The following is an 84,493-nucleotide window of genomic DNA, read 5'->3' as shown; positions in this document are numbered from 1 at the left end:
CCTCAAATTAACCCTCAAACCTGAGCAGGGACGCTCAGTGAAACGCCGGAAGGCAACTTGAAGTGGCTTGCAGCCACTTCGACAGCAGGCACACTTGATCGGCAGGCTGCCGCTGAAGCTACTTTTTCAACAGAATCGGCCAGAAGCTGCCATTCGCAAGACAGTTTACCCTCATAAGATATTTTCAATATCTTATGAGGGTAGTTTTCGGGCTAGGCTATTTCCCAAACGCATCTTTTGAGCAGTTTTTTATAAATTCTAATTTTGTTGCAGCCTCACTTATCTGTTCGGCAAGCTTCGCGCAACCGTTCATTAAATCAGCAGCGCTTGCAGCTCTAGCCCCCTCAGTTAAATTCTGCGCAGCTACACCTGTAGAAAACATCTTCCCTAGCTTAACCCCAGTTTGAGTTGTTTGAGTGTTTGAGTCGAAACTTCCATATACCGACATTGCATCCTTTCTGGCGACGTATAGTGATTCCGCCAGCTCTTCCTTCGCTGAATTTAAATCTTTTTCAGCATCACCTGCTGCCTGCTCAAATTTCTTCGCATCACCATCAAGCAGATTTAAATCACTGGAGGTGAATTTGGTGGGGGGATTGATTTTTGACTTAAACATTCCTGGAAGTGGGGATGTTGCACTCAAGTCAAGCAGGATCTGATTTAGTGGGACAGGATCTCCCGCACTGCTGGCATCTATCGCGGCATTGAAAGCTAGTGCGGAATTGTGATTGGCTAGGCTTGTTGTTGCTTGGGCTCGGGCTGTTTCAGCCTTCCTTAAAGCGTCAGAATATTTTTTTATTCTTTCTTGTTGCAGGGTGTCAGTATATAGCTTGTCGCTATCACCTTCTCCGTAACTTGCGCTGACCAGTTTGATTTCACTATCTTTCTCTCTGGAAACGGCAATCGGAACGTAGGCGGCGTCTACATTTTTGAAGCCTAAGTTTAATGTTACGCCAGTTGATTCTGTTGTGGGTGCGGAAATATCAACTCCCAATACTTGTTTGGATGTATACATCAGCGGTGCTTGTTGCAGCGGAGCACATCCAGTAACAAGAACAAATGACACTAATAGAGCGACTCTCATATTCAGTTCCTATTATGTGTTAGGCAAATTTTATTGGGGTCAATTCTAGATTTTGTAAAATACTCTATAAGTTCATCTGATTGAGTCTGGCTTTTGGTGAAAATGACAACTGAGCATGTGCCGGGGGGGACTTGGGCATAAACTTGCTGCACATATCCGAGCGATGCCCCACTGGGACTGGTAATCAACCCAACGCCAGTGATATCAAAATAGACAGCCCCATTGTTTGACTTTAAAGAATAAATTGGCAGTCCAATGTGGCGACTGACTCTTACACCCTTGTCGTAAACATTGATGACTGTACATCCACCAATCAGGGTGAGAAGAGCGGAAAACAATATTAGGTGCAGGGTCTTCACCTGATTTTCTTCCTTGAAATCTCGGGCCGATCTGGGGGGGCAATCTATAGCGATGAGTAATAGACGCATCTTGGGGTATGTCAAGGTGACATCACGGGAAACGCTTGCGCATTGAGTTTTGGTTTGAATCGGTAAGGGGCGGGCCTGTAGAGCAGGCTACAGAGTAAACAGACCCCAGCTCTCTAGACCCAATGTGAGGCCATGAGCAGTGTAGGAACTGTCCGCTTCTGGCCGATTCCAGCCCGCTGCCTTATTGCCTAATTTCACAGCAACAGCCTTGGCCGCCTACTTAATAGCGCGCTCATCGTAAGGCCCCATCGTGCGTACCGCGCAACCTGTTCGCTGCCCACCAGCCATCAAAACATGCAGCGCGGAGCTGGAAATAGATGTTCAGCGGCGGCTTTAGTGAATGAGTCCCTGCGACTGCTCGGCGACTCATGACACGTCTTCAGTACCGTAAATAGGCATGCAACATGGCGCTGCCGAGCATATGCAGGACGCTTTTATCAATCGTCCGCATTGCGCGCTCAGTAGAGTGAGTCCACAGGAGCGCAATAAACACGCGCACCGCTGACCGTAAGCGTGTAAGGGCAAAACCCAGATATTTTATTTAGAAATGGCCGCGCCACCAGGTGCCGCGCCGTCAAGGGCACCTGCGCGTCAAGCACGCCATATTTTGCAACCCGCTCCCTGACTCACTGCTGTCAATTCCAACAGCCAATACGGTGCTGACCATGCGTTTGAATGCTGCGATTGTAGTGTTGCTAACCAGCCTGGTAGCCGCGACCTATGGCTTCGGCATCTACCTGTTCGCCCAGCTCGTACCCGACATGCAGGCCTCTCTGGGTTTCGACTTTTCTTACGTGGGCAGTATCACGGCCTCGGCGCAATTGGGGTTTCTGCTTTGCGCGCTGCTGGCCGTCTGGCTGACACCCAAGATCGGCGGCGGCTGGATGATTGTGGCCTCGGGCGCGGTGTGTGCACTGGCGTTGCTGCTGATTTCGTTAACAAACAACATCCTGGTTATCGGAGTATTGCTGACCCTGCTGGCCGGTACGGCGGCGACTGTGTTTGTACCGATGGTCGATGTCATCACCCGAGTGGTGGCCTACCGCTACCGGGGTTTGGCTATGGGGCTGGTATCCAGCGGGACCAGTTACGGGGTCGCGATCAACAGCCTGTTGGTGCCCATGTATGCCGCGCAAGGCGAATGGCGCAGCGTCTGGTGGTGGGGGGGGGCTGATTACCGTGGCAATGGCGTTGTTGGTACTGGTGGTGTTCAAGAAAGGCGGTTTGCTCAGCCAAACCGTACCGGTGGCATTAACGCCCCTGGCGACCGAGAAGGTTGTGCCATGCATGCGCCTGGAGCTTATAAAGCCTTGGGTGCTGCTGATCTGGTCGATGAACTTCTTGATCGGCTTCGCGACCTTTCCGTTCCAGACCTACCTCTCGTCGTATCTGCGCACCGAGCTAGGTTTTGACGTGCAGTTCAGCGCCCAAGTCTGGGCCGTGATCGGTTTCGTCGGCATGTTCGCGGGGCTGGCAATCGGCTGGCTCTCGGACCGAACCGGGTTACGCGCCGCCATGTTGTTGGTATACGGCTGCGTGGTGACGGCCGCACTGATATTCGTGATCCATCCCTCAGGCCATTGGCCGCTAATCGCTGCAGGGCTTTTCTCTACGGCTTTTTACCCAATCTTCGGGCTTATTCCCGCTTACGTTTCCAAGTTGGCATCATCCAGCGCCATGGCCGTGTCCATATTCGGTGTCGGCAACGTGATGCAAGGCTCTGGCGGCATGCTTGGTAACTACGGCGCAGGGCTATTGGCCAATCACAGCGGCAGCTTTGCTGGGATATATGCCGCCATTAGCGGCGTAGGTGTATTGCTTATCGTGTTGACCCTAAAACTACCCAGAGAAGCACCAGCAGCCACACCAGCAGGGTTAGCCGTTAACTAACCAGTGTGAGGTAGCGGCCTGTAAGTCATCTGCGGTCGTCCTATGGCATCACATAGCGCTGCACAATCTGCTCATAGCTGCCATCCGCGACCAGCCCTTTCAATACATTGACATACGCCTGCACAAAGGCCGGATCGCTTGTGCGTTTACTGAACGCCACTTGCGCCGCATCACTGGATACCACGACTGTTGTGGGTTTTATCTGCTCATCAAAACCCAGCTGGTGTATCTCGTAACGGCCGCTATCTTCATCGGCAATTACGCCGTCAATCCGGCCTTTGTGGACCATGTGCCAAAGGTTGGCGCGATTCCGCGCCAGCGATACCCGTGCGGCAAATGCAGGGTCGTTCATCAATTGCTGATAATCCGCGCCATAGGCCACATTGATCTGTGCGCCTAGACGGAACGCCGTGTGCTGCAACTCCAACAGGCGCTTGATCGGCCACTGCGGCAATACCGCTGAACGCATAAAGAGGATATTGCGCGAGGGCGGCAGCACCGGGCCGGAGAAGTACGCATAGACCTCGCGCTCAGGACGACGGAAAGCGCCAGGCAAAATATCCAGCCGGCCCAACTCCAGCTCCTTCAGCGCTCGCGCCCAGGGCAGTTTGCGTAACTTGGTCTGACAACCAAGACGGTCAAGGACTGCGCGGTTGATCTCAATCGAAATGCCTACAACACCACCGTCAGCGGTTTGCATGCTGAAAGGTGGATCATCATCCCAGCGCAGGGTTTTCTCGCAGGCGGCGCTTGCCAGACCTGGCAAACAGGTTAGGAGCAGCGAGGCAAAGAATAAGCGGTGAAGCAGCAGGGACGAGCGGAGGGCATCGACTGCAATCAAAATCATCACTCACGCTGGCGCGATGGGAGGTCGAGTGAGTCTAACAGCCTTGCCCACGGCTCAAGCAAGCCGTGACCAAGCTTTGTCACTCACGCTTCGACGCTGCTCCACTGCTTACTCAAACGCTTATCCGATACCGGTAACTTGGTGCCCAGTTGCTGGGCAAACAGCGACACGCGGTATTCCTCCAGCAGCCAGCGATACAGCACCAGCTGCGGGTCGCGCTTGCCTTCCTGGCTGTGCTTGCCCAGGCGCGCCTGGTACTGCTCCCAGTAACCGGCCAGCTCGCCGCTCCACACGCGGTCGCGTTGCACCTGGCTAGCGATTTTGTCCAGGCGCTGTTCGATGGCTTTGAGGTAGCGCGGCAGCTCCTTGAGCCACTGCGCCGGGGTTTCGCGGACAAAGCCGGGATACACCAGGTTGCTCAGTTGCAGCTTGATATCGTTGAGCGCCATGGCCTGAGCTAGGTCGATTTTGCCTTTGAAGCGTTTCTGCAGGCCGTGCCACAGCTTGAGCACTTCCAGCGTCAACTTGGCCAGACGTTCGGCATGCTCGGTCCAGTCGCCTCGTTTGCGCTCGGCCAAGGCCGCCAGTCCTGCGCCATCACGCGGTAGCGGCCCCGCTTCACCAGAAGAGCCGCCTTCGAGGATGCAGCTATCGAGGCTGGCGAGAAGAATATCTTCCACCAGCGCATCAATCCGCCCCAGCTCGCGATGGAGCAAAGCCAGTTCGGTCAGCCCCGGTAATTTGTTACGCAGAAACTTCGCCGGCTCGGCCAATTGCTGCAGCAGCAAACGCTGCAGCGCACGACGATGCTGAAACTCGGCTTCGGCCAGAGTCGGGAAGCGCCCTTCCTTGACCACGCCCGCCTCTTCCACCAGCGCCGGATAAACCGTCATGGACAGGCCGGCGACCTGCTGCTGGGTCTTGGCGGCGACCTCGCTAAAGCCTTTGGCTTCAACCGGCTGTTGGCTCTTGGCGGTTTTCGGCAGGGCTAGACCGGCCTGGGTCGCTTCGCTGAAACGCGCAGTCAGTTCAGCCAGATCGCGGCCTTCGCCCAGGGGTTTGCCCTGATTGTCGACCACCTCAATATTCATCCGCAGATGACCTTCCAGCTGCGCCTCGGACTCGGCCCACGCCTCGTCGCTGACACGCGCACCGGTCATGCGCGTCAGCTCGCGGCCTAAGGAAAGCGGCAAGCTGCCTTCAGCAAACTGCACCTTGCTCAGCGCCGCGCCAACAAAGTCCGGCACCGGTACAAAGTTCTTCCGTAGCGCCTTGGGCAGGCCACGTACCAGGGCCATGCACTTGGCTTCCAACAGGCCCGGCACCAGCCACTCCAGACGCTCCGGCGGCAATTGCGGCAGCAGCGGTGCAGGCACGCGCAAGGTCACGCCGTCGCGCGGGTGATTAGGCTCGAAGTGGTAGGTCAGCGGCAGGGTCAACTCGCCCAGGCGCAAGGTATCCGGGTACTGCGCGGAGGTGACCTCTTTGGCGTCGCGGGCGAGCACATCCTCTTCGCGCATGATCAGCAGCTGCGGATTCTTCGCGCTTTCAGTTTTGTACCAACTGTCGAAAGTGGCGCTCTGGTAGATATTCGCCGGCAGGCGTGCCTCGTAATAGGCAAACAGGGTTTCTTCATCGGCAAGAATGTCACGCCGACGCGCCTTGGCTTCCAGCTCGTCGAGCTTTTCCAGCAACTGGCGGTTGGCGGTCAGGCACTTGGCGCGGCTGTGCATCTCACCGCCGACCAGCCCTTCGCGGATAAACAGCTCACGCGACACCACCGGCTCAATCGGCCCGAAATGCACGGCACGCCGACCGACCACGATCAGGCCGTAGAGGCTGATCTGTTCATAAGCCACCACCTGACCGCGCTTCTTTTCCCAGTGCGGTTCCAGGTGGTTTTTCTTGATCAGATGCATGGCCAGCGGCTCAATCCAATCCGGCTCGATCTTCGCCACCATGCGCGCAAACAGCTTGGTGGTTTCCACCAGTTCACTGGCCATCAGCCAGGTCGGCTTCTTCCGGCCGATGACCGAGGACGGATGCACCCAGAAACGCCGCTGGCGGGCACCGAGGTAGTCGCCGTCTTCGGTCTTCTGGCCGATCTGGCTGAGCAGGCCGGCGAGAATCGCCTTGTGTACGGCGGCGTAGCCTTTGGCGCGCTGAGCGGCCTGGTCTTTCTCAGCCAGCTCTTTTTCCTTCTGCACCGCTGAGAGCGGTGCTCCGGCATTCCGGCGATCCTCCGTAGGATGGCGCTGAGCGGAGCGATGCCCATCATCTGGCCCGGCATGGGTATCGCTGCGCTCCACCCCTCCTACGGAACCACCACCCTTGGGCTTAGCTGACAACTGCAAATCACGGGTAATCAGCACCAACTGACGGTGGGAGTCGCGCCATTCACGCAGACGTAAATAGTTGAGGAAGTTCTTCCGGCACCAGCTGCGCAGCGCGCTTGAGCCCAGCGCTTGGCGCTGTTCCTCGAAGCCTCGCCACAGATTGATCAGCGCGGCGAAGTCGGAATCGACATCCTTCCACTGCGCATGGGCCTGGTCGGCGGCCTGCTGGCGGTCGGATGGACGCTCACGGACATCCTGCACCGACAGCGCACTGGCGATGATCAGAATCTCTTCCAGACTGCCCTGCTTGGCGCCTTCCAGCACCATGCGGCCCAAACGCGGGTCCACCGGCAGGCGCGCCAACTGGCGGCCCAGCGGCGTCAGTTGGCCTTCGCGATTAACCGCCGAAAGCTCCTGCAGCAGGTTGAAGCCGTCGCTGATGGCCTTGCCATCTGGCGGCTCGATAAAGGGGAACGCCTCAATCTCGCCGAGGCGCAGGTGTAGCATCTGCAGGATGACCGCCGCGAGGTTGGTACGGAGAATTTCCGGGTCGGTAAAAGCTGGGCGACCGATGAAGTCCTCTTCACTGAACAGGCGAATACAGATGCCCGGCTCAACCCGCCCGCAACGGCCTTTGCGCTGATTGGCGCTGGCCTGGCTGATGGCCTCGATGGGCAAGCGCTGCACCTTGGCGCGGTAGCTGTAGCGACTGATGCGTGCCGTGCCGCTGTCGATCACATAACGGATGCCCGGCACGGTCAGCGAGGTTTCCGCGACGTTGGTGGCCAGGACGATTTTGCGTGCGCCCATCGGCGCGAAAATCTTCTGCTGCTCGGCCGGGGTTAGGCGCGCATACAGCGGCAGCACTTCGGTCATGCGCAGGTTGGCTTTGCGCAACACCTCGGCGGCGTCGCGGATTTCACGCTCACCGGGCAGGAACACCAGAATGTCGCCGGGGCGTTTGCCTTCAGCCTTCTCAAAAGCGCTGATTTCATCCAGCGTGGCGAGAATCGCCTGATCAACCGAGAGGTCTTCTTCGACACGGTTGCCCTCCTCGTCCTGCTCAGCGGCCAATGGCCGATACCAGGTGTCCACCGGGAAGGTACGGCCGGACACTTCGACAATCGGCGCACCGTCAAAGTGCTCGGAGAAGCGCTGCAGGTCAATGGTCGCCGAGGTGATGATCAGTTTGAGATCAGGCCGGCGCACCAGCAGGGTTTTCAGAAAGCCCAGCAGAAAGTCGATATTCAGGCTGCGTTCGTGGGCTTCGTCGACGATGATCGTGTCGTACTTTTCCAGGTAGCGGTCGTGCTGGGTTTCGGCCAGCAGGATACCGTCGGTCATCAGCTTGATCAGGCTGCGCTCGTTGCTTTGGTCCTCGAAGCGCACCTGATAACCGACCAACTCGCCCAGCGACGTGCCAATTTCCTCAGCAACCCTAGTAGCCACGCTGCGTGCTGCTAGACGACGCGGCTGGGTGTGGCCGATCAAACCATGCACACCACGGCCCAGCTCCAGACAGATTTTCGGCAGCTGAGTGGTCTTGCCAGAGCCAGTCTCACCCGCGATCACCACCACCTGATGCGCAGCGATGGCCGCCTTGATTTCGTCGCGCTTGGCGGCGATTGGCAGCGCATCGTCGTAACGCATCGGCGGCACGCTCAGGCGGCGCGCCTCAACCTTGGCCACCGACGCCTCGAAGCGCTGCAGCCACTGCGCCAGCTTGGCCTCATCCACCGGCGCTTGCTTGCGCAACTCATGCAACTGGCGGCGCAGGCGATGACGGTCACCCAGCAGCGTTTGGTCGAGGTTTTTCAGCAGTTGGTCAACAGCAGGCGTGGCATCAGTCATCGGGCAATCGCGAGGGGAATTTCAAAGCCGGCGATTGTCGCAGATTTGCCGGGCGAGGTCAGGAACGCCATGAATCTAAGGGTTCCTGACAAATGATCAGCCTTCGCCATCTTCCCGTGTGGAGAAAAACCTTCATGCCCCGCCCTTGCACTGCCATAAAAGCTGACTAGGCCTGCAACAATCCGACCTTGCCAAGAACCCCATTTTAGAGTGCTCGCGCAGCCCTTATTGCTCTCTCCAGGCTGCACTTGACCGGCATCGGAACGCGTTTGTGCAATTAATCGCGGTCTATTGACTCAAGTCACGACGGTCGCCCTGCAAGAGCGCTCAATCCCTCTCATATTCCCTGATATGGAGGTATGTGCAATGCCTGATTCGACACAAAAATTGCGCCTAGACGCATTAGTCGCCTTGGTAGTCGGCTCCATGGTCGGCGGCGGGATTTTCTCCCTACCCCAGAACATCGCGGCCAGCGCCAGCGCCGGTGCCACCCTGATCGGCTGGCTGATCACCGGCGTGGGCATGCTGACCCTGGCCTTCGTATTCCAGACCCTGGCCAACCGCAAACCCGAACTCGATGGCGGGGTCTACGCCTACGCCAAAGCAGGTTTCGGCGACTACATGGGCTTCTCCTCGGCCTGGGGCTACTGGATCAGCGCCTGGATCGGCAACGTCAGCTACATGGTGCTGCTGTTTTCCACTCTGGGTTACTTCTTCCCGCTATTCGGCGAGGGCAACACCCTGCCGGCAGTGATCGGCGCGTCAGTGCTGCTCTGGCTGCTGCACTTTCTGGTGCTGCGCGGGATCAAGGAGGCGGCCTTCATCAACACGCTGACCACGGTGGCGAAGATGCTGCCGCTGGCGTTGTTCATTGTCATCGCGGCAGTAGCGTTCAAGCTGGACGTGTTCACCCGCGACTTCTGGGGCGCTGGTAATCCCGAGCTGGGCAGCGTGATGGATCAGGTGCGCAACATGATGCTGGTCACCGTCTGGGTGTTCATCGGCATCGAAGGCGCGAGCATCTTCTCCGCGCGTGCCGAGAAACGCAGCGACGTCGGCAAGGCCACGGTAATCGGCTTCGTCGGCGTGCTCCTGCTGCTGGTGCTGGTCAACGTGCTCAGTCAGGGCATCCTGGCCCAGGCCGAACTGGCCGGGCTGAAGAACCCGTCCATGGCCAGCGTGCTGGAACAGGTGGTCGGCCCTTGGGGTGCGCAACTGATCGCCGTAGGTCTGATCGTCTCGCTGGCCGGTGCCTTGCTGTCGTGGACGTTGTTGTGTGGCGAGATTCTCTTCGCCAGCGCCCGCGACCACACCATGCCGGAGTTCCTGCGCAAGGAGAACGCCAATCACGTTCCGGCCAACGCGCTGTGGCTGTCCAACGGGTTGATCCAGTTGTTCCTGATCATCACCCTGTTCAACGCCTCCACCTATCTCAGCCTGCTGTACCTGGCCACCTCGATGATCCTGGTGCCGTACTTCTGGTCCAGCGCCTACGCGGTACTGCTGGCGGTACGCGGCGAAACCTATGAGAACGCCGCTGGCGAGCGCAACAAGGATCTGCTGATCGCAGGCATATCCACCCTGTACGCGGTGTGGCTGGTGTATGCCGCTGGCGTGCAATACCTGCTGTTGTCCGCGCTGCTCTATGCCCCTGGCGCGCTCCTCTTCGCCAAGGCCAAGCGCGAACTGGGACAGCCCATTTTCACAGGCGTCGAGAAGATCATTTTCGTCGCCGTGCTGATCGGTGCCGCTATTGCCGCCTACGGGCTGTATGACGGCTTCCTGAGCCTCTAGCGAGAAGGAGTTCGACATGTCCAAGAAAGCCCTCGGCGTTCATTCCGAAGCCGGCAAACTGCATAAGGTGATGGTCTGCTCGCCAGGCCTCGCCCACCTGCGCCTGACCCCGGCCAACTGCGACGAACTGTTGTTCGACGATGTGATCTGGGTGTCCCAGGCCAAGCGCGACCACTTCGACTTCATGACCAAGATGCGCGAGCGCGGCATCGAGGTGGTGGAGATGCACAACCTGCTCGAAGAAACGGTGCGCAACCCGCAAGCTCTCAAGTGGATTCTCGACCGCAAGATAAACCCCAACAGCGTCGGCCTCGGCCTGCAGGACGAGATACGCTCGTTTATCGAAGGACTGGAGCCACGCAGAATCGCCGAATTCCTGATCGGCGGCGTGTCCGGCGCAGACCTGGCCAAACACAAGGATTCCGACGTGGTGAAGATGTTCAACGCCTACCTCGGCGAATCCAGTTTCATCTTCCCGCCGCTGCCCAACACCCAGTTCACCCGCGACACCACCTGCTGGATCTACGGCGGCGTCACCTTGAACCCCATGTACTGGCCGGCACGCCGCCAGGAAACCCTGCTGGCCAGCGCCATCTACAAGCACCATCCGGACTTCGCCGGTGAGCAGTTCGAGATCTGGTATGGCGACCCGGACCAGGATCACGGCTCGGCCACCCTGGAAGGCGGCGACGTGATGCCCATCGGCAATGGCACCGTGCTGATTGGCATGGGTGAACGCAGCTCGCACCAAGCCATCGGCCAGGTGGCGCGAGCGCTGTTCGCCAAGGGCGCGGCAGACAAGGTGGTGGTCGCCGGTTTGGGCCGCTCCCGCTCAGCCATGCACCTGGACACGGTGTTCAGCTTCTGCGACCGCGACCTGGTGACCATCTTCCCGGAAGTGGCCAACAGCATCGTGCCCTTCACTCTGCGCCCGGACGAGAGCCGCCCTGGCGGTATCGATGTGCGCCGCGAGGAAAAGCCCTTCATCGAGGTGGTCGCCGAATCCCTCAACCTGAAGAAGCTGCGCGTGGTGGAAACCGGCGGCGATGCCTACGAGGCCGAGCGCGAGCAGTGGGACGACGGCAACAACGTGGTCTGCCTGGAACCCGGCGTGGTCATCGGCTACGACCGCAACACCTACACCAACACCCTGCTGCGCAAGGCCGGCGTCGAGGTCATCACCATCAGCGCCAGCGAACTGGGACGCGGCCGTGGCGGCGGCCACTGCATGACCTGCCCGATTATCCGCGACCCCATCGACTACTGATCCAATCCAGCCTGCCCCGACAGCCACCCGCTACCGGGGCGCTTCGCCTGCCCACGAGGAGAGAACCATGGCGCTCAACATGCACAACCGCCACCTGCTGAGCCTGATGCACCACAGCACCCGCGAGCTGCGCTACCTGCTCGACCTGTCGCGCGACCTCAAGCGCGCCAAGTACACCGGCACCGAGCAGCAGCACCTCAAGCGCAAGAACATCGCGCTGATCTTCGAGAAGACCTCCACCCGCACCCGCTGCGCCTTCGAGGTCGCCGCCTATGACCAGGGTGCCAACGTCACCTACATCGACCCCAACTCCTCGCAAATCGGCCACAAGGAGTCGATGAAGGACACCGCCCGCGTGCTCGGGCGCATGTACGACGCCATCGAGTACCGTGGCTTCAAACAGGAGATCGTCGAGGAGCTGGCCACCTATGCCGGCGTGCCGGTATTCAATGGTCTGACCGACGAATATCACCCGACGCAGATGCTCGCCGACGTGCTGACCATGCGCGAGCACAGCGACAAGCCGCTGCACGACATCAGCTACGCCTACCTGGGCGACGCCCGCAACAACATGGGCAACTCGCTGCTGCTGATTGGCGCCAAGCTCGGCATGGACGTGCGCATCGCCGCTCCCAAGGCGCTGTGGCCGAGCGCCGAACATATCGCCGCGTGCCAGCAGTGTGCCGAGGATAGCGGCGCACGCCTCCTACTCAGCGAAGATCCGAAAGAGGCAGTCAAGGGCGTCGACTTCGTCCACACCGACGTCTGGGTATCCATGGGCGAGCCGGTGGAAGCCTGGGGTGAGCGCATCGAGGAGTTGCTGCCCTATCAGGTCAACATGGACATCATGAAGGCCACCGGCAACCCGCGCGCCAAGTTCATGCACTGCCTGCCGGCCTTCCACAACAGCGAAACCAAGGTCGGCAAGCAGATCGCGGAAAAATACCCGCACCTGGCCAACGGCATCGAAGTCACCGAAGACGTCTTCGAGTCGCCCTATAACATCGCCTTCGAGCAGGCGGAAAACCGTATGCACACCATCAAGGCGATATTGGTCGCGACCCTGGCTGACATCTAACGCTGCACGCTTGCCTCCCCTCTTCCGCTTGCGGGAGAGGGGCTACGAACACGAACAAGGAGAACACCATGCGACTCGTCATCGCCCTGGGCGGCAACGCCCTGCTTCGTCGTGGCGAAGCCATGACTGCACAAAATCAACGTGACAACGTGCGTATCGCCTGCCAGCAGATCGCCAAGGTGGCACCCGGCAACGAGCTGGTGATCGCTCACGGCAACGGCCCGCAGGTCGGCCTGCTGGCCCTGCAGGGCAACGCCTACGATGCTGCCAATCCCTACCCGCTGGACGTGCTCGGTGCCGAAACCGAAGGCATGATCGGCTACATGATCGAACAGGAGCTGGGCAATCTGCTGCCGTTCGAGGTGCCCTTCGCCACCATCCTCACCCAGGTGGAAGTGGATAGCGGCGACCCGGCCTTCAAGAAACCGAGCAAACCCATCGGCCCGGTCTACAGCAAGAACGAGGCCGAGCGCCTGGCCGCCGAAAAGGGCTGGAGCATCGCCCCCGACGGCGACAAATTTCGCCGCGTAGTGGCCAGCCCAAGGCCACAGCGCATCTTCGAAATCCGCCCGATCAAATGGCTGCTGGAAAAAGGCAGTGTGGTGATCTGCGCCGGCGGCGGCGGGATTCCCACCATGTACGACGGCAACCAGCTGCGCGGCGTCGAGGCGGTGATCGACAAGGACCTGTGTTCGGCCCTACTCGCCGAACAGCTCAATAGCGACCTACTGGTGATCGCCACCGACGTCGACGCCGCCTATGTCGACTGGGGTAAGCCGACGCAGACATCCATCGCCGAAGCGCACCCGGACGAGATAGACAAGCTCGGCTTCGCGACTGGCTCAATGGGACCCAAAGTACAAGCCGCTTGCGAGTTCGTCCGTAACACCGGCGGCACTGCGGTGATCGGCTCGCTAGAAAATATCGAAGCCATCGTCCAGGGCACCTCCGGCACCCGCATCAGCCTGGCAAGCGACGGCATCCGATTCTACTGACCCGAAGCAGGGCTTCGGCCCTGCGCGCCCTAATGGAGCGCTCAGCATGTTCACACCTGGTCATCTACACCGCAGCAACCTAGACATCTCTGAAGGCCTGCGGCTGGCTCCACCCTTTTCCATCGACTTCTACTACGCAGTGCGCCAAGAACCGCAAGAGGGCCCAATGCTGCATATGCGCCTAGTCGGTGAGGTGCAGGGACGGCATTTCGACGAGGAATTCGAGCTGCATCGCGATGTTGCCTTCAACTTCGCCAGCGCTGCCACCCGAGTCGCCGCTAAGCACGGCCTGCCACCCAATGCCAGCCCAATCATGCGTGGCCACGACGAATACGACAAAGTGTTCGCCGATATTCGCCAGCAGCTGCATGCCAAGCCGGGGGAGCCCGTCAATCTCGACCACATCGACTAAGCAGGCAGCGTAACAACCGCCCAGGCCGTTCACGGCGATCAGCTTGGCGCACATGCACGGGGCGCTGACATATCTGTAGGAGCGGCCTTGGACCCGATGCTTTATAGACTTGATCGCGGGCAAGCCCGCTCCTACAAGAGCATCACTCACCTGCCCGCCTAGCTAGGTGTCGATAAAAACAAAGGGCCGCATTGCGCGGCCCTTTGCAGGTACTAACGGGATTAACCGTGCTTGCGCCGACGCCACAACCACAGCGCCAGCACTGCCAGAGTCAGCAGCAGCGGCACCAGGGCGATGTTGAGGAACTTCAGCGTGCGGCCCAGCGACTCGATATCGGCATTGAGCTGATAGCGCACGTCGCGCAGTTCCTTGCGGATTGCCAGCTTCTGCTGCACAAACTGCTGCACGGCGGCCTGCTGCTCGGGCGTCAGCTCGGTGATTTTGCTCGGGTCGTCATGCTGTTGCAGCGCCGCCAGCTTCTGCTCGGTATCGGCCAGTTGCGCCTGCAGGGCTTGCTCCTTCTCGCGGAACTTGACCTCGGCGTCGCGCTGAATCGCATCCACCACCTCGAACGGCCGGGTGAAGCGGCCACGCGAGCGCACGCTGATCAACGCTTCGGAACCGGCCAGGTTATCCAGCGCGTTAATCGCAAACGCGGCGTTGTCAGCCCATGGCTGCGGGATGCGCTGACCGAAGAAGTCCTGCACCTGCACCCACATGCGGTCGCTAAGCATGTCGGTGTCGGCGACCACGATCACGTTGATGTTGTCGGCCTGTTTGAGGCCATCCTTGTGACCTTCGATGCCGTCCGGGAATGCCGATTGTGCCGGACCACTGACCCGCGCTGCCAGGGTGTAGCGCTCGCCGGTGGGTTTCAGTTCACGGATCAGCTCTTCCGGGTTGCTCAGCATGCCGAAGCGTTTGGCATCAAACGGCATGGCGTACTGCGAGCTGCGCATCAGCGGAGTGAACTGGGTTTTCGCCCCTTCCAGCGGCTCCAGGATGCCGGCGGTAGCCACGGTGATGGACTCCAGCGAGGCAGTGCTGATGTCGCCCTTGTCCAAGGCGTTCTTCGGCAGGTTCAACCAAGCGGCGTGACGCACCGGACGTTGGCTCTGGCCCATGCTGACCGACATGGCGTAGGAGCCATCGCCCAGCACCTGATCCGGCAGCATGCGCAGGCCCCAGGCCTTGAACAACTCGGGCAGGTCAGAGGATTTGTCGACAACCATCTCGCCGGGCATTTCAGCCTGGGTATCGGCCTCGCTGAACGGGTCAACAAAGGTCAGCAGTTTGCCGCCGCGCAGGACGAACTGGTCAATCGCATACAGGGTTTGCTGAGGCAGCTGCTTGGGGTGGATCAGCAGCAGCACCGAGACTTTTTCCGGGATCAAATCAACGTCACGTTTAAGGCTTTCGATCTGAAACAGCTGGCGGATTTCCTCGATCAGCATCCACGCAGGCGTTGGTTGACGCGCGGCCATATCGAAGCCGCCGTTGACCTGCAAGCCAGACAGCACGCCGACTACCGGCCGCTCTGGCTTGGCCAGGGTTTGCACCAGGCGGCTGAGCTCGTACTCAAGGAACTCTTCCTGATCCAGGGCGAAGAACGGGATCACTTGCGTCAGGCCTTCGGCATTCTTGCCGGCCAGGCCGAAGTAGATCGAATCACCGCCCTGCTGCAGCGGAATGCCCTGCAAGCCAAACTCGGCGGCTTTATCTTCATCCTCGGAGAACGGTTCAGGGTCGATGATATTCAGCTTTATCTTGCCGCCGGCTTTTTGCTGGTAGGCCTTAAGCATTTCCTCAACTCGCTTGGCGTAGGTACGCAGGGCCGGCAGGTCCTTGGTGGCGGTGTCGGAGTAGAAGAAGTTCAGCTCCACCGGCTCGTCCAGCTCAGCAAGGATCTGCTCAGTACCGTTTGAGAGGGTGTAGAGCTTCTGCTCAGTCAAATCCAGACGCAGGCCACTAAGGCTAAAACTGGAGAACAGGTTAAACGCGAGAAACGCCAGGGCAATGAGTACAAGCCCGGCGCTGGAAACCATCAGCTTTTTCATGGGTGTCCTCAATCCGCTTTCTTCAAGTCGATAACCACCGCAGTCGCCGCCAACCAGGCAGCAATCAGGGTGAGGAAATACAGCAGGTCGCGAATATCAATCACGCCCTTGCTGATCGCATCGAAACGGGTCAGGAAGCTCAGGGAAGCCACGGCGTCGATCAGCCATTGCGGTGCCCAGGCGCTAAACCCGTCGAGCACCATGGGGAAGCCGCTGACGATAAACAGGAAGCACACGCTGACCGACAGAATGAAGGCGATCACCTGATTCTTCGCCAGGGCCGACATACACGAGCCAATCGCCAGATAAGCCCCGGCCAGCAGCCAACTGCCGATATAGCCGGTGATGATCGCGCCGTTATCCGGCTCGCCGAGGTAGTTGACGGTGATGATCATCGGGAAGGTCAGCAGCAGCGCCAAACCGGCAAAAACCCAGGCGGCGAGGAACTTGCCGGTAACCGCGTCGAAACGGGTAATTGGCAGGGTCATCAACAGCTCGATGGTGCCGCTCTTGCGCTCCTCGGCCCACAGGCGCATGGCAATCGCCGGCACCAGAAACAGGTAGAGCCAGGGATGGAAGTTGAAGAACGGCGATAAGTTGGCCTGACCGCTCTCGAAGAAGCCACCGAGGTAAAAAGTAAATACCCCGGACAGCACCAGGAAAATCAGGATAAACACATAGGCCAGCGGCGTGGCGAAGTAGCTCGCCAGCTCGCGCTTGAAAATCACCGATAGCTGACTCATACCACCTCCCCACGGGTCAGGCTGCGGAACACTTCGTCCAGCCGACCGCGTTCGACATTCAACTCACGCACCTGCCAGCCACGCTCGGCGATCAGCGCATTAACCTGCGGGAAGATCACCTCACCTGGCTTGGCGAGAATGCTCAGGCTGTGCTCAAGGGTATTTTCTTCCACACCGACCACGCCTGGCAGTGCTGCCAGTGCCGACTGATCGAGTGGTTCTTCGGCGACCAGGGTGACGGCCTGGTGGTAGCGCGAGCGGCTTTCCAGCTCCAGCGGCGTGCCATCGGCCAGCAACTTGCCATGGGCGATCACCACCGCGCGGGTGCACACGGCGGAAACTTCTTCGAGGATGTGGGTGGAAATAATCACGATTTTGTCGTGGGCCAAGCTCTGAATCAGCTTGCGCACCTGATGCTTCTGATTCGGGTCGAGGCCATCGGTGGGCTCATCGAGGATCAGCACCTTGGGGTCATGCAGAATCGCCTGAGCCAGACCGACGCGACGTTTGAAGCCCTTGGACAGGGTTTCGATGCTCTGCTCCAGCACCGCTTCAAGCTCGACCTGGGCCACTGCCTTGGCCACCCGCTCACGCTTCGCGGCACCCTTAAAGCCGCGCACCTCGGCAATAAATTCGAGGAAGCTACGCACCGTCATATCGCCGTAGCACGGCGCGCCTTCAGGCAGATAACCGATCTGCTGCTGCGCTTTGAGGGTGTCTTTCTGGATATCGAAACCGAGGATGCTGGCACTGCCGGAGGTCGGCGCGAGAAAGCCGGTGAGCATCTTCATGGTGGTGGATTTGCCGGCGCCGTTGGGGCCGAGAAAACCGAGGACTTCGCCGGGCTGGACGCTGAAGGACAGGTCATCCACGGCTGTATGCTGCGCAAAACACTTGGTTAGTTTTTTTATTTCGATCATGGCCTCTCACCATTGCGGTAACAGGCCCTGCTTGCTGCCGCTGCTGACGCAAGCCGGGCGCTAAAATGCCGGGGGACTATAAGGATTCACGCGCAGGCAGCGCAAGCCAATAATCCGCCTTGAATCAAGCCAAATGGCTTTGCCGCGAAGAGCCCCCAATTGCGCAAAAGTTCCACTCAATAGACGAAAAAAAGCCCCGATGTGCCGGGGCTTGAGGAGTGTTGCGCCGTTTTGCGACGCACACAAAAAGAGAGCATCAGACCAAGCTGGTCAGCGCGTCACGACTAAACGGCAGAATGTCCTGCTCGCGGCCATCACGCACCTTCACCGCCCAATCAGGGTCGACCAGCAGCGCACGGCCTACGGCAACTAGGTCGAACTCCTGTTTGTTCAGGCGCTCCAGCAGGTTTTCCAGGCTGGCTGGCTGGGCCACTTTGTCGGTGTTGACCATAAACTGGAGGAACTCGCCATCCAGACCAACGCTGCCAACGGTGATGGTCGGCTTGCCGGTCAGCTTGCGCGTCCAGCCCGCCAGGTTGAGATCCGAGCCTTCAAACTCAGGCTCCCAGAAGCGCCGGGTCGAGCAGTGGAAGATATCCACGCCGGCGTCAGACAGCGGCTTGAGGAAGGCTTCCAGAGCTTGCGGGGTTTCCACCAGGCGAGCGCTGTAATCCTGCTGCTTCCACTGCGAGAAGCGGAAGATGATCGGGAAGTCCGGACCTACAGCAGCACGCACGGCCTGGACCAGTTCAATGGCAAAGCGAGAGCGCTGGGCCAGATCGCCACCGTAACCATCGGTGCGCTGGTTGCTGCCTTCCCAGAAGAACTGGTCGACCAGATAGCCGTGGGCACCGTGAATTTCCACGCCGTCCATGCCGATGGTTTGGGCATCTTTGGCGGCCTGGGCGAAGGCGGCGATCACCTCATTGATGTCGTCCTGGGTCATGCCGTGCACAACCACGTTGCCTTCTTTGATTTTCTCGCTCGGGCCGTAACCCGGCACGCTGGCATCTGGCTCGGTGCCCAGCTTGCGCACATTGCCCACGTGCCACAGCTGCGGGACGATCTTGCCGCCTTCGGCGTGAACCGCTTCGACCACTTTCTGCCAGCCGGCCAGGGCGTCTTCGCCGTAGAAGCGCGGCACGTTCGGGTAACCGTTGGCCGCTTTGTGGCCGACCGTGGTGCCTTCGGTGACGATCAGGCCTACACCGGCCGCCGCGCGACGACGGTAGTACTCGATAACCTTGCTGTTAGGCACACCGCCCGGCGAAAAAGAACGCGTCATCGGCGCCATTACCACACGGGTTGGCAGCTCCAGGTTGCCCAGAGTAAACGGCTGGAACAGTGCTTTAACGGAATCGGTCATCATCATTCCTCTACCCGGCCAGGTGACCGGTCGTCTTGTTGAAGTAGTTTTAAAAAATCAGGCCCGCAGCAACAGCTGCAAGCGCTGGATAAAGTCGCTTAGCGCCTGGGTGTTGTTAGCCACCTTGAGGCGAGTCAGCGCGCCTTGCCAGGCGTTGGCGATAAAGCTCGCCAGGTTGCGGCAGTCCTCATCGGCGGCCAGCTCACCGGCGGCCTGCGCCTGCTCCAGGCAGCGCTGCAAGGTGTCGGCGGACTGCTGCAAAATCGCATCAACCTGCGCACCCAGCGTTGGCGACAGCTCGGCCATCTCGAAACTCAGGCTGCCAATAAAGCAGTGGTATTCCAGGCGCTCCTGCCGGGCGAAGTGCTCCACCAGTTCCGCGTAATAACCGAGGATGCGTTCACGTGGACTTAGCGCCGGATTACTCAGGGCTTCGGCATAGCGCGCCAGGCGCGGCTGGTAGACCTGCTGCAAGGCTTGCAGGGCGAAGTCTTCTTTGCTGGCGAAGTAGTGGTAAAAGGAGCCTTTTGGCACCCCGGCCGCCTGAACGATTTCCTGCACGCCGGCACCGTGATAACCACGCCGGGTCATCACCTCGGCACCTTTGGCGAGGATCAAGTCACGCTTGTCGAGTCGGATACTGGAGTTCATGTCGACAAGAATATGACCGGTCGTCTCGCTCCGCCCAGCACTATTGATTTACGTGATTATCAGCAAGAAGCAGAGCGAGTTTTAGAAACGATTGAGTCCGTAGCCTGGATGAAATCCGGGAAATGCTCATTTGCGCAAAACGCCCCGGATTACATCCGGGCTACGGATCTGGCATGAGCACAGATCCAGGGAGGGCTGGCTTTGCTTGTGTAGGAGCGGGCTTGCCCGCGCTAGCTGTGGTGCAACAAGAGAATGAAGCGCAGCGCTCTGCACGGAGCAAAACGCGGAGCCAGGCCAGATAAAACGGCCTGGCGAAAGGCACGTTTCAGCCGCGAGCGGCTTTGATCACGTCGATATAGGGTTCAGCAAAACGCTGATCCTGGATCAGTGCAACAAAGTCATTGCCTTGGGCATCTTGGGCATTCAGGTCATAGCCGGCGGCAACAAAGAAGCCGACAAAGCGCTCGAAATCATCGATACGCAGACCACGGTAAGCCTTGACCAGTTTGTGCAGCGACGGTGGCGTGGCATCGGCCGGTTCTACGCCGAGGAACAGCTTGATCGGCTCGTCACCAATCTCTTCGCCAATCACCTGTTTCTTGTCTTTACGCATCATTCACTCCAGCTAACCAGGCCACACGGGGCCGGCAGTGTACCTCCGGGGCGGTCAGCGGCTCAACGGATGCAGGCATAACAAGGGGTTTAGCGCTGCGCCGGAACGGCTCGACGCAGGTCAACACAGTAGACGGCACGCGGCCCTATAATGCGCCCTCGGTTCTTTGCTGCGCGATCAATCCAACAAAAGCAGTTCCGCACCCTAGGAGTCACCATGTCACTGCACTTACCGCCGCTGTTCTCCGCCTGGCGTCAAACGCTGCGTGCCGGCTACGGCTGGAAGAACCTACGCAGTGACCTGAGCGCCGGCCTGACGGTTGGCGTCATCGCCATTCCGCTGGCCATGGCCTTGGCTATTGCTGCGGGAGTCGCGCCGCAACATGGCCTGTATACGGTGTTGGTGGCAGGTACGCTGATTGCCCTGTTTGGCGGTTCGCGCTTCAACGTTTCTGGGCCGACCGCCGCCTTTGTGGTGATTCTGCTGCCGGTCACCCAGCAGTTCGGCCTCGGCGGTTTATTGCTGTGCACCCTGATGGCAGGGGTGATTTTGATTACCCTCGGGCTGATGCGCGCCGGCCGGCTGATCGAATTTATCCCCTACCCGGTGACGCTGGGCTTTACCGCCGGCATTGGCATTGTGATCGCCACCCTACAGATCAAGGATCTATTCGGCCTGCACCTGAGCAGAACGCCGCACAACTACATCGAGCAACTCAATGGCCTGCTGCACGCCATGCCCAGCCTACAACTGGGCGACAGTGTGGTGGCCCTGGTGTGCCTGGCGGTGCTGCTGGTCTGGCCGCGCTGGGTGCCGAAAGTCCCCGGGCATTTGGTGGCGCTGGCCATCGGTGCGCTGCTCGGCTTGCTGTTAGAGCGCCTGCAGATTCCCGTGGCAACCCTGGGTGAGCGCTTCAGCTACAGCCTGAACGGCATTGAACATCCCGGGATTCCGCCATTTCTGCCCACGTTTATCTGGCCCTGGCAGTTGCCGGGCGCAGACGGCCAGCCGCTGCATGTGAACTTTGAGCTTTTCCGCAAACTGCTCGCCCCGGCCTTTGCTATCGCCATGCTGGGGGCTATCGAGTCGTTGTTGTGTGCGGTGGTCGCGGACGGCATGACCGGCAGCAAGCATGATCCCAATGGCGAGCTGATCGGCCAGGGCATCGGCAACCTGGTTGCGCCACTGTTTGGCGGCATCACCGCCACTGCCGCGATTGCTCGCAGCGCCGCCAACGTGCGCGCCGGAGCCTACTCGCCGATGGCGGCGATTATCCATGCCGGTGTGGTGCTGATTGCCATTCTGTTTCTTGCACCGCTGTTCAGTTATCTGCCGATGGCGGCATTGGCGGCCTTGCTGCTGATGGTGGCGTGGAACATGAGCGAGCCCCGCCATGTAAGCCACACCTTACGCATCGCACCGCGCGGTGATGTGCTGGTACTGCTGACCTGCCTGATTCTCACCGTGCTGTTCGACATGGTGCTGGCTGTCGCGGTCGGCCTGTTGCTGGCCGCCGGTTTGTTTATCAAGCGCATGAGCGACCTGACCGACACCGAATCCCTGCCCAAGCACTTTCATCGGGCACTCAATGACCTGCCCGAACACGTGCTGGCCTATGCCATTCGTGGGCCGCTGTTCTTTGGCGCGGCGGAAAAAGCCCTGAGTGTGCTGCGCCGCTTTACCCCTGGGGTAAAGGTGGTAATCGTCGATATCAGCGCGGTGCCGCTGCTGGACATGACTGCCATTGCCGCGCTGGGCAACGTACTGCGCGATTACCGCGAGCAACATGTCGGCCTAGTGCTGTGCGGCCTGACGCCACAAGTACGCCTGCAATTGCGCCGCGCCGGAATTGTCCGCGTAGAGGGGCAACTGGCCTATGTACGCGACCTGGAACAAGCCAGAGAAAAGGCCCTGCGCTGGCTTGCGCCAAAGGCCGAAGAGCAAACAGCGGCCATGTAACTGGCGGTGATCCGGGGAATGCAGGCGCATAACCTGCCCCCGGATTACATCCGGGCTACCTGCTTACAGGCCTTTAACTGCATAGATGCCCGGCGCGTTGCGCCAGTAGCCCTTGTAGTCCATGCCATAACCGAAGATGTAGCGGTCGATGCACGGCAGACCAACGTAATTGGCTTTCAGATCCGGCCGCGCCTTGCGGTCATGATCCTTGTCGATCAGCACGGCAGTGTGCACCGCGCGGGCACCGGCGTGATGGCAGAAGTCGATGATCGCGCCGAGGGTGTGACCTTCATCGAGAATGTCGTCGATGATCAGCACATCGCGGTCGATAAAGGAAATTTCCGGTTTAGCCTTCCAGAATAGCTCGCCGCCGCTGGTTTGATTGCGATAACGGGTGGCATGCAGGTAGGACAGTTCCAGCGGAAAGTTGAGCTTGGGCAGCAACTTGCCAGAGAAGATCAAGCCGCCATTCATCACACAGAACACCACCGGATTGCTCTCGGCTAGCTCGCCGTTGATCTTGGCGGCTACCTGATCAATGGCCGCTTCAACTTCGGCATTGCTGTACAGGCAATCTGCTTCGGCCATGACTTGGCGGATATGCGCGAGATCGACGGACATGTTGTTTCCTCTTGGGAGCGGGACGCTTTAGACCAAAAAGCTGATCGATGCGTCAAAATAAAAGCCGGCAAAGGTACGCATCTGCATCCCGTAGAGCAAGCCCATACAGACCAACAGCGGCAATTGCTGGAAATGGTCGCCACACTAGCGCTTTTTAGCGAATTTAAGCCATCTTGGCCCAGCACTTGGCATGGCCAATGATTTAATCTAACGCGAATTTTTCGCCCGTCCTGCCGGAGACCCCGCCCATGCCCATCCTCGAGATCCGCCACCCGCTGATCCGCCACAAACTCGGCCTGATGCGCCGCGCCGATATCAGCACGAAAAACTTTCGCGAGCTGGCTCAGGAAGTGGGTTCGCTGCTGACCTATGAGGCGACCAAAGACCTGCCCCTGGAGAACTACGAGATCGAAGGCTGGTGCGGCACCGTGCAGGTGGAAAAAATCTCCGGCAAGAAAATCACCGTGGTACCGATCCTGCGTGCGGGCATCGGCATGCTCGAAGGCGTGCTCAGCCTGATCCCCGGGGCCAAGGTCAGCGCCGTTGGCGTGGCGCGCAATGAAGAAACCCTGCAAGCGCACACCTACCTGGAAAAACTGGTGCCGGAAATCGACGAGCGCCTGGCGATGATCATCGACCCGATGCTTGCCACTGGCGGCTCGATGGTCGCCACCATCGACCTGCTGAAAAAAGCCGGCTGCAAGGAAATCCGCGCGATGGTGCTGGTCGCCGCGCCGGAAGGCATTAAGGCAGTCCACGATGCGCACCCCGACGTGATGATTTATACCGCGTCCATCGACCAATGCCTGAACGAGCATGGCTACATCATTCCTGGCCTCGGTGATGCCGGCGACAAAATCTTCGGCACCAAGCAGAAGGACGCCTAGGGTCTGCTCCCGCTTCATTCGTGGCCGCGCCGAAGCCTGTTTTAGTGCGAGGCAAGGCGCGAGACACGAAGTTTGGTGCTCCAAATGAGTGTTGAGAAACGTAGCATCGCACTAAAACAGGCACGGCCCTGCAGGTTGCGCGAGAAATGGTCCCCGCTGTTGTTGCAGGACTTAGCAAGGGCGCGCCATTACCCGCGTCCTGCGCCTAACCGGGGGCCATTTCTCGCGGCAACGCGGCTCACTAATGAAACAGGAACAGACCCACATGACCGACGAATTCAACGATCCACTCTGGCGTCAGGGCATCTCAGGCGCGCAGATGTTGTTCGTGGCCTTTGGTGCCCTGGTGCTAATGCCGCTGATCACCGGCATGGACCCTAACGTTGCACTGTTTACCGCCGGCATCGGCACCCTGCTGTTCCAACTGGTGACGGGCCGTCAGGTGCCGGTGTTCCTCGCCTCCAGCTTTGCCTTTATCGCGCCAATTCTTGCTGCCAAAGGCGAGTTCGGTCTGCCTGCCGTACTCGGTGGCATCGTCGCCTCAGGTTTGGTCTACATCCTGCTCAGCATGGTGGTAAGGGTCAAAGGCGCGGGCTTTATCGACCGTCTGCTGCCTCCCGTGGTCATCGCCCCGGTGATCATCTCCATCGGCCTGGCGCTTTCGCCCGTAGCGGTGAACATGGCCATGGGCAAGGCTGGCGACGGTAGCGCGCAGTTGGTGCCGTACCAAACCGCCATGCTTATTTCCATGTCGGCCCTGCTCACCACGGTATTGGTCGCTGCCATGGGTCGTGGACTGCTGCGTTTGGTGCCAATCCTCGCGGGGATCAGCGTTGGCTGCATTGTCGCCGCGTTCTGCGGGGTAATCGACACCAGCCACATCGCCGCCGCGCCCTGGCTGGCGATTCCAGCATTTGTCACCCCGGAACTGCACTGGGGCGCGATTCTGTACATCGTCCCGGTCGCCCTGGCTCCAGCCATCGAACATATCGGCGGCGTAGTGGCAATCGGCAGCGTTACCGGGAAAAACTTTATCAAGAAACCCGGCCTGCATCGCACCCTGCTCGGCGACGGCATCGCCACCTCGGTGGCGGGGATGTTCGGCGGCCCACCCAACACCACCTACGCGGAAGTCACTGGCGCAGTCATGCTGACCAAGAACTACAACCCGAAGGTCATGACCTGGGCAGCCTGCTTTGCCATCGGCCTGGCCTTTGTCGGTAAGTTCGGCACCGCGCTTCAGAGCATCCCCGTGCCGGTCATGGGCGGCATTCTTTGCCTACTGTTCGGCTCTATCGCGGTGGTCGGTTTGAATACCCTGATTCGCCATCAGGTTGACCTGTCCGAGGCGCGCAACCTGATCATCGTCTCGGTCACTTTGGTGTTCGGCATCGGCGGTATGGTGATTGGTAACAGTGACTTCGCCCTCTCCGGCATTTCGCTGTGCGCCATCGCCGCCCTGCTGCTCAATATGCTGCTACCCGGCGGCCAAGGCTGGCGCAGCAAAACCGTGCTGGAAGAGCCAGACCTGTAAATAGCGCCCACGAAAAAGCCCCGCACTGCGGGGCTTTTTTATCTCGCTGACATTCTTAGACAGCGTTAGCCGCCCACCCCTGCAACCGCAGCACACTCTCGCGGTACGGCTTCAGCCCCATGCTCAGCAGCACAATCGAGCTGAACACTGCCAGCGCCGTAACAATCAGCAGCGAATAACGCAGCGCATTGTCATCGGCAAATACGTAGTCAGTCACCAAGGCCACCGCCGTTGGGCCAATGCCCAGGCCGATCAGGGTGATGACAAACAGATAGATCGCCGAGGCCTGGCCACGCATTGAGTTGGGCATGATCTCCTGAATGGCGGCCGGGGCCACGCCGAACGGCATGCTCAGGAAGAACACTGTTGGCGCCATTAACACCGCCGCCAACAGCGCGCTGTCCATCAGCGGGAATGCCAACACACAAGGCGCAGCGCCAATAGCGGCATACAAGCCGACGCGCATATTGGCATCACTGCTGCCGCGCTTGGCCATCCAGTCCGCCAAACGGCCACCAAAGACGATACCCAGGCAACCAAATACCGCAACGATGCTGCCGTAAACCACGCCGACATGCCCAGCATCCCAGCCGTAAGTGCGAATAAAGAAGGTCGGCACCCACGCCGCACTGCCATAACCCGCGAACGCCAGCCCGGCAAAACCAAAGTTATGACACAGCACGGTGCGCCGGTTGGCGCGGATATAGCGCCCAACCTCGGCCAGCGGCACGGCCACCCCAGCACCAACGCCACGTCGCGCAGGCTCTTTGACGGCCAGCATGAGTAAGGTGAACAACACCCCAGCAGCGCCAAGTGCGAGAAAGATCAGCTGCCAGGGACGTACTTCACCGAGCACCGGCAGCACTACATCACCCTGCGCCGAGGCGAACTTAATCACCAGGCCGCCGAGCAAAAAGGCCAGACCAGAGCCGAGATACACACCCATGGAATACACACTGATCGCCGTGGCGCGACGCTCGGCCGGAAAGCTGTCGGCAATCAGCGAATAAGCCGCTGGCGACAACGCCGCTTCCCCCACACCCACGCCAATACGGCACAGCAGGAATTGCCAGTACAACTTGGCCATACCGCAGGCCGCTGTCGCCGCACTCCAAAACAGTACGCCGATGGCGATCAGCCCACGCCGGCTCTTGGTATCCGCCAAACGCCCCAGCGGAATCCCGCAGACGGTGTAGAACATGGCAAACGACAAACCCATCAACAGGCTCATCTGCGTATCGCTGATCATCAGGTCACGGCGGATCGGCCCCACCAGCAGATTGAGAATCTGCCGGTCGATAAACGACAGTATGTAAGCCACCATCAAGATGGCGACAGTAGCCCAGGCGCGGGCGGAAGAGGGATAGCCGTTATTGTTGTTGGGCACTGGCAGTCTCCTCGGCACCGGGAGTGCGGTGCACGACGGTTGAAAGAGCTGCCAGCTTAGGCCGATATACAGAACAATGAGTATCGCCCGTAGGTGTTATCAGTTTGACGAATGCGCACCATCCTTTCGAGCGAATGACAGCAGCGCACTATTCGGCTAAAGCATCAGCGGCGCACGCTCACTGAGGACAGTCAACGCCGCCACCCAGCTTGGATGATCATTCAGGCACGGCACTAGCTGCAGACTCTCACCGCCAGCTTCGACAAACTGCTCGCGGCCACGGTCGCCAATTTCTTCCAGCGTCTCGATGCAGTCGGCGACAAAGGCCGGGCACATGACTAACAGCTTCTTCACGCCCTTGGCTGCCAGCTCTTCAAGACGCGCCTCGGTGTAGGGTTCAATCCACTTGGCGCGGCCCAGGCGCGACTGAAACGACACCGACCATTGCTCAGGTTTGAGCCCCATACCTTGGGCGAACAGCTCGGCACTGCGCAGGCATTGTGCGCGATAACAGTTGGCCAACACCTCTGGCGAGGCCGTGCGGCAGCAATCCGCGCCTTTCAGGCAATGGCCTGTGGGGTCGAGCTTGTGCAGGTGACGCTCTGGCAGGCCGTGAAAGCTCAGTAGCAGGTGGTCGAAATCCTGCTCTAAATACGGCTTGGCGCTGTCGACCAGTGCCTCGACATATTCCGGCTGCGCATAGAACGGCGGCAGGATGGAGAAGCGGATTGGCAGCTTGTGCTCACGCACCACCCGCTTGGCCTCCTCGATCACCGTGGTGGTGGTGCTGTCGGCAAACTGCGGATATAGCGGTGCCAGGGTCACCTGCTTGATCCCCTGCGCGGCCAGACGGGTCAGCACGGTTTGCAGTGATGGCTCGCCATAACGCATGGCCAGCTCCACCGGGCCGTGCTTCCAGGACGCCTTCATCGACTCTTGCAAGCGCTTGCTCAGCACCACCAACGGCGAGCCCTCATCCCACCAGATCGAGGCATAGGCATGTGCCGATGCTGCCGGACGCTTGATCAGAATCAGCGAAACGATCAGTCGGCGCAGCGGCCATGGCACATCGATGACATAAGGGTCCATAAGGAACTGGTTGAGATAGCTGCGCACATTCGCCACGGAAGTGGAGGCCGGCGAGCCCAGATTTACCAGTAACAAGGCGTGATCGGTCATGCGTAATCCTAGTCAGGCGTGCCCAGCAAATCCGCCAGGGCCACATCCAAATGAGTGAAACGAAAACTGAAGCCTGCCGCCTGCAAACGCGCCGGCAAGGCGCGCTGCCCACCGAGTAACAGCACCGCTAACTCGCCCAGCGCCAGGCGCAGAACAAACGCGGGGGCGCGCATAAACGCCGGCCGGTGCAACTCGCGGCCCAACGCCTGACTAAAGGCGCGGTTACGCTCAGGGGTCGGCGCACAGGCATTATAAGGACCGCGAGCATCCTGCTGCTGCAGGAGAAAATCAATCAAAGCGATTTGATCGGCAATGTGAATCCACGGCATCCATTGCCGGCCATTGCCGAGCGGGCCACCCAGACCAAGTTTGAACGGTAATAACAGGCGCTTGAGAAAGCCGCCGTCAGGTGCCAGCACCAGCCCGGTGCGCAGCAGCACCACGCGAATGCCCAGCGCTTCGGCACACAGCGCCGTTTCCTCCCAGGCACCACAGAGCTGGGCGGCGAAATCCTCGCTGACCGGCGGTGAATCCTCCAACAATTCACGCTCGCCGCCATCGCCGTACCAGCCCACCGCCGAACCGGACAGCAACACGGCAGGCTTCTGTTCACGGCTCTCTAGCCATGTCAGCAACTGTTCGGTAAGGGTAATTCGGCTGGCCCATAACAGCGCTTTGCGTTTGCGCGTCCAGTGCCGGTCGGCAATCGGCGCACCGGCCAGGTTAACCAGCGCATCCAGCGGCTCCTCGGCCAACTCTTCAAGCCGAGCAATACCACGCACCGCTTCGCCACACAGCGCAGCAACCTGTTCAGGGCGGCGGCTCCATACGGTCAGTTGGTGACCCTGTTGCAGCCAATACCGGCACAGCGCACGCCCAATCAAGCCGGTGCCGCCAGTCAGAAGTATGTGCATCAGATTGCCCTCGCATGACTGTTGCATGGTACGCAGCAGCCGACTGATTTATGCCATTTATGGCTTCAATCCGGCCGTAGGTTGTCTTAACTGTGAGTAGGCAGTATCGACAACGACACATCCTATACAAAAATTCAATATTGTATAGCTTTTGTCTAAAGCGTAGCCTGACGCTGAGAAAACGAGGTAAATCATGACCACTCTTCACCCCATAGCCATCATTGGCACCGGCATCGCCGGCCTCTCTGCCGCGCAGACGCTGGATGCCGCCGGGCACCCGGTCCACCTGTTCGATAAAAGCCGCGGCAGTGGCGGTCGTATGGCCAGCAAACGCAGTGATGCCGGCGCACTGGATTTAGGCGCGCAGTACTTCACCGCCCGCGACCGCCGTTTTGTCGAAGTGGTGCAGCAGTGGCGAGCCCGTGGCTGGGTCGCCGAATGGACCCCCAGCCTCTATAACGCGCGCAACGGTTTGCTCAGCGCCTCGCCCGATGAGCAGACTCGCTGGGTCGGCAGCCCGCGCATGAGTGCCATTACCCGCGCCATGCTCGGCGCGCTGCCGGTGAACTTCTCTTGCCGCATCACCGAAGTGTTTCGCGGCGAGCAGCACTGGCATCTGCAGGATGCCGAAGGCAACAGCCACGGCCCATTCAGCCACGTGATCGTCGCTACACCAGCGCCGCAGGCCACAGCTTTGCTGTCCAGCGTGCCGAAACTGGCTGGGGCAGCCGCCAGCGTGGCCATGGACCCGACTTGGGCGGTCGCACTGGCATTCCCCACACCGCTGGAAACCAGAGTTGAAGGCTGCTTTGTACAGGACAGCCCACTCGACTGGCTGGCCCGTAATCGCAGCAAGCCAGCGCGCGACACGCAACTCGACACCTGGGTGCTGCACGCCACCAGCCAGTGGACCAAGCAGCATCTGGATATGCCCAAAGAACAGGTCATCGAGCACCTGCTAGGCGCCTTTGCCGAGCTGATTGGCTGCGCCGTGCCTGCCCCGGCGTTCAACCTGGCGCACCGCTGGCTGTATGCCCGCCCCGCTAGCGCGCATCAATGGGGTGTGCTGGCCGATGCCGATTTAGGCATTTATGCCTGCGGCGACTGGTGCCTGTCTGGCCGTGTAGAAGGCGCCTGGCTGAGTGGCCAGGAAGCCGCGCGACGCCTGCTCGAACACCTGCAATGAACGCTCAAGCACATGCCAAGCCGGGCAAACATCGGCTTAATCCGCGCAAGCTGCTGCTGTCGAAATGGACCGCCACACAGCCGCAGAACCGCGAGAAGCACTTTCTGGTGACTGAATTGTTTTGCGACGAAGAAGGCACGGTGCTGCAGATCGAACTGCAAGCCGTGCTCAACCAACGCTGCCAGCGTCTGGACTGGCGCGTACTGGAAAACCCCGAGCAATGGCGTATGGGCTGGAAGTAACAGCCTCATACACAAAGCCATACAGTAGTTGTACAAATATATTGACTTGTACAATTACAAACCTATGATGAACTCAAGTTGTACATCCATACGGATCTGTACAAGTCGTCATCAGAGGTTGCCCATGAGCCCAACACAAACCACCACTGGCAAACCTAAACTGGGCATCAGCGCCTGCCTGCTGGGTTCCGAGGTACGCTACAACGGCGGCCACAAGGAATCCCGCCTGTGCAGCCGCACCCTTACCGAGTATTTCGACTTCGCCCCCGTTTGCCCGGAAGTGGGCATCGGCATGAGCATCCCGCGAGAGCCCATTCGCCTAGTCGGCGACCCGCACGCGCCGCGCGCTGTCGGCGCAGTCAACCGTGAACAGGATGTCACCGCACCACTAACAGCTTATGGCGAGCGCATGGCCGCCGAGCTAACGGATATTTGCGGCTACATTTTTATGCAGCAGTCACCGTCCTGCGGCCTGCACCGGGTCAAGGTCTATCAAGACAACGGCCGGCCCAGCGAACCAGGGCGCGGCATCTTTGCCGAAGCCTTCTGCGCCAAGCACCCCAATCTGCCGGTGGAAGAAGATGGCCGCCTGAATGACCCGGTCCTGCGCGAGAACTTCATCACCCGTGTATTCGCCTACTCCGAGTGGCAACAGCTACTGCGCGAGGGCTTGAGCCGCAAGCGCCTGATCGACTTCCACTCGCGCTACAAATACCTGCTGATGGCCACCAACCCTCTGCAGTACAAGCTGCTCGGGCGCATGCTCGGTGACCTCGGCCAACATGACCTGAATGAGCTGGCCCCACGCTATTTCAGCGAGCTGATGAGCGCGCTGAAAAGCTGCGCCACCCGCCGCACCCACAGCAACGTGTTGCAGCACATCAGCGGCTACCTCAAGCAATCGCTAAGCAGCGAAGACAAACAGGAAATGCAGCAACTGATCGGCCAATACCGCCACGGCGTGGTGCCGCTGGTGGTGCCCATGACCCTGCTCAAGCACCACTTCCGCCGCCATCCAGACAGCTACATCGCGCAACAGGTGTACCTGCAGCCGCACCCGGAAAGCCTCAGCCTGCGTAACGCCCTATGAGCCCGCAACCGATCAGCGAGGGCGCTGCCGCCGACGATTACCAGGCGGCCATCTCCCAAGGCTTTATGCCGATCCGTGATGTGGCAAGGATCACCGGGGTCAACGCGGTTACCCTGCGCGCGTGGGAGCGGCGCTATGGTTTGATCGTGCCGCACCGTACGCCCAAGGGTCATAGGCTGTACTCGGATGACCATGTGGCGCGCATCCAGGCCATTCTCACCTGGCTCAATCGCGGCGTATCCGTCAGCCAGGTAAAAGGCTTGCTGCGCAGCAACCAGCCCGCACCGGCTGAAGCCAGCTCGCAATGGGAGGCCAAGCGCCAGCAATTACAGGAAGCCATCTGCAACCTTAACGAGCGTCGCCTCGACGATTGTTTCAACAGTGAATTGGCGCTCTACCCGCCGCATACCCTATGCCAGCAACTGCTGCTGCCGCTGCTCGAAGAGCTTGAGTTGCGCTGGCGCAATCAGTTCGGTGCGCAAGCTGAGCGAGTGTTCTTCTACTCCTGGCTGCGCAGCAAGCTCGGTGCCCGCCTGTATCACAACAACCGTCAGGCCAGCGGCGCGCCGCTGCTCCTGATCAACGCGTCCGACCTGCCCATGGCCCCCGGCTTGTGGCTGACCGCCTGGCTGGCGAGCAGCGCCGGGATTGCCGTCGACGTATTCGACTGGCCGCTACCGCCGCCCGAACTGGCTCTGGCGGTTGAGCACATTCAGCCACGCGCGGTGCTGCTGTATTCCAGCCAAGCTCTTAACAGCAGCCACCTGCAGCGCCTGCTCGGTGGTTATGACTGCCCATGCCTGCTGGTCGGGCAAGTGGTGCAGATCCACGCCGACGAATTAGCCGGCATAACCGTCCAGAACGCCGAATTGAGCCTGGCCGCCGACCCATTGGCGGCACTGCACAGCCTCAACGAACTCGATCTGCTGCACAGCTGACAGGATTCAACATGCTGCAATTGATGTGGTTCCGCACCGACCTGCGGGTACAAGACAACAGTGCCCTGGCCGCCGCCATGGCCAGCGGCCCGACTGTGGCGCTGTATCTGATCAGCCCCGGGCAGTGGCTGATGCATGACGATGCGCCGAGCAAAGTCGATTTCTGGCTGCGTAACCTCAAGGAGCTGGCCACCGAACTGGGCAAGCTAAATGTACCGCTGTTGCTACGTGAGGCTGACGACTGGAGCGCCGCACCGCAGGTCATCGCGGAGCTGTGTCAACAACTGCAAATCAGCGCCGTGCAGGTCAACGAAGAGTACGGCGTGCACGAAAGCCGTCGCGACCAGGCCGTGGCCAATGCGCTGGATGGAATAGGGGGCAATTTCAATAGCCATCTGGACCAGCTGTTCTTCAAACCCGGCAGCGTGCTGACCAAATCCGGCACGTACTTCCAGGTCTACAGCCAATTCCGTAAGGTCTGCTATCAGCGCCTGCACACGGCCCTGCCGGCGCGGGTCGCCACACCCAAGACGCAGGCATCGCTGGCGATCACTGGCGATGTCGTTCCCGAGCAGATCGCTGGCTTTTCTACACCCAGTGAAACTCTGCGACAGCTCTGGCCGGCCGGTGAAGCCGAGGCGCAGCGGCGCATGGATGACTTCGCCGCAGAGCAGATCGACTTCTACCAAACGGCCCGCGACCTTCCGGCCAAGCCCGGCACCAGCCAGCTCTCGGCCTACCTGGCTGCCGGTGTTATCTCGCCACGCCAATGCTTGCATGCCGCGCTGGCCGCCAATCAGGGCGAATTCGACAGCGGCAATGTCGGCGTGGTGACCTGGATTAACGAGCTGCTTTGGCGCGAGTTCTACAAGCACATTCTGGTCGGCTACCCGCGCGTGTCTATGCACCGCGCCTTCCGCCCGGAAACCGAGGCGCTGGCCTGGCGTAACGCGCCACTGGAACTGAAAGCCTGGCAAGAAGGCCGTACGGGCTTTCCGATTATTGATGCGGCGATGCGCCAACTGCTGGCCACCGGCTGGATGCACAACCGTCTACGGATGATCGTGGCGATGTTTCTGACCAAGAACCTGCTGATCGACTGGCGTGAAGGCGAGCGCTTTTTTATGCGTCACCTGATCGACGGTGATTTGGCGGCGAATAATGGTGGCTGGCAATGGAGCTCATCCACCGGCACCGACTCAGCGCCCTACTTCCGTATTTTCAACCCGCTTAGCCAGTCGCAGAAGTTCGACCCGGACGGCCGCTTTATCCGCCAGTGGCTGCCGGAGCTGGTGGGCCTGAACAAAACCAATATTCATAACCCGGCGGCCATGGGCGGCTTGTTCGGCATTGCCGACTACGCCACGCCGATTGTCGACCTGAGCAAGAGCCGCACACGTGCACTGGCCGCGTTCAAGAGCCTGCCGCACTTTGCGGGTACGGAGGCGCTATGAGCGACTTCCTGCGTCAATTCGCCCAGGACTTTGCCGGGCTGAATAAAAATAACCTCGACCGCCTGGGCCAGCTCTACAGCGACGACGCGCTGTTTTGCGACCCACTGCATGAAGTACGCGGGCTGGCCAATATGCAGCGCTACTTCGCCGAGATGTACGCCAACGTCAGCGAACTGCGCTTCGACTTCTATGGTTTTGACCAAGTGCGCGAGGGTGAAGGCTACCTGCGCTGGACCATGAGCTACCGCCACCCACGCCTGGCTAAAGGTCAATTGATCCGCGTGGAGGGCTGCTCGCACCTGCTATGGCACAGCAAGGTCTATCGTCACCGTGACTACTTCGACGCTGGCAGCCTGCTCTATGAGCACCTGCCCGTGCTCGGATCGGTAATTCGCTGGCTAAAACGGAGATTGGCATGAACGCGAACGCACGACGGATCTGGCTCACTGGAGCCAGTAGCGGTATCGGCGCTGCACTGGCCGAACAACTGCTGCAACAAGGTCATCGCCTGGCAATCAGTGCGCGCACCCTTGAGGCCTTGCAGGACCTGGCCAAACGCTATCCGCAGCAGGTATTGGTGGTCGCCGGTGATCTCAGCGATGCGACGCAAGTACAGGCCATCGGCGAGCACATTGCGCAGGTCTGGGGCGCCCTGGATTGCGCCATCCTCAATGCCGGCACCTGCGAATATGTCGAGGTCAAAGCCTTTGAAGCGGCGATGGTCGAGCGGGTGATACGCGCCAACGTGCTCTCTACAAGCTACTGCATCGAAGCCGCCCTGCCCTTGCTGCGCTTGGGCCATCGCCCGCATCTGGTCGGCGTAGGCAGCTCGGTAACCTTTATGCCGCTGCCGCGCGCCGAGGCCTACGGTGCCTCCAAGGCCGCCATACGCTACTTGATGGAAGCGCTGCGCATCGACCTGCGCGCCGAGAATATTGCCGTCACCCTGGTCAGCCCCGGTTTTGTCGACACGCCACTGACGCAGAAAAACGACTTCCCCATGCCCATGCGCTGGCCGGTGGATAAAGCCGCCCGCTATATCGCCGAGCGCCTGGCAGCCCAGCCTTTTGAAATCGCCTTTCCCGGCCCCTTTATCGCCATTCTCAAATTGCTTGGCTGCCTGCCCAAACGCTGGCAGGTAGCCCTCGGCGCGCGCATGGCCCGCACTGAAGCCAAGACCAAGGACAGCCTATGAAAATTGCCATTATCGGCAGCGGTATCGCCGGTTTAACCAGCGCCTACCTGCTTAACCGCCAGCATGACATCACTGTATTCGAGGCCGGCGACTGGATTGGCGGGCACACCCATACCGTGGATGTACAGGTCGATGGCCAGCACCATGCGGTGGACACCGGTTTTATTGTGTTCAACAACTGGACCTACCCGAATTTTATCCGCCTGCTCAGCCAACTGGGCGTGGGCTTCAAGGACACCGAGATGAGCTTCTCGGTGTGTGACCCGATCAGCGGCGTGGAATACAACGGGCATAACCTCAACAGCCTGTTCGCCCAGCGCAGCAACCTGGTATCACCGAAGTTCTGGGGCATGGTGCGCGATATCCTGCGGTTTAACCGCGAAGCGCTGGACGATTTGAACCAGCAACGCATCGCCAGCGACCTGACCCTGGGCGATTACCTCAAGGCCAAGGGCTACAGCAAACGCTTTATTGAGCATTACATCGTGCCCATGGGCGCAGCGATCTGGTCGATGTCGCTCAACGATATGCTCGGCTTCCCGCTGCAGTTCTTCGTGCGCTTCTTCAAAAATCACGGCCTGCTGTCAGTCAGTGATCGTCCGCAGTGGTGCGTGGTTGAGGGCGGCTCCAGCAGCTACATCGCGCCACTGACGCAATCGTTCAAGCAACATATCCGCCTCAACTGCCCGGTCAGCCGAGTCGAGCGTGATAGCAATGGCGTCACCCTGCACAGCGCCCAGGGAACTGAGCGCTTCGACAAAGTGGTGTTCGCCTGTCACAGCGACCAGGCTCTGGCGCTACTGGCCGAACCGACGCATGTCGAGCAAGAAATCCTCGGCGCGCTGCCCTATGCCGACAACGACGTAGTGCTGCACAGCGATACCCGCCTGCTGCCAAAACGGCCACTGGCCTGGGCCAGCTGGAACTACCGCTTGGGGGGCCCGGTTGGCCAATCAGCGGCGGTGACCTATGACATGAATATTCTGCAGGGCATCCAGAGCGACACCACCTTCTGCGTCAGCCTGAACCAGACCGCCTTTATCGACCCGAGCAAGATTCTCGCGCGCTATACCTATGCCCATCCGCAATACAGCTTGGCCGGCATGGCGGCGCAAGCGCGCTGGCAAGAGCTGCTCGGTGCCAATCACAGCTACTTCTGCGGCGCTTACTGGGCCAACGGTTTTCATGAAGATGGCGTGGTCAGTGCGCTGCGCGTGGCCCGTGAATTTGGCGAATCACTGTGATGAACAGTGCCCTGTATAGCGGCTGGGTGCAGCACCGACGCTTTACCCCGCGCCAGCACAACTTTCGCTACCGCATGGGCTTGCTGTACCTGGACCTGAGCGAGCAAGAACAGGTGCTCGCCCTGTCACCGCTGGCCGGCCGTGGGCGCTTTGCGCCGTTCGCCTTTCGCGAAACCGATTACCTGCCGCAGTTCACCAGTGCCGGCATGCGTTTGATTGACGCGGTGCGCCAACGTGTCAGCGAGGCACTAGGGCGCACGCCATTGGGCCACATCTGCCTGCTGACCCAGGCGCGCAGTTGGGGGCTGGCGTTCAACCCGGCTAGTTTTTTCTACTGCCATGAGGCCGATGGCAGCCTGGCGGCGATTCTCTGCGAAGTGAGTAACACGCCGTTCCGTGAGCGCTACCACTATGTAATACCGGCTGCAGGCACAGGCCATCAGCACGTGGCCGTCACCAAAGCGTTTCACGTATCGCCGTTTCTGCCGCGTGACCTGGAATACCGCATGAGCTTCAGCCCGGCTAGCGAGCGCCTGGGTATTCATATGGCCGACTGGCAGGCGGATGAGAAAGTCTTCGACGCCAGCCTCAGCCTGCAGCGCACAGAACTAACCCGCGCCAGCCTGCATCGCTACCTGCTGCAGTTCCCCTGGATGACCGGCAAAACCGTCGCAGCCATCTACTGGCAAGCCCTGCGCTTACTGCTCAAACGTATCCCCCTATTCACCCATCGGGCCGCTGAAGGTGATTTCCGCGTTGCCCGTCCCGCATCAAAGGAAGCGCCCCATGAAGACTCCTAACCTTGTTTCAGCCAAGGACAGCGTTCGCGCCGGCAGTGGCATCGGTGCCAGCCTGTTACGCCGAGCGGTTATGCGCCAGCTAAAGCAACTGCGCCATGGGCAACTGGTGATCGTCGAAGGTGAAGAACGCATGCAGTTCGGCGACGTTCACTCCAGCCTCTGCGCCGAAATTCAGGTATTGGATGGCGCGGTCTGGGGTTTGGTGGCGGGCAACGGCTCGATCGGCTCAGGCGAGGCTTATATCCACGGTTACTGGACCACCCCAGACCTGACAGCGGTAATCCGTGTATTCGTCAGCAACCTCGACGTCCTCGACGCCATGGAAAGCGGCCTGGCCCAGCTAGGCCGCCCGTTGATCCAAGGCCTGCACTGGCTCAACCGCAACACGCGTAAGGGCTCGCGCAAGAACATCTCGGCACACTACGATCTGGGCAACGACCTGTTCGAGCAGTTCCTCGACCCCAGCATGATGTACTCAGCCGCCATGTTCCGCAGCGCCGACGACAGCCTGGAGCAGGCGCAGCTGAACAAACTTGAGCGCATTTGCCAAAAGCTCGCCCTGAAACCCAGCGACCACCTGCTGGAAATCGGTACCGGCTGGGGCAGCATGGCGATCTATGCGGCGACTCACTATGGCTGCAAAGTCACCACCACCACACTGTCCCGCGAGCAGTTCGCCTACACCGAACAACGCATCCAGGCGCGCGGCCTGCAAGGACAAATCACCCTGCTGCTAGAGGATTACCGCGACCTCAGCGGGCAGTACGACAAGCTGGTCTCGATCGAGATGATCGAAGCCGTGGGCCACCGCTTCCTGCCCACCTACTTCGAGCAATGCGCCAACCTGCTGAAACCCGACGGGCTGATGCTGCTGCAAGCCATCACCATTCGTGACCAGCGCTATGAGCAGGCAAAAAGCGCTGTGGACTTTATCCAGCGCTATATCTTCCCCGGCGGCGCGCTGCCATCAGTCAACAAGATGCTGGAAATCGTCACCAGCAAAACCGACATGAACCTGCATCACCTGGAAGACTTCGGCCTGCACTACGCCCGTACCCTACGCATCTGGCACGACAACCTGCGCCAGGCACGGCACAAGCTGGAGCAGCAGGGCTACGACGACTACTTCTTCCGCCTGTGGGAGTTCTACCTGTGCTATTGCGAGGGCGGCTTTATCGAGCGCACCATCGGCACCGCGCAACTGCTGCTGGCCAAACCAGCAGCACGTCCGGCTCCGTTATTAGGGAATATTGATGCCTAAATTGATCGCCAACACCCTACTGTTTCAGCTCGGCTGGTTCGCCTGCATATTCGGCGGCGACAGCCTGTGGCTGCTGATTGTTGCCGGTGTGTTGGCGGTGCATCTGTTGTGGACCAGCAGTTGGGCAGCCGAGGGCAAGTTGCTGGTCAGCGTGTTTATCGCCGGCAGCGCGCTGGACAGCTTTCTGCTTAACCTCGGAGTGTTTGATTTCGGCGAGCCACGTACCTTGATTCCGCTGTGGCTGGCCTGCCTGTGGCTGCTCCTGGCAACAACCCTCAATCATTGCCTGGCCTGGACGGCACAACCCTGGTGGCACGGCAGCCTGCTAGGGACCATCGGCGCACCACTGTCCTATTACGGCGGCGCACAAATAGCCGGCGTCGGCCTGCCTTATGGCACCTGGCAGACCCTGCTACTGATCGGCGCAATCTGGGCCGTAGTGATGCCCGTGCTGCACGGCTTCGCCAAACTCTATCGCAGCCAATACGAACAAAGCCTGCGTACTCGCCAGTCGGCTTAGGTTGGTAAGTTTCTTGTAGCCCGGATGCAATCCGGGGCAGCGATGGTGGCTATAGACTGCATTCCCGGATTTTATCCGGGCTACAGCGCGCGCAGGCTTCGCTGGATGGATAAAAAATCACCCGTCCTACGTCGGCTGCAGGCTTCGCCATAACGCCGATGGCGTACACTGCGCGGCATGAGCCAACAGATCCCGCACACCCAACTTCCAAGCGAACCAGCCGTCAGCTGCAGCAACTGTGCGGCCTGCTGCTGCCAACTGGAAGTCATGCTGATCACCGATACCGGCGTGCCTAAACGCTTTATCGATACCGATGACTGGGGCGGCGAAGTGATGCTGCGCCTGGACGATGGCTGGTGCGCAGCACTGGACCGCAACAGCATGCGCTGCACCATCTACGAAGTGCGCCCGCTGATCTGCCGCGAATTCGAAACTGCATCGCCCGAATGCCTGGATGAGCGCCAATTCATGGCCAGTATCTACCGCTAAGCGTGCCTTCTAGCTGAGATACAACTGCAGATCACTGGCGTTTTTTAACGCCGCCTCGCTAGAACCTCATGCAGCAATGCAGGGTGATAGGTCATGGCTAAACCCACTACGGCAATGCGCAGACCTGTACAGCCTCACCCCAAAGCTGGGGTAGCACGTGCTGCATGGCCTGTGGTTCGGCGCTGGACCAAAACTGCGCAGGCTGCGCCGGCCCAGTTGCCAGCAGATCACGCTCTGCAAGTAACCGTTGCACCTGGCGCGCCACGGCTGCGCCGGTGTCGATCAGGCTGACCGAGTCGGGCACCATGGTGCGCAGCAGCGGTTTGAGAAAAGGGTAATGGGTACAGCCGAGAATCAGCGTATCGCAGCCCTCAGCCAATAGCGGCGCGACATAGCCCTGCAACAGCTCGCGAGTGGCGGCGCTCTCCAACTCGCCCGCTTCGATGCGCTCGACCAGCCCCGGACAAGGCTGGGTAATCACCCGCACATCGCTGGCAAAGCGGTCGAGCAAGGCGGCGAATTTGGCGCTTTTCAACGTACCGGTGGTGGCCAGCACGCCGACCACGCCGCTCTGGGTAGCGGCAGCTGCCGGCTTAACCGCAGGCTCCATGCCCACCAACGGCAGCTGCGGGTAAAACTCACGCAACTCGGCAACTCCGGCTACCGTAGCGGTATTACAGGCCAGCACCAGCGCCTTCGCGCCTTGCGCAAGGAGGAACTCAGCCAGCGCCCGGCAACGCTCGCGGATAAACTCAGGGCTCTTTTCGCCATAGGGCACATGGCCGCTGTCGGCGATATACAGCAACGATTCGTTGGGCAATAAACTGCGAATCTCACGCAGCACCGACAAGCCACCGACGCCGGAATCGAATACGCCAATCGGCGCGTTCCTTAATGGCTTACTGGGCATGGCTGCCACACACGCTGCAACCCGGATCGCGCTTGACCCGCAGCTCACGGAAGCGGCTACCGAGGGCATCAATAAGCAGCAAACGCCCGACCAGCGGCTCGCCAAATTGCGCCAGCAACTTCAAGGCCTCCAGCGCCTGCAAACTACCGACCAAACCCACCAGCGGGCCAACCACACCGGCTTCGCTGCAGGTCAACTCGGCTTCACTGCCATGCCCGTAAATGCAGTGGTAACAGGGGCTGTCATCACGCTGCGGATCGAACACCGCCAGCTGCCCCTCCAAGCGAATGGCCGCACCGCTGACCAGCGGCACCTTGGCCGCCACGCAGGCGGCATTGACCGCTTCGCGGGTGCTGAAGTTATCCGAACAATCCAGCACCACATCGACCGCCGCTACAGCGGCAGCCAGCGAGTCACTGTCCAGCCCTTGGCGATGCGCCTGCAAGCGCAACTGCGGATTAATTGCCAGCAGACGCTGGCTCGCCGAATCGACCTTGCTGTGGCCAATACTGGCGGTGTCATGAATGATCTGCCGCTGCAGATTGGTCAGGTCGACCGTATCAAAATCTGCCAAATGCAACTCGCCAACGCCTGCTGCAGCCAGATACAGCGCCACCGGCGAGCCCAGCCCGCCCAGGCCAATGATTAGCGCGCGGCTGTGCTTGAGGCGCAACTGACCGTCGATATCGATCTGGGGCAAGAGGATCTGCCGGCTGTAACGCAGCAGCTCCTCATCATTCAGCATGTCTTCCGGGTTCATGGCATCACTCATTATCGAAGCGGCCCAGACTAATCCGCTCATGGCCGCCCAGGTCACGCCGGCTCTCCACCGCGCTAAAACCGCGAACGCGGAGCAACTCACGCACTGCTGCAGCCTGATCGAAGCCGTGCTCCAAGAGCAACCAGCCGGCCGTTTCAAGATAGCCCGGAGCCTGCTCAATGATCAGGCGAATATCGTCCAGGCCATCCGCACCCGCCACCAGTGCACTGCTCGGTTCGAAGCGCACATCGCCTTCGGCCAAATGGCGATCATCGGCGGCGATATACGGCGGATTGCTGACAATCAGTTGGAAGTGCTGGCCCGCCAGCGCGCTAAACCAATGGCTCTCGACAAAGTTGGCATTCGCCAGCTGCAGCCGCTCACGGTTGCGTTCAGCCAAAGCCACCGCGTCAGGGATACGATCGACGCCCGTGACCCGCCAGGCCGGGCGCTCGCTCGCCAAGGCCAGGGCAATCGCCCCCGTGCCAGTGCCAAGGTCTAATAAACCCGCAGGTGTGGCCGGCAGCAATGTAAGGGCGGTTTCCACCAGCAACTCAGTGTCCGGGCGCGGAATCAGGGTGTGTTCAGCGACCTCAAGCTCCAGGCTCCAGAAGCCCTGCTGACCGAGGATATACGCCACCGGCTCGCCAGCCTGACGCCGCGCCAGCGCCGCCTGATAACGCTCAAGCTGTGCCGCATCAAGCTCACGCTCGGGCCAGGTGTGCAGGTAACTGCGCGACTTGCCCAGCACATGGGCGAGCAATAGCTCAGCGTCCAAGCGCGGGGTTGGTGAGTCGGGTAAGGCGGCTTGGTTAAGCAGGGATTCGATGGTGGCCATGGCATTTATTCCGTAGCCCGGATGCACTCCGGGACAGGCTTCAACAGGCGCTCCCGGGTTACATCCGGGCTACGCGGAAGCGCGAATCAGTCGCCCAGCGCCGCCAACTGGTCAGCCTGGTATTCAACCAGCAATGGCTCGATGATCGCCTCAACACCGCCAGCAATCACCTCGTTGAGCGAATACAGGGTCAGGTTGATGCGGTGATCGGTGACTCGCCCTTGCGGGAAGTTGTACGTGCGAATGCGCTCGGAGCGGTCGCCGGAGCCGACCAGCAATTTGCGCGAATCGGAAATTTCCTTGTGCGCGGCAGCTTCCTGCTGGTCCTTCAACTTAGCTGCCAACCAGGCCATAGCCTTGGCGCGGTTCTTATGCTGCGAACGCTCTTCCTGGCATTCCACCACAGTGCCGGTGGGAATGTGGGTGATGCGGATCGCCGAATCGGTGGTGTTAACGTGCTGGCCACCCGCGCCCGAGGAGCGGTAGGTATCCACACGCAAGTCGGCCGGGTTGATATCGATGGCCATCTGCTCGTCCGGCTCGGGCAACACCGCCACGGTGCAGGCAGACGTATGAATCCGGCCTTGCGACTCAGTTTCCGGCACGCGCTGTACACGGTGCGCGCCGGACTCGAATTTGAGTTTGCCGTAAACGTTATCGCCCTCAACCCGGGCAATCACTTCTTTATAACCGCCGTGCTCGCCTTCACTCGCCGACAAAACCTCAACCCGCCAGCCCTGCTTCTCGGCATAACGCGAGTACATACGGAACAAGTCGCCAGAGAAAATCGCCGCCTCGTCGCCACCGGTGCCGGCACGTACCTCAAGGAATACGTTGCGCCCGTCATTCGGGTCTTTGGGCAGCAGCATGCGTTGCAGCGCGGCTTCCAGCTCAATCAGTTGTTGTTTGGCCTCGGCGACTTCTTCTTCGGCCATTTCACGCATGTCCGGGTCGCTGTCCTTGAGCAGCGCCTGTGCGCCTTCAAGATCGCCTTGCACCTTACGGAAAGAGCTAAAGGCCTGGTAAACCGGCTCAATCTCGGCGTATTCCTTGGAGTAAGCGCGGAACTGCGTCTGGTTGCTGATCACTTCGCCATCGCCAAGCAACGCTGTCAGCTCTTCGAAACGATCCTGCAACAGGTCGAGTTTATTGATCAGTGACGCTTTCATTGCAGACCTTTATTTATTAGCCGAGCTGCTATGGGTAGAAGCAGGCGGCACGCCCTCGTCGAGGGCAAACAGTTCTTGAGCAACACCCAGCGCGTCAACGCGGCCGTCAGCAGAGAATTTTTTCAGCTGCACACTGGGCGCATGCAGCAATTTGTTGGTCAGGCCACGGGCCAATTGCGCCAGTACATCCTCGGCCGATGCGCCATTGCCGAGTTGGCGCAAGGCCTTGCTCAGCTCTTCGTCACGCAAGCGTTCAGCCTGTTGCCGATAGGCCTTGAGCACATCCACCGCCGCCAGCTCGCGCAGGCGCTGCATAAAATCCTGAGCGCCAACGCTGACCAGCTCCTCAGCCGCTTCGGCCGCGCCTTGGCGGCTCTTGAGGTTTTCCGCAATCACCTCATGCAGGTCATCAACGGTGTACAGGTAGACGTCATCCAGATCGCCAACTTCCGGCTCGATGTCGCGCGGCACGGCAATGTCGACCATAAAGATCGGCTTATGCTTACGCTGCTTCAGCGCACGCTCCACGGCACCTTTGCCGAGAATCGGCAGCTGGCTGGCAGTAGAGCTGATGACGATGTCACTGTTAACCAGTTCGTCAGGGATTTCCGAGAGCAACACCGCATGCGCACCGAACTGCTCGGCCAGATTGCTGGCGCGCTCCAGGGTGCGGTTGGCCACCACAATACGTTTGATGCCCTGATCGTGCAGATGCCGGGCGACCAGGCTGATGGTCTCGCCCGCACCGATTAGCAGTGCTTGACTGCGGTGCAAATCAGTAAAGATCTGTTTGGCCAGGCTAACCGCCGCAAAAGCGACTGAGACCGGGTTCTCGCCAATGGCGGTATCGGTGCGTACGGTCTTAGCGGTACTGAAAGTCGCCTGAAACAAGCGCCCAAGCAGCGGCCCGAGGGTGCCGGCCTCACGGGCCACGGCAAACGCCGACTTCATCTGGCCGAGAATCTGTGGCTCGCCAAGGACCATGGAATCCAGCCCCGAGGCCACACGCATCATATGCCGTACGGCTTCGTCATCGGCGTGGATATAGGCGCAAGCACGCAACTCTTCGAGGCTCAAATGATGATAATTAGCCAGCCAAGCCAAGACTTCGTCGGCGCTCAGCTCGTCCTGTTCCAGGTACAGCTCGCTGCGATTGCAGGTCGAAAGAATCGCTGCTTCACGGCTGCTAGTACGCTGACAAAGCTGCTGCAAAGCCTCAACCAACTGCTCGGGAGTGAAAGCCACGCGTTCGCGGACATCCACCGAGGCGGTCTTATGGTTGATACCGAGGGCAATAAAGGCCATGCAAGATCGCTGACAGGGAGTGGAAGCCGGCAATTGTCCTACTTCAGCAAAGCGAGAACAACTACCGCGACCTATTGTCCTAATAGCCAGGTTTATCCGACTCACTCAGGATCATGGCCGCCCATGGGCTTGCCTCGGCGCTTGTGTCATGATGCCCAAACCCGCAGGTTGGCCACATACTCTTCCTATGAATAGATCCTTAGCTTTGCTGACTGCCGCTGCATTTTTAAGCGGTTGCCAGACGTTTGCACCCTCCGCCCCGGATGGCACACCACCCGTGGAAGACCCAGCTGTCGTCGCGCCGCCCGCGCAGCCGCAGGTTTATCGCTCGTTCAGCGAAGAAACCCTGCTATCGCTGCTGACCGCAGAGCTAGCCGGCCAACGCAATCGCTTCGACATTGCCTTGGACAACTATGTGCAGCAGGCCAAGAGCACTCAGGACGCTGGCGTCGCCGAGCGCGGTTTTCGCATAGCCGAATACCTAGGCGCAGAGCAACCAGCCCTGGAAACCAGCCTGCTGTGGGCCAAGACCGCGCCTGAGAATATCGACGCGTTGCGTGCTGCAGCCGTGCAACTGGCTCGCGCCGGCCGCTACGACGAATCCATGACGTTTATGGAAAAAGTGCTGCAGCGCCAAGGCGACACGCATTTCGACTTCCTCGCCCTCTCCGCTGCTGAAACAGACCCAGACACCCGCGCCGGGCTGCTGCAGAGTTTTGATCGCCTGCAAGCGAAATACCCGGACAACAACCAACTGCAATTCGGCAAAGCCCTGTTACTGCAACAGGATGGTCGCCCCGAGGAAGCACTGGCGATTCTTGAGCAGCAACCCAGCAAGAACCGCCCGATTGCCTCGATTCTGCTGCACGCACGCCTGCTGCAAAGCCTGGAGCGCAACGACGACGCCCTGCCTCTGCTGGAAAAAGCCATCAACCAGTACCCGGACGACAAGCGCCTGCGCCTGACCTACGCCCGCCTGCTGGTTGCCGAGAATCGCCTGGACGATGCCAAGGGCGAGTTTGCCTCGCTGCTGCAGCAAAACCCTAACGACGACGACCTGCGCTTCTCCCTAGCGCTGGTCTGCCTGGAAGCCCAGGCCTGGAAGGAAGCAATTGTCTACCTCGAAGAACTGATTGAGCGCGGCAGTCATAGCGATGCAGCGCACTACAACCTGGCCCGCGCCTATGAAGAGCTCGGCGACACACCCAGCGCCCTGATCGAATACGCGCTAGTCGGCCCCGGCAATGATTACTTGTCCGCCCAAGCCCGTCAGACGGAACTGCTATTCAAACAACAGCGCGCAGATGACGCCGCCGAACGCCTGCACCAGGCCCGCGAAAACCAACCCGACTACGCCATCCAGCTGTACCTGATCGAGGCGGAAGCCTGGTCCAAGCTGCACAACACCGAGCGCGCCTGGCAGGTTATTCAACAAGCATTGGAGCAGTTCCCGGAAGACCTCAACCTGCTCTACACCCGCGCCATGCTGGCGGAAAAACGCGGGGACCTAGCCCGACTTGAGGCAGACCTGCGCTTTATCCTGGAACGCGAACCTGACAACGCCATGGCCCTAAACGCCTTGGGCTACACCCTGGCAGACCGCACCACGCGCTACGCCGAGGCCAAACAACTGATCGAACAGGCACACCAGCTCACACCGCAAGACCCAGCCATTCTCGACAGCCTCGGCTGGGTCAATTACCGCATGGGCAACCTGGATGAAGCCGAACGCCTGCTACGCAAGGCCATGAAGGAATTCCCCGACCACGAAGTGGCCGCCCACCTGGGCGAAGTGTTGTGGGCACAAGGCAAACAGAAGGAAGCGCTCGATCTCTGGCGCGAAGCCCTGAAACAGCAGCCTGACAGTGAAATTCTGCGCAGCACCTTGCTGCGCCTGACCGGAGCAGAGACGCTTTGATGCTTGCGCGCCACCTGATAGTTTTCAGCCTGATCACCTTACTCGCCGGCTGCGCCGGCCTGACCTCCCGCGAAGCCCTCGAAGGCCAGGGCAACGCGCAAAGCTGGCAGGCGCATAAACAGCAAATCAGCAGCCTGGATGCCTGGCAGATCAATGGCAAAGTGGGTATTCGCGCCGCCAAAGACTCAGGCAGCGGCACCCTGTTTTGGCTGCAGCGCCAGGACTACTACGACATTCGCTTGTCCGGCCCGCTAGGTCGCGGTGCCGCCCGACTGACCGGCCGTCCTGGCGATGTCCTTCTGGAAGTGGCCAACCAGGGCCGTTATCGAGCCGCATCACCGGAACAACTGCTGCAAGCGCAACTAGGCCTGAACCTGCCGGTTTCACATCTACTGTGGTGGATTCGCGGCCTGCCCGCCCCTGACAGCAAAAGCCGCCTGAATCTCGACAACCAAAGCCATCTGGCCCAACTGAGCCAGGACGGCTGGAATGTCGAGTACCTCAGCTACACCGAACAGAATGGCTTCTGGCTGCCAGAACGGATCAAGCTGAGCGGCTTTGATCTGCAAGTCACCCTGGTGATCAAGGACTGGCAACCGCGCCAGCTCGGTCAATGAGCAGCCCGGCAATTCCCGCCGCTGCCGAATTGATTCTGCCGGCACCGGCCAAGCTCAACCTAATGTTGCACATTCTCGGTCGCCGCGCCGACGGCTACCACGAACTGCAAACCCTGTTTCAGTTTCTCGATTTTGCCGATGAGCTGGGCTTTGCCTTGCGCCAAGATGGTGTGATCCAGCTACATACGCCTATCGACGGCGTACCGCATGACAGCAACCTGATCGTGCGGGCCGCGCGCCTACTGCAACAGCAAACCAACTGCCCGCTGGGCGCTGACATCTGGCTCGACAAACGCCTGCCCATGGGCGGCGGCATTGGCGGCGGCAGCTCAGACGCAGCAACCACCCTGCTCGGCCTCAAGCACTTATGGCAGCTTGACTGCAGCGAAGACCAACTCGCCGATCTAGGTCTGCAGCTCGGCGCAGATGTCCCGGTATTCGTGCGCGGCCACGCGGCTTTTGCCGAAGGTGTAGGCGAAAAGCTGCAGCCGGTGACCCTGAACGAACCCTGGTTTCTCGTCGCAATTCCGCAAGTGCTTGTCAGTACTGCGGAAATTTTCTCTGACCCCGAGTTGACACGGGATACGCCGCCCATTAAAGTTCGCAGCCTTCTTGAGGGGGGTGGTCGTAACGACTGCCAGCCGGTAGTTCAGAAGCGTTACCCAGAAGTTCGTAACGCTTTGATCTTGTTGAACAAATTTGTTCCAACTCGATTAACCGGCACTGGAGCTTGTGTGTTTGGGAGCTTCCCAAACCAGGACGATGCTGATAAAGTCGCCCGCCAACTTCCAGCCACTTTGCCAAGTTTTACTGCCCAAGGCCGTAACATCTCGATGTTGCACCGCAAGCTGGAAAAATTGACCAAGAAGTGATTCAAGTTGGTTAGTTGTAAAAAGCTACGGGTTGTATGTAGGGGCGTCGCCAAGCGGTAAGGCACCAGGTTTTGATCCTGGCATGCGTTGGTTCGAATCCAGCCGCCCCTGCCATTTCCGTCCTGGAGCGGATACACAACTTAAAGCACTCAGTTACACAAGATACAGGGGCGTCGCCAAGCGGTAAGGCACCAGGTTTTGATCCTGGCATGCGTTGGTTCGAATCCAGCCGCCCCTGCCATTTTCTGTACTCATCCAGGTATACCCTCAGCCGGCAGGTACTGCGCGTGTCCAAGATGATGGTCTTTACGGGGAACGCTAACCCCGATCTGGCGCGACGTATCGTACGTCAGCTGCACATTCCCCTCGGTGATGCTTCTGTCGGTAAGTTTTCCGACGGCGAGATCATGATTGAAATCAACGAAAACGTCCGCGGTAAAGACGTCTTCCTGATTCAACCGACGTGCGCGCCAACCAATGACAACCTGATGGAACTGGTCGTGATGGCTGATGCCTTCCGCCGCTCCTCAGCCACCCGAATTACTGCTGTTATCCCCTACTTCGGCTATGCCCGCCAGGATCGCCGTCCGCGTTCCGCTCGCGTGGCAATTAGCGCCAAGGTAGTGGCCGACATGCTCACCGTAGTAGGTATCGACCGTGTTCTCACCGTCGACCTGCACGCGGATCAGATCCAGGGCTTCTTCGATATCCCGGTAGATAACATCTACGGCTCACCAGTATTGGTGGACGATATTGAAGATCAGCGCTTTGAAAACCTAATGATCGTCTCCCCAGACATCGGCGGCGTAGTGCGTGCACGCGCTGTTGCCAAATCTCTGGGCGTTGACCTGGCGATCATCGACAAGCGCCGCGAGAAAGCCAACCACTCCGAAGTGATGCACATCATCGGCGATGTTGAAGGCCGTACCTGCATCCTGGTCGATGACATGGTGGATACCGCCGGCACACTGTGCCACGCGGCAAAAGCCCTGAAAGAACATGGCGCAGCCAAGGTTATTGCCTACTGCACGCACCCTGTCCTTTCGGGTCGCGCCATCGAAAACATCGAAAAATCCGTACTCGACGAGCTGGTGGTAACTAACACCATCCCGCTGTCTGCTGCCGCGCAATCTTGCTCGCGTATTCGCCAACTGGATATTGCTCCGGTAGTCGCTGAAGCGGTACGCCGCATCAGCAATGAAGAATCGATCAGCGCGATGTTCCGTTAATTCAGAACACGCCCTGACGCAAACGCCCTGCCCTAATGGCACGGCCTTTCAACCAACCGTCCCGTCGCTGGTCGCAAGCGTAACGGACGGTTTGGTTATTTTGGAGAAGTGAAATGACTGTTGAATTTGCCCTGAATGCCGAAGTGCGTTCCGACCTGGGGAAAGGTGCGAGCCGCCGCCTGCGTCGTAACGTTGCCATGGTTCCTGCCGTAATTTACGGTGGCGAAAAAGCCCCACAATCGATCAGCCTGCTGGCCAAAGAACTGGCCAAACTGCTGGAAAACGAAGCCGCTTACAGCCACGTTCTGAACCTGAACGTAGCTGGCAGCAACGAAAGCGTCCTGATCAAAGCCCTGCAGCGTCACCCAGCCAAAGGCTACGTAATGCACGCTGACTTCGTTCGCGTTGTCGCCGGCCAGAAACTGACTGCTATCGTTCCATTGCACTTCATCAACCAAGAAACTTCGGTTGGCGTGAAGCAGCAAGGCGGCGAAGTTTCCCACGTTATCGCTGAAGTAGAAGTAACCTGCCTGCCGAAAGACCTGCCAGAATTCATCGAAGTCGACATGGCTGCCGTTGAAGTTGGTCAGATCGTTCACTTGGCCGACCTGAAACTACCGAAAGGCGTTGAGCTGGTTGCACTGGCTCACGGTAACGACCTGGCAGTGGCTAACATCCACGCCTCCCGCGTTGCTAAAGACGAAGACGCTGCCGAGTAAATCTCGCAGTATCGGAAACCAGCTCGGCATGCGACTCTGCCGAGCTATTTCCACAAAAGGGCTCCTGACATGACTGCCGTACAACTGATCGTTGGCCTGGGTAACCCCGGCCCTGAATACGACCAGACCCGGCATAATGCAGGGGCCCTTTTCGTTGAGCGCCTGGCTGACAGCCAGCGTATCAACCTAAGCGTCGACAAAAAGTATTTTGGCCTGACTGGCAAATTCAGCCATCAAGGCCGCGATGTTCGCCTACTGATCCCCACCACCTTTATGAACCGCAGCGGCCAAGCCGTAGCGGCACTGGCGAATTTCTTCCGCATTGCGCCGGAAGCCATTCTGGTGGCTCACGACGAACTCGACATGCCACCAGGCGTCGCCAAACTCAAACTGGGTGGCGGGCACGGCGGGCATAACGGGCTGCGCGACATCATCGCCCAGCTCGGCAACCAAAATAATTTTTACCGCCTGCGGCTTGGCATTGGCCATCCCGGGCACAGCAGCATGGTCTCCAACTTCGTCCTCGGCCGCGCACCACGCAGCGAACAGGAACTGCTGGATACCAGCATTGATTTTGCCCTAGGCACCCTGCCAGAAATACTCGCAGGCGACTGGAGCAAAGCCATGCACAAGCTGCACAGCCAGAAAGCCTCCTCCTAACTCTTTACCGCCATTCGCGCGAGGGACACACCATGGGATTCAACTGCGGCATCGTCGGCCTGCCCAACGTCGGCAAGTCCACCCTGTTCAACGCCCTCACCAAATCCGGGATTGCGGCCGAGAACTTCCCGTTCTGCACCATCGAGCCCAACAGCGGCATCGTACCGATGCCCGACGCGCGCCTTGAGGCACTGGCCGAGATCGTCAAGCCCGAGCGCGTGCTGCCGACCACCATGGAATTCGTCGACATCGCCGGCCTGGTAGAAGGCGCGTCGAAAGGCGAAGGCCTGGGCAACAAGTTCCTCGCCAACATCCGCGAGACCGACGCTATTGCCCACGTGGTGCGCTGCTTCAAAGACGACAACGTGATCCACGTTGCCAACAGCGTCGACCCCAAGCGCGACATCGAGATCATCGACCTCGAACTGATCTTCGCCGACCTCGACAGCTGCGAGAAGCAACTGCAGAAAACCACCCGCAATGCCAAAGGTGGCGACAAAGATGCTGTCGCGCAAAAAGCCCTGCTGGAAAAACTCATCCCCCACTTCAGCGAAGGCAAGCCAGCACGCACCCTGATGAAGACCCTGGGTGACGACGAGAAACAAATAATCCGCGGCTTTCACCTGCTAACCAGCAAGCCGGTGATGTACATCGCCAACGTTGCCGAAGACGGCTTTGAGAACAACCCCCTGCTCGACGTGGTGCAAGCTATCGCCGACGCCGAAGGCGCCCCCGTCGTACCGGTGTGCAACAAGATCGAAGCAGAAATCGCCGAACTCGATGACGGCGAAGAAAAAGACATGTTCCTCGAAGCCCTGGGCCTCGAAGAACCCGGCCTGAACCGCGTAATCCGCGCAGGCTACGAACTGCTCAACCTGCAAACCTACTTCACCGCCGGCGTGAAGGAAGTGCGCGCCTGGACCGTCAAAGTCGGCGCAACAGCTCCGCAAGCTGCCGCCGTGATTCACACCGACTTCGAGAAAGGCTTTATCCGCGCCGAAGTCATCGCCTACAACGACTTCATCCAATACAAAGGCGAAGCCGGTGCCAAAGAAGCCGGCAAATGGCGTCTGGAAGGTAAGGAATACATCGTTAAAGACGGCGACGTCATGCATTTCCGCTTTAACGTGTAAGCGCTTGATCGCGCGCAGAAATTTTCGCTCGAAAGGGTTGACACTAACCCCCAAGACGCGAATAATGCGCGCCACTCGGCTACGTAGCTCAGCTGGTTAGAGCATAGCATTCATAATGCTGGGGTCCGGGGTTCAAGTCCCTGCGTAGCCACCAAACAAAACAAGGGTTTAGCGAAAGCTAAGCCCTTTTTTGTTTTAGCGGGCTATCACCGGGCTAGCACTGGCGAGAAATCTAGCCGAATATCTGCACCCCTCCTCCCGGCGCATCACGCGCCATCTCAACGCTAAGCAGCCAAATCTCGCGCTAATTCATCAAGGCCTATACGGCTCAGCCTTAGCCTCAAAGAATCATTACCCGGCCCTGCAGGGCGCTGGGGGGCCATTGCAATTTAGGGGTATCCCTTATCCCTTGCTCGCACAATTCACCAAGAAAATTTTTCGGCTGTATCAATCTGTCCGCTTGTCGGCTTACGAGATCACTTCGGGGAAATCACTTGCCGATAACGCAAACTGCGTTACATTGTGATTACATCGTGTAGCGAGGCCTTCAATGAAAACGGCAACACTGAATCTGCGCATTGATCCGGTATTGAAAGAGGCTGCGCGGATCGCGGCAGCCCAAGAGCATCGAAGTATTGCCAATCTGGTAGAGGTGCTGATTCGTCAGCATTGCGAGCGCATTGGGGTGTCGATACCTGACCAGGCGGAGCTTTTCCCCCAAGAGGATAGAGATGATGAATGAGCGCGAGTTAAAGTTGCTGCTGGAGGCCGGGGCGGTCAAGTCCATCTTTATCACGGCACAGGGCAGCCTGTTTCACGTTGAGGCGAAAACGACGGGCACGGCTAAGGTCTTAATGACTGGGCGCGGTGATGTGCGCCAATGGCGCTCGATTGACTCGTGTGCCAAATGGCTGAGAAAAGCTGGCGTTGGCAAGGCTGACTTAGATTTTCAAAATTGGCAAATAGGACAGAAAGGGTTAAGTCTGCAGCAGAAATCTTAAATAACCCATAAAAACCCTCTCCCAAATTCAACCATAGTTATTAAGATACTTATCCGAAAACTTACGTCACTCCTACTTGCTACACTTCCTCTCAGCAGGAATGCACAGACATTCAAATACGCAATAAACTCAATAACTAAAAACCATAAATTAGAACGGCACCACCAAGGAGCCACATAAAACATGGACACATCCAAAATCAAAATAGTTATCTCTGCAGCATTAGCCTTTGTTCAATGCGAAATAATTCTTGCTGCAAACCCGATGAATACGATAACTGAATCTACTCAAGGTGATGCCTCGGGCGGTACAGGCGGTAGCTTGTGGCTTCTAAGCCCGCTCATCACATTCCCATTAGCCATATGGCTCGTGGTCTCATCCCGCTCCCCAATGTACGCCTGGGCAGAAAAAAATAAGGGCCTTGCTTATTTATTCGTTATTTTTGCTCCATGCATTCCAGCCCTACTATTTGGGCTGGGCAGATGAACCACTAGCTTGCCGACAGTTTCGCCGGAGGCGAACGTCCATGTAGCATGCGAGCAATTTGCCCAAGCTAATACTTTACTCAAGGCAGGAATTATTTTTTGTGATTGCCATGCAATTTAATTTAGCCAGCGCCTCCATGCTCGGCGAAGAGGTTTTTATGGGTCTTCTAGGTTACATACAGCAGGCAATCCGCAATTTTAACTGCAACCAAAAATTAAAGGAGAGGGAGATATCTGACTGTGATGGAAGGCTAGAAAAGTTTATTGAAAACCATCCTGGAGAGGTAATTAATGGGAGCATACCTATATCTTGCCATCATATAGGCGCTGGATACACTAACTCCGGCAGCGCCGTTGAATACTATGTGCGCATTGAGTATCTTGATGGCAGGACAAAATTTGAGTGGTTTGATAACTTTACTGATGGGAATTTATATAAGGATAAAATCATTCAAAGCGGCAATTATGAAAAACTGATAGGCCCGACCAGTATATATGGGGCATTTGACTAGGGTTATCGAGTCATATCTTCTCCGCATAATTTATGAATTTGCGGAGGTATCCAAACCCGCAAATACCGTCCCTGCCCCTTGCTCCGCTCAAACCATATTCGCTTTCGCAACCAACCAGCATCAAGCAAGGTCTGGCTTAACTCGCGGGGCGCAATCTTCAACGCACTGGCTATCTCCTCTATTGACCAGTGCCGGTGCTTGGATGCCGGGGGCAGGCTGGCAAACCAAGCATCGTGTTTTTCCCTGAACGTCTCTGCCTGGCTGGGCGCTGGCTTTTGCTGCATGCGCTGAGCGGCTATCTGCTTTAGCAGTCTTGAGGTGTATGCAGACACGGCTTTGCTCCTTCCAAAATCATTATTTGCAGGTGGTGGTTACAGGTAGCGCTTGAGTTTGTGGCCACATCCAGGCCTGAGCGTTGACTGCGTGCCGACTACTGCAGACCGTGCAGATTCCGCTGAAATCCCCGGAACTGCTGGGCCTCGGGCTGCAGACTGATTGCAGAAGCGTGCAGATTGTTTACTGGGCTTGGCGAAGGGCTGCATGCGCTAGCCTTTCTCTGCAGTGATCTGCACGGGGTCTGCACTGCTTGCCCCTGGTGTAATGGGCCTTTCAGCGGAATCTGCACAATCTGCAAGGGGCTGCGGATTAACTTCAAAATTCCGACCGTCTGCACTGCGCATCCAGCCCGCCTCCAGAAGGATGCCGAGCAGCTTGTCACGCTGTTTGGCTCTGCCACGAACGGGGCCGCTGGTGCCCAGCTTGTCGCGATGAATTGAATCAAGTCCCTTGGCTTTGAGCCAGGCCAGCAAGTCGAGTGCGTCCCTGTTGTCTCTGGTTTCCGTACCACTGCCGCCCAGCCAGCGCGCCCACTCGCCAAGCGAGTGCTCGACTACTTCACAGGCAGCGGTCATGGTGGGGCCGGTTATCTCCTGCTCGCCATTAAACAGGGTAAAGACTGCTGCAACCCTGCGAGCGTTTTCGCCGGCACGGCTGGCAAAGGGTTTTATAGGGCCAGCGTAATCACCACCCCGGCTCTGCTCAGCCTCAACCCTGTTGTAAAAATCTATCCAAACTTGCAGCGCATCCGCCGCCAGGGCAATCACGGGTGGGCGAACTGCGCCCGTCTCAGCAACGTGCCGGGGCGTTGCCGCAATCTCCTTCACGCGCTGCCAGTAACGCTGAATGGCAGAATTCCTATAGGCCGAGTTTTGCAGTGTTTCGGCGGTGATGAATCGGGTGCCGGCGAGCGAAGGTGCCGAGGTCAGCAGGAAACGAGGCAGAAAACCCTGCCCCTGCAGCAGCGGGTCATTTAGCGCGTCCCTGACGGTAACGGCCTGAGCCATCAGGTGCATGGTGAAACGGCGGTCATAGGCTATGCCGCCACTCTCGCCAGCCCGGTCACGCTCTACAGTGCCATCGTCGTAAAGCTTGACCAGTCCGCCTAGGGTTGCCGCCCGAGTTTCGGCCTGCATACTGTGGCCACCCAGTACCCTACCGCCTTCATCGGTTGCCCAGGATGCGGCCGGCATACCTGCTACAAAGTCCTTGGCAATTTTTTCAAAGGTCGAATCGGTGTACATGGTGCGCGGATTGGCTGGCAGCCTGTTGTTGTTCTCAAAATCCTGCAGGGCTTTGCCTTTCAGCAGGCTTGCCCGGAGGTTGTGTTCTGCCTCGATGGCGGCGTGCCGGTCGCGCTCCTGCCGCTCTGCTTCCATCAGAGGCTTGAAGGCTAGGCGGTAGCAAGCGCTCTTGCGGTCGCCGGAGTCGGCCAGCGCCATCTGATAAAGCGAACAAGGCATGCCATCGGGGTAATGAATGTGCGGCGCGTTGATTCGCGTTTGAGCCAAGTATGCCGCTGCCGCTATTACGCACTGCGCGGCCAGAGCTTCGGGTGCGTCAACATGATGGGCAATGGCTTTGACGGCCTCGCGCATTAGCGTTGGCAAGCTCGCTGTTGGATATGGCGCGGGCTGTGGCTCAGTCAGCAGGGTATCCGGAGTGCGCCATGGTTGAGCGGCATGAGCTGCATCTGCCCAGCCGGCTTGCTTGGCGCGGTGAAAGATTGTGCCCAGTGTGATTGCTGACGCTGGTTGGCCCGAGGTAGAGAAGCTGGCCCATTTATCCTGACAAACCTGTTCGCTGAATTTCTCGGTGCTGGTTGCCGACCAGTCCAGCCAGATTGTGTAAGCCTGTTGAGGCTCAAGCGTGGATCGGTAGAGGGCCAGTCCCGTCTGCCACCATGCGTCATAGTCATCGGCAGGCAGCACAGCAAGGGCGCTACGGACCCGCTCGGCCTCATCGCCGTGACCGGCGCTTAGATTGCCTGCGGCCTCGGTGTTTAGCTCTCTTGCACCGACAAGATACAAATGGGATGGCGGCGGGCCTAGCTGCAGTGCCGCTGGGTGTTGAGCCGCTGGCGCGGCTTTTTGATTGAAGGTTGTAGCAAGCCACTGACTGCCGGCGTGTAAGTCGATCAGGTCTGCGGCCAAGGACTGCGGCATTACCTTGCCGGTGATTAGCATGGCGCGCTTGTTGGTGTAGAACTCTAGGCCGCCTGCTGTTTTGAATGACTTGCCCGCGCCATAACCCCAGATGTGCAGACCTGTGCCGCTCATACTGCGCTCAACCCAGCCGGGCATCTTTTGCAGGATCTCTGCTGCACGCTGCTCGCGCTCAGGGTTGCCGCGCACCTTGTCCAAGTCAACGCAGCTGACACCGTCACTCTCGACGATACAGAAGCCCAAGGCGAAACAATGGCCGGCCAGATAGCCGGCGTGTGCCGTTTCAAATGTCAGATGTCGGGTGGCGTCGGTGTGGTCCAACCTGAACCCTGTAAGGGGATCGACCGGCACCTTTTTGTCGGTGAAGCCGATCCAGCGCGGCAGGCGCTTCATAGCTTCGGGCACTTTGCTGTAGTCAAACTGCGCAGTTGCCGCCTGATGTTGATTGGTATCAAGTCGCATGCTCATTCCTTCGCCCCCTCATGGCGGCGCTTCTTCAAAATTCGCTGTACTGCAGCGCCAAACTCCTCCTTGCGGCCGGCTTCTGTAAAGGCGCATTCAAGAATGCGGATCGCATGGTCAGCCAGCTCTTGAGCAGTTTTGGATGTGCCGCTTCTTATGTTGCACAGCACGGCAATGATGGTTTTACCCTCAATGCTGTCCGGGTCAATCCAAAGCCAAATCGACCTGTCACTCGCAAGGTCGGAGTCAGTGAGCAGAAGGCTTGTTGCTGTACTTAGCTCATCCCCAATTAGCTGGCGCACTCCGGCAAAGCCACCATCAAGCAACGCAAAGACGATGCTCAGCAGGGTGTCATCGGAGGGTGACCCGCAGGCGCATGGCGGGAGTAGGTCGAGATAAATCGTAGGGCCGGTGCGGATCGTTGCCGGCTCATTTTCTAGGCAGCTGAATGCAACACCGTCGAACAGCTGGAAGTCGTCCATTAGCTGGCCTCCCCGGTGTTGCAGGCGGTGCGGTTTGCAATAAACTCGGCAAGGTCGCTGATTCGATATTTCACCGACCGCCCGATTTTGACGTAGGGCAGGTTATAGCGACCTAGTGAGCGCCAGACAGATAATGTGTTTGTCTGTACCCCAAGCACCGCGGCAGCTGACTTGTCATCTACGTTTACGGGCGGGGTCTTTGGATTAAAACCGAGCTGTGCGGCGATCTGCGCGGCGATCTCGGCTTTGAGCGTTACAAGCTCTGTGGATTGGCTGGTGGGCATGGGTCTAACTCCAACGAGTGTGATTCGGAGGAGTCATGATCTGGCATTGCAGGGGTTAGTAATATTCACAGCCGTAACGAGTACCTTAATACTCGTTACGCTCACTATGGTTTTGAGCGCGCGCGCTTGCCTTTGGGCGCACCTCCTTCACGCGCATATTGGGGGGCCAAAGGCCTAATCAACACCTTGATACGATCAAGGCCAGGTGTCCCTTCCGAGTAGTCTCGTTCCACGGCGTCCTTCACCAAGCGTGCCATATCTGTAACCTTGAACTCCTTATCGGTATCGGCGGACCAAAGCTCCTCGGCATGACGCTGAATCTCCCTTCCTATGAGCGCAGCCCGATTATTACGCTCATCGAGCCCTCCAGCCATGCGCTTCTTGGCTGCCTTCTTTCTATGCGCGAAAGCCCCAAGAAGTGCTGCCTTCAGAGCAGTTTCTGTAAGAGCCTTAACTAAGCCCTCATTAGCCTTATCCAATACGCATTTCGACATATCCGAAAGGATTATGTGCTGAGCTGCGATGGTGGCGATGTGCTCAGGAGAATTGGTTTCCAGTAAACTCTTAGCGAGTTGAGCCGTGAATTGGTGAAACTCCTCAGGGGAGGCAACACTCACACCTGGGTTCCACTGTTTCTCTAGGTGAAAGCCAGGCTGCAAGCAGGCCTGCAAGCCAAGGCGCAGCTCGGATGTTTCCTTTTCGTCTTCGCTCATTGTTCGCCCTCCAGGCGATCCAACTACTGAACAAATCTGCTAGCCAGGCAAGTAGAAAATCTGCTTTTTGCCCAGCCGATGTATGCAGCTGGCCTGCGCTGTCTTATTGATTGCGATTGATCGGCACCACGTCCGCAGACTGCCTGATACCTGCAGCCTCAAGCATTGCCTGGGTTGCCGTATTGACCGACTGCCGCACGGGATCGAGGTCAAGCCGTGCATAGATAGCCGTGGCCTGCTGGGTCTTGTGATTCAGGCTCTTGCCAATGATCGCCATAGACGCGCCAGTCTTGGCCTGCCAACTGCCAAGGGTGCGGCGTAAGTCGTGAATGCGCAGGTCGGTCATATCGTAGGTTGCGGGGTCAATTCCCAGCGCGGCGGCGATGGCCCGATAGCGCCTTGCTGCGGTTGCAGGGGCGGTCATCACCTCATAGCCAGCCTGCTTGCGCTCCTCGGCAGTCAGCTTGCCGGAACTTTCCAAGTGATCGAGTAGGCGGCGCAGACTGGCGCGCAGCAGAATGGCAGCCCATGCTTTTTTTGGCTCGACTAAGTGCCCCGTCTTACCCTCGCCGGGGAATACGAATGGTGATGTGCCTGTCGTGTGCTTGCGGGCGGCCAGTGCGGCCACGGCCTCAGGCGATAGCGTGACGTTCTGCGGTGTGCCGTTCTTGGTCATGCCAATACGCCAGACACGGGCCTCTAGATCTACGTCGCGCCAGGCCATCGACTGTACGTTGGCCCGGCGTGCGCCGGTCAGCAGCGCCAGCATAAAGAAGTCGCGCAGGCTCGACTCGGCAATGGCGGCGAACAGGTATGGCAGCTCAACTCCTTGGGCAAAGCGGTCACGCGACGGCGCAGGGTTCTTCTGAATGCGACTGGTCGGGCTGGTGCCGGTGAAGATTTCCAGGTCGGCAGCAAAGTTAAAGACCGAGGAAACAACGGCAAGGGCGCGGTCAGCCTGGGACGCGCTTACCTTTGTGGTTTTGCTGTGGATCGCCTTCACTTCGCCGCGCGTGATGTGGGAAAGCTTTTTCGATTTGATCGGTTCCAGGTAGTCGCGCAGCACTACCCGATAACCCTGCTTTGTAGATTCAGCCAGGGGAGTACCGTCGCGCTTTTTCTTGCCGGTGAGGAACTGCTCGAACACCTCGGAAAAAGTCGGTTCCTCTCGAATAGCACGACGGGCTGCGGCTGGATTCGCTCCGGTGGCGAACTCGGCAAGGATCTTTTGCGCTTCGCCGCGCGCCTGCTCGACAGTCATCTCAGGGAAGGTGCCCAGCTTCACCCATGCCATAGAGGCGCCGGCACGCTTCACAACGTAAAAGGTGCGACTGCCTGCTGCGGTAATACGCATGGCGAGCTTTGGGGTGTCGGTGTCATAGACGGCAACTCGCTTACCTGCCTCGGGCAGAGCGACCGCCATCAGTGCCGTTTTGGTGAATCTCAGCTTTACCATGCCCGCTCCTCAGGATCGCAGAGGATTGATTGGGCTAGCGACGGGCTATCACCGGGCTAGCACGGGCTATCAAAAATCATCAAATTTGGTGATAGCCAGCAAGATCGAGGATAGGCTGAAAGCCTCATTCTGTATAGGCTTATCAAAGATCATAAATGCCAGGGTATTGGCACACCCTAGCATTCATAATGCTGGGGTCCGGGGTTCAAGTCCCTGCGTAGCCACCAAACAAAACAAGGGTTTACCGAAAGGTAAGCCCTTTTTTGTTTTCGGGGTGTCCCACAAGTGTCTCAACCTTATCCCAGCCTACGACTGTCCCGATAAGCGATCTGGTATCGCATCCATGCTGTCGCATATTTCCTCAAGCAGCTCAGAGAATGCACTCATAGCGGTCACTACTTTTTGGTACTCAGAAAGGCTGGCTGAGCATGCATCGCGGAGAGGAAAAGGTTCCAGCACACACATCGTGTAGCTGACGCATTTCTTAGTTGGATGATCTACAAGTAAGGAGCCGCCGCCCGGTTGCTCCACGAGTTCTTGCCAAGGCTCAATCGAACGAAATGCGCGCATGATTTGCCCGACCATGAACCTAGGTGCAAATGAGTGAACAGATAGGTCGCGGAAATTGCGACTAAGTTTTCGATAGGCAGAGTCATTGATTGCATCCAACGCAGCCAGAAACCCATTAAATCGTGTCCAGCAGTGACCGAGGCGAATGACCTGTTTTCTGCGATCAGAGCGTCGAAGCCCTTGTCAAGGTCTCAAACCATCCTGATCAAGTCGATCAACGTAGCCTGGTTCTACAAGACAGTTCGCCTGATGTAAAAGTGTCTCGGTAAGAAGCATCAGGAGATCACTGACTGCGCTAGGTTGATGCATGCAGAAGAAAGCTAAGGGGTTAACGAAGTGGTGCAGCAGCTGCCCTTTATCTTCATCCGTCTCAAATGACTCAACAACGGCATTCCAAGCGCACCAGTCATGAAGGTGCCCCCCCACGAATTTATCGTATTGATAGTTTCCTGAATTTCAGCAGCTGCCCCCCAAGACCAGGCAAAGTTCCCACTAGCTGCCCGTGCGCGTTTCGCTGCCTCGTAGCCCACCAAACCCGGGGCCCTGGAAACGTTCGCAAGAAGCTGCTCGTGAAAACGCCCCATGGCTTCAGTGGTCAAGTTTCGCCATGCGATCCAACCTTCGTTATCAGAAAAATTCTCCTCCGATTGCTCATTGATAGAGGGATTCCCGGACGATCTGGAGGAACGTTCAGTCATGAGACAACCAAAATGCAGCTCAAAGAAGGCTTAACTTTGTCGTGCTTTCCGACTAACAGCAAGAAGGTTGTTGTGGCTCAATGATTCTGGACACCCCGGCAGGACCTTTAGCGCAACGCCGAACTCTCAGATATCAGCGCGCCCTACGAAGCCCCTACCCTGCCAGAACTAACCCTCGCCAGCGGCAGCGAACCCTTGCAGACCAGCCTGGAAAAGCTGGTGGCGTATGTGCAGGCAGCTGTTCCGCTTAACGTAGGGCAGCGTCAGTAAATCAGTGCAGCACAGGCTAATTAGCTGGCCGGCCGCTTGGTGCCCAATAGCAACCCGCTGAAAATAAGTGCGCCTCCGACCCAGTGGAATAGTTGCAACCCTTCGCCCAGCAGGAGCCAGCCGAGGATGGCGGTGAACACCGGCATCAGGTAGTTGCTCAGCGCGGCCTTGGCCGCCCCAACGACGCGCACGCCATGGTTCCAGCACAGGTAGGCCAGCAGCGAGGCGAATACTGCGGTGTAAGCGATGGCACCAAGGGTGGCTGCAGTCGGCACGAAGCGCGCGCCTTGGCTCAGCTCGTACAGATAGAGCGGCAAGATTAAGGGCACGCCCAGCAACATCAGCACGCCCAACAATGCCAGTGGCGGAATGGCTTGCAGGTAGCTGGCCCAGCGCCGTAGCAGCAGCGAATACAGCGCCCAATCCGCCACGGCGAGCAGCATGATCAGGTCACCATGGTTGAACGACAGCGTGCTCAGGGTCGTCCAGCTGGCTCGGGTAATTAGCACTAGCAGACCGATGGCCGCCACGCCCAGGCCGAGCCAGGCACGTCGTTGCGGCCACTCACCGAGCAGTACGCCGGCACCAATAAAGGTCATCAGCGGTAAACAGGTGTTTACCAGGGTGATATTGATCGCCGCAGTGGTCTGTGCTGCGGCGTACAGCATGCTGTTATAGCCAGCGATGCCGACAGCCGCGAGCACCAGCAAACGCCAACCAGCGGCCTGCAACTCGCGGCGATGCTGCCACAGCGGTTTCGCCACAAAGGGCAACAGCAGCGACAAGGCTAGAGTCCAGCGCCAGAAAGACAGGGTAAACGGCGAGATCTGGCCAGCAAAGGCGCGGGCCACCAGGGCATTACCGGACCAACAGAGAACCGCCAACAGCAAACCGGCAACGGCGTAACGGGCAGAGTGACGCATACCTCAGTTCTGCCCAAGCGGGCGCAGGCGGTATTGCGGCGGTAACTGTTCTATACCGCTAACGGTGACATTGAGGTTTTTCCAGCGACCATCCTTGATGCCATAAATGCAGCCATGCACGGCGAGCTCCTGACCACGGTGCCAGGCGTTCTGCACGATGGTGGTATGGCTGACGTTGGCCACCTGCTGGATGACGTTGAGCTCGCAGAGACGATCCACCCGCGCCTCCTCACTCGGTAATTGCGCCAAGTGCTCGCGGTGCTCGTAAAACAGATCACGGATGCAGCGCAGCCAGCCGTCGATCAGGCCGAACTGAGTGTCCTGCATGGATGCCCGCACACCACCGCAGCCGTAGTGGCCGGTGACCAGGATATGTTTGACCTTGAGCACGTCGACGGCGTACTGGATCACCGACAGGCAATTGAAATCGGTATGCAGCACCACATTGGCGACATTGCGGTGAACGAATAAGTCGCCCGGCAGCAGGCCGACAATTTCATTGGCGGGTACGCGTGCATCGGAACAGCCGATCCACAAATACTCAGGCACCTGCTGCTTGGCCAGCTTGGCGAAGAACTCCGGGTCGTCCTCTTTGATCGCCTCGGCCCAACGTGCGTTGTTGTCGAAGAGGTGCTGTAAGTCACTCATGTTTCACTCCCGGATTCGTCGATGCGCACCATAGGAGTGCCCGGGGCTTTTGACAAGTACGGGGGGGCCGCCGTCACAACGCAAATCCGCGCCGCGCGAGAAAACTTCAGCAGGCCCAAACGTGCGCCAAGCAACCTGCCGCACAGCGCGTTAGTCGAACAGCGGGCAGACCATCACCAGCGCATCTTCACGGCCACCGACTGCCGGGTAATAGTCGCGCCGCCGGCCAACTTCATTGAAGCCAAAGCGCTCATACAGGCGATAAGCCACCTGGTTACTGGCCCGCACTTCCAGGAAGCAGTCTTTAGCGCCCTGCAGCTGAGCCTGCTGCATCAGGTGCTCAAGCAACTTCAGGCCAAGGCCTCGGCCCTGGCTTTGCGCCTTGACGGTGATATTGAGCAGGTGCGCCTCGTCCAAGATGATCTGGATCACCCCATGCCCGACCTGCTGCTCACCCTCGAACATCACCCAGCATTTATAGGCAGTCAGGCTGTCGGTGAAGATGCCGCGCGTCCAGGGATGGCTAAAGGCGGCGTATTCGATCTTCAACACCGTATCGATATCCGCCGCAGTCATGGGGCGGAAACTGATTGCTTCACTCATTCAGGTTGACTCGGTAAGCGGTAGAAACCGCGGCCCACAGGCCGGGACAAAGGCGATTCACGTAGCGGCTAACCAGCGCTGGCGCACGCGGCGCATGGCCTGCCACAGGTCACGCTTGCGCTCAGGCTCATCCATCAGCAGCTCCAGACCCGGCAAGGCCCAAGCCGCGCCCAGGCCCTCAATTTGCAATTCGCGGTTGTAAGCTTCGGCATCCGCCTCGGCGGCAAAACGAATGGCCGGTAAGCCGACCAGCCACAAGCAACTGCAAGGCTCTTGATCTTCCAGGCGTGCGCCAACAAAGCTCTGCACGTATTCCAGCGCCGCTTGCGGGCCTTGGTCGATCTGCCCGCGCACCAGCAGCGGCCAGCGCACCGGCTCACCAATCAATTGCGGGCTGTCCGGCAGGCCAGCGGCGCGTAGCAAATCTTTGAGCAGCAAATAGGCAGGATCACGGCCTTGCAGCGCCTCGCCGGTGGGCAACTCGACCAATACCGCACAAGCACCCGCGCGCAGCAATTGCAGGGCAAAGCGCGGCGGCGGTACGGCCGCGACTTTCACCGGTTCAACCTCGTCTTTGACGGCGGAGGCTTCGGGCGCACTGGTACGCGCCTGCGGCGCAGGGCGCGGCACTTCGATCCGAGCACGCGGCTCGGCCTGAGCGGGCACGGGCTGCGCCACAGCCTGAGCCGGCGTCACCTCGGCAACAGCTTCGCGCGTTAGCGGTGCAGACGGCTGTGGCTCAACCTCTGGTTCAACCAACACCTGCAATAACGCGGGCCGCGAGGGTGCGGCGAACGGCAGTTCGACACGGGGCAGCCAACTGGCCACTTGCATGGCTGTCAGGTAGGCGCGGCGGCGTAGCTCAGCATTCAAACGTCAGGTATCCGGCACATCGATTTACAAGGGCCGTGATTGTCGCGTGAATCGCCTGCTGCGGGTAGCCCCATCTGCGCGCCCGGCCATCAGCCGAGCACCCCGGCATGCTGTTTGAGCAGGCCGACAAAGGCCTGGCCCGGTGGACTCAGGTAGCAGGGCTTGCGCTGCAGCACACCGATGCTGCGCAGCGGCGCATCCGGCAGTAGATGAACCGACAAGCTGCCGTCGCCATTGAAGGTGTCAGCCACGCTGGCGGGAAGTAGCGCATAACCCAAGCCGGCACGGGCCAGTGCTGCTGCGCTGCTCATATAGGCCACTTCCCAGGCGGGCTCACGCAGCAGCCCCATGCGCTGCAGCGTTTGGTCGGCCATGGCGCGCAAGCTGGTATCGCGGGTGGTCGCGACATAATCCAAGGCTCGCAAGGCGTCCACCAACCCACTCGCGCGCAACGCCGCCATACCCCGCACCAGCAGTACCAGGCTGTCATCGTAGATCGGCTGAAAATCCAGCGCGGCTCGATCATCTGCCTCCGAGGTGATGGCGAAATCGACTTCTGCCGTACTGACCCACTGGCGAACTTCCTCGGCGCGGCCATCACGCAAGCTGATCTCGATACCGGGATAGCGCCGGCGGTACTCGCGCAACACGTCAGGCAAGGGCTTGATCGCCACCGAGGGCAGCACAGCAATGCGCAGTGAGCCGCTTTGCAGGTGCAGCTGCTCATGGGCATCGTGCACCGCATTGTCCATATCACGCAGCAGGCGGCGAGCCTGATCCAGAAAGCGCAGGCCGGCCTCGGTCAGCTCCACGCTACGGGTGTTGCGCGCAAACAGCGACAAGCCGAGCGCATCTTCCAGCTTGCGCAGGCTGTAACTCAATGCCGGCTGCGACAGGTGCACCTGCTCGGCAGCGCGGCTGAAACTGCGGTGCTCCGCGATAAGCACAAAGGCCTGAAGCTGACGAAAGTTGATGTCCATAAAATCGGCTTTTATAAAATATGTTTATCAATTGATACCACATTTCGAATTCACAACTAAATCCAGACCCGGCAGGCTGTGGCCATCCTGACCGATTACTGGATCAACAATGACAACAACTGTTCATATCGGCTGTGGCGCAGGTTTTGCCAATGACCGTCCCGATGCCGCCCTGGCCCTAGCCCGCGACCTGGCTAGCCGCGACGGTCGACGCTTTTTGTTTTTCGAGCTGCTCGCCGAACGCACCCTGGCCGAAGCGCAGTTGCGCCGCCTGACAGACGCCGACAGCGGCTATGCCACGCGCCTGTTCGATTTTATCGAGCCAGTGCTGGAAACCTGCCTGGATGCCGGCATCCCGATCATCACCAATGGTGGCGCAGCGAACCCAAGCGCAGCCGCGCGACGTTTGCGCGGGCAATTGCACGGCAGCCGCCACGCCTCTGCGCGGATTGCCTGTGTACTGGGTGACGACTTGCTCGGTGCCGACGAAACCCTGCAGCGCTGGCTGCCGACCACGCTCGACGGTGAGGTGGTATCAGTCAACGTTTACACCGGCGCCGACGGCATCGTGCAGGCGCTCGATGAAGGTGCCGATATTGTCCTTTGTGGCCGTGTCGCCGATCCCTGCCTGGCAGTCGGCCCGCTGCGTCATGCCTTCGGTTGGCAAGCCGATGACTGGGACCGCATCGCCCTGGCCACGGTAGTTGGGCACTTACTTGAATGCTGCACCCAGGTCAGTGGCGGTTACTTCGCCCACCCGGGCCTGAAGGACGTACCGGACCTGGCCAATGTCGGCTGCCCAATCGCCAGTATCGAAGCCGATGGCCGCATCACCATTGGTAAGGCCGCGGGCACCGGTGGCTGCGTCACCGAGCAGACGGTCAAGGAACAGCTGTTGTACGAAGTGCATGACCCAGCGGCCTACCTGACCCCGGACGTAACCTTGGACCTGAGCCAGGCGCGAGTTCAGCAGGTCGGCGTCGATCTGGTACGCGTCGAGGGCGTGCGCGGCCATCCGCAACCAACGCACCTCAAGGCGCTGATTGGCTTACGCGGCCAATGGTTTGCCGAAGCCGAAATTTCCTATGCCGGGCCCGGCGCCCTGGCACGTGCCGCGCTGGCCCGCGAGATTCTTTTGCAGCGCTGCGCACGCATGGCTCCGCAACTGACGCCGTGGATCGACCTGATCGGCGTGGCCAGCCTGTTCAACGACGCCCACGGCCAATGGCTGGAGCAACGCTTGGCCCAGGCGGTAGACCCCCAAGATGTGCGCCTGCGCATCAGCTTTCTCGACCGCGACAAAACCCTGCTGGAAAGGCTGCTACTCGATGCCGAATCGCTCTACACCAATGGCCCGGCAGGCGGTGGCGGCGTACGCCGGCACCTGAGCGAGTCCTTGGCCACGGCGAGCTTTCTGATTGAACGCAGCGCCGTACAACAACATGTGGAGTGGTTCTAATGACGGATGTGTTGCTGTGCGATTACGCCCACGCCCGTGCGGGTGACAAGGGCAATACCCTAAGCGTCGCGGTGTTTGCCTACGCCCCGGAGCACTACAACTGGCTGGCCCAAATGCTGACCAGCGAACGCGTGGCCCAGTGCCTGGCGCATCGCCGCATCGGTGCCGTGCATCGCTATGAGCTGCCGAACCTGGGCGGCCTCAACTTTGTGGTGGAAAACGCCCTGGAAGGCGGGGTCAACGCCAGCCCCGGCATCGACCGCCACGGCAAGAGCCTCAGCTATGTCTTGCTCGACCTGAGGCTGCCAGCTCCCTCATAACGCCCCGCTTCGCCCCACGACTCCAACAATAATAAAACCGGAGAGATCGTCATGATCACCGCCCTTGGCTTCACCCTGATGTTCACCATCGTCACCCTGATTCTGATGCGCCGCATCAGCCCATTGGTGGCCTTCGTCACCCTGCCTGTAATCGCCTGCGCCATGGCTGGCTTCGCCCCTGGTGAAATTGGCAAATTCATCACCGAAGGCCTGAAATCGGTAGCACCAACCGCCACGCTGTTCATCTTCGCCATTCTCTACTTCGGCGTGATGCGCGAGCGTGGCCTGTTTGACCCGCTAGTTAACTTTCTACTCAAAAGCACCAAGGGTAAGCCGTTGTCGGTGGCCATCGTCACCGTGGCAGCTACTGCAGTCACGCACCTCGACGGTATTGGTGCGGCCACGTTTCTACTGGTGATCCCTGCCCTGCTACCGCTGTACCTGCGCCTGGGCATGAAGCGCGAGATGTTGCTGTGCCTGGTTGTGCTAAGCGCCGGGGTGATGAGCATGGTCCCCTGGGGCGGCACTACGGCGCGTGCCGCCGCCGTTACCGGCATCGAAGCCGCGCAACTGTGGATCGCCCTGATCCCGATCCAAGCCATCGGCTTGGCGTTAGTTTTGGCATTGGCCGTTTATCTCGGCCTGCAAGCCCAGCGCAGCGGCGTCAGCACTGGCCAAACCATCGAGAGCGACACCGCCGCCCCTAGCCCACAGGTCGACAGCTCGCAAATGCTTGCGCCGAGCACCTGGCGTTATTGGGCCAACCTGGCACTGACCCTGGCGATTCTGGCCTGCCTGTTTACGGGCGTGTTCCCTCTGTTCGCCTGCTTTATGGTCGGCCTGGGCATTGCCTTGCTGCTCAACTACCCGAGCTTGGAGGAACAGAACAAAGCGGTGCTGCGCCATGCCAGCGATGCCATGCAGATGGCACTGGTGATGCTCGCTGCGGGGGTTTTACTCGGCGTGCTGGCCGGTGCGGGAATGTCCAACGGCATGGCTCACTGGATGATCAATGTGCTGCCCGAAGGCTCTGCCAATTGGTTACACGTGATCATCGGTGCATTCGGCGTACCGCTGGGCATGCTCTTCTCGCCTGACGCCTATTACTTCGCCCTGCTGCCGGTAATCCGCGATGTTGCCGTGGCGGCAGGGGTCACCCAGGACGCCGTCGCCACTGCCATGCTGATCGGCGAAAACACTGGCTTTGGCATCAGCCCGGTGGTGCCCAGCGTTTACCTGGCAATCGGCCTGGCCGGCGTCGAGTTATACAAGCACATCCGCTACACCCTGCTCTGGGCCTGGGGGATTAGCCTGGTGATGCTGGCCTCGGCGGTGTTGCTCGGTGTAGTGACCGTCTAAATCGCCAAGCGCAATATAAGCTCGCCCACCTGCGGGGCTAAAAAGCAAAAAAGATCGCCGAGGCGATCCTTTTTGTTTAGCGGGTCTGGCTTACAGCGCCTGATCCCAGGGACGATCACCGTCCTTGTCTTTGATTCGAGTCGGCAGGCCCATTACATCGAGCAGCTTGAGGAACGGCTCGGCCGGCAGCTGTTCAACGTTGGCCATGCGCGCCACGTCCCAGTCACCACGGGCAACCAGCAGCGCAGCGGCTACCGGCGGCACACCTGCGGTGTAGGAAATGCCCTGGCTGTCGGTCTCGACATAGGCGTCTTTGTGGTCAGCGACGTTGTAGATAAACACCTCAGCCGGCTTGCCGTCCTTAGTGCCTTTGACCAGATCACCGATGCAGGTCTTGCCGCTGTAACCCGGCGCCAGCGAGGCTGGGTCCGGCAGCACGGCCTTGACCACTTTCAGCGGCACCACTTCCAGGCCTTCAGCGGTTTTTACCGGCTGTTCGGAGAGCAGGCCAAGATTTTTCAACACGGTAAACACATTGATGTAGTGCTCACCGAAGCTCATCCAGAAACGCACGTTGGGCACGTTCAGGTGCTTGGACAGGGAATGCACTTCGTCATGCCCGGTCAGGTAAAGATTCTGTTCACCGACTACCGGCAAGTCATCAGTACGTTTGACTTCAAACATTGTGTTGCTGGTCCACTGACTGTTCTGCCAGCTCCAGACTTGGCCGGTAAATTCACGGAAATTGATTTCCGGATCGAAATTGGTGGCGAAGTACTTGCCGTGCGAACCGGCGTTGACGTCGAGGATGTCGATCGACTCGATGCTGTCGAAGTACTGCTGCTGCGCCAGGGCAGCATAGGCATTGACCACGCCTGGGTCGAAGCCGACACCAAGGATGGCAGTCACGCCCTTCTCCTGGCATTCAGCCAGGTGCTTCCATTCATAGTTACCGTACCAAGGTGGCGTTTCGCAGACCTTGCCCGGTTCTTCGTGAATGGCGGTATCAAGGTAGGCGACACCTGTGTCTATGCAGGCGCGTAGCACCGACATATTAAGGAAGGCCGAACCCACGTTGATGACGATCTGCGATTCGGTTTCGCGGATCAGTGCTTTGGTTGCTTCAATATCCAGCGCATTGAGGGCATACGCCTGAATTTCGGCTGGCTGCTTCAAGCTGCCTTTGGCCTTTACGCTGTCGATGATGGCCTGGCATTTGGAGATGTTGCGCGACGCGATAGCAATCCGACCGAGTTCGTCGTTGTGCTGCGCGCACTTGTGGGCCACCACCTTGGCGACACCTCCTGCACCAATGATCAGAACATTCTTCTTCAATTTCTTTATCTCTCCTTTGTGCCGCCTACGAGAGGCTGGACAGGTAGTCGTTAAACTCAAACTCGCGAACCACTTCGACGCTGCCGTCGAGCTGCTTCACCACAATGGACGGCATTTTCAGGCCGTTGAACCAGTTTTTCTTGACCATGGTGTAACCCGCTGCGTCGATAAACGACAGACGATCGCCGATGGCCAGCGGACGATCGAATTGGTACTCACCGAAGATGTCACCCGCCAGGCACGACTTGCCGCACACCATGTAGCTGTACTCGCCGCTGCAGGGTTCCATCTTGGCGTTGAGCCGGTAGATCAGCAGATCGAGCATGTGCGCTTCGATGGAGCTGTCGACTACGGCCAAATTTTTGCCGTTATAGAGGGTGTCGAGCACCGTGACTTCCAGCGAGGAACTCATGGTGATTGCCGCTTCGCCCGGTTCCAGATAAACCTGCACGCCGAAGCGTTCGGAGAAGGCCTTGAGCCGCGCGCAGAATTGATCCAGCGGATAGTCGTCGCCGGTGAAGTGAATGCCGCCACCGAGGCTGACCCACTCAACCTGCTCAAGCAGATGACCGAAGCGCTCTTCGATGGTGCTGAGCATCTGGTCAAACAACTCAAAGCTGTTGTTCTCACAGTTGTTGTGGAACATAAAGCCGCTGATCTTATCCATCACCGTAGCGATCTTTTCCGGGTCCCATTCGCCAAGACGGCTAAAGGGTCGCGCCGGATCGGCCAGCAGATAATCAGAGCTGCTCACCTGCGGATTAACCCGCAGGCCGCGAGTGGTGCCTTCTGTGCCAGCGGCAAAGCGCTCAAGCTGGCCGATGGAGTTGAAGATGATTTTGTCGCAGTTGGCGACCATCTCTTCAATCTCGTCGTCGGCCCAGGCCACGCTGTAGGCATGGGTCTCGCCGGCAAACTTCTGGCGACCCAGCTTGAGTTCATACAGCGAGCTGGAGGTGGTGCCATCCATGTACTGCTGCATAAGGTCGAAGACCGACCAAGTGGCAAAGCACTTGAGCGCCAGCAGTGCCTTGGCTCCGGAGTGTTCGCGCACATAGGCGATCTTCTCCAGGTTACCCAGCAGCTTTTGCTTGTCGATGAGGTAGTACGGCGTCTTTATCATCTGCGTGTCTATGCCCTGAGTGCTATACAAGGTCGGCCGGCAGGCAATCAGCTGTGCTGACCCCTCCCCGAAAAGTGGAGGCGAATTGTGCCGACAACCGGCGCATATCGAAAGAGCAAGGGGGATATTTCGTCGGTTCAGTGACCACTGGTGAGGCTCCAACACATGGCAGCAGCTCACCAGCAGCCCAGCAAGGCCACCGACAGAATGGCGCAGAGGCGTTACAACGGCATGACGGTTAGTTGATCGGCGTCGCCGTCAGGTTGGCGCGGATGTCGGCGTTCTGCAGCTTGACCCCATACATAGAGGTGACTGCACCGCCGTCAGGATGTACATGTTGAATCCGGTCGATATTCACTTCTTTGAAGTGCACCCGACCACTTACCGCAAAGCCCAGCGGATCGGGACTGATCGCAGTGCAGCCAGATGCTGTTTTGGTGCACACCTTGGTGGGTGCCACATCCAGACTGAGGTCGGCGTTAAAGCCATAGGTGTTGGCATTGGGGTTATTCGGATCGCCATCAGAGGTGGAGAAGTTATCCACCACCAGTTGGCTGCCCGTACCATTTACGCCGTTTACCCGCTCGGTCTCGATGATGAGTTGGTTACGCTTCTCGTTGGTTGAAACAGTATGGGCCGGGTTGCCGCTTTCATCATGTACGAAGACATTCTTCAGCTTGACCGAAAGCCCTTCATTACCGCGATCCTCCCAGCGCCCACCATTGCTCGCACAAGCACCGGATGTGCTGCCACTGCCGCCCACGCACAGCGCACCGGCACCACCGGAGCTGAGCGCCAGTGTCGAACCCTGCTCATAACGCTTGAGCACCAGCCGGCCAATACTGCTACCGGTGAGCCGATCACCCCAGCGCACATCCGAAACATCCAGCTTCGACCAGTACGTGCCTTTACGCAGTTCAATACCGTTGTTGCTGATATCCAGCGAGCCATCGCGGTAGTGCATGTCATAGCTGCTGCCCGATAGCCACAGCCCCCTGCCGTTTTCATCCACGGTAATCGCCGCATTGGCCTCGCTGATGTAGAAGTCGGCGTTGTAACGCAGGCCGTCCCCCACTGCGCCACCGGGACGCAAGGTGATCTGGCCATTAAGGGTGAAGTCATAAGCCGGGAAGATTTCCATCAGCACTAACAACTCGGTGCCACCTTGCAGCGGCGCATCAGCCGTGCCAACGCGCAGACCGTCAAAACTGTAGCTGCCAACAACATTCTTCAGGCCCAGGCGAAGGCCATCAAAGTGACCGTTATAGCCACCACTGTTCATGTCGCTATTGGTTCCGGCATAGCAACCGTTGCTGACGCCGGCCGCGCAACTCTTGGTCAAGTCGAAACTGAACTGGCCAGTGCCGTGCGTACGCAAACCGCTGAACCACAGGCTATTGCCGTTATCGGTCAGGGCCAGCGAGCTGTCGACCATATTCCAACTAAGCTCGCCGCTGATGCCCTTCTGCCCGGAGTTGGGATCGCCACCCGGACGTAGTTTCAACCAGTTTTGCCACGAACCCTGATCGACGAAATTCAAATCTACGGCCAGAGCACCGAGTTTTTGATTGCTCGGGTTACCCATGATCAAACCACCCAGGGTGGCGTTGAACTTGAGGTCTTGAAAGGCCACCTTGGCGTAGCTGCCAAGAGAGTCATGCTCCAGGTCAAGGGTCAGGCCCGAATTACTGATCAGGCTGCCGGCAAAGTTTTCCGCGCGCAGCACACCTTCGTCCTGATACTGAAACAAGCTATTGGTGATGGTGATGTTGGGCTTGATCCGCAACCCCTCACCGCTGGCACCGCCACCGGCAATGCTGATACTGCCGCCCAAACGCAGGTCCATATTCAGCTTGCCAAAACTGCGCTGTGCATCAACATCACGCAAGTCGGGGCTGTCTGGGGTAACTGCCACGCCCGGTGTCGGGTCGCCATGGGCCAGATCAAGACCAATAGCGTCAATCGAGCCGACAAAGCGCGACGAGCCCAGATCCAGTTTGACCTCCTGGCCGTTACCACCACTGACGATGTCGATATAAGCGTTGTTCAGGTAGGTATCGAACGACAGGCCTTTGACGATCAGATCAAAGCCGTTATCGCGGTAATAAAAGGTCGCTGCACTCAGCGATAGCTGGCTGTCATCCACGCTAAAACCACTGACACCACTGGCCCCGCCGCCACTCAGTTTAAGGCTGGCACCCAAGGTGAAGAAGGCGCGAAACGAACCGAAGCTATTGCTGCTGCCAGCCAGTTCAATACTGTCGACGCTCAGCACCTGCGCGCGGCCGCTGTGCTCGATCTGTAGCTGATTGCCAACCACATCAAGCGTGGTGGTCGAGCTGCTGCCGGCCGTTTGTGGCGTGCTGCTGACGCCTTTCAGGCTGAGGGTCTGGTCATCCTGACGGTAATCGATGCTACCTGCCGACCAGCCGCCACCCGTGGTTTGCAAGCTAATGCCATCGCGCCCGCTAACCGCCGACAACGCCTGATCATCCAGCACCTGCATGGCTTGCCCCAGGGGACTCAGCAGCGCGAGCAACAACAGCATATGACGATGCATGGCTCAGCTCCTCAGTTCGTCGGAAAGACCAGTAAGTTGCCCTGCATACGGATCGATCCATCGATCTTTGCCGAGAATATATTGGTCTGCTGGTAAGACGGGTTGCCGCCATTCGCTGCACTCAACGACTTGTTCTGCCAGCCGCCCTGGTTGGCAACGCCAAAGGCAAAGCTGCCATCTTTGAACTTCACCTCATTGGGTAAACCGAACTCCAGAACGTCCTGATTAAAGGCCGTCCCGTCACCATTGAAGCCGCTGTTGATGGTGCGGGTACGCAGCGTCAGCCCTTCAAAGCTGAACACACCCTTGAGGTTGTCCAGCACATACCAACCGCCAGCAGCCTCGGCGCGAATCGCGATACGCATGCCACAGTTTTCTGGCGTACTGGCGCCCGCGGTGGCGCAACTGCGCTGGCCCGCCGTCCAGGTACTGGGGTTATTGCTGGCTGGTGTGTTCCACAGCACGCCGCCATCCTTGTTGATGCTGAGCTCGCCCGACAGATAAACCCCGCCCTGGCCGTTCAGCGTGCTTAACGTGGCATCGTCGAGCGCCTGCATCTCGGCATAGGCCGGCAAGGCCAGTAACGCACCGATGATCAATCCGGCTTTACAGATCATGGCTGGTCACCTTCAGGTAGTTGATGCTGAGCCCCTGAATGGCGTTATAGCCAAAGTTATAACCGCCACTGGCAAAGCTGCCGTTACCTGACTTGAGGTTATCGATCACGATATTGGTACGCGGGGCATTGGCATAGAAGTCGCTGGCAATCGTATTGCGCTCTGCCGCCGAGCGTGCACTGCCGTTGGCCGCGCGGGTTACCGGGTTAGGCAGCTCCAGGACAAACTGACCGTTGCTGCTGACATTGAACAGCAGCGGTTGGCTTTTGCCATAACCGAGGGAAATACTGGCGTAGGCATTCCCGAGCGTCAGAGTACGCGCGAGCTGTTCTTGCTCACTGCTGCAGTTGGCCGTCCCGGCCGCGCAGGACATCAATTGCAGACTCTTGGCAAAAATATTCACCCGCGCCTCGCCTACCAGTTGCCCCCGGGGATCATCACCCCATAGCCGCAGGTAACTGCCATCCATAACCAGCTCACTGATGTCGAGGTTGATGATGTCGGTACGCCCGGCAGCGACCTGGAAGTCGAAGCGAATACCCATGTCGACGCGCTCGGAGGCGCGGCTGGAGCAGTTACTCCCGGCAGCGGCATAACCGCTGATACAAGCCTGCCCAGCAGCACCGGTCAACCGCTCGGGAAATTTGAACTCCAGCACACTGACATTGCTCGGCGTGGTCTGCACCCACTGCCCATCATCACGCAGCGTGCGCAGGCTCTCGCCTTTGGCCAAATTGACTTCAAACGGATGCTCTAGCCGACCAATATTTACCGGATTAAGGTTCGCCCCTTTATTACTGCCAGCAGCCCCTAGATAAAACTCCTTCACGGCAATCGGCACGTTCTGCCCCGAACCGTTATTGATGTCATTGATGGTGATCACCGCACCGCTCGCATCCAGCAGGATCCCGTCCAAGACCAAACCCAACCCAGCACCCTGGACGGCAGACAGCTCCTGGTCATCCAACGCCTGCATCTCTGCCTGGGCCACGCCCGACAACAGCATCAACGCAACAACCGCATTTAGCGCTCGCATGATCAGCACCCCGAAGTGGCTGTGCCCAGACAGGTGTCCTGGCGCGGGATACCATTAAACGCCTGTTCGAAGTCGATATTGATCGGGGCCACCATGTTGCCGTTGGCATCACGGTACTTGGGCAAATTCATAAAGGCCCCTTTCAAGGTATTGATCAATGCATTGCTATCCATGTCACGCCAGGCAACATCCTGGGTTTGCATGGAAATAAAGAAGCCTTTGGCAGCCCCCTCAATGGCGGAGGTAGCAGCGGAATCATTGACCGCCATATTGCCCACGGGCAGCGACTGGAATTGCGACAACGAGAAACACGTCTGGATGCCGAGAAGGGCACAGCCATTAGACTTGATGATTGCCAGCGCCGCATCGGATATCCCCGGCAAGCAGCCACTGGTGCACTCTAGGCCGTCGCCATTTTTGATCCCCGACATACCGGCACGAATGGGGTCTGCGGTGCCGTCAGATGCCACCAACTGAGCATCCGCCTCCAGCACGCTGGTACGGTAAATACCGCCCAAAAACAGTGCTGTCCGCTGCAAACCATTGGCGCTGTTATACACCGCATCGGCAGTGCCCTTGATATGCACCGGGATATTGCCCGTCAGGCTCTGAATATCCCCGGACAGGGTGCCTTTGGCTTCACCAAAACCAATGCGCACCCCCACCACCTTATTGCCCGAATAAGCCAGCTCCAGATAAGGGTTGGCGACTTTGAACGGGTTAATAGTGTCGTCGGCGTTTACCGTACCCAATGCGAAATTATTGATCAGGATGTCAGAAGAACCCGACGCCTCGCCTGGGCGAGTCACCGAATCGTTGTATTGGCCAAGCTGCAACTTCTTCATATTCAACTGGGTGTCGACATTCACACCGAAATTGACTCGGGTGTAATCGATACCGGCGTTGCTATCAGTCGTCAGGTTGATAAAGGCCTGGCCGGTGACTTCCGACAACTCGGTATCCGCCAACTCGACCATCTTGGCATGAGCAGCAGTGCTGATTAATCCAGCGCAGAGCAAGGCAAGCGTAGTTCGGACAAAACCAAGAGGCGGACGCATGGCTGATTCCCTGTCGTTCTTATTTGAATGGCGGAGTACTGCGGACTCCACGCCTTGATTAGCACTATAAAAAAACAACCGCCTAAACGTGCCAACCCATAGTCGAGAAAAATCCGAAACCCTTCACTCGGTTAGGCGCGGGCTGCCGCCATACTGTTACCCAACGCCCCATCGGCGGTTACACCGGCCCAAGCAAGCCCTATAGACGATGACTGACACTCAGGTCTTGGCCGCGCCATGCAGTACAATCGGCGTTTTTTTGCGAACAGCTCGCAGAGCGGATGCCCCGATGATTGACCCCAAGCGCGTACTGCGCGCCCTTGCTGAACACTGGACGTTGCTTGAGCCGCTGTGCGAACGCTTCGATGCCGGCACCCTGAGCCTGGTAGAGCTGCGTAATCAGCTCACCGCGCAGTTGCCCGATGGCACGCCAACCGATGTCACCGCCCTGCTCGACCAATGGATCCGCCTGGATATCCTGGTGCCGGTGGCCAAAAGCCCCAACCGCTTCGAGCTAAACGCGCAGATCCACGACTTCCTCGCTTACCTGCGCCGCGAACATCGCCTGGGCCTGTGCCTGGAGATCGAAGCTTACTTGCGCCACCTGGAGCGCCTGGCCGGCTATATCAAGGACGCTTTCGAGGTACGCGACGCCGCCGATCTCGCGCGGCAGCTGCGTTTGCTCGATATGCGCGTGCGCGATGTCTTGAAGAAGCTGGCCAATGACGAGCAGGCGCTGGTCGCCGTGGCCGAACGCGCCAAGACCAGCGACCGGCAGATTCCCCTGCGTCAGCGTTATGCCGAAGTGCTGGCGACTTGGGATGAATACGTCGAACCGATGATCCAACTGGTCGCCGCTGACGGCGCCTTTGAACAAGGCGTGTACCGCGTCGAGCACGTGCTGTTGCGCCTGCTCGGCGAACAGCAGCGCCTCGGCCAACTGGTGGACGACGACCTGCTGCTGCGCACCCATGCGCGCATCCTGGAAATGCAGACCACCGCCCAGCTGACCCTGCGCCGCGCCCGCGAGCTGCTGTTGCCGCTGCGTGAAGAAGCCCGCCGGCATAACGCCGTGACCCGTGGCGCAGCCCTGGCTCTGGCGGCGATCCGCAAAAAGGGGCTGGACGCCGTGCCGCAGGCCTCGCTGCCGCTGTTCAGTCGTCCGCAAAGCACGTTTCTCGGCACCGCCTCGCAGGTCGAGGCCTATGTGTATGCCCTGGCCCGTTTCGAACCCAAACCGGCGCAGTTCCCTAAAGCGCACAGCAGCCGCAAGGGCGAAGCCCCGCGCGCACCGCGTACCGCACGCGAGATGATCGAGCGCTGCGAACAGGCCCTACCGTTGCCGGACCTGATGGTCTGGCTGCTGGAGCAGGAGCCCGAAGGCGCGACCGACGAATTGCTCTACTGGTTCTCGCGCTTATCGCGCGACGGCCGCTTCCAGCGCGAGCGCCTTGAGCGCCGCGACTACCTCACCCGCGAGCATCAGGTCAGCCTGAGCTCCTTTGCCCTGATCAAGCCGGCCGGGACTACCACCGTATGAATATCGACCTGAAAGAACTCACCCAGCTCGCGCCGATTTTCCGCGAGCTGTTCAAGGGCTACCACATCAGCCGTAGCAACCCGGAGCTGTATACCCAACTGGCCAGCCAGCAGGATCAGTACCGCAGCCTGTTCAAAGCCCTCGGCTATGAGCTGACCTGCGACAGCCGGGGTTTCTACTATTTCGTTCCCGAGCAAATGGGGGCACAGGTCAACAAGACCGCCCAGCGTCTGGCGCTGTTCACCTTCATTCTGGTGGAACACCTGGCCGACCAAGGCCGCGACCCGCTGGCCGTACTCGACGGCGGTAGCCTCGGCCGTGATGAACTGCCAGCCTTGCTCGACAAGTACCGCGACCTGTTCCTCCAGGCTGAAGTCACCAGCGTTGAGGAGCTGGAAGAAAAAATCATGCGCCGCCTGACCCAGCTCGGTTTTGCCAGCGAAGACAACGGCATCTACCGCTTCCTCGCGCCCATGCACCGCTTCCTTGATGTGTGCCTGAGTGTGCAGCAAGACCGCGCCATGGCCGAAGAACGTGACGCCCAGGAGACCCGCGCATGAGCCAGGAACGCTACGGCATCCGCCGCTTCGCCCTACTGAATACCGCCGGCTACAGCCTTGGTCTGTTCCCGCTGGAACACCCGTTATCGGTTTACGGTGCCAACAACCTGGGTAAATCCGCCTCGATCAACGCCCTGCAATTTCCGATTCTGGCGCGCATGTCGGACATGAGCTTCGGCAAATACAGCCTGGAGCAGTCGCGCAAGTTCTACTTCGCCAGCGACACCAGCTACATCCTTGTCGAAGTCGCCCTGCCCCACGGTCCGCACGTAATCGGTGTAGCCGGACGCGGCCCAGGTGGCGGTTTCGGTCACCAGTTCTTCGCCTATCAGGGCACGCTGGATCTAGAGCACTACCAGAAAAACGGCACCTGCCTACGCCAGCGCGAGCTATTCAATAACCTTGAGCGCGAAGGCATCAAGGCCTATGAGCTGAAACCCGAAGAACTACGCCGCCTTCTGGTCGGCGGGCATACCTCGATTCCGCTGGATCTGACCCTGATCCCTCTGCGCTCCACCAGCGAACAGAGCCTGAAGACCTTCCGCGCACTGTTTATCAACCTGCTGCATATGCGCGAGATCACCGCCGCCAAGCTCAAGCAGCTGTTCCTTGATGCGTTCGAGCACAGCTTGCGCTCGGGCAGCGTCGACTACATCGCCGCCACCGAAGAAGCCTTCCGCGATGTACGCCGCATGGAGCAGGACTACCAAGCGCTGGTCACTGCCGGCCCGCTGATCGAAGCCCTGGCTGCCGGCGTCAATCAACGCGAACTGCTGCGCGGCAAACTGCACCGCATCTCACCACTGCTCGACTCGCTGCTCGGCACCTGGCAGGACTACGCCGGAGCCCGCCGCGAAGAACTTGTAATCCAGGCCGAACACTACCGTGGCGAACAAGACGGCCTGCAGCAGGAACAACGTGGCGGCACCCAAGAGCTGATGCGCATGGAGCGCGAAATCAGCGAAATCCAACGCTGGCTTGGCGAGCTGTCGGTACTGAAGAACCGCTTCGCCCTGGTCAACGACGCCAAAGTGCTGGAAGAGCAGCTGTTGGTAGCCAAAGATGCCCACGACGAACTCGCCGGCGCCCTGGCGCAGTCGCGGCAGTTCTCCGCCGAAGATCTGGACGAGCGCCTGCGTGATCTGGAAAAACGCCTGAAATCGGTCAAGCAGCAGCTCGAACACGCCGACAACAACAGCTATTCACGCCTGCGTGAAGAATTCAGCCAACAGGACGTTGATCGCTTGATGCGCCTGTTCAATGGCCAGTTGTTCAGCCTGCCATTAGGCGAGAACGGTATTCAGGTTGCCGAAGGCGACGCCTGGGTGAAATCCCTAGAAGCCATTCTCGATGGTTTTAAAGGCGAGCACTTCGAAGTGCCGGGTCTGTCCATCGATCTGTCGCATATCGAGCCACCGGCCTTGCAAGCACTGGCCGACCGCGCCGCCCTACGCGACCAGAAAGATCGCCTCGACCGCGAATACAAACAGCTGAAAACCCAGCAGGCTGTCGCCGCCGACCGCGCCGCCAGCAAGGCCCAGGCCGAGCAGTTTTACCAAGCTGTGCTGGATGCGCAGAAAGCCCTGGAAGACTTCCGCAAAAGCCAGACCCTGGCCGTTGAAGAGCCGCAGAAGCTTGAGCAGCTGGCCCAGTTGGAAGCCGCCCAGGACGAACTCAAGCGCGCCTCGGATGCCTTTACCGAGCGCGTGCAGCAGCTCTCCGCCAAGCTGCAACTGGTCGGCCGCCAACTCGCCGACCTGGAAGCCAAGGAACGCACCCTGGAAGACGCCCTACGCCGCCGCCAACTGCTGCCGGCCGACCTGCCCTTCGGCACCCCCTTTACCGACCCAGTGGACGACAGCCTGGACAACTTGCTGCCGCTGCTCAATGACTACCAAGACGCCTGGCAAGGCCTGCAGCGTGTTGACGGGCAGATCGAGGCGCTGTACGCGCAAGTGCGCCTGAAAGGCGTGGCCAAGTTCGACAGCGAAGACGATGTCGAGCGCCGCCTGCATCTGCTGGTCAACGCCTACGCCCACCGCCAGGACGAAGCCATCACCTTGGCTAAAGCGCGCCGCGCCGCGGTTACCGACATCGCCCGTACCCTGCGCAACATCCGCAGCGACTACGACAACCTGGAACACCAGTTGGCGCTGTTCAACCGCGAGATCAACAAGCGCCAGGTTTCCAACCTGGAGAGCTTCCGCATCGTCCTCGCGCCGAACAAGGACGCGCTCAAGCATATCGACCAGATCATCCACAGCGCCGGTCAGTACGAAGAAGGCGAAACGCTCTCAGTATTCGACCTGCAGCAAAGCAGCGATCAGGACAGCAAGAACGAAGAAGCCAAGGAATACCTGGCCCGCCTGGTGGCCGCCAACCATAACCAACTCGGTTTGAAGGACCTGTTCGAACTGGCCTTCGAGATCACCAAGGTGCACGGCCAACCGGTTATTCACACCGACATCGATGGCGCGGCCTCCAACGGCACCACCATGACCATCAAGGCGCTGACCAACATGTACCTGTTGCTGCACCTGATGGACCGCGACCAGGCCGGCAAGGTGCGTTTGCCCTACTACCTGGACGAGGCAGCGGATATCGACGAGAAGAACCAGCAGGCGTTGATCGAAACCAGCCTGCAGTTGGGCTTCGTGCCGATCCTGGCGTCCGTTAAGCCGCAGGTCTCCGCCCACGTGGCCATCGACCTGGAAGGCGGCAGCGGACCAAATGGCATCTATATCGACGAAGCGGATTGGAAATATATTCAGCGCCGCGACAGCACCAAGAGCAAGGCTGAAACCACAACTGCAGCAACCGAGCCAGTCTAAGGCGTAGGGTGGGTTAGCGGCGCTATGCGCACTTAGGCAAACGACGAAGATCTTGCCGCGCCGCGTAACCCACCAAGAGGATGCCAAGCAGGACACCGCAAACCACAAGAGCCGCAATTGCGGCCCTTGTCGGTTATTTCTCTAGCGCAATCTTCGGCGCCCAGCGTAACCACTCTTCCTTCACCTCATCGTGCAAGGCAAAGGTCTGCCCTGGCTGCGCCGGGCCGCCCATCTGCGGGTTATCCGGTGAGGCAAAGGCGATCCCACCCTCCAGCAAAGCCTCCAGCGACTCGGTGCGCACTTTTACGCCGCTGAACAAGCCAGCATCCACACCAATGCCACTGGCATTCCAGAAGCGGCTACCGCTGCGGACCAGCGGCGCATAACGCGGCTCGATCAAAATATGGATCAGCACGCGGTCGGAGGTCGGCCCAAGTTCAAAATCAGTGACCTTGCCCACCGGCACCTCGCGGTAGCTGACAACCACACCGGGCTTGATCGAACCACGCCGTGCAGCACTCAATACCAGGCGCAAACCATTTTCACGGGCATTCTCTGTCGGCGGCGAATTCAGCGCGACAAACTTCACCTGTGCAGCGCCTGGCTTATTGGCCGGGCGCACCTCTAGGTACTGACCGCTGACCAGCGTCTCCAGATTGGCAGCACGGGTCAGGCTAACCTCAGGCTTGACCACCCAAAACTGCGTGCCTGCGCGCGCGATCTGCTGCGTTGCCTGGGTAACCCGGGCATAGAGGATCACCGCCTGCAGATCATCGGTCAGCTCAATGCGCTCAACCTTGCCAACATCGAGCCCCTTGTAGCGAATGGCCGTACCGGGGTTCAGGCCATCACCACGGGGAACTCGTATGGTCAGCGCTACGCCCTTTTCAAGAGCGCTTTCCTGACTGCTGTACAGGTTGAAACGCTGTACCCGCTTGTCGCTCTTTGCAGCTTGCGGATTAGGTGTTTCAAATGCGATACCGCCAGCCAAAAGGGTTTGTAACGACTCACTCTTAACCTCAACGCCCGACAGCCCACCTTTCAAGGTGATGCCACTGGCATTCCAGAATCGTGTGCTGGTGTTAACCAGATGGGCGTATTCAGGCTCGATGTGCACGCCAAACGCCACCTGCTTGTTATCCCGTGACAGCTGATAGCTTTGTACAGAACCGACTTTGAGCTGCTTAAACAATATCGGACTGCCTACCTCCAATGAGCCGCGGACATCGCTGTACAGCACCATGTGCAGACCTGGTGCGGCCAGATCAAGCGGCGGAGCCTTGGCCCTGGCAACAAATTCACGCAGCGGAGCGTTGCCCTTCTCGCCAGGCCGCATGGCGATATAGTTACCCTTGACCAAGGCTTCCAGACCCGTAATACCCGCTAGGGAAATCGACGGTTTGACCACCCAAAAATCCGCACCTTCGACCAGATAATCCTCAGTACGGGGGTCCAGCATCAGCTCGACCCGTGCACTGCTGAGATCATCGTCAATCTTGAAGGTTTTCATATGGCCAACCTGGATGCCCTTGTACATCACCGGCGTACGCCCAGGCTCCAGACCATCGAAATCGCGCAGGGTAAGGTTGACCCGGATACCCGCCTGAGCCGTATCGAAGTCCTCATATAAACGGAACGGCAGCGACGGGTCAGTCGGTGGACTGTCCTTGCGGTGCTCCGGCGTGGCGAACGCAATACCGCCCGCAAGGATGCTCGCCAACGACTCAGTACGTACTTTCACACCTGAAAGCCCGGCATCAATAGACACCCCACTGGCATTCCAGAATCGCGTGTGCTTGCGCACCAGAGAGGCAAACTCCGGCTGGATAAATACCTTGATCTCTACCTGATTTTGCTCTTCGAGCAGCGCATAACTTTTTACTCGGCCAACCTGAATCTGTTTGTAGAACACTGGACTATCACGATTAAGTGAACCAAGCCGTTCAGCCTTGAGCGTCAGGTGCAGGCCTGGCGCAGTATCAGACAATGGCGGCGGCTCATCGAGCGCGGCGAACTTGCGCGTAGACTCGCCGTCACCCGGGCTGACCGCAATATAGTTACCCGATACCAGAGTCTCCAGACCGGTAATCCCTGCGAGCGAAACGCTGGGTTTGACCAACCAGAAACGGGTGTTGCTCAACAAATGATCTTCAGCTCGCTTGTCCATTTCCAGAGTCGCGAGCACACCTCTCTGATCCCCACTATCGTCTAGCTCCAAGGCCTTGACCTTGCCCACAGACATGCCTTTGTAGATCACCTCGGTTTTGCCAGCCTGCAGGCCTTCGCCAGTGGCGAATAACACCTGAATTTCGACCCCTGCCTCACTGTAGGCCCGCCACCCCAGCCAGCCACCGATCAACAGAGCAATCAGCGGTAATACCCAAATAGCCGACCAGTTCGACGCAGGACGCGCCTTGGCCAACGGCAAATCATTCATGGTCGTCATCCGAGTTCGTGTTGTCCCATATCAAGCGGGGGTCAAAGGTTAAAGCGGCCAGCATGGTCAGCACCACCACGCTGGCAAAAGCCATGGCTCCATAACCCGGCTCAATACTGGCAAGGCTGCCGAAGTTAACCACCGCCACCAGTATCGCAATGACGAAGATGTCCAACATCGACCAACGCCCGATCCATTCGATAAAGCGGTACATCAATATCCGCTGGCGTGCCGACATCGGTTGATGCCGCTGCACCGAATACAATAATAAGGCGATACCAATCAGCTTGAAGGTCGGTACCAGAATACTGGCAATAAAGACCACCGCCGCGATAGGCAGCATGCCGTGGTTAACCAGTTCGATAACACCCGACATGATGGTGTCCGACTGCCCCTGCCCCAGAGAATTGACCGTCATGATCGACAGCAGATTGGCAGGGATATACAGCACAGCGGCTGTTAGTAGTAACGCCCAGGTACGCACCAGACTATTTGTCCGGCGCCCATGGATACGCCCGCCACAACGGCTACAAAACTGCTTTTCCACCTCACTCTGTAGGGGGTTGAGATGATGGCACTCATGGCAAACCAGCAGTCCGGCATCAATTGCACGCATGCTCATCCTCTCCCGACAGGGCCTCCCATATCTGATGAGGTGACATCGTTACCTCCAGCCAGACCTGAACCAGCAGCAGCGCAATAAAGCACATCAGTCCAAGACCAATGCTCAACTCAGCCAGATCGACCAGTTTCACAATCGCCACCAGGATGCCCATCAGATAAACCTCAAGCATGCCCCACTCGCGCATATGGTGATAAATGCGGTACAGCAGAAGGCCATAGCTGCGACCTATATCAAGCCGGATGCTCAACAGCACGGCGAACTGGCAAAGCAACTTGAGCAGCGGCACCGCCATGCTGCAAAGGAAAACCACCACAGCAACACTCTGCATGCCGCTGTTATAGAGGCCGAGCACGGCCGTCCAAACAGTATCTTCTGAGGCTTGCCCCAGCAGATTAAGCTGCATGATCGGTAGGAAATTGGCAGGAACGTACAACAGTAACGCTGCGATAACCAAGGCCATGCTGCGCCTAACAACCTGGGTACGGTGGGTGTACAACTCATAACCACAGCGCGGACATTCAACGCGCTCACCAGCGGAGGCTTGCGGCTTGCGGAGCAACAGATCACATTCGTGACAAGCAATCAGCTGCTTAAGCTCAAGCGCGGTGAATGTAGCAGAGGTTGCCGGATCGGCCATGTAGATAACTCTGATGGGAGTGTGCCCGGGCATCATAGCCACGTGCCGTTTAGTTGCCTATCAAGGCCAGCGCGCGAACTGTGGATTTTTACTGCACAAAGTAAAACCCCCGACCGTTTTCACGATCGGGGGTTTTGGTATAGGTGCTTGACGATGACCTACTCTCACATGGG

Annotated in this window: 74 protein-coding genes, 4 tRNA genes and 2 pseudogenes; 43 read left to right on the top strand and 37 right to left on the bottom strand. The window is 59.0% G+C overall.

The features are described 5' to 3' along the window. Positions 1-217: 217 nt before the first annotated feature. A complete protein-coding gene (locus VCA57_RS19955; RefSeq protein WP_411186908.1) occupies positions 218-1,084 on the bottom strand; it encodes a hypothetical protein in 867 nt (288 codons plus the stop codon). 1,093 nt (positions 1,085-2,177) lie between these two features. Here VCA57_RS19955 and VCA57_RS19950 point away from each other — a divergent pair. Both VCA57_RS19950 and VCA57_RS19945 read left to right on the top strand, forming a co-directional pair. Then, positions 2,178-2,675 (top strand): annotated as a pseudogene (locus VCA57_RS19950) (MFS transporter); the annotation flags it as partial. Next, positions 2,638-3,402 (top strand): MFS transporter, encoded by a 765-nt coding sequence (locus VCA57_RS19945; RefSeq protein WP_411186914.1) that lies wholly within the window; start codon positions 2,638-2,640, stop codon positions 3,400-3,402. The pseudogene VCA57_RS19950 and the gene VCA57_RS19945, both read left to right, overlap by 38 nt. A 40-nt stretch (positions 3,403-3,442) precedes the next feature. On the opposite strand, the gene VCA57_RS19940 is transcribed toward VCA57_RS19945, so the two are convergent. After that, positions 3,443-4,249, bottom strand: a complete 807-nt coding sequence (locus tag VCA57_RS19940) for a substrate-binding periplasmic protein (RefSeq protein ID WP_411186906.1) — start codon at positions 4,247-4,249, stop codon at positions 3,443-3,445. 83 nt (positions 4,250-4,332) lie between these two features. Beyond that, positions 4,333-8,436 carry an ATP-dependent RNA helicase HrpA gene (gene hrpA / locus VCA57_RS19935; protein ID WP_411186904.1) on the bottom strand — a complete coding sequence of 1,368 codons (4,104 nt, stop codon included), beginning with the start codon at positions 8,434-8,436 and terminating at the stop codon, positions 4,333-4,335. Positions 8,437-8,802: 366 nt separating this feature from the next. Between hrpA and arcD the strand changes: the two genes are divergently transcribed. The 5 genes from arcD (at position 8,803) to VCA57_RS19910 (ending at position 13,982) form a co-directional block, all read left to right on the top strand. Then, positions 8,803-10,230 carry an arginine-ornithine antiporter gene (gene arcD, locus VCA57_RS19930; RefSeq protein WP_411186902.1) on the top strand — a complete coding sequence of 476 codons (1,428 nt, stop codon included), beginning with the start codon at positions 8,803-8,805 and terminating at the stop codon, positions 10,228-10,230. A gap of 16 nt (positions 10,231-10,246) precedes the next feature. After that, a complete protein-coding gene (gene arcA, locus VCA57_RS19925) occupies positions 10,247-11,497 on the top strand; it encodes an arginine deiminase (protein WP_411186900.1) in 1,251 nt (416 codons plus the stop codon). A gap of 67 nt (positions 11,498-11,564) precedes the next feature. Beyond that, entirely contained in the window at positions 11,565-12,575 is a 1,011-nt protein-coding gene (locus tag VCA57_RS19920; RefSeq protein WP_411186898.1) for an ornithine carbamoyltransferase, read from the top strand. 68 nt (positions 12,576-12,643) lie between these two features. Beyond that, entirely contained in the window at positions 12,644-13,570 is a 927-nt protein-coding gene (gene arcC / locus VCA57_RS19915; protein ID WP_411186896.1) for a carbamate kinase, read from the top strand. A gap of 46 nt (positions 13,571-13,616) precedes the next feature. Next, a complete protein-coding gene (locus VCA57_RS19910) occupies positions 13,617-13,982 on the top strand; it encodes a DUF5064 family protein (protein ID WP_411186894.1) in 366 nt (121 codons plus the stop codon). Between the two features lie 221 nt (positions 13,983-14,203). On the opposite strand, the gene VCA57_RS19905 is transcribed toward VCA57_RS19910, so the two are convergent. From VCA57_RS19905 to VCA57_RS19880, 6 genes are all read right to left on the bottom strand, one after another. Beyond that, a complete protein-coding gene (locus VCA57_RS19905; RefSeq protein WP_411186892.1) occupies positions 14,204-16,039 on the bottom strand; it encodes a GldG family protein in 1,836 nt (611 codons plus the stop codon). Positions 16,040-16,047: 8 nt separating this feature from the next. Further along, complete coding sequence (locus tag VCA57_RS19900) at positions 16,048-16,782, bottom strand: ABC transporter permease subunit (RefSeq protein ID WP_411186890.1); 735 nt, start codon at positions 16,780-16,782, stop codon at positions 16,048-16,050. Next, positions 16,779-17,702 carry an ABC transporter ATP-binding protein gene (locus VCA57_RS19895; protein WP_411186888.1) on the bottom strand — a complete coding sequence of 308 codons (924 nt, stop codon included), beginning with the start codon at positions 17,700-17,702 and terminating at the stop codon, positions 16,779-16,781. Before VCA57_RS19895 ends, VCA57_RS19900 begins: the two co-directional genes overlap by 4 nt. A 256-nt stretch (positions 17,703-17,958) precedes the next feature. Beyond that, positions 17,959-19,068 carry an NADH:flavin oxidoreductase gene (locus VCA57_RS19890; RefSeq protein ID WP_411186886.1) on the bottom strand — a complete coding sequence of 370 codons (1,110 nt, stop codon included), beginning with the start codon at positions 19,066-19,068 and terminating at the stop codon, positions 17,959-17,961. 57 nt (positions 19,069-19,125) lie between these two features. Beyond that, entirely contained in the window at positions 19,126-19,719 is a 594-nt protein-coding gene (locus VCA57_RS19885) for a TetR/AcrR family transcriptional regulator (protein ID WP_411186884.1), read from the bottom strand. 325 nt (positions 19,720-20,044) lie between these two features. Then, positions 20,045-20,332 carry a PA4642 family protein gene (locus VCA57_RS19880; protein WP_411186882.1) on the bottom strand — a complete coding sequence of 96 codons (288 nt, stop codon included), beginning with the start codon at positions 20,330-20,332 and terminating at the stop codon, positions 20,045-20,047. A 216-nt stretch (positions 20,333-20,548) separates the two neighbouring features. On the opposite strand from VCA57_RS19880, the gene dauA reads away from it, so the two are divergent. Next, positions 20,549-22,291, top strand: coding sequence for a C4-dicarboxylic acid transporter DauA (dauA, locus tag VCA57_RS19875; RefSeq protein ID WP_411186880.1), 1,743 nt, complete (start codon positions 20,549-20,551; stop codon positions 22,289-22,291). Between the two features lie 63 nt (positions 22,292-22,354). Here the strand turns inward: dauA and VCA57_RS19870 are convergent, their stop codons facing one another. Next, a complete protein-coding gene (locus tag VCA57_RS19870; RefSeq protein ID WP_411186878.1) occupies positions 22,355-22,912 on the bottom strand; it encodes a hypoxanthine-guanine phosphoribosyltransferase in 558 nt (185 codons plus the stop codon). 248 nt (positions 22,913-23,160) lie between these two features. Here VCA57_RS19870 and upp point away from each other — a divergent pair, with 248 nt between their 5' ends. After that, positions 23,161-23,799, top strand: coding sequence for a uracil phosphoribosyltransferase (upp, locus tag VCA57_RS19865; RefSeq protein WP_411186876.1), 639 nt, complete (start codon positions 23,161-23,163; stop codon positions 23,797-23,799). 265 nt (positions 23,800-24,064) lie between these two features. Further along, on the top strand, positions 24,065-25,333 hold the full coding sequence (locus tag VCA57_RS19860; RefSeq protein WP_411186874.1) for a uracil-xanthine permease family protein: 1,269 nt from the start codon (positions 24,065-24,067) through the stop codon (positions 25,331-25,333). Between the two features lie 55 nt (positions 25,334-25,388). On the opposite strand, the gene VCA57_RS19855 is transcribed toward VCA57_RS19860, so the two are convergent. From VCA57_RS19855 to VCA57_RS19845, 3 genes are all read right to left on the bottom strand, one after another. Beyond that, positions 25,389-26,720: a spinster family MFS transporter gene (locus tag VCA57_RS19855; RefSeq protein WP_411186872.1), complete on the bottom strand. Its 1,332-nt coding sequence runs from the start codon at positions 26,718-26,720 to the stop codon at positions 25,389-25,391. A 156-nt stretch (positions 26,721-26,876) separates the two neighbouring features. Further along, positions 26,877-27,899 carry a ferrochelatase gene (gene hemH / locus VCA57_RS19850; protein ID WP_411186870.1) on the bottom strand — a complete coding sequence of 341 codons (1,023 nt, stop codon included), beginning with the start codon at positions 27,897-27,899 and terminating at the stop codon, positions 26,877-26,879. Between the two features lie 8 nt (positions 27,900-27,907). After that, the gene (locus tag VCA57_RS19845; protein WP_411186868.1) at positions 27,908-28,813 is read right to left on the bottom strand and encodes a TIGR01777 family oxidoreductase; all 906 of its coding nucleotides are present in this window, start codon (positions 28,811-28,813) and stop codon (positions 27,908-27,910) included. Between the two features lie 193 nt (positions 28,814-29,006). Here VCA57_RS19845 and VCA57_RS19840 point away from each other — a divergent pair, with 193 nt between their 5' ends. The 12 genes from VCA57_RS19840 to VCA57_RS19785 all read left to right on the top strand — a co-directional run bounded on the left by VCA57_RS19840 (position 29,007) and on the right by VCA57_RS19785 (position 39,232). Further along, positions 29,007-29,999 (top strand): NAD(P)/FAD-dependent oxidoreductase, encoded by a 993-nt coding sequence (locus VCA57_RS19840; RefSeq protein ID WP_411186866.1) that lies wholly within the window; start codon positions 29,007-29,009, stop codon positions 29,997-29,999. Further along, positions 29,996-30,241, top strand: a complete 246-nt coding sequence (locus VCA57_RS19835; RefSeq protein ID WP_411186864.1) for a TIGR02450 family Trp-rich protein — start codon at positions 29,996-29,998, stop codon at positions 30,239-30,241. Before VCA57_RS19840 ends, VCA57_RS19835 begins: the two co-directional genes overlap by 4 nt. 124 nt (positions 30,242-30,365) lie before the next feature. Continuing rightward, entirely contained in the window at positions 30,366-31,331 is a 966-nt protein-coding gene (locus VCA57_RS19830) for a YbgA family protein (protein ID WP_411186862.1), read from the top strand. Next, the gene (locus VCA57_RS19825) at positions 31,328-32,269 is read left to right on the top strand and encodes a MerR family transcriptional regulator (RefSeq protein WP_411186860.1); all 942 of its coding nucleotides are present in this window, start codon (positions 31,328-31,330) and stop codon (positions 32,267-32,269) included. The genes VCA57_RS19830 and VCA57_RS19825 overlap by 4 nt, the downstream gene beginning before the upstream one ends. Before the next feature lie 14 nt (positions 32,270-32,283). Continuing rightward, positions 32,284-33,723, top strand: coding sequence for a deoxyribodipyrimidine photo-lyase (gene phrB / locus VCA57_RS19820; RefSeq protein WP_411186912.1), 1,440 nt, complete (start codon positions 32,284-32,286; stop codon positions 33,721-33,723). Further along, positions 33,720-34,142, top strand: a complete 423-nt coding sequence (locus VCA57_RS19815; protein WP_411186858.1) for a nuclear transport factor 2 family protein — start codon at positions 33,720-33,722, stop codon at positions 34,140-34,142. The genes phrB and VCA57_RS19815 overlap by 4 nt, the downstream gene beginning before the upstream one ends. Then, complete coding sequence (locus VCA57_RS19810; RefSeq protein WP_411186856.1) at positions 34,139-34,918, top strand: SDR family NAD(P)-dependent oxidoreductase; 780 nt, start codon at positions 34,139-34,141, stop codon at positions 34,916-34,918. The genes VCA57_RS19815 and VCA57_RS19810 overlap by 4 nt, the downstream gene beginning before the upstream one ends. Continuing rightward, positions 34,915-36,162: an NAD(P)/FAD-dependent oxidoreductase gene (locus VCA57_RS19805; protein WP_411186854.1), complete on the top strand. Its 1,248-nt coding sequence runs from the start codon at positions 34,915-34,917 to the stop codon at positions 36,160-36,162. Before VCA57_RS19810 ends, VCA57_RS19805 begins: the two co-directional genes overlap by 4 nt. Next, positions 36,162-36,962: a DUF1365 domain-containing protein gene (locus tag VCA57_RS19800; RefSeq protein ID WP_411186852.1), complete on the top strand. Its 801-nt coding sequence runs from the start codon at positions 36,162-36,164 to the stop codon at positions 36,960-36,962. The genes VCA57_RS19805 and VCA57_RS19800 overlap by 1 nt, the downstream gene beginning before the upstream one ends. Next, positions 36,949-38,223 carry a class I SAM-dependent methyltransferase gene (locus tag VCA57_RS19795; protein ID WP_411186850.1) on the top strand — a complete coding sequence of 425 codons (1,275 nt, stop codon included), beginning with the start codon at positions 36,949-36,951 and terminating at the stop codon, positions 38,221-38,223. The genes VCA57_RS19800 and VCA57_RS19795 overlap by 14 nt, the downstream gene beginning before the upstream one ends. Further along, entirely contained in the window at positions 38,216-38,743 is a 528-nt protein-coding gene (locus VCA57_RS19790; RefSeq protein ID WP_411186848.1) for a DUF2878 domain-containing protein, read from the top strand. The genes VCA57_RS19795 and VCA57_RS19790 overlap by 8 nt, the downstream gene beginning before the upstream one ends. Positions 38,744-38,920: 177 nt before the next feature. Then, the gene (locus tag VCA57_RS19785; RefSeq protein ID WP_411186846.1) at positions 38,921-39,232 is read left to right on the top strand and encodes a YkgJ family cysteine cluster protein; all 312 of its coding nucleotides are present in this window, start codon (positions 38,921-38,923) and stop codon (positions 39,230-39,232) included. A gap of 106 nt (positions 39,233-39,338) precedes the next feature. Here the strand turns inward: VCA57_RS19785 and murI are convergent, their stop codons facing one another. The 5 genes from murI to hemA all read right to left on the bottom strand — a co-directional run bounded on the left by murI (position 39,339) and on the right by hemA (position 44,214). Then, on the bottom strand, positions 39,339-40,142 hold the full coding sequence (gene murI / locus VCA57_RS19780; protein WP_411186844.1) for a glutamate racemase: 804 nt from the start codon (positions 40,140-40,142) through the stop codon (positions 39,339-39,341). Next, entirely contained in the window at positions 40,132-40,887 is a 756-nt protein-coding gene (locus VCA57_RS19775; RefSeq protein ID WP_411186910.1) for a molybdopterin-synthase adenylyltransferase MoeB, read from the bottom strand. The genes murI and VCA57_RS19775 overlap by 11 nt, the downstream gene beginning before the upstream one ends. Before the next feature lie 19 nt (positions 40,888-40,906). Next, positions 40,907-41,740: a peptide chain release factor N(5)-glutamine methyltransferase gene (gene prmC, locus VCA57_RS19770; RefSeq protein ID WP_411186842.1), complete on the bottom strand. Its 834-nt coding sequence runs from the start codon at positions 41,738-41,740 to the stop codon at positions 40,907-40,909. Between the two features lie 86 nt (positions 41,741-41,826). After that, positions 41,827-42,909 carry a peptide chain release factor 1 gene (gene prfA, locus VCA57_RS19765; protein ID WP_411186840.1) on the bottom strand — a complete coding sequence of 361 codons (1,083 nt, stop codon included), beginning with the start codon at positions 42,907-42,909 and terminating at the stop codon, positions 41,827-41,829. 9 nt (positions 42,910-42,918) lie between these two features. After that, the gene (gene hemA / locus VCA57_RS19760) at positions 42,919-44,214 is read right to left on the bottom strand and encodes a glutamyl-tRNA reductase (RefSeq protein WP_411186838.1); all 1,296 of its coding nucleotides are present in this window, start codon (positions 44,212-44,214) and stop codon (positions 42,919-42,921) included. 187 nt (positions 44,215-44,401) lie between these two features. Here hemA and VCA57_RS19755 point away from each other — a divergent pair, with 187 nt between their 5' ends. From VCA57_RS19755 to VCA57_RS19690, 14 genes are all read left to right on the top strand, one after another. Continuing rightward, positions 44,402-46,132 carry a tetratricopeptide repeat protein gene (locus tag VCA57_RS19755; RefSeq protein ID WP_411186836.1) on the top strand — a complete coding sequence of 577 codons (1,731 nt, stop codon included), beginning with the start codon at positions 44,402-44,404 and terminating at the stop codon, positions 46,130-46,132. Continuing rightward, a complete protein-coding gene (gene lolB / locus VCA57_RS19750) occupies positions 46,132-46,749 on the top strand; it encodes a lipoprotein insertase outer membrane protein LolB (RefSeq protein ID WP_411186834.1) in 618 nt (205 codons plus the stop codon). Before VCA57_RS19755 ends, lolB begins: the two co-directional genes overlap by 1 nt. Beyond that, entirely contained in the window at positions 46,746-47,621 is an 876-nt protein-coding gene (ispE, locus tag VCA57_RS19745; protein WP_411186832.1) for a 4-(cytidine 5'-diphospho)-2-C-methyl-D-erythritol kinase, read from the top strand. The genes lolB and ispE overlap by 4 nt, the downstream gene beginning before the upstream one ends. Before the next feature lie 39 nt (positions 47,622-47,660). Further along, positions 47,661-47,735, top strand: a tRNA-Gln gene (locus VCA57_RS19740). Between the two features lie 52 nt (positions 47,736-47,787). Beyond that, positions 47,788-47,862: transfer RNA gene (locus VCA57_RS19735), tRNA-Gln, on the top strand. A 46-nt stretch (positions 47,863-47,908) separates the two neighbouring features. Next, on the top strand, positions 47,909-48,850 hold the full coding sequence (locus VCA57_RS19730; protein ID WP_411186830.1) for a ribose-phosphate pyrophosphokinase: 942 nt from the start codon (positions 47,909-47,911) through the stop codon (positions 48,848-48,850). Positions 48,851-48,963: 113 nt separating this feature from the next. Further along, the gene (locus VCA57_RS19725; RefSeq protein ID WP_411186828.1) at positions 48,964-49,569 is read left to right on the top strand and encodes a 50S ribosomal protein L25/general stress protein Ctc; all 606 of its coding nucleotides are present in this window, start codon (positions 48,964-48,966) and stop codon (positions 49,567-49,569) included. Positions 49,570-49,638: 69 nt separating this feature from the next. Beyond that, positions 49,639-50,229, top strand: coding sequence for an aminoacyl-tRNA hydrolase (gene pth / locus VCA57_RS19720; RefSeq protein WP_411186826.1), 591 nt, complete (start codon positions 49,639-49,641; stop codon positions 50,227-50,229). 32 nt (positions 50,230-50,261) lie between these two features. Then, positions 50,262-51,362, top strand: coding sequence for a redox-regulated ATPase YchF (gene ychF, locus VCA57_RS19715; RefSeq protein ID WP_411186824.1), 1,101 nt, complete (start codon positions 50,262-50,264; stop codon positions 51,360-51,362). A gap of 77 nt (positions 51,363-51,439) precedes the next feature. Continuing rightward, a tRNA-Met gene (locus VCA57_RS19710) sits at positions 51,440-51,516 on the top strand. Positions 51,517-51,912: 396 nt separating this feature from the next. Then, a complete protein-coding gene (locus VCA57_RS19705; RefSeq protein WP_411186822.1) occupies positions 51,913-52,104 on the top strand; it encodes a hypothetical protein in 192 nt (63 codons plus the stop codon). Then, complete coding sequence (locus VCA57_RS19700) at positions 52,097-52,363, top strand: hypothetical protein (RefSeq protein ID WP_411186820.1); 267 nt, start codon at positions 52,097-52,099, stop codon at positions 52,361-52,363. The genes VCA57_RS19705 and VCA57_RS19700 overlap by 8 nt, the downstream gene beginning before the upstream one ends. Before the next feature lie 183 nt (positions 52,364-52,546). Further along, positions 52,547-52,849 (top strand): hypothetical protein, encoded by a 303-nt coding sequence (locus VCA57_RS19695; RefSeq protein ID WP_411186818.1) that lies wholly within the window; start codon positions 52,547-52,549, stop codon positions 52,847-52,849. Between the two features lie 100 nt (positions 52,850-52,949). Further along, complete coding sequence (locus VCA57_RS19690) at positions 52,950-53,360, top strand: hypothetical protein (protein WP_411186816.1); 411 nt, start codon at positions 52,950-52,952, stop codon at positions 53,358-53,360. Positions 53,361-53,905: 545 nt separating this feature from the next. On the opposite strand, the gene VCA57_RS19685 is transcribed toward VCA57_RS19690, so the two are convergent. The 5 genes from VCA57_RS19685 to VCA57_RS19665 form a co-directional block, all read right to left on the bottom strand. Next, positions 53,906-56,323 carry a DUF3987 domain-containing protein gene (locus VCA57_RS19685; RefSeq protein WP_411186814.1) on the bottom strand — a complete coding sequence of 806 codons (2,418 nt, stop codon included), beginning with the start codon at positions 56,321-56,323 and terminating at the stop codon, positions 53,906-53,908. 2 nt (positions 56,324-56,325) lie between these two features. Further along, positions 56,326-56,805 carry a hypothetical protein gene (locus tag VCA57_RS19680; RefSeq protein ID WP_411186812.1) on the bottom strand — a complete coding sequence of 160 codons (480 nt, stop codon included), beginning with the start codon at positions 56,803-56,805 and terminating at the stop codon, positions 56,326-56,328. Further along, positions 56,805-57,089, bottom strand: coding sequence for a helix-turn-helix domain-containing protein (locus VCA57_RS19675; RefSeq protein WP_411186810.1), 285 nt, complete (start codon positions 57,087-57,089; stop codon positions 56,805-56,807). Before VCA57_RS19675 ends, VCA57_RS19680 begins: the two co-directional genes overlap by 1 nt. 104 nt (positions 57,090-57,193) lie before the next feature. Continuing rightward, positions 57,194-57,802 (bottom strand): hypothetical protein, encoded by a 609-nt coding sequence (locus VCA57_RS19670; protein WP_411186808.1) that lies wholly within the window; start codon positions 57,800-57,802, stop codon positions 57,194-57,196. 103 nt (positions 57,803-57,905) lie between these two features. Continuing rightward, a complete protein-coding gene (locus VCA57_RS19665) occupies positions 57,906-59,258 on the bottom strand; it encodes a tyrosine-type recombinase/integrase (protein ID WP_411186806.1) in 1,353 nt (450 codons plus the stop codon). A 161-nt stretch (positions 59,259-59,419) separates the two neighbouring features. On the opposite strand from VCA57_RS19665, the gene VCA57_RS19660 reads away from it, so the two are divergent. Then, positions 59,420-59,485 (top strand) — tRNA-Met (locus VCA57_RS19660). Positions 59,486-60,816: 1,331 nt separating this feature from the next. On the opposite strand, the gene VCA57_RS19655 is transcribed toward VCA57_RS19660, so the two are convergent. The 5 genes from VCA57_RS19655 to VCA57_RS19635 all read right to left on the bottom strand — a co-directional run bounded on the left by VCA57_RS19655 (position 60,817) and on the right by VCA57_RS19635 (position 64,823). Further along, on the bottom strand, positions 60,817-61,719 hold the full coding sequence (locus VCA57_RS19655; RefSeq protein WP_411186804.1) for a DMT family transporter: 903 nt from the start codon (positions 61,717-61,719) through the stop codon (positions 60,817-60,819). A gap of 3 nt (positions 61,720-61,722) precedes the next feature. Continuing rightward, complete coding sequence (can, locus tag VCA57_RS19650) at positions 61,723-62,367, bottom strand: carbonate dehydratase (protein WP_411186802.1); 645 nt, start codon at positions 62,365-62,367, stop codon at positions 61,723-61,725. Between the two features lie 150 nt (positions 62,368-62,517). Continuing rightward, positions 62,518-62,970: a ribosomal protein S18-alanine N-acetyltransferase gene (gene rimI / locus VCA57_RS19645; protein ID WP_411186800.1), complete on the bottom strand. Its 453-nt coding sequence runs from the start codon at positions 62,968-62,970 to the stop codon at positions 62,518-62,520. Between the two features lie 57 nt (positions 62,971-63,027). Next, positions 63,028-63,843, bottom strand: a complete 816-nt coding sequence (locus tag VCA57_RS19640) for an energy transducer TonB (RefSeq protein ID WP_411186798.1) — start codon at positions 63,841-63,843, stop codon at positions 63,028-63,030. Positions 63,844-63,932: 89 nt separating this feature from the next. Continuing rightward, positions 63,933-64,823: a LysR family transcriptional regulator gene (locus VCA57_RS19635; protein ID WP_411186796.1), complete on the bottom strand. Its 891-nt coding sequence runs from the start codon at positions 64,821-64,823 to the stop codon at positions 63,933-63,935. Between the two features lie 109 nt (positions 64,824-64,932). Here VCA57_RS19635 and VCA57_RS19630 point away from each other — a divergent pair, with 109 nt between their 5' ends. Genes VCA57_RS19630 through VCA57_RS19620 form a run of 3 tightly spaced genes read left to right on the top strand, consistent with a single transcriptional unit; the run spans position 64,933 to position 67,961 of the window. Next, on the top strand, positions 64,933-66,282 hold the full coding sequence (locus VCA57_RS19630) for an acyclic terpene utilization AtuA family protein (RefSeq protein ID WP_411186794.1): 1,350 nt from the start codon (positions 64,933-64,935) through the stop codon (positions 66,280-66,282). After that, positions 66,282-66,602 (top strand): hypothetical protein, encoded by a 321-nt coding sequence (locus VCA57_RS19625; RefSeq protein ID WP_411186792.1) that lies wholly within the window; start codon positions 66,282-66,284, stop codon positions 66,600-66,602. Before VCA57_RS19630 ends, VCA57_RS19625 begins: the two co-directional genes overlap by 1 nt. A 51-nt stretch (positions 66,603-66,653) precedes the next feature. Continuing rightward, a complete protein-coding gene (locus tag VCA57_RS19620; RefSeq protein WP_411186790.1) occupies positions 66,654-67,961 on the top strand; it encodes a CitMHS family transporter in 1,308 nt (435 codons plus the stop codon). Between the two features lie 90 nt (positions 67,962-68,051). Here VCA57_RS19620 and VCA57_RS19615 read toward each other — a convergent pair whose 3' ends face one another. From VCA57_RS19615 to VCA57_RS19590, 6 genes are all read right to left on the bottom strand, one after another. Then, on the bottom strand, positions 68,052-69,296 hold the full coding sequence (locus VCA57_RS19615) for a saccharopine dehydrogenase family protein (RefSeq protein ID WP_411186788.1): 1,245 nt from the start codon (positions 69,294-69,296) through the stop codon (positions 68,052-68,054). 25 nt (positions 69,297-69,321) lie between these two features. Further along, on the bottom strand, positions 69,322-70,419 hold the full coding sequence (locus VCA57_RS19610) for a carboxynorspermidine decarboxylase (protein WP_411186786.1): 1,098 nt from the start codon (positions 70,417-70,419) through the stop codon (positions 69,322-69,324). Between the two features lie 238 nt (positions 70,420-70,657). After that, the gene (locus VCA57_RS19605; RefSeq protein ID WP_411186784.1) at positions 70,658-72,979 is read right to left on the bottom strand and encodes a DUF6160 family protein; all 2,322 of its coding nucleotides are present in this window, start codon (positions 72,977-72,979) and stop codon (positions 70,658-70,660) included. Between the two features lie 11 nt (positions 72,980-72,990). Further along, on the bottom strand, positions 72,991-73,596 hold the full coding sequence (locus VCA57_RS19600; RefSeq protein WP_411186782.1) for a DUF6160 family protein: 606 nt from the start codon (positions 73,594-73,596) through the stop codon (positions 72,991-72,993). Then, complete coding sequence (locus VCA57_RS19595) at positions 73,586-74,632, bottom strand: hypothetical protein (RefSeq protein ID WP_411186780.1); 1,047 nt, start codon at positions 74,630-74,632, stop codon at positions 73,586-73,588. The genes VCA57_RS19600 and VCA57_RS19595 overlap by 11 nt, the downstream gene beginning before the upstream one ends. A gap of 2 nt (positions 74,633-74,634) precedes the next feature. Further along, positions 74,635-75,690 carry a DUF6160 family protein gene (locus VCA57_RS19590; RefSeq protein WP_411186778.1) on the bottom strand — a complete coding sequence of 352 codons (1,056 nt, stop codon included), beginning with the start codon at positions 75,688-75,690 and terminating at the stop codon, positions 74,635-74,637. A gap of 289 nt (positions 75,691-75,979) precedes the next feature. Here VCA57_RS19590 and mksB point away from each other — a divergent pair, with 289 nt between their 5' ends. The 3 genes and pseudogenes from mksB (at position 75,980) to mksF (ending at position 80,621) form a co-directional block, all read left to right on the top strand. Next, positions 75,980-77,230, top strand: a complete 1,251-nt coding sequence (gene mksB / locus VCA57_RS19585; protein ID WP_411186776.1) for an Mks condensin complex protein MksB — start codon at positions 75,980-75,982, stop codon at positions 77,228-77,230. Then, positions 77,227-77,757 (top strand): annotated as a pseudogene (locus tag VCA57_RS19580) (condensin complex protein MksE); the annotation flags it as partial. The gene mksB and the pseudogene VCA57_RS19580, both read left to right, overlap by 4 nt. 29 nt (positions 77,758-77,786) lie before the next feature. After that, on the top strand, positions 77,787-80,621 hold the full coding sequence (mksF, locus tag VCA57_RS19575) for an Mks condensin complex protein MksF (RefSeq protein ID WP_411186774.1): 2,835 nt from the start codon (positions 77,787-77,789) through the stop codon (positions 80,619-80,621). A 133-nt stretch (positions 80,622-80,754) separates the two neighbouring features. Here mksF and VCA57_RS19570 read toward each other — a convergent pair whose 3' ends face one another. From VCA57_RS19570 to VCA57_RS19560, 3 genes are read right to left on the bottom strand one after another with little or no spacing between them, the layout of a single operon-like run. Further along, complete coding sequence (locus tag VCA57_RS19570; protein ID WP_411186772.1) at positions 80,755-83,058, bottom strand: MlaD family protein; 2,304 nt, start codon at positions 83,056-83,058, stop codon at positions 80,755-80,757. After that, positions 83,051-83,674: a paraquat-inducible protein A gene (locus VCA57_RS19565; protein WP_411186770.1), complete on the bottom strand. Its 624-nt coding sequence runs from the start codon at positions 83,672-83,674 to the stop codon at positions 83,051-83,053. The genes VCA57_RS19570 and VCA57_RS19565 overlap by 8 nt, the downstream gene beginning before the upstream one ends. Next, positions 83,661-84,320: a paraquat-inducible protein A gene (locus VCA57_RS19560; protein WP_411186768.1), complete on the bottom strand. Its 660-nt coding sequence runs from the start codon at positions 84,318-84,320 to the stop codon at positions 83,661-83,663. The genes VCA57_RS19565 and VCA57_RS19560 overlap by 14 nt, the downstream gene beginning before the upstream one ends. Positions 84,321-84,493: the final 173 nt, after the last annotated feature.

Origin of the sequence: Pseudomonas sp. (assembly GCF_046581935.1) — a bacterium.
Classification (GTDB): Bacteria; Pseudomonadota; Gammaproteobacteria; order Pseudomonadales; family Pseudomonadaceae; genus Aquipseudomonas.
The sequence above is the reverse complement of the archived record's forward strand: the minus strand, read 5'-3'. Positions and strand labels throughout refer to the sequence as shown.

Coding starts and splice junctions, on each gene's coding strand:
- can (WP_411186802.1), bottom strand. CDS start 62,367: ATGAGTGACTTACAGCACCTCTTCGACAACAACGCACGTTGGGCCGAG.
- VCA57_RS19900 (WP_411186890.1), bottom strand. CDS start 16,782: ATGAGTCAGCTATCGGTGATTTTCAAGCGCGAGCTGGCGAGCTACTTC.
- VCA57_RS19835 (WP_411186864.1), top strand. CDS start 29,996: ATGAACGCTCAAGCACATGCCAAGCCGGGCAAACATCGGCTTAATCCG.
- VCA57_RS19885 (WP_411186884.1), bottom strand. CDS start 19,719: ATGAACTCCAGTATCCGACTCGACAAGCGTGACTTGATCCTCGCCAAA.
- VCA57_RS19945 (WP_411186914.1), top strand. CDS start 2,638: ATGCCGCGCAAGGCGAATGGCGCAGCGTCTGGTGGTGGGGGGGGGCTG.
- rimI (WP_411186800.1), bottom strand. CDS start 62,970: ATGAGTGAAGCAATCAGTTTCCGCCCCATGACTGCGGCGGATATCGAT.
- arcD (WP_411186902.1), top strand. CDS start 8,803: ATGCCTGATTCGACACAAAAATTGCGCCTAGACGCATTAGTCGCCTTG.
- arcC (WP_411186896.1), top strand. CDS start 12,644: ATGCGACTCGTCATCGCCCTGGGCGGCAACGCCCTGCTTCGTCGTGGC.
- VCA57_RS19625 (WP_411186792.1), top strand. CDS start 66,282: ATGACGGATGTGTTGCTGTGCGATTACGCCCACGCCCGTGCGGGTGAC.
- lolB (WP_411186834.1), top strand. CDS start 46,132: ATGCTTGCGCGCCACCTGATAGTTTTCAGCCTGATCACCTTACTCGCC.
- VCA57_RS19610 (WP_411186786.1), bottom strand. CDS start 70,419: ATGATAAAGACGCCGTACTACCTCATCGACAAGCAAAAGCTGCTGGGT.
- VCA57_RS19920 (WP_411186898.1), top strand. CDS start 11,565: ATGGCGCTCAACATGCACAACCGCCACCTGCTGAGCCTGATGCACCAC.
- VCA57_RS19905 (WP_411186892.1), bottom strand. CDS start 16,039: ATGAAAAAGCTGATGGTTTCCAGCGCCGGGCTTGTACTCATTGCCCTG.
- VCA57_RS19685 (WP_411186814.1), bottom strand. CDS start 56,323: ATGCGACTTGATACCAATCAACATCAGGCGGCAACTGCGCAGTTTGAC.
- VCA57_RS19825 (WP_411186860.1), top strand. CDS start 31,328: ATGAGCCCGCAACCGATCAGCGAGGGCGCTGCCGCCGACGATTACCAG.
- VCA57_RS19790 (WP_411186848.1), top strand. CDS start 38,216: ATGCCTAAATTGATCGCCAACACCCTACTGTTTCAGCTCGGCTGGTTC.
- murI (WP_411186844.1), bottom strand. CDS start 40,142: ATGCCCAGTAAGCCATTAAGGAACGCGCCGATTGGCGTATTCGATTCC.
- hemA (WP_411186838.1), bottom strand. CDS start 44,214: ATGGCCTTTATTGCCCTCGGTATCAACCATAAGACCGCCTCGGTGGAT.
- VCA57_RS19880 (WP_411186882.1), bottom strand. CDS start 20,332: ATGCGTAAAGACAAGAAACAGGTGATTGGCGAAGAGATTGGTGACGAG.
- mksB (WP_411186776.1), top strand. CDS start 75,980: ATGATTGACCCCAAGCGCGTACTGCGCGCCCTTGCTGAACACTGGACG.
- VCA57_RS19815 (WP_411186858.1), top strand. CDS start 33,720: ATGAGCGACTTCCTGCGTCAATTCGCCCAGGACTTTGCCGGGCTGAAT.
- VCA57_RS19810 (WP_411186856.1), top strand. CDS start 34,139: ATGAACGCGAACGCACGACGGATCTGGCTCACTGGAGCCAGTAGCGGT.
- VCA57_RS19655 (WP_411186804.1), bottom strand. CDS start 61,719: ATGCGTCACTCTGCCCGTTACGCCGTTGCCGGTTTGCTGTTGGCGGTT.
- VCA57_RS19955 (WP_411186908.1), bottom strand. CDS start 1,084: ATGAGAGTCGCTCTATTAGTGTCATTTGTTCTTGTTACTGGATGTGCT.
- VCA57_RS19590 (WP_411186778.1), bottom strand. CDS start 75,690: ATGCGTCCGCCTCTTGGTTTTGTCCGAACTACGCTTGCCTTGCTCTGC.
- ychF (WP_411186824.1), top strand. CDS start 50,262: ATGGGATTCAACTGCGGCATCGTCGGCCTGCCCAACGTCGGCAAGTCC.
- VCA57_RS19635 (WP_411186796.1), bottom strand. CDS start 64,823: ATGGACATCAACTTTCGTCAGCTTCAGGCCTTTGTGCTTATCGCGGAG.
- upp (WP_411186876.1), top strand. CDS start 23,161: ATGCCCATCCTCGAGATCCGCCACCCGCTGATCCGCCACAAACTCGGC.
- VCA57_RS19795 (WP_411186850.1), top strand. CDS start 36,949: ATGAAGACTCCTAACCTTGTTTCAGCCAAGGACAGCGTTCGCGCCGGC.
- VCA57_RS19775 (WP_411186910.1), bottom strand. CDS start 40,887: ATGCTGAATGATGAGGAGCTGCTGCGTTACAGCCGGCAGATCCTCTTG.
- VCA57_RS19620 (WP_411186790.1), top strand. CDS start 66,654: ATGATCACCGCCCTTGGCTTCACCCTGATGTTCACCATCGTCACCCTG.
- VCA57_RS19675 (WP_411186810.1), bottom strand. CDS start 57,089: ATGCCCACCAGCCAATCCACAGAGCTTGTAACGCTCAAAGCCGAGATC.
- VCA57_RS19705 (WP_411186822.1), top strand. CDS start 51,913: ATGAAAACGGCAACACTGAATCTGCGCATTGATCCGGTATTGAAAGAG.
- VCA57_RS19725 (WP_411186828.1), top strand. CDS start 48,964: ATGACTGTTGAATTTGCCCTGAATGCCGAAGTGCGTTCCGACCTGGGG.
- VCA57_RS19665 (WP_411186806.1), bottom strand. CDS start 59,258: ATGGTAAAGCTGAGATTCACCAAAACGGCACTGATGGCGGTCGCTCTG.
- VCA57_RS19785 (WP_411186846.1), top strand. CDS start 38,921: ATGAGCCAACAGATCCCGCACACCCAACTTCCAAGCGAACCAGCCGTC.
- VCA57_RS19755 (WP_411186836.1), top strand. CDS start 44,402: ATGAATAGATCCTTAGCTTTGCTGACTGCCGCTGCATTTTTAAGCGGT.
- VCA57_RS19600 (WP_411186782.1), bottom strand. CDS start 73,596: ATGATCTGTAAAGCCGGATTGATCATCGGTGCGTTACTGGCCTTGCCG.
- VCA57_RS19605 (WP_411186784.1), bottom strand. CDS start 72,979: ATGCATCGTCATATGCTGTTGTTGCTCGCGCTGCTGAGTCCCCTGGGG.
- VCA57_RS19565 (WP_411186770.1), bottom strand. CDS start 83,674: ATGCGTGCAATTGATGCCGGACTGCTGGTTTGCCATGAGTGCCATCAT.
- VCA57_RS19895 (WP_411186888.1), bottom strand. CDS start 17,702: ATGATCGAAATAAAAAAACTAACCAAGTGTTTTGCGCAGCATACAGCC.
- VCA57_RS19870 (WP_411186878.1), bottom strand. CDS start 22,912: ATGTCCGTCGATCTCGCGCATATCCGCCAAGTCATGGCCGAAGCAGAT.
- pth (WP_411186826.1), top strand. CDS start 49,639: ATGACTGCCGTACAACTGATCGTTGGCCTGGGTAACCCCGGCCCTGAA.
- VCA57_RS19560 (WP_411186768.1), bottom strand. CDS start 84,320: ATGGCCGATCCGGCAACCTCTGCTACATTCACCGCGCTTGAGCTTAAG.
- ispE (WP_411186832.1), top strand. CDS start 46,746: ATGAGCAGCCCGGCAATTCCCGCCGCTGCCGAATTGATTCTGCCGGCA.
- VCA57_RS19700 (WP_411186820.1), top strand. CDS start 52,097: ATGAATGAGCGCGAGTTAAAGTTGCTGCTGGAGGCCGGGGCGGTCAAG.
- VCA57_RS19840 (WP_411186866.1), top strand. CDS start 29,007: ATGACCACTCTTCACCCCATAGCCATCATTGGCACCGGCATCGCCGGC.
- VCA57_RS19570 (WP_411186772.1), bottom strand. CDS start 83,058: ATGAATGATTTGCCGTTGGCCAAGGCGCGTCCTGCGTCGAACTGGTCG.
- hemH (WP_411186870.1), bottom strand. CDS start 27,899: ATGACCGATCACGCCTTGTTACTGGTAAATCTGGGCTCGCCGGCCTCC.
- VCA57_RS19890 (WP_411186886.1), bottom strand. CDS start 19,068: ATGACCGATTCCGTTAAAGCACTGTTCCAGCCGTTTACTCTGGGCAAC.
- VCA57_RS19845 (WP_411186868.1), bottom strand. CDS start 28,813: ATGCACATACTTCTGACTGGCGGCACCGGCTTGATTGGGCGTGCGCTG.
- VCA57_RS19910 (WP_411186894.1), top strand. CDS start 13,617: ATGTTCACACCTGGTCATCTACACCGCAGCAACCTAGACATCTCTGAA.
- VCA57_RS19680 (WP_411186812.1), bottom strand. CDS start 56,805: ATGGACGACTTCCAGCTGTTCGACGGTGTTGCATTCAGCTGCCTAGAA.
- VCA57_RS19860 (WP_411186874.1), top strand. CDS start 24,065: ATGACCGACGAATTCAACGATCCACTCTGGCGTCAGGGCATCTCAGGC.
- VCA57_RS19595 (WP_411186780.1), bottom strand. CDS start 74,632: ATGCGAGCGCTAAATGCGGTTGTTGCGTTGATGCTGTTGTCGGGCGTG.
- VCA57_RS19805 (WP_411186854.1), top strand. CDS start 34,915: ATGAAAATTGCCATTATCGGCAGCGGTATCGCCGGTTTAACCAGCGCC.
- prfA (WP_411186840.1), bottom strand. CDS start 42,909: ATGAAAGCGTCACTGATCAATAAACTCGACCTGTTGCAGGATCGTTTC.
- VCA57_RS19670 (WP_411186808.1), bottom strand. CDS start 57,802: ATGAGCGAAGACGAAAAGGAAACATCCGAGCTGCGCCTTGGCTTGCAG.
- arcA (WP_411186900.1), top strand. CDS start 10,247: ATGTCCAAGAAAGCCCTCGGCGTTCATTCCGAAGCCGGCAAACTGCAT.
- VCA57_RS19630 (WP_411186794.1), top strand. CDS start 64,933: ATGACAACAACTGTTCATATCGGCTGTGGCGCAGGTTTTGCCAATGAC.
- VCA57_RS19940 (WP_411186906.1), bottom strand. CDS start 4,249: ATGATTTTGATTGCAGTCGATGCCCTCCGCTCGTCCCTGCTGCTTCAC.
- VCA57_RS19830 (WP_411186862.1), top strand. CDS start 30,366: ATGAGCCCAACACAAACCACCACTGGCAAACCTAAACTGGGCATCAGC.
- VCA57_RS19695 (WP_411186818.1), top strand. CDS start 52,547: ATGGACACATCCAAAATCAAAATAGTTATCTCTGCAGCATTAGCCTTT.
- dauA (WP_411186880.1), top strand. CDS start 20,549: ATGTCACTGCACTTACCGCCGCTGTTCTCCGCCTGGCGTCAAACGCTG.
- prmC (WP_411186842.1), bottom strand. CDS start 41,740: ATGGCCACCATCGAATCCCTGCTTAACCAAGCCGCCTTACCCGACTCA.
- hrpA (WP_411186904.1), bottom strand. CDS start 8,436: ATGACTGATGCCACGCCTGCTGTTGACCAACTGCTGAAAAACCTCGAC.
- VCA57_RS19800 (WP_411186852.1), top strand. CDS start 36,162: ATGAACAGTGCCCTGTATAGCGGCTGGGTGCAGCACCGACGCTTTACC.
- mksF (WP_411186774.1), top strand. CDS start 77,787: ATGAGCCAGGAACGCTACGGCATCCGCCGCTTCGCCCTACTGAATACC.